The sequence below is a fragment of the Sphingopyxis sp. JAI128 genome, assembly GCF_014207235.1.
GTDB lineage: Bacteria > Pseudomonadota > Alphaproteobacteria > Sphingomonadales > Sphingomonadaceae > Sphingopyxis.
Window position 1 is genome coordinate 673,357 of the sequence record NZ_JACHDA010000001.1, and the last position, 110,396, is coordinate 783,752.

Consider the following 110,396-nt stretch of genomic DNA (forward strand, 5'->3'; position numbering starts at 1 on the left):
ATAGAAGATCATCCAGCAGTCGCTAAAGGCGTAGCTGTCGGCGTCGATTTGGCGCTGGTCTTGCCCGATGCGCATTTCGAGCCGGAACCGATGCTTGTACTGCTTGTCGCTCATCCCTTTGGTCTCCCGTTATTGATTGCGGTCACGACGCCCGCCAGTGCGTCACATCGAACGGCTCCCCGCGATCGGTCCACACAAGCTGTTTCGGTTGGTATTCCCATTTGCTCTCGCTTCCTTCTCGCCACAGCACTTTGACCTTTTCGGCAGTGGGAGGTGTCCAGTTGGTTTCCTGCCAGTCAGTCGGCATGGCCGGGGTGGCGGGTCAGCGCGCGCGTTGCCTGTCCGATGATCGCTTGCGCCTGTGGCGACGGAAGCGCCTTCGCCCGTCCATTGCCCGGCAGGCGGCGTTCCAGCGGCTTGCCAAGGCGCCAGGTATTCGATGCTTCCATGTATTTGATGACGTGCGGGACGATCTGCCCATGGTGCGTGCAGCGTTGGCGGGCATCGGATAGCCCAGCTTCCACCGAAATGCGGAGATACCCCGACAATTCTGACGCGGCCACCGCAAGCCATTCGGCCGCCGCGTCCTCGGTCATCGAAACCGGGCGGACCAGTGCCAGACAGGCCGCCAGCTGGGGGATCAAGCCCTCAGCCGCAGCCCATTCGCGAGAGGGCGAGCTGGGCTGCGTCTCTCGTTGATCCGCCGCGGGAAGGTTGTTTCGATTGTCCATTTCCAAATCCCTTGAAACGCTTGCTGTTGTGGACCCATGTTGACCAGCTATCGTGCCAATCCTTGCTCACCGTGCCCTTGGCCCGATGGTGCGAAGCGAAATGCTCCGCCTGCTCGTCGAGCACGCCGGGAGGCCAGCCATCAACAATCGCCCTCGCCGCTGTCCCGACACCGAACGGCTGGGGTTTCCAATCAGCCGGGATCGTGGCCCCTCGTGCGCGCGGTGTTTGTTTTTCCCGGGTTTGGGTGGGGGGGTTAGAATTTATTTCATTGGGGGGGCGGGAAAGGGGCTGATTTGTGACGTCCTCGGTGTCACACTCTGTCACAGTGACATCGCGTGACACAGCATCGGTTCCGCGGTGTTTCCGTTGGCGCGCGGCGTCCTTGGCGCGTTTCGCAGCAAGGCGCGCGTCGGCTTCTGCCATGTCTGCCTTCACAGCAGCGGCGAGCATCTCCACTGTCGCGCCAGCAGCGACCAGAGCATCTATAACGGCTGGCGAGAGACTCATATAGCCTCGCTATCGAGCTGGTCGCGAACAACGCGCTCGACGTAATCAGAGTAATCGAACCACTCGCCCTGGACACGATACTCGCTCAGAACGTCGTGCAGTTCCGCTTCTTGTGCCATTCGTCCGAAAACGAAGCCGAGCATCTTGATCGGGAATGGGCAGCCAGTCTGAAGATTCTTGAGCCGCTTGCGCGGATCGTATTTCGAGAACCCGATTTTCAGGTAAACCGGTTGGTTGGCGCCGATATAAGCGAAGTAGACGAATCCTTCCGCGGGACCGTAAACATTCTCATAGCGCGATATGTCGCCGTAGGAATTTACGCCTAACTCGACGCCCTTCACAAAGTTCTCTGCCAGCATGGCATCGGTCCAGATGACTGCCTCGCTCATTCGACCTCCACGATGACAGCGCCGCCCTTGATGGGGTCGCGGAAATGGTATTCAGGGCGAAGCATCCGGTCGTTGATTCCGAGCGCGTCAGCCATGCCGTCACGGCCCGACTTGAACGAGCTGATCATGTTGTCGTCGTCGCGGTGACGGCGGTCGGGCGGGTGGAATATGATCTTCACCGGCAGTGGGCAGTCAGGCGACGGGCGCCAGTGGCGTGCGGTCGCGAGATAGCCCTTGGTAAGCATGTAGCAGTTGAGGCGATAGGTTTGCTTGGGCGACAGCTTACGCGCCCAATGCGAGCGGTTATTGGGCGACAGGATTGCGGGAGGCCATGGCAACTCTATCACCCCGCCCTCCGCAGTGCGTAGGACACGCTCGAATGGTCGCGGTTAAAGGTGCGGGCTATCGACGAAAGCGAGCGCCCCTTGTCCCTCAGCGCCTTCATGGCGCGCCAGCGAACGATGCACACAGCGCGATGCTTGGCAGGGCCGATCAGGTCGGCAGCCGTCATGCTGTGGACGCGAGCGATATGGGCGACAAGCTCCCGGTCGGTTATCGCGATGTAAGGTGGCGGGGTGTACCAGGTGGGGATCATCGGCAGTTCCGCCACGCATAGCCAATCACCGAATTGCGGCTGCGGCCGAGCTTCTTTGCGATGCGTGAAAAGCGATAACCCTGCGCGAGATAGTCCTTGAGCTGCATGATCTCGTATTCGGACCATCGGCGTTGGACGCGCTCTTTCGGCACGGCGGCGGGGACCAGTGGCTTCAAGGGGCGGCGCGCCTCGCTCTGGTGATTGCGGACGATCATTGCGCCTGCCACCCCATCGAGCGGACAATCTTGCGCCAACGGCCCTTCACGGAATCGGACGTGCGGCCCATTGCCTTGGCTATCGTGCGATGCCCCTTACCTTCCGACATCATCTCTGCGAGCGTGTCGTCTTCATCCTTTGTCCAAGGGCGTTCTTCCATGACGGGTTCTCCCCAATGTTGTTCGATTGCGTCGATCCCGCGCGGCGTGATCTGGACCATGTTGCGGGCGCCCTGCGGACAGGGGCGGACACGCTCAGCCAGACCGGCATCGACAAGCGCCTTGACGCGCGGACGGGCCGCGACGAGCGACTTGAGCCATTGAGGGCGCTCGTACAGTCGACCCAAAATGATGGCGTCGATATGGTTCACCGCTGCAACCTCTCTACAAGGTCGTCGCGTCCCATCTGGACAAGGCGCCAGTGCTTGCGGGATAAAAACCGGCCGTCCGACGCGCGCGGATTAACCGGGGCACGCCGGAAGCGCAGCATGCGGATGCGGAACCATGTGCGGGCGAACCAGCGGGTCATGCTTCGGCCCTCCGGACACAATCGGAAATGGCGCGGCCCAGCGCATACTCAGGCCGGTTGCTGAAATGGAACGTGCCGCGACGAGTGGAGCCGCAGCCGACGTTCTCGAGAACCTCGTAATGGCCCTTGCCGACGCGGCAGACCCAGAACTTCCCGTTCTCGTGAATGATGCGGTCTTTCGCGCTCATGCTGCGCGGCCCATATGCCCATCGACTATATCGAGGATGGAGAGCTGCTCGATCTTGGGACGCTTGACGCGGGGGCGGGCGTGGCGATAGCGAACTACAGCATTGGCGTTGAGCAGCGGGCCATCGGCAAGCGCCTTGAGGCGGTCGGGGTGCGCCAGTTTGCGAAAGATGGTATCGCGAATCTCGACGAGCCGCTTTCGGGTCAGTGGGCCGCCCCGCAGATAGTCCCATGTCGCGCTCAATGTCGCGCCGCCAAGCAGATGCTCTTCCGCGCTCACCTCAAGGCGGGCCAATTCTTCCGCGCGTTCCTTGTCAGCCTTTCTTGCCATATGGTCCTCCATGGTCACGCACTTCCGCTTCCACGAGCGCCAGAGGCAGGCCGTAGGATTGGCTGAGCGTTTCGGGGTTGATGGTGCCGCCTTGGTCGAGACGAGCGCGGAGAGCGGCTAGCTTCGCGGTCGTGATTTTGTCGGGCGCGCTCACTGGTCGCCCTCCAGCACAGCGATGATGCGCCGCGACTTCACGGATTGCTGGTTGCTGGCGATGTCCTTGAGACGGTCGATGCGGGCGCGAGTGGCGTTCAATGCATCGGTGACGCGGGTGTGGGCGAGGACGGCGTCTCCCCAGCGGCCATGAAGCATAGTCTCCACGCGCCAGACCGCCCATCCGAGCGAAGCGATAAACAAGCCTCCGCAGATGGCTACCATGGTTGGCTCGGTCATTTTTGATTGCCTTTCCATATGGTTACGAAAGAAAGTAAATAAGAATTAACGAATTGCGGGGCGTTAACCCCGTTATGGGACGCTAAGATTTGGCTGGTTGCGAAGGTGCGAATTGCTCGCCAGATGCGGCGGCATGGAAAAACTCGAACGGAAGGCTGACACCCCCGCCGATCATCACGACACGGCTAGAGCGGGCCGACACAGTGGACGTATCGACCCGCTCCGCCAGCGCGGAGACTGTGGGGACGCGCTGGGAATGGATTTCGTGCTTTACGGGCGCCCGGCTCATTTGCCCGACCCCTTGAACTCGGCGTCAGTGCAGCCGCAGAGGTATTTCCCGCAGCGAGCGCAAACCGGCATCCGGTCCAAATGACCGATGCGGATATTCACCGAGACACCGCCTACCTGTTGGCTGGCGAGCAAGTGACCCCCGCGCGGTTGCTCCCCCGCGTTCATGGCTATGCTGCCGTGGATTGGGGCTGCGAAAGCCACGACTGCATCGGCACCCCGCCGCCGGTTTTGGCTTCGATCTCGGCCGCGACCTCCAGCGTCGGTTTGACGACGCCTCGGCGCAGGCGGTTGACCAAAGTGCGGTCTTTTCCGATCATCGCCGCGAACTCCGCGTCGCTGACCCTCTCTCGTTCCATATAGGATTGAAGCGGCGTGCTCATGGCTGCATCATGTGCATCTAATGCACATTCGTCAAGCGAAATATGTGCATTCTATGCGCACGACAACGTTGTGCACCTGTCGCACTATTGGGGCATGGATGTCCGATGGTTCAAAGACAGGAAGGCTGACCGCAAAGTCACCGATCAAAACCTTGCTGACGCAATGGGTATCGAGCGTTCGGTGGTGAACAAGGTTGTCAATGGCAAGGTCATGCTCGACGCCTATAAGGCGGACAAGGTTGCCGAGCTTTTGGGTGCGACACCAGAAGAGGTATTATATCGCGCTGGCGTCCCGATCTCTAAGCCAGGATCGCGCTGGCGCCCGTCAGAAGAGACGGTCAGGTTGGTTTTGGAAACCGGATTGCGCCCCTTGACGGCAGCCGACGTTCCGCCAGACGATTTTCAATTACTTGTCCGTGCCGTAACGAAAGGGCTGCAACTCGTCGCAACTCAGCCATCCATGGAAGATGATCCGGGCTTTCGGAAGGCGGTCGAGCTGACCATTGCGAACGCAATTGACGATTATACGCTTTCGCCCGCGCAATCAGCATAAGGCACTCGGGATCGCATTGCGCGCAGTTTCTGGAACAAGTAAGCATAGCCCCTCCCCTAATTTGGTCCCCTGTGGGAAGGCTAGGCGGCCTAAGTTAAAATATGTTAGACCTGAATTTATTTGGGGTAAGGAGGGGCAATGAAACGACTGGGTATCTTGTTCGCCGCGGCACTGGTGGCTACTCCAGCATTCGCCAAGACCAAATACGAACCGCTCGAAACTCGCGAGCCCATCATATTGCAAGGTGATGGCGGGACGCGCACCTCAAAGCATGGCATCGACTACTGGACTACTGGTTCGCCGCCTCGTCGCCATCAGGTTCTAGGCGTCATAAAGGACAACCGGGACAACCATTGGTTGAGCGGTGACGCGGTCGGGTCGCGGAAGATCGCCAAGCTCGTACAGGAGGCTGGCGGTGATGGGGTCATCATCCTGAATCGCGATAGCAAGCAAACCGGAACCGTGAGCGGGGGGCAAGTCAACTCGAACACGAACGCAACGGGCTCCTGTTTCGGGTATTACTGCTCCGCTAGCGCCAACGGACAGGCTTATGGGTCCGGCTGGTCAGCAGCCGTCGTGGAAACGACCACCTCAATGGTGGTCGTGAAATATCTACCGGACTGATTCGGCAGACGAAAAAATAATGTGCACATGATGCACTTTTCATGTTGACAGCTATGTGCATCTAATGCACTATCCCCTCAGACAGCCGCACGACGCGGCCATGGGGAAGAACATGATCGACGCAGATTTCTTTACGACCGTTCTCGACGAGAACCGTGAGTCCGTTCGTGCTGCCGTGCGCGACGCCCTCCTTGATGGCGTCAAGCGGCAGTTTCAGTGGGAAGTCCCCGAGGCCGTCCGCAAGGAAGTTGCCGACTTCATCGCAACCGAAGTCATCCCCGACCTTCGCGCCGAACTGGTCAAGAACAAGGCTGCGTTTATCGACGCCGCGACCGAACTGGCGAAGGCCGCTCCCATTGAACTCGCGAAAGCCATGCAAGCGCGCATGGCGGAAAATCTCGCGAACTCGTGGAAGCTGAAAAAGGTCGTCGAGGAGCTGGTCGCATGACCGCTCACCGTCCCATCACCAACGAAGCAACGCCGGGGCCGTGGACCGTTTGCGACGACGACGAGTTCGACGGCTGCCCGTTCATCCCCATCGAGACGGACAAACCCGTCGGTCCTGAGTTGCAGCTTATCTGCGAAGTGCGCGGCAGTTCGCCGGACCTGCTCATTACTGACAATGACCGCGCCAACGCCCGCCTGATAGCGGCGGCTCCTGATTATCACGCCGCAGCATTGAAGCTGATCAAGGCGGCCGACGAGGGCGACGCCGATCTATCGATGGAAGGCTACGATGATCTGCGCGCTGCCATCACCAAAGCAACGGGAGGGGCACAGTGAACGCCATCCTAAACCACAACGCCAATATGCGCGCGTTCAAGGCTGACCAGCTTGCCGGTCTCTCGAAAGGCGTTGCCCATAGCGGCATCGCTGGCCCTGACGGCTGCATCCTCTGCGGTAACACCGTGGTTGTCCGCGGTTACGACTGCTGGGCTTGCGAAAGCGCCTTTGACGCACCTGTGGACGATACCACCGCGCTTGCTGTGATGCTGGCGGAAGCATTGGAGGCTGTGTCGTGAACGCCTCACACATGCGCCGTATTGCCGATCCGTGGCAGCCAACATTCCATCGCGAATATGAGCGCGCGGGCTTTGTCATCAACGCATGGCGGGGCAACGCCGCCCATGGACGCACTGGATACTTCTCGCTCTTTCGGGAGCGAAAGGAACCGCACGGTCTTATCCCGATCATTCAAGCCGGGACGCGACAAGCCGTTCGCAACGCTCTGCGCTCCGCTCGTCAGGAGCAACGCAAGTGACCGCCCTGTCCCCCGACCTGATCGCCTTTCTCAAGGCTTGGTATGAATGGGCGACCAATGGAGCGCCGCAGTTCGAGCCGTTCAACCGCGGATACGGCCTGTGCGGAAACGCTGCCATCTACGGGGATCGTCGCCTTGTTAGCGAGGTCGTCCACCTGTTCCCCAATCGCTACCCTTTTGGCAGCGGAGATTATCATAATCGATTTGCGCGGCAATCCCAGCACGAATGCCCCAAACGCCTCGCATGGGTCCGTGAACGGCTGATCGAAGCCGGGGAGATGGTCGCATGACCGGCCTCTCATCCGTTCGTCAGTTCACCCGCTGCATTGCCAGCGTCATGGACGACGCCCCGCTGGCTGACCGCTGGGACGTTCCAGAGATCATCACACGCCGCTGCATCCCTGTGGACAGCGACAGGATCGCTTCGATGACCGCCGATGAGTGGGATGCGCTCATGGCGGAGAAATATGGGGAGGATGACCGTGCTTAGGTTCTTCGCCGCCATTCTGTTCGGGGTTGCGATTTTTGGTGACAACACTGAAACGGAATGGCTCGCGCTTTCCGTCGCAGGATGGCTTTGCCTTGTCGGCAGCGCAATTGTCGATGCGATCAAGGAGGCGTCGGCATGACCCACATCCACACCCGCCACGCTCGCCTAATCTACCGCGACGCACAAGAGGCATTCAATGTAGCCAGCCTCAGCGATGCCCTGCCCGAGATGCAAATCCTTTCCTTCGCCGAGCATGTCCAGGCGGACCCGGAACCCGACGCGCGGGCTGTCACCTTCTTCTTTCGCTGCGCCCTGCTGGCTTCCGTCGTTGCTTCCGTGGCGATCTCTCATCACATTTTCTGGAGTGCCAAACTATGACTGCCGTTCAAAAAGTCGAGGCGGCCGAAACCGCCGTCGCCAACTACTCTGCCAGCCTTATGGACGTGATAGCTCAGGCGGCGCGCGATCCGAGCGTTGACATCGACAAGATGGAGCGCCTGATTGCCATGCAAGAGCGTGTCCAAGGTCGCGATGCACAGACGCAATACTACTCTGCGCTGGCAGAAATGCAACCAAATCTGCCAATTATCGACGAGCGCGGCGGCATCAAGGGGCGCGACGGCACGATCCAATCGACCTATGCGCTTTGGGAGGACGTGAACGAGGCGATCCGCCCGACGCTGGCCGAGCATGGATTCTCGCTCAGCTTCCGCGTGTCACGCGCCGATGGTGAGATCATCGTGACTGGCATTCTTGCGCACCGCAGCGGGCATCGGGAGGAAACCACCCTTTCCCTCCCAACCGACACCAGCGGTAGCAAGAACGCCGTGCAGGCTGTCGGATCATCCACGAGCTACGGCAAGCGTTACACGGCCTTCGCCTTGCTGAACATTACCACAACTGGCGAGGACGATGACGGCAACAAGGCCGGGATGAAAAAGATTGTCCACGAGACCGCCCGCGATGCCCCGTTCCCGCAGGGTCCGGCGCGCAACAAGACTGACCTGAAAACCAAGGCCAAGGTGCTTTGGCAGGACGTTGAGGCCAGCGGCGACATGGACACGCTGGACATCGTTCTCAACGACAATTCGGCGCTTATCGAACAGCTCAAAACCGTTCTGCCTTCGTGGTGGCACGGCGGCAAGGACGAGGGCGGCATGGCCTTTGAGGGACTTGGCCAAATCGTCCGGCGCATGAAGCGCGACTTTTCTCAGGGAGTGAATTGATGGCGGGCAGTTTTAATCAGGTGACGCTGGTCGGCAATCTGGGCGCCGATCCCGAAATCAAGTCGTTCCAGAACGGCGGCCAGATTGCCAATCTGCGGATCGCCACGTCCGAAAGCTGGAAAGACCGTCAGACCGGCGAGCGCAAGGAGCGCACCGAGTGGCATAACGTGGTCATCAACGGCGATGGGCTGATTGGGGTAGTCGAACGCTATGTCTGCAAGGGCAGCAAGGTGCTCATCCAGGGCTCGCTCCGCACCCGTAAATGGCAGGACCAGAGCGGCAATGACCGCTACTCAACCGAGATTGTCGTCGCTGGCCATGACGGCAAGCTGACGATGCTGGACACCTCGCCTGGCGGCGGGTCCGACACTCGCCACCGCAACCAGAACGGGCAGGGCACTGACTGGTCACCGCCTGCTGACGACATCGATTCAGATGGGCCGCCCTTCTAATGCGCGTCGATATTCGCCCCCGCGTCACCAAAGCCCCGCGCCCCGCTTGGAAAGTCGCTGACAGTTTCCGCCAGTGGCTTCGTGGCCGCCCTTGCGCCTGTCAGGGAGGTCATATGGATTGCGGCGGACGCATGGAGTCCGCTCACGTCGATTATGCCGCCAAGGGGACGCGAGACGCCAAGGGGACGGCATCCAAGGTCGCGGATCGCTGGTGCATCCCGCTTTCCGAAACCTGCCACGCCCTACAGCATCGCAAGGGGTGGCCGTGGTTCGAGCAGCATATTCTCGGCGGGCAAGGACGCGCTGAGATGATGGCCGCTGAATACTGGCGCCTCTGGCCGGGGCGCGTGGCTTGGGAGAACAAGCATGGCTGACCGCGCCCCGCTCTACTTTGAGACGCACCTGGGTATGCTTCGACCCGCCAACCGCGCGGCAGAGGAAGCCATGCGCGAGATCAACGGCACCGTCAAAGCCGTGCTGACTGGCGGCAAGGCGAACCAGCGGCGGCGGTCGCTCTATTGGGTGCTGGTGTCCATCGTGACGCCGATCCTGAACGACATGCACAACATGACGCTGACCGACGACGACCTGCACGACATCATGCGGGACAAGCTGGGGATGTTCGACGAGGTGAGGCTGCCGTCTGGCGAGGTTCACCGCAAGCGCCACAGCACCAGCAACCGCGCGATGAACGAGGCCGACCGCGCCGACTATCTGAACAACTGCATTTCGATCTGGTCGAAGTGGACCGGGATCGAACCGACCACGCTCACTGCCGAAGGGCAGCGGGCCGCATAGTTATCAACCGCCACCGTGCAGGCACATAACGCCCGCGAGCGTCGCACGATATGCCCCCAATTTGGCGCTCGCGGGGAGGGATTAGAGAGATGGACGACGGAATCCGCGAGCGTCACGGTTTGACGACCGGCAACCAAGGTATCGTCATCACGGAAACCGAGCGCCACGTTTGCCTTGAAGGACATGCTGGCGACCGCAACCTCACCGAATGGCAGGCCCGCTACCTCGCGGCGAAAATGTATCGACTTGCCCGCCGTATTCGAGCGCGCCGGGAAGCCTACGAACAATCCAAGGAGCAACCCGCATGACCCGCCTCTTAAAAGCCCTCGGCCTCATGACAGTCAGGGAGCATGAGCGGATCGTGCGCGGGTTGGAAAGTCAACTTGTGCTTCGCGAGGATGCTTTCGAGGCTATCGAAGCAGATCGTGACCGGCTCTCCGCCAAATACAAGAAGGCCATCACCGACCGTGATGCGGCGAGGGAGGAGGTGAGCCGCCTGACGCTGCTTGCGAACTCGCTCGACGCTGAACGCAACGAACAAGCGGCTCTGATCGAAAGTTACCGCCCCGACGCCGAAGCCATGCGCCACAAGAGGCAGATGGATAGAGAGCGTAGGAAGGGGGTGGCGCGATGATGTCCCGCAACTGGACCGCCATAGAGCGGCTACCCGAGATCCCCGGCGTCGTGAAGATGACCGGCAACGGATATTGGCTGGACGGGGTGTTCTACCCGACAAGGGACGGAAGCCCGAAGGGCCAAGACCGGAACGGGCTTGGTTCACGACGGCCCGGCCCCGAAGGGGTGGCGCCAAGGCTGATTGCCAGATTCGTGAAGGAAGCAAAGAGACAGTGCGAACGCTGGGGAGGCCGACATGACCGATAAGGTGACGCAAGCTGATGCGGTGGCGTTTCTCGACCACGCATTCCGCAACATCGAACTGCCAGAGATGTTTCCCGGTGATATAGCCGATGTCGCGGCGGGCCTTGATGTGTTCCTCGCCCGCACCAACACCAATGCCGAACTGGTAGAGGCGTTGCGGGAGGCTGTGGCCGTGCTTGAGCGTCTACCATACGGCGACTGGCCAGGCAAAACGTATAGTAGCAAGACTGTGGCTGCGAATGCATTGATCCGCCGCGCCCGCAAAGCCCTATCCCTTTATTCTGATAGGGGGGCGGGATGAACGCGATCACACTCAACATCGACGTTGGCGAGCTGGCGAGCGCCCTTGCCGACCATCTTGTCCAACGCGGGCTTGTCGTGCCACAACAGGCCGAACCGGAAGCGCCCGACGAACTGTGGAGCGCCGCGCAGGTTCGGGAGCATCTCGGCATTAGTCAGACGACATTCTATCAGCGCCGCGCGACACCGGGCTTTCCGAGCGTCGTTGATCGACCAGGTCAGCCCCGATGGCGAGCGAGCGAGATACGCGCCTGGGCCATCGGCAAGTGACCTTACAGCTGCCCTGCAACGTCGGCCGCGCTTCGCGAATCCAGCCCCATAATTGTAGCGTTCCGAAGGGAATTGAGGTAAAGCGAAAGGGCGCAATGTTGGAGCATCGCGCCCCTTCTAATCGCAAAGCTAAAGGAAGTAGCTTTATGACTGACCATGGCAATATTCCCGTCGATATGCTTCGTCAATTGCTCCGATATGAGCCGGAGACGGGCAAGCTGTATTGGATTGAAAGGCCGCCAGAACTTTTCAAATCAGATAGCCATGCTAAAGGCTGGAATTCCCGCTTTGCTGGACAACAGGCGTTTACGCAGTCTGCTTCTGGCGGGTATCGCGCTGGGGCCATCTGGGGTCGCAAGTATCTTGCTCACCGCGTGATTTGGGCAGTCCACCATGGGCATTGGCCCCTGCAAACCATTGACCACATCAACGGCGTCCGGTTCGATAACCGAATAACCAATCTGCGCGATGTCCCTCATCGTGAGAACATGCGCAATCTCTCGCTGTCACCAGCTAATTCCAGCGGGTTTGCGGGGGTTATGCAAAGCAAGCGCGATGGGCGGTGGTTCGCCTACATATACGTGAATGGAAAGCGGATACATTTGGGCATGTATGGCAGTAGAGACGAGGCCGTGGCGGCAAGGCTCTCGGCCAATTCTCAATACGGCTTTAGGACCGCTCGTGGCTCTTCGATCTAAGCTGATCGGCAACTTCGGCGGCGCTCCTGTGGAAGTATCGCATCAACATGCGAATATCACGGTGTCCGGTCATGCGAGCAAGGTCGAGAACGTCGATCTTGAGTGCCAGCCGCGAGATGGCCTCATGCCGCGTGTCGTGAAAATGCAGCCCCGTCACCATCGCCTTGTCGCGGTATTTGCGGAACAGGGCATCCAGAGAGGCGGCGGTGATGTCGAACAATGGGCCGTCGGTTTCGGGAAGGCGCGCCAGCAATTGAAGCGCCCTCGGAGACAGCGGAACATCTCTGCCGTAACCGTTCTTCGTCATGTCGAGCCGCGCAACGCTGCCGGACACGTCGCGGCTGGTCAGCCCGCATATCTCGCCAGCGCGCATGGCCGTCTCGATAGCAAACAGGAACGCCACCGCCACCCGCTGCGGCTTCGTCACAGCCTTGTGCGTGCCCGCAGGATCGAAACCGCAGGCATGGCATATGGCGGCAATCTCGCCTTCGCTAATACGCCTTTCGCGCGGCGGGGAGTCTTTGGGCCGCTGGACACCGGAACAGGGGTTGGCAGTCAGCCAGTGCCATTCCTTCACCGCGCGGGTGAAAACGCTCACCATCAAATTCATGTCGCGGGCAACCGACGCGGGGCTGACGGCTTCCAGGCGGCGGTCGCGCCAAGCCGCGATATCGGGGGCGGCAATGCTGGCCAGAGAGACGCCAGCGATCGGATCGCGCATGAACGCCCGCATTCTGGCAGTCTCGTTGCGCACCCCGCGCTTTGTCGGCGTCACCTCCTCAAGGTAGCGATCAAGCATGTCGCGCACCGTGCGGACGCCGGGTCCGGTCGTGTCATATTCGCCACGCTCGTGCCTTGCCGTAATATCGGCTTCGGTGACGACCGCCCACTGAGCCGCAGCGCGCTTCGTGTCGAAGGACTTGCCCTTGCGCACTCCGAGTCGGTACACCTCGACATGCCACTTTTTCCCGCGTTGCCGGATGCTGGCCACCGAATCCCCCGCTGCCGTAATCGTGTCGGAGGGCTTGCCGTAAATGTCGGTGCGCGTTTCCGCAAGGTTTATGCAATGTTCTGCGATTGTTTCGCTTGCATTACGGCAGGAAATATGGCAATAATCGGCGGAAAGGCTAAGGATATGCACCGAAACCTAGTTTTTTATGGTGCCCCTGGCCGGACTCGAACCAGCACTCCTTGCGGAACTCGATTTTGAGTCGAGCGCGTCTACCAATTTCACCACAGGGGCCCAAGACAGCTTGGCGCGCCGGAAAGCGCGGCGCTTCCCCTAGGGCGAAGCGCCATATCTTGCCAAGCTATTTCTTCAACTCTTTCGCCAACGTTTTCGCGGTCGTCTTGCCATAGGGCGGCTTGAAGCCCGCCAATCCGGCAACGTCGAGTTTCGGCTGGCGATAAAGGGCGCGCGCATGGCTGAACGTGCGGAATCCGTCGATGCCGTGGTAATTTCCCATGCCCGACGGCCCGACCCCGCCGAAGGGCAAGTCCTCCATTGCATTGTGGAACAGCACGTCGTTGACCGTGACGCCGCCCGAAATGGTGCGCGTCAGCACGCGCTCCTCCTCGCTCTTGTCCTGCCCGAAATAATAGAGGCCGAGCGGGCGGTCGTTCGCGTTCACATAGTCGATCGCATCGTCGATGCTCCTGTAAGTCTTGACCGGCAGGATAGGGCCGAAGATTTCCTCCTGCATCACCTTCATGTCGTCGGTCGGGTTGCGCACGATGTGGAGCGGCATCTTGTGCCCGTTGGCGCTTGCGAAATCTTCGTTCCCCGGATTGACCTCGATCACGTCGGCACCCTTGTCGCGCGCGTCGGCAAGGTAGGATTGGAGCCGGTCGTAGTTCCGCCCGTTGACGACCGATGTATAATCGTCGTTCGCGAGCAGGGTCGGATAGAGCGCCGCCGCGCCCTTGGTCACGCTGTCGATCACCTCGCCCTCCTGATCCTCGGCGACGAGCAGGTAATCGGGCGCGAGGCAGATCTGCCCGGCGTTCATCATCTTGCCGAGCGCGACGCGTTGGCCGACGAGATCCTTGTTCGCGCTGCGTCCGATAAAGGTCGGCGACTTGCCGCCGAGTTCGAGCGTGACGGGGACCAGATTGTCGGCGGCGGCGCGCATGATATGCCGACCCACGCTCGTCGCACCCGTGAAGATCATATGGTCGAAGGCGAGCTTGGAAAAAGCAATCCCGACCTCGGCATCGCCGGTGAACATCGCCATTTCGCTCTCGTCGAAATAATCTGGGACCAGCCGCGCCATCAGCGCCGACACATGTTCGGTGAATTCGCTGGGCTTCACCATCGCGCGGTTGCCCGCCGCAAGGATGCCCGCCATCGGCACGAATACCATGCCAACCGGGAAATTCCACGGCGCGACAACGCCGACGACGCCCTTCGGTTGATAGACGACCTCGGCCTTGGCACCGAGCAGCCCAAGCGGAAAAGTGGGCCTCCGCTTCTCACCCTTCGCCCAGCTCGCCATATGTTTCTTAGCATGCTTGAGCGCGCTGACCGAGGGCATGATGTCGGTCATCAGCGTCTGTTCGCGGCTGCGATGGCCGAAATCCTCACTCACCGCCTTGGCAAAATCCTCGGCATTATCGACGAGCAGCGCGATCGCGCGGTCGATGCGGTCAGTGCGGACGGCGAGGCTTTCGGGCATCGCAGCGGTGAAGCTCGCCTTTTGTGCAGCCAGCACTTCGTGCATGCGCGCCGTTTCGCCGGCTAGATCCTGCTTGATCGCGGTGGCCATGACCCGTCTCCCCTAATGCTTAGCGGCGGTGTTTGATCATGTCGCAAGGCCGGTTGCAAGTTGAAACGCTCTCCCCATCTTTGCCCGACCCCTTTCGCAATTGCAGCAAAGCCGCTAATCGGGCCGCCGACCAGTTTTCCCTTACGGAGTCTCTCGCCATGACCGCCACCGATCCCGTCGTCTTCCTCTCCTATGCGCGCACCCCGATGGGCAGCATGCAGGGCAGCCTGTCGGACGCGAGCGCGACCGACCTCGGCGCGACGGCAGTCAAGGCGGCGGTCGAGCGCGCGGGCGTCGCGGGCGACGACATCGAGCGCATCTATATGGGCTGCGTCCTTCCCGCCGGGCTGGGCCAGGCGCCGGCGCGGCAAGCGGCGATCAAGGCCGGCCTGCCCAAGTCGGTGCAGGCGACGACGGTGAACAAGGTCTGCGGTTCGGGCATGCAGACGGTGATCATGGGCGCCGAAGCGCTCGCCGCGGGCAGCGTCGACCTGATCGTCGCGGGCGGCATGGAGTCGATGACCAACGCGCCTTACCTGCTCAAGAAGCATCGTTCGGGCGCGCGGATCGGCCACGACACGGCGTACGACCATATGTTCCTCGACGGGCTGGAGGACGCCTATGACGCGGGCCGCGCGATGGGCACCTTCGCGCAGGATACCGCCGATGCCTATCAGCTCAGTCGTCAGTCGATGGACGATTATACCCTCGAATCGCTCAGCCGCGCCAAGGCGGCGATCACCGACGGCGCTTTCGCCGCCGAAATCGCGCCGGTGACGATCGCGGGCCGCAAGGGCGATGTCGTCGTCGACACCGACGAGGCGCCAAGTAAGGCGATGCCCGACAAGATTCCGACGCTGCGCCCCGCCTTTGCCAAGGACGGCACGATTACGGCCGCGACCAGCAGCTCGATTTCCGACGGCGCCGCGGCAGTCGTGCTGACGCGCCAGTCGGTCGCCGAAGCGAGGGGCGCAAAGCCCGTCGCGCGGCTCGTCGCGCATGCCGCGCACGCGCAGGAGCCCAAGGACTTCACCGTCGCCCCCGTCGGCGCGATCAACAAGCTGCTCGCCAAGACCGGCTGGTCGATCGGCGACGTCGACCTGTTCGAAGTCAATGAAGCCTTTGCCTGCGTCGCGATGTTCGCGATGCACGACCTCGGCATCCCGCACGAAAAGATCAACGTCCACGGGGGCGCGACCGCGCTCGGCCACCCGATCGGCGCGAGCGGCACGCGGATCATCACGACGCTGATCGCCGCGCTGCAACGTCATGGCAAGACGCGGGGCATCGCGAGCCTGTGCATCGGCGGCGGCGAAGCCACCGCGGTCGCCATCGAACTGGCCTGATTTCTTCTCCCGCGAAGGTTCCGGGGCGTCGTCGCAAGACGGCGCCCTTTCGTCGTTCCGCCGCGACAATTTGCGACACTAATGGCCTGAAAATAAACGGCGCATTCCGCATCCGTTCAAATCGAATCGCCTATCCCGTCATCCGTCATCGGGCAGATCCCCCCTCCCCCCTGACGGATTGAAAGGAATGGCATAATGAAGAAGATCAAATTTCTCACCGCCGGCCTGATCGCCGCGATGATGGTTCCGGCCGTCGCGCAGGCACAGACCCGCGATATCCGCGAAGACCGCCGGGACGTTCGCGAGGAACGCCGCGAATATCGCGACGCCGTGCGCTACGGAGACCGTAGCGACGTTCGCGAAGAGCGCCGCGAGTATCGCGACGCCAAGCGTGACCTGCGCGACAGCAAGCGCGACTGGCGCCGCGACACGCGCTACCAGAATTATCGGGCGCCCTTCCGCTACCAGCAGTTCCGCGTCGGCGCGACGCTCCGTTCGAACTATTATACCCCGGCCTATCGTCCGGCCTGGGACAGCCGCTGGGGCGTTCCGCGGGCGGGTCGCAACCTGACCTATGTCCGCCACTATAACGACCTGTTGCTCGTCAATATGCGAAGCGGCAAGGTCGTGCGGGTTTACCGCAACCACTTCCGGTGGCGCTAACCGTTCAAGACAGGGAGGGCCGGACGAGCGATCGTCCGGCCCTTTTATTGCGGTGGTGGATGACGGCTTCGGGATAGCGCAGGAAGCCGAAATTGCCGCCTTCGGTTATGGAGGGTCGATTCCGTAATCCGGTTGGCCGGGCGGCGGCGCGGTTATTTCAAAGGTCAGGAAAAGTCAGCCTTGTGCAGCCGCCATTTGTCGCGCTCTGCTGACATGCCGCGCCCCGTTCGTGCGCGCATCCATAAACCCGGAAACGCGCGCTTTTGCCTACATAGAGAAAGAGCCACGATGAAGGCTGGCACAGCCGGATAATGTAGGACAGCGTTTTTTTGCCTCGCGGAGAGCGGACGTGGGGTGGATTCCAGACATTCGTCATCGCGAACTTGATCCAGGCCCCACAGCGGCGCTGGCGGTTATGGACCCCGGATCAAGTCGGGGGTGACAAGCAAAGAAACGTCCTCCCCCTGACTTCGCCACAGGGAGGACATTATGTCTGCAACGCTCGTTGCCGTCGTCGGTCCCCCGCCGTCAATCGCCCCAAATATGATCGGTCTGGATCCAGCCCTTGCGACCGTTTACGGCGAAGAGGCACCAGCCGTTCTTGCAATCGCTGATCCGGCCGACGACGCCGGGTTCGGCGCGATAGGCGACCGCCGCCGAAACGCTCGCATCCTCGCGCATCGGACGGATTTCGCCAGTCACGATCGCGGTACGCGTGCGACTGAGCAGCCGCGCCGCCATCCAGCCTTGCGTCCCGTCAGGGTCCTCGACCTTGCGCCAGTTTTCGTGGCGCGCGATTACCTTTACCGGCAAGTCCTTTCGTCGATACTCCCACATCACCGGGACGTCGGGCGACGGCCCCTTGCGCATCCGCGCCTTATCGACGCTGATCGACGCCCAATAAGGCAGTTCGACGTCGGATTGCGCGGTGGCCGGTCCCACGGTGGCCATCAGCGCGGCGGCGGCTAATATCTGGCGGCTGGTCATCGCATTGCCTTGTCAAACTCATATCGGCATTTCAACCGCTCACCGCGCAAAAGGCTGCGTTCATCCCCAGCCTTTTCCTTGCCCGCGCTCTTGACCGCCGCGCCGCGCCGCGCTCTATCGACGGCCATGCCAGATTCCTCCCGCCCCAAGCGTCCCCGCGTCATCGTCACCCGTCAGCTGATGCCGCATGTCGAAGCGCGCATGGCCGAACTCTTCGATGTCGCGCTGTCGGCGCACGACCATGCCTTCACGCGCGACGAATTGAAGGCCGCCGTTGCCGACTGCGATGTGTTTGTACCCACCGTGACCGACGAGATCGACGCGGACGTGATCGCGGCAGCGGGCGAGCGCCTGAAACTGATTGCCAATTTCGGGGCGGGCGTCGACCATATCGACCTCGCCGCCGCGCGCGCCAAGGGCATCATGGTGTCGAACACGCCGGGGGTGTTCACCGAGGACACCGCCGACATGACGATGGCGCTGATCCTCAGCGTACCGCGCCGGCTGGCGGAGGGCGAGAAACTTATGCGCTCGGGCCAATGGGCCGGCTGGGCGCCGAGCGCGATGCTGGGCCACCGCGTCGGCGGGAAGTTGCTCGGCATCATCGGCATGGGGCGCATCGGACTGGCGGTCGCGCACCGCGCGCGCGCGTTCGGCCTGTCGATCCATTATCACAACCGGCGGCGCTTGCCGGCGGCGATCGAGGAGGAGCTCGGCGCAAGCTATCATGCCAGCGTCGATACGCTGCTGCGCATCAGCGACGTCGTGACCATCCATTGCCCGCACACCGCCGAGACGCACGAGATGGTCAACGCCGCCCGGATAAGCGCGATGAAGCCGACTGCCTATCTGATCAACACCGCGCGCGGCGAGATCATCGACGAAAAGGCGCTGGTCGCGGCGCTCCAGACCGGCCGCATCGCGGGCGCCGGGCTCGACGTCTATACGCACGAGCCCGCGGTCGACCCCGCGCTGCTCGCGCTCGACAATGTCGTGCTGCTGCCGCATCTGGGATCGGCAACGATCGAGGGACGCGAGGCGTCGGGCGAAAAGGTTATCGCCAATATACGCGCCTGGTGCGACGGCCACCGGCCGCCTGATCAGGTGCTGGAAGGATGGGCCTGACCGCGCCGTCCGGCCACAATTCGTCCCCCGGTTCGGGGCTTAGCGCTGGCTGCATTTGAGGTCGATCGCCCGCATCGCCAGGTCGCTCGGATTTCCGCCTTCGCGCTCGACCTCTTCGTCGATGCAGCGTTGCCGCGGCGTGCGCCGGTCGGCGCTCCGGCCTTCACGCATCATTTGCAAAAGCGCCGCCAGTTCGCGCCGCTCGGCGTCGCTGAGGTCGCTTGGCTTCCTCGAGCCGCTGCGAAGAAGCTCATAATTTCGCCACGCCCGCTCGGCGGGTGTTTCCGCGTGCGCGCCGCCCGACCCGAGCGGGCCGAGCGCCAACGTCACCGCGACCGCCACCATTCGCCAGATGCGCTTCATGCAACCACGTCCAGTCCGCTTCTGCGACGGCGAAGCGCTCGTCAGTCTCCCGTCAGGATCCGGTCGACCAGCTGCTTCACCGTTGGGGTGAAATTGTTCGAATAAAAGGGATCGGTCTTGAAGTTGAACGCGGCGTGGCCCGCGAACATCAGATTCTGTTCGACGTCGCCGCCATGCGCGATGTCCTGCAGCGTTTTCTGGATACAGAAGCTGCGCGGATCGGCCAGATAGCCGGTGGTGTAATCGTCATGGTCCTTCCACGACGAAAAACCGCAATGCGACAAGCAGCCCATGCAATCGGTCTGGTCCTTGCGGATCATCGCCTTGTCGGCCTCGGTCACGAACACCACCGTGTTGTCGGGGGTCTTGAGCGCTTCGGTATAACCTTCGGCGAACCAGTCGCGCGCGCGCGCGCGGTCGTGCGGAGTGACCCAGAAATTCTTGCCCTTCACCCCGACGTCGAGCTGGACGATATGGTCGCCCGCTTCCTGCTTCGAATAGGGAATCTGGCGTTCCGAACGCGCCTCGAGATCGCGGAGGAACGGATTGCGCACCGCGCTGGAATAGAAACCCGTCGGCGAAAAGCGATGGAGCAGCACGTCGCCGTCGTCGAGCGTGCGGAGACGATCCTTCCATTGTTGCGGGATCGGGCTTTCCTCGGTGAGCAGCGGACGCGTGCCATATTGGAAAGCGATCTGGCCGAGTTCGGGATTGTCGATCCAGTTTTCCCAATCGCGCAGATACCAGACGCCGCCCGCCATCACGATCGGCACGTCGTCCGCGATCCCCTCGGCGCGCATCGTTTCGCGCACCGCGGCGACGCGCGGATAGGGATCTTGCGGCACCAGCGGATCTTCGGCGTTCGACAGGCCGTTATGGCCGCCGGCGAGCCAGGGGTCTTCATACACTACCGCGCCGAGCAGGTGGGGAACCTTGCTGTAGGCGCGCTTCCACAAGGCACGGAAGGCGCGCGCCGAACTGATGATCGGCAGGTACAGGACATTGTGCCGCGCAGCGATTTCGCTCAACTTGTAGGGCATGCCCGCGCCGCAGGTTACCCCGGCGACAAGACCCTTGGTCCGTTCGAGCACGCCTTCGAGGATTTGCTGCGCGCCGCCCATTTCCCAGAGAACGTTGATGTTGATCGCGCCCTTGCCGCCCGACACCTCATGCGCGCGCTCGACCTGCGCGACCGCGCCCTCGATCCCGTACTGGATCAATTCCTCGTGCCGCTCCTTGCGCGTCAGCGCACGATAGATTTGCGGAATGATCTTGCCTTCGGCGTCATAGCTGTCGGCATTGACCGCCGACACGGTGCCGATGCCGCCTGCCGCGGCCCACGCGCCGCTCGACATATGGTTGGTCGCCGACACGCCCTTGCCGCCTTCGACCAGCGGCCAGACTTCACGCCCGCCATAAAGGATGGGCTTCAAACCTTTGAACACTCTAAACCTTCTCTCTCTCCGCCCGTCCGCGATAGCGGACCGGCCCCCATTGCCGCTTGCGTAAGCGGAAATTGGCCCCGCTTGTCAATCGAAGCCGACCCAATTGCCGCTGAACGGCCCATAGCCTTGAAGGGCGCGAGCATAGAGCTTTTCATAGGCGCCGACCATATCGGATTCGTCGAACCGTGCCGCCGCGGCGCGCCGGTTGGCCGCGCCGATCGTGCGACGGAGCGCGGCGTCCGATGCCAGCCGCTTCAATGAATTGCGAAACGCCGTCTCGTCTTTTGCAATGAACGGGAGATTTTCGGGCGCGACCATCGCGGCAACGTCCCCGACATCCAGGCTGACTACGGGCAGACCGGCTGCCATAGCCTCGATCACCGCGATGGGCGCCTGTTCGCTCAGCGACGTGAGCGCCAATATGTCGATATTCCCGATCCACCGGTGCGGATCGGGCATGAATCCAGCCATCAGAAAACGATTGTCCCATCCGCAGACGACGGCTTCGGCGGCAATCGCAGCCCGTTCGGGCCCCTCGCCGACGATCACCAACCGTGCCTGCGGGACCAGATGCGCCGCAAGCGCCACCAGCCGGGTCAGATTCTTCACCTTGCGCAATCCAGCCACCGTGCCGATGACGACATCGCCTTTCCGACGCTCCAGCCCGGGGATCGGGAGCGCCGGACCGTGACGATAGGCCGCCGTATCGATGCCGTTGCGGACCATCTGCACGAGGTCGCCCGCGCCCCACTCCTCCGCCGCGATCCGCTCCAGCAGCGTCGAAGGCACGACGACCGATTGCGCCGTGCGCAGCGCCACCCGCCGGAAAAGGTTGCGTTTCCAGTTGCGACGGATGCTCTCGTCCTCGTTGAAGCCATCCTCATGATGGATCAGCGGCGGCAGTCGATGCCGGCGCGAAAAGATACGATGCGCCATCACCCCGTCCATTGCGCCCCAGTTATAGCTGAGCACCAAGTCGAAGCCGCCCATGTATCGCGCCAGCATCCGATAGCGGTCAAGCGACGGCTTGCCGTGCAGTGGCGGCGCATCCTTCGGAAAATCGACGGCAATGGCAGGGTCGATGGCATCGCGGGCACCCAGCGCCTCGGGCATGGCCGAGAGGATCGTGTGACGCGCGCGACCCCCCATCAGGTTCATCAACCGAGCCGCGCGCGATTCCTTGCCGCCGAGCGAAAAGCTCGAATGGAGGTGCAGGATGCGGATCGGCCAAGGCGTATCGGGCGCGGCGGAACTCACGCTTGCGGAAGCTCCGCCACCCACGCGTCGATCGCCGCGCGGGCTTCGGGCTCGTCCATTGTCGGCGCATGGCCGACGCCGGGCACTTCGACGAGCCGCGCGTGCGTCAATTCAGCCACCATTTTCTCACCCGCGACCCGCGCGAGTATGTCCGACAAGGCGCCGCGCAGGATCAGCAACGGAACATCGCCCAGCGCACGATAGGCCGGCCACAGGTCGACGCCCGCGTCGCCGCCGTTCGGCACGCGAAGCGGCGCCGCGATCTGCTTGTCATAGTCTGTGACGATCCGCCCCTCGGCAGTCAGCCGGTGCGTCCGCTTGGTGAGCCGCAGCCAGTCGTGGATTCCATAGTCCGGATAAATGGCGGCATTGAGTTCGGAGAAGGCCCGCGCGGCGTGCATCCACGTCGGCTGGCTGCCCCCCGCACCGATGTAATCGCGGATCCGTTCCAGCCCCGCAGCCTCCAGTTCGGGACCGACGTCGTTCAACACCGCTCCGACAAGCCGCCCCGGCAATGTCGCGGCCATCAGCATCGAGACCAGCCCGCCGAGCGATGTCCCGATCGTCGCGAAACGGTCGATGCCCATTTCGTCGAGCAGCGCCACGACATCCTGCACATAGGTCAGCGGGACATAGGTCATCGGATCCTTGGCAAAGGCGCTCTCTCCACGGCCGCGAAACTCGATCACGATCACCCGGCGATATTGGGCAAGGTGCGGGGCCAGCAGCTCGAAATCGCGCGCGTTTCGCGCAAGTCCCGGCATGCACAGGATCGGTGGCGCTTGCCCGGCCGCTTCGGGGCCCGCATAAACACGCGCATGCAGCCGGACACCGTCGGGCGACCACCAATAATGGTCCGACCATTCGCGGCGGCTTTCCTGTTTCGCCAATATGGCACGTCCCCTTGCGTCAAGGCCTGTCCGTCCCGGCGCGCCGGGCTCGTCCCCATTCTATCGCGAACCCTGAGGCGCGGTGCAAGCGATCCGTCGCATGTTCGCAGCGCAGGTTGCCCCTGCCCGCTTTCACCGATAAGACGCGGGCGACCATGAGCGAGCCCTTGATTTCCTTCGAACCCGCGACCGGCGAAGAGCTGTGGCGCGGTCCGGTCAGCGACGTCGATGCCGAAGTCGAGATCGCGCGCTGCGCCTGGCCCGAATGGGCGTCCAAACCCGTCACTTTCCGCGTCGAGGCGCTGCGCCGTTTCATCGACCGGGTCAAGGCCGAGGCCGAGCCATTCGCCGACCTGATCGCGCGTGAAACCGGAAAGCCACTATGGGAAGCGCGCACCGAGGTCGAATCGGTCGCGAACAAGGTCGATATTTCGGTCAAAGCCTATGCCGAGCGCACCCCGAACCGGCGGATCGAGGGGGCGATGGGGCTGCGCAACGCGGTGCGCCACAAGCCGCACGGCACGCTCGCCGTGCTCGGCCCCTATAATTTTCCGGCGCATCTTCCCAACGGGCATATCGTCCCAGCCTTGATCGCGGGCAATTCGGTGATCTTCAAACCGTCGGAAAAGACCCCGGCGGTCGGCGCGAAGCTCGTCGAACTCTTCCATAGCGCGGGCGTGCCGCAAGAAGTGCTGCGTCTCGTCATTGGGGGGCCCGACACGGGCAAGGCGCTCGCGGGGCACAAGGGCATCGACGGGCTGTTGTTCACCGGTTCGGCGCGGACCGGGCTTGCGCTCAACCGCCAGTTCGCCGGTCAGCCCGGCAAGATGCTCGCGCTCGAAATGGGCGGCAACAATCCGATTATCGTGTGGGACACCGCCGACATCCGCACCGCGGCGATCATCGTCGTCCAGTCGGCGTTCCTCAGCGCCGGTCAACGATGCAGCAACGCGCGGCGGCTGATCGTCAGGGACAGCCTTGCCGACCGGCTGATCGACGAGATCCGCGACCTTGCGAACCGGCTGATCGTCGACCATCCACATGCCGATCCGGCCCCCTATATGGGCCCCGTGATCGACAATGAGGCCGCAGACGGCCTGACCGAAAGCTTTCTGGTCCTGATGTCGAACGGCGGCAAGGTGATCCGCCACATGACGCGGCCCGTTACCGGGCGCCCCTTTCTGACGCCTGGGATCATCGACGTCACCGACATGCCCGAGCGCCCCGACATCGAATTGTTCGGCCCGCTGCTCCAGGTGATCCGTGTCGGCAGTTTCGAGGCGGCGATCGCCGAAGCGAACAATACCGCCTTCGGCCTGTCCGCCTCGCTGATCGGCGGGACACCCCAGCTTTACGACCAGTTCTGGGCCAACGCGCGCGCCGGGGTGATCAACTGGAACCGGCCGACCAACGGCGCCTCGTCCGCCGCGCCGTTCGGCGGAATCGGCCTGTCCGGCAACCACCGGCCGAGTGCCTTCTATGCGGCCGATTACTGCGCCTACCCGGTCGCAAGCTCGGAAAGCGATGCGATGCGCGCCTCGATCGGGGTGGGGCTGCGTGATCCCGAAGGATCGCAACTGGTGACGAAGAAGTATCTCTGAGAAACCCTCGTCACCCCGGATTTGATCCGGGGTCCATTTCAGCGGCGAAGGGATGGACCCCGGATCAAGTCCGGAGTGACGACGTGTCGGGGCAATTTTACCTTCACCACCGTCAATAAAGCCTGCTTTGCGCTTTCCCGGCGCGTGAACCATCTTCACCAGCATGGAAAAACCTCCCTCTTCTTCGGGCAAGCTCTGGCTCGTCGGCGCCGGTCCCGGCGACCCCGACCTGCTGACGCTGCGCGCGGCGCGACTGTTGGCGAGCGCCGACCTTGTCGTCCATGACGGGCTCGTCGGCGAAGGCGTGCTCGCGCTGATCCCGCCGCATGTCGAACGGATCAGCGTTGCCAAGCAGCGCAGCCGCCACACGATGAAGCAGGAACTGATCAACGAATTGCTGGTGCGCGAGACGCTCACCGGCAAGCAGGTCGTGCGGCTGAAGGGCGGCGACCCGTTCATCTTCGGGCGCGGGGGCGAAGAGCTCGAGGCCGCGCGCGAAGCGGGCGTTCCTTGCGAGGTCGTCCCCGGCATCACCGCCGCGGCGGGCTGCGCTGCGCAGGCCGGGCTCCCCCTCACCCACCGCGAAGATGCGAGCGCGGTCAGCTTTGTCGCGGGCCAGTGCAAGGATCTCTCCGATCAGGACTGGTCGGGCCTTGCCGGCCACGGCCGCACGCTCGTCATCTACATGGGCCTCGCGACCGCCAGCGCGATCGCCGACAAGTTGATCGCCGACGGTGTTTCGCCGGGCCTGCCCGTCGCGGTTGTTGAACGCGGCACCACCAAAGATGCGCGCGTCCTGCGCACGCTGCTCACCGACCTTGGCGACCTCGTCGCACGCGAAAAGGTCGCGAGCCCCGCGTTGATCATCGTCGGCAAGGTGGCGGCGCGCGCCGATGCGCTCGACTGCCTCGGCGCCCGCGGCGTTGCCGCTCAAATAAGGGACTTCACATGAAATTGCTCACGGGCAACGACCTGAAAACAGGATTTGTCACCTGGTGGACCGGCACCGACTGGTCGCTCCATATCGAGGACGCCGCCGACGTCGGCGAGGCGGGCGAAGCGATCCTTGCCGCCGAGGAAGGCGCGCGCCGCGTCAACGCCCCCTATATCATCGCAGGCGAGCAGACCCCCGAAGGCCCGCGGCCCGCGCACATCAAGGACCGCATTCGCGCGCTCGGCCCGACCGTGCGCCCCGACCTAACACTGAAACCCGCCGATCCGACGGCCGGCGACTGGGTGATCTGACATGTATAAATATGACGAATATGATCATGCGATGGTCGCGGCGCGCGTCGCCGAATTTTCGGACCAGGTGAAACGCCGCCTCGCGGGCGAGATCACCGAGGACCAGTTCAAGCCGCTGCGGCTGATGAACGGCCTCTATCTCCAGCTCCACGCCTATATGCTGCGCGTCGCGGTGCCCTATGGCACGCTCGACAGCCGGCAGATGCGGATGCTGGCGCATATCGCGCGCAAATATGACCGCGATTACGGCCATTTCACCACGCGCCAGAATATCCAGTATAACTGGATCAAGCTGGAGGATGCGCCCGCGATCCTTCAGGATCTCGCTTCGGTCGAGATGCACGCGATCCAGACAAGCGGCAATTGCATCCGCAACATCAGCTCGGATCAGTGGGCGGGCGCCGCCGCCGACGAGATCACCGATCCGCGTCCGTGGGCCGAATTGCTGCGTCAATGGTCGAGCTTTCACCCTGAATTCAGCTATTTGCCGCGCAAGTTCAAGATCGCCGTGATCGCCGCCGACGAGGATCGCGCCGCGATGCGCCTGCACGATATCGGCATCCAGATTGTCGAGAAGGACGGCATTCACGGCGCCGCTTTCTACGTCGGCGGCGGCATGGGCCGCACCCCGATGATCGCGCCGCTGATCAAGGATTTCGTGCCGCTCGAGGATATGCTGAGCTATGCCGAGGCGTGCCTGCGCGTCTACAATCGCTATGGCCGCCGCGACAATATCTACAAGGCGCGGATCAAGATACTGATCCACGAGCTCGGCGCCGACGAATATCGCCGCCAGGTCGAGGAAGAGTTCGCGCATGTGAAGTCGCTCGGCATCGACCCGCCGAAGGCCGAATTCAACCGCATCGCCGCGCAATTCGCACCGCCGCCGCTCGACGCTTCGGCGCCCGATGCAATCGACCGCAGCGATCCCGACTTTGCCGTCTGGGTCGACCAGAATGTCGCCGCGCACAAGGTGCCCGGCCATGCGATCGTCAACATCAGCCTGAAACCCGTCGGCGGCATCCCCGGCGATGCTTCGTCGGCGCAGATCGACCTGATGGCCGACCTCGCCGAAACATACAGCCACGACGAGCTGCGCGTCACCCACGCGCAGAACATCGTGCTCCCCCACGTCCGCAAGGCGGATCTCTATACGATCTGGCAAAAGCTCGACGAAGCGGGGCTCGCGACGCCGAACCTCGACCTGATCAGCGACATCATCGCCTGCCCCGGCCTCGATTATTGCAGCCTCGCCAACGCGCGCTCGATCCCGGTCGCGCAGAAGATCGCGGCGCGCTTTTCCGACCTTGGGCGCCAGAAGGAACTCGGCGAATTGAAGCTCAAGATTTCGGGGTGCATCAACGCCTGCGGGCATCACCACGCGGGGCACATCGGCATCCTCGGCGTCGACCGTAAAGGCACCGAAAATTATCAGCTTCTGCTCGGCGGATCGGGTGCAGAGGACGTCAGCCTCGGCACGATTACCGGCCCCGGCTTCGACGAGGACGGCATTGTCGATGCGATCGAACGCGTCACCGACAAATATCTTGCGACACGCGCCGAGGGCGAGCGCTTCGTCGATACCTTCCGCCGCGTCGGCATGGCCCCCTTCAAGGAAGCGATTTATGGTTGAGCGCGCCGATAATCAGTCCGTTGCGCAAGCGGAAGGGCGGCAGAGCGACGGCGAGGAACCCTGCGTCACGCTCGACGCTTTCCTGTCGCAATCGAACGCGACCGCGGTACGGCTCGAACCCGACGAGGACGCGCGCGCGCTGATCCCGCATCTCGACCGGCTCGCGCTGATCGAGGTCGCCTTTCCCAAGTTTCGCGACGGGCGCGGCTATTCGTCGGCGCGTATCCTGCGCGAGGCGGGCTATGCCGGGGAACTGCGCGCGCAGGGCGACGTGCTGGTCGATCAGATTGCTTATATGAAGCGCTGCGGCTTCGACACGTTCGCGCCCGAAAAGGCGCTCAATCCCGCCGATGTCGAGGCGGCGCTGACGCGCTGGCCCGAACATTATCAGGGCGCCGCCGACGGTGCGGTGCCGATATGGAAATTAAGGCATGGCTGACGTGAAACATTCGCTCCCCAAAGCCGGCGAAGACCGCGCCCGCGACCGCATCGACGTCGCACCGCGTTTCACCCAGGCCGACGTCATCCGTCTGAACAATCTGTTCCGCGGCCAGGACGCGGCCGAGGTGGTCGCGAGCGTGATCGGCGCCGGCCTGCTCGGCGAGACCGCGATCGTGTCGAGCTTCGGCGCCGAGAGCGCGGTATTGCTCCATCTCGTGGCGCAGGCTGCGCCCGACATGCCCGTGCTGTTCCTCGACACGGGAAAGCATTTCCCCGAAACGCTGTCCTATCGCGACGAACTGGCGGCGAAGCTGAGGCTCAACATCGTCAATCTGACCCCCGATGCCGAAGACCTCGCGCAAAAGGACGCGACCGAGCTGCGCTGGTCTTACGATCCCGACGGCTGCTGCGAAATCCGCAAGGTCAAGCCGCTCGAAAAGGCGCTGACCGATTTCGACACGTCGATCACGGGCCGCAAGGGGTTCCAATCCGCAACACGGCAGGGCCTCGCGCGCTTCGAGCTCGACGGCAATAGCGGCCGCCTCAAGTTCAACCCGCTCGCCAACTGGACGCGCGAAATGCTCGACGATTATTTCGCCGCGCACGATCTGCCGCGTCACCCGCTGGAATCGCAAGGCTATCCCTCGATCGGCTGCTCGCCCTGCACCTCGAAGGTGCAACCGGGCGAAGACCCGCGTTCGGGCCGCTGGCGCGGCTGGGACAAGACCGAATGCGGTATCCACGAAGCGGTGGTGTCGCCGATCGGCGAAGATCCCGCGAACGATCCGGCTTTCTAGCTCGACGCAAACGCGAGCCCAACCGCGACGCAAATCCAGACGCCGAAGCCCCCGAACCATGCGGCACGTGTTTTTCGATACCGGTTGACCAAGTCGTCCAGAATGGGATCTTCGAACGCAAGCTCAACATGCTTGTCGAGATAGTCGGTGAGCCAATGGTTCGGCGTGTCTTTCGTATAGACACCATTGAGGAATCGCATGATTGCGCTTTCCCGCTCGATATAGCGGAAATAGTCATGCTCTTCATCAAGCAGACGCTCGATAACCCTTGATCGGGCCCACAAATGCAAAATTCATGACGATGAGCAAAATCAGAGTCGCCGCAAGCATCCAACCCCATCCGATCATGCCCTTCGCCCCTCACTCATAATCGTCATATGACATACTGTCGTCGGCGAGGTCGCTGAACTTGGTCGTCTTCGCCTCGAAGTGGAGGCGAACCTTGCCGGTCGAACCGTGGCGCGATTTGGCGACGATGACTTCGGCGAGGCCGAAGACGCGCTCCATCTCGGCCGCCCATTCCTCGTGCGCCGCGTGAATCTTGACGTCATCGCCCTCGACGGGACGCTTGGGTTCGCGCGCCGCGACGTAATAATCCTCGCGGAAAACGAAGAGCACCATGTCGGCGTCCTGCTCGATCGAGCCCGATTCGCGAAGGTCGGACAGTTGAGGGCGCTTGTCCTCACGGCTTTCGACCTGACGGCTGAGCTGCGACAGTGCCATCACCGGCACATTAAGCTCTTTCGCCAAGGTTTTGAGACCACGCGAAATTTCGGAAATTTCTTGCACGCGGTTATCGCCGCTTTTCGACGAACCCTGCAACAGCTGGAGATAGTCGACGACGATGAAGCCGATACCGTGGCGGCGCTGCAGGCGCCGCGCGCGGGTGCGCAGGCCGGCGATCGTCAGGCCGGGCGTATCGTCGATGAAGAGGGGCAGCGTCTGGAGCTGCTGCGCGGCGCGGCTCAATTGCTGGAACTGTTCCTTGCTGATCTTGCCCATGCGCAGCGCCTCGCCCGACACGCCAGACTGTTCGGCGAGGACGCGCGTCGCGAGCTGGTCGGCCGACATTTCGAGGCTGAAGAAGGCGACCTTGGCGCCCATATTCTTGTCGGGCGGGATGCCGTCCTCTTCGTCGCGGCGCCAGCGTTCGGCGGCGTTATAGGCAATATTGGTCGCGAACGAGGTCTTGCCCATGCCCGGACGCCCCGCAAGGATCATGAGGTCCGAATTGTGCATGCCGCCGATCTTGGCATTCATGCTCGCGATGCCGGTCGTGATCCCCGACAGGTGGCCGCCCGAATTGAGCGCACGCTCGGCCGCCTGCAGTGCGGTGAGGCTGGCCTGGTTGAAACTCTTGACCGACCCCATCTCGGCCTCGCCGCCCGCGACGCGATACAGCGCGGTTTCGGCCTCCTCGATCTGCGCCTGGGGATCGACGCTTTCACTGGTATCGAGCGCATTTTCGACCAAGGTGCGGCCGACGCCCGCCAGTTCGCGCAGCAAGGCAAGGTCGAAAATCTGCCGCGCGAAATCGCGCGCACCGATCAGCCCCGCGCCGCTGCCCGTGAGCTGCGCGAGATAGCCGACCCCGCCGACCGCCTTCATCGCCTCGTCGGCTTCGAAATAGGGTTTCAGCGTCACCGGCGTCGCGATGCTGTTGCGCTCGATCAGCGCCATCGTCTGCTGGAAAATGCGGCCGTGCAGCGGTTCGAAGAAATGCTCGGGGGTCAGCGCGACGGGCAGATCCTCGACGACTCGGTTGTCGATCAGGATCGCGCCGAGGAACGCGGCCTCCGCCTCGATATTGCGGGGCAATTGGCGTTCGCTCCCGGCGTTGGCCGGGGTCGGGATAAGGGCTAGCTCGGGCATGGCGCCATCATGCGCCGGGGGCGCGGCGGGTGCAACCGGCTTGGCTTTGCCGATCGGCAGGACTGTGGGGCGCCTTGGGGATAAGTTTGAAACACCCCCGTTCCGTTCGACACGACCGGATGACGGGGTGAGCCCAAGTCGCCCCCTTGCCCTTCGCGGTACGCCAAGTAGAAGCACAGGCAGCATGAGCGACGCAGACCCCTCCAAACAGCGGATCATTTCAGTCGAACTCGACGAAGGCTCGATCGTCTGGCGCAATCCCGATGTCGAGCAGGAACGCCGCGTCGCGATCTTCGATCTCATCGAGGATAATAAATTCGTGCCGCAGCGCGGCCATCCCGACGGCTATGCCGGCCCATACCGGTTGATGCTGCGTGTCGAGGACGGGCGCTTGATCTTTGAAATCAGTCGCGAAGATGGATCCCCGCTCGAGGCGATCATTCTCGGTCTCGGGCGCTTCCGCCGCCCCATCCGCGATTATTTCGCGATCTGCGACAGCTATTATCAAGCGATCAAGACCTCGACCGCGCAGCAGATCGAAACCGTCGACATGGCGCGCCGCGGGCTGCACAACGAAGCGGCGGAGATGCTGATGGACCGGCTGGACGGCAAGATCGCGGTCGATTTCGACACCGCGCGGCGGCTGTTCACGCTGATTTGCGTGCTCCATATCAAGGGCTGAGCATGGCAACCGGGGCAATCAGGGACGGGCAACGGACACGACCGGGCGGCGGGTGGCGCGCGGCGATTGCGCGCCTGCTCCGCAAGACCGGCGCTATCATGGCGCTGTTGTTGCTCGCCGCCGGCCTCGCAATGTGGTGGGCCGCGCGCTGGACGCCCGATCGCGCCCGCTATCCCACCCAAGGCGTCACGATCGACGCTGGTAATGGCGACGTTCGTTGGGGGTCGGTCAAGGCCGCGGGCGCGGATTTCGCCTATATCATGGCGACCGATGGCTCCGCAGGTGTCGACCCCAGATTTATCCGCAACATGACCGCGGCGCGCGACGCGGGGGTACAGGCGGGCGCGATCCACCGGTACAGCCTGTGCCAGCTCGCGACCGATCAGGCGGCGAATTTCATCCGCCATGTGTCCCGGCGTGCCGACGCGCTGCCCGCCGTGGTCTGGCTCGACTATGACGACCGTTGCCCCGATCGCCCGACGCGTGCCTTGCTGCTTTCCGAACTCGCGACCTTTCTCGCACAAATCGAGGCGCATATGGGGAAACGCAGCCTGATTGCGCCGGGTCCCGCGTTCGAGAGCGACTATAAGGTGACGCGGGGGATCGCGCGCACGACCTGGCTGCGCCGCGATTTCTTCGAGCCCGACTATGGCGCGCATCCCTGGGCGATGTGGCAAGCCAATAGTCATGTTCGCATCGCGGGCGCCGACGGCACGGTCGGCTGGAACGCGCTGCGGCCGCAAGGAGGGACATGATGACCGAGACCCGCGACGCGCTGATCGACGCTGCGCGCGACGCGGCAAGCCGCGCCTATGCCCCTTATTCCGGCTTTCACGTCGGCGCCGCTTTGCTCTTGAAGAATGGCGACATCGTCACCGGCGCCAATGTCGAGAATGCGAGCTATGGCCTGACGCTGTGCGCCGAAACGGCGGCGGTTGCCAAAATCGCCAACGAGGGCTGGATCGGCGAACTCACCGAAGTCGCGATCGTCGGCGGGCGGCCGAATGGCGATGCACTGATCGGCAGCGATCCGGTCAATCCTTGCGGCCGCTGCCGCCAGATCCTCAACGAAGCCGCCGAGCGGTCAAAGACCGATGTCCTCGTCCACTGTGCATCGGGCGACGGCCGGGCGGTCACGACCTACCGACTGAGCGAGTTGCTCCCCGCCGCGTTCGGACCCAAGGATCTCGGTCTGATCGACTGACCGCTTGCGCAAAGCGTCGCGCCCTTACAAGAGACACGCATGGCCATTCTTTCCGATCGCTGGATTCGCGAAGCCGCCCGGACGCAGGGCATGATCGAACCGTTCGTCGAGGCCCAGCGCCGCGACGGCTGCATCAGCTACGGCCTGTCTTCCTATGGCTATGATGCGCGCGTCGCACCCGAATTCAAGATTTTCACCAACATCGATTCGACGACCGTCGACCCGAAGGAATTCGACCCCAAGAATTTCGTCGATCGCGAAACCGACGTGTGCATCATCCCGCCGAACAGCTTCGCACTCGCCCGCACCGTCGAATATTTCCGTATCCCGCGCGATGTGCTGGTCATCTGCCTGGGCAAATCGACCTATGCGCGCTGCGGCATCATCGTGAACGTAACCCCGCTCGAACCCGGCTGGGAGGGGCACGTAACCCTCGAGTTTTCCAACACGACCCCGCTGCCCGCCAAAATCTATGCCAATGAAGGCGCGTGCCAGTTCCTCTTTCTGCAAGGCAACGAGCCGTGCGAGACGAGCTACGCCGATCGCGCGGGCAAATATATGGGGCAGAAGGGCGTTACGCTGCCCAAGCTTTGACACCGCGGCTTACACTCACACACTTGCCCTGACGGCCAAAGTTGATAACGTTCCCATAAAACTGAAATGGGGATGAGGTCATGAAATTCCTTACCATCGCGTTCGCGCTTGCTGCGCTGCTTTCCTCCGCCGCCGCGCGCGCCGAAGGCTTTCTGAAAGTCGAGGGAACCGATATTGTCGACGGATCGGGCAAACCCGTGATCCTGCGCGGCATGGGGCTTGGCGGCTGGATGCTGCAGGAAGGCTATATGCTGAAGCTCGGCGAGGTCGGGCAGCAGCACAAGATTCGTGCCAAGCTCGTCGAGCTCGTCGGCGAAGAGCGAACGGCCGCCTTCTACCGCGCTTGGCTCGACAATCATACCACGCGAGCCGACATCGCCGCGATGGCACAATGGGGCTTCAACTCGGTGCGCTTGCCGATCCATTTCGACCAGCTCACCCTCCCCGCCCACCAAGAGCCGACGCCGGGGCAGGATACGTGGCACGATGAAGGTTTCGAGCGCATCGACCGCCTGCTCGAATGGAGCAAGGCGAACGGCATCTATCTGATCCTCGACCTTCACGCCGCGCCCGGCGGCCAGGGCAACGACCTCGCCATCTCCGACCGCGATCCCGCGAAGCCCTCGCTGTGGCAGAGCGAGGCGAACCAGCGCAAGACTGTCGCCCTGTGGAAAAAGCTCGCCGCGCGCTACAAGGATGAACCTTGGATCGGCGGCTACGACCTGATCAACGAGCCCAACTGGAGCTTTTCCACCCCCGGCAAGGGCAATGGCTGCGACGAGACCGAGAACAAGGCGGTATGGGCGCTCCAACAGCGTATCACCAGTGCGATCCGCGAAGTCGACCAAAAGCATATCGTGATCATCGAGGGCAATTGCTGGGGCAATAATTACAAGGGCCTGCCATCAGCGTGGGACGCCAATCTGGTGCTCAGCTTCCACAAATATTGGAATCGCAACGACGAAGCGAGCATCGCTGACATCAAAGCGCTGCGCGCAAGCTACAACCGCCCGGTCTGGCTCGGCGAGTCGGGCGAGAACAGCAACGGCTGGTACCGCGACGCGATCGCGCTGGCGGAGGGCAACGGGATCGGCTGGAATTTCTGGCCGCTCAAAAAGATCGGCTTCAACCAGCCGCTCGAGATCGTCGCCGGCGATGGCTGGATGAAGATCGTCCGATGGATGACCGGCAAGGGGCCAAAGCCCGCAGCCGACGAGGCTTTTTCCGCGATGATGGAGCTTGCGGAAAACACGCGGTTCGACCGGAACGTCCCGAAGCCCGACGTCATCGACGCAATGTTCCGTCAGCCGCACGACGCGGGTTACCGTGCTTTCGTCCCACGCACGCTCGGCCCCGAAGTGGTGACGGTCGCCGCCGCCGACTATGACCTTGGGCCTCCCGGCGCGGCTTACAAGGATGCGGTCGATGCCAATTATCATGTCGCGACCGGCGGCGAGCGGACGCCATGGAACAACGGCACCACCTATCGCAACGACGGCGTCGATCTGGCGCGAGAGGCGGATGGCACGCCCTATGTCAGCGATTTTGTCACTGGCGAGTTCATGCGCTACAGCGCCGATGTCGCGAAGGCCGGTCGCTGGACCGTCAGCGCACGGGTGCGATCAGCGAAGGGCGGCCGCATCGGTATCGATGAACGCGGCGTCGCCGTTCCGCCGGGCACCGCGTGGCGGACCGTGAAGCTCGCCGACATCGACCTGCTCGCCGGCCCCGGCACCGCGACTCTGCGGGCGATCGCTTGCGACGATTGCGAGGTGGCCGACCTGATCTTCACGCCTCGCTGACGCGGAACCCATCTTCTTTCTGCGCGTCCTCTTTGCACAAGCGGACGGGGCGCGCAGTGGAGGATATCTTATGTCCATGATCGCCGTCTTTTTCGGTCGCCTGTTCATCGCAGTTATTTTCATCGTGTCGGGCATCAACAAGCTGATCCATGTCAATGATACCAATGCGATGATCGCCGCCGCGGGGCTGCCCGGCGGGCTCGCGATCCCGACCGGGCTGTTCGAACTGATCGCGGGCGCCTGCCTTGCACTTGGCGTCGCGACCCGTCTGTGGTCGATCCTGCTCGCCGCCTTCGTGCTCCTCACCATCCTGTTCTTCCACCGCGAATTCACCGACCCGGTGCAGGCGGCGGCGGCGATGAAAAATCTCGCGATCGCGGGGGGCCTGCTCTGCCTCTTCGGCTATGGGCATACGCGCTGGAGTTACGACGCGCTGCGCCAGCGCCGCCGCGACGAACTCGCCGCGCACCGCGCGCAGCAGCATGCGACGGAGGCCGAACTGCGGGCGGCGCGCGCCGAGGGACGAGCCGAAGCGGTCGGCGCGCCGGTGGTTGTCGAAAAACGCCCCTTCTGGCGTCGCTGACGCTTCGGACTTGGCATCAGGGTCGCGCTGCGCTAGCCTTCACTTAACGTTTACGTAAAGGGAGGGTTTGCCATGGCGTCCCGCGATCTTGACATCATCGTCTATGGCGCGACGGGTTTTACCGGCCGTCTCGTCGCCGAATATCTGGCGCATCATTACAGGGATCGCAAGGGCGCGCCCAAATGGGCGATGGCGGGGCGCAGCCTGGCGAAGCTGGCCGAGGTTCGCGACCTGATCGGCGCCGAAGAGGAAACGCCGCTGATCGTCGCCGATGCAAGCGATCCCGCGAGCCTCGACAAGATGGCGGCAAGCACGAAGGTCGTGCTGACCACCGTCGGCCCCTATCAGCTCTATGGCGGCGAACTCGTTGCCGCATGCGTCCGCGCGGGCACCGCCTATGCCGATCTGTGCGGTGAACCCGGCTGGATGCGAGAGATGATCGACGAACATGAGGCCGCGGCAAAGGCATCGGGCGCGCGCATTACCTTCAGCTGCGGTTTCGATTCGATTCCGTTCGACCTTGGCGTCCATTTCCTGCAGGCCGAGGCGGTCCGCCGCCACGGCAAGCCCGCGCCGCGCGTCAAGGGCCGCGTGCGCAAGATGCAGGGCGGTGCGTCGGGCGGCACAATCGCGAGCCTGACTGAAACGCTGAAGGCGATCGCGAAAAAGCCGTCGCTCGCGTTGCTCCTCAAATCCTCTTTCGCGCTGACTCCTGGCTTTGAAGGGCCGTCGCAGCCGACTGGCCTTATCCCCGAATATGACGGTGCGACGGGTACTTGGACCGCCCCCTTCGTGATGGCCCCGATCAACACCAAGAATGTCCACCGTACCAATTTCCTGCTCGGCCATCCGTGGGGCGCGAACCTGGTCTATGACGAAATGATGATGACGACGATCGGCGACGCCGGCAAGGCGATGGCCGAAGCAATGGCGAAGGCGAACCCCTTCGACCCCAGCATCAAACCCGGCGACGGTCCGAGCAAGGAGCAGCGCGAGAGCGGCTTCTACGACCTGCTATTCATCGGCGAATATCCCGACGGCACCACCGTCCGCGCCTCGGTGCAGGGCGACAGGGACCCCGGCTATGGCTCGACGTCGAAGATGCTCGCCGAAACGGGCATGGCGCTGCTCGAAAACAAGGGCGCAGGTGGCGTGTGGACGCCCGGCGCGCTGCTGGGCGACGCGCTGATCGCGCGGCTGACCGCAAACGCCGGACTGACCTTTCAGATCGAGGAATAGCGACGCGATGACCACTTCTCCCAGCGCGCTCGACGCGCTGCTCTCCACGCTGCGCGTCGAAGATAACGTCGCAAGGGCGCATATCGACGAAGGATGGATGCAGGGCCGCACGGCCTATGGAGGAATCAGCTCGGCGGTTGCGCTGGCCGGCGCGATGGCGCTCCATCCGATCGAGAAGCCGCTCCGCTATGCGCAGATCAGCTTCGTAGGCCCCGTCGGCGGCGACTGCACGGTCGAAACGCGACTGCTGCGCCAGTCCAAATCCTCGCTGTTCATCGACGCCGGAGTATCGAGCGACCAGGGGTTCGGGACGGCTGCACTGTTTGCCTTTTCCGGCGACCGAGCGAGCCATCTCGACCATAACCGGCTGACGATGCCGGAGGCGCCCGCCCCCGAAACGCTCGAACCAGTGCCCGACCATAGGGCGCGGCCCAGCTTCGTGCGTCATTTCGACATGCGGCCGACCACCGGCCCGCGCTTCGCGTGGAAAAGCGAGGTTGGCGAATATCTGACCTGGGTGCGCTTCGTCGAGGAACCCGCCTGCCACCCCGCGGTCGCGCTGATCGCGATGGGCGACGCGCTGCCCCCCGCCGCAATGGCGCTGTTCAGCGAATTCGGGCCGATCAGTTCCATGAACTGGACGGTCAACATGCTGACCGGAACGCCGCAGACCGATGACGGCTGGTGGCTCTTGTCGGCCAAGACCGGCTATGCCCGCCACGGCCTGTCGGTGCAGGACATGATGCTGTGGAACCGCGCAGGCGAACCGATCCTGAGCGGCAGTCAGGCGATCGCGATCTACGCCTGATATCGGCGCATCCACGGCGGGGATCGAGTAAGGCGGGCGGCCGATGGCCGCCGGACGCGTCCCTGTTTCCGGGAGATCCGTTCGGCGATGCTGGTGGCCGGAGACAAAAAAGGCCCGCTCGCGCGGGCCGTTTTTTGTAATGGTGGAGCCTAGCGGGATCGAACCGCTGACCTCCTGCATGCCATGCAGGCGCTCTCCCAGCTGAGCTAAGGCCCCGTGCCATTTCGCGTGTCGCGCCGAGCGGTGCGACCGGGACGCCGCCTTTAGCAGCGCCGCCGCGCGATGCAAGGGGCCAAATCATCTTTCGATGCTTTTTTGCCCCCTGCCGGAAAATCAGCCTTCGTCGTCCTCATCGTCGCCCGTCGCGACACCCAGATCATCGTCGCCACCGAGATCGACGTCGTTGTCGGGCGAATCGCTGTCCTCGTCGACGTCGACGTCCAGATCCAGATCGTCATCGGCGCCTTCGGGTTCCTTGGCGACCTTGCCGGGCTTTTCGGCTTCTTCAAAGGGCATCGGCTGCTTCGATTTCAATACCGATTCCGGGATCCAGTTGTAACCGCAATTGATGCAGCTGACCGGATCGTCCTTGGTCAAATCATAGAATCGGGTGGCGCATTTCGGGCAGCTGCGCTTTGTGCCCCATTCAGCCTTGATCATAAACGCCTCATAATCCTTTGGAAACAGGATAGAAATATCGGAAGAGCGACGGCATGTGAATAGCTATCCGTCAAATCGGCGTGCGCCTTGCCAGATTGCAAGGCCGCTGTCAAAAGCCGCACGCCATGACCGATCAAACCGCCACGCCGCGCGCCTTTTGCGTTTCCGTTCCGCTGAAAGGTAGGATCGCGATCCCGGGGGACAAGAGCATCTCGCACCGGTCGCTGATGCTGTCGGCGCTTGCGGTCGGGGAAAGCCGCGTTACCGGGTTGCTCGAGGGCCATGACGTGCTCGCCACCGCCGCGGCGATGCGCGCGATGGGCGCGACGATCGAACGGCGCAACGACGGCGAATGGGTGATCGGCGGCGTCGGCGTCGGCGGACTGCTTCAGCCGCGCGAAGCGCTCGACATGGGCAATAGCGGCACATCGACGCGCTTGCTGATGGGGCTCGTCGCCAGCCATCCGATTACCGCCACTTTCACCGGTGACGCCAGCCTGTCGGGCCGCCCCATGGGCCGCGTGATCGATCCGCTGTCGCAAATGGGTGCCGACATCAGCGCCTCGCCCGGAGGGCGCCTGCCGCTGATGGTGCGCGGCCTTGCGCCCGCCATCCCCCTTTCCTACCGCCTGCCGATGGCGTCGGCGCAAGTGAAGAGCGCTGTGCTGCTCGCGGGGCTCAACACCCCGGGTATCACCGAGGTGATCGAACCCGTCCCCACCCGCGACCATAGCGAGCGGATGCTGCGCGGTTTCGGCGCCGAATTGACGGTCGAGACCGACGGCGACGGCACGCGCCATATCCGCATTCGCGGCGAAGCCGAACTGAAGCCGCAGTCGATCATCGTCCCCGGCGACCCTTCCTCTGCCGCTTTCTTCCTCGTCGCGGCGCTGGTCGTGCCCGGATCGGACGTCACCATCGCCAATGTCGGCCTGAACCCGACGCGCGCGGGCCTGGTCGACGTGCTGAAGCAGATGGGTGGCGACATCGAGTTGCTGGACGCGCGCGAAGTCGGCGGCGAACCGATCGCCGACCTCCGCGTGCGCCATAGTGCGCTCAAGGGCATCGACGTAGACCCCGCCGTCGCGCCGAGCATGATCGACGAATTCCCGGTTCTGTTCGTCGCCGCCGCGCTCGCCGAAGGCCGCACCGTCACCACCGGGCTCGACGAACTTCGCGTCAAGGAAAGCGACCGCATCGCCGTCATGGCGGCCGGCCTCAAAGCCATCGGCGCGCGCGTCGAGGAGCGCGAGGACGGCCTTGTCATCGACGGCACCGGCGGCGACCCGCTGCCCGGCGGCGCGACCATCGCCGGTCACCTCGATCATCGCATCTGCATGAGCTTCGCGGTCGCGGGGCTCGTCAGCAAGGCGCCGGTGACGATCGACGACATCGTCCCCGTCGCGACGAGCTTCCCCAATTTCGAGGCTCTGCTCGCGGGACTGCAGCGATGATCATCGCCGTCGATGGCCCCACCGCGTCGGGCAAAGGCACGCTCGCGCGTCAGCTTGCCGAACATTTCGGCCTGCCGGTGCTCGATACCGGGCTGCTCTATCGCGCCGTCGGCTACCAGACCCAGCTCAATCATGGCGACGCCGACAATGCCGACGATGCCCTGGCGGCGTGCGATTTCCCGGCCGCGCTGCTCGCCGACCCGGCGCTGCGCTACGAAACGACCGGCGGGCTCGCGAGCCGCGTGTCGGTCCATCCCGCGGTGCGCGCCGCGCTGTTCCAGCGCCAGCTCGATTTCGCGAACCAGCCCGGCGGCGCGGTACTCGACGGACGCGATATCGGAACGGTCATCGCGCCGCACGCCGACGCAAAAATATTCGTAACCGCGTCGGCCGAGGAACGGGCGCGCCGTCGGCATGCCGAAATGCGCGCGCGCGCCGTCGATGTGACTTACGATGTCGTGCTCGCCGACATTCACGCCCGCGACGCGCGCGATACGGGCCGCGCCGACGCGCCGCTCGTCCGCGCAGCCGACGCGATGCTGCTCGACAACAGCGACATGACCCGCGAGGCGGCGCTGGCCGCCGCGATCACCTTTATCGAACAACGCCGCGCGAGCCGCGGCGGATAGGCCTTTTCCCTTGCTTCTGCGGGGTTCCGCGCCTATAGGCGCCCCGTCCGACAGGCGCTTTGCCGGTCGAGGCACGGACAGACCGCCACTCCACCCGAGTGTCGGGCGTGACGAGATCGACTCGTCGCGCCCTTTTTGCTTTGCCCGCGCCTTGCCGATCGAAACGCTTTGAGGATGTCCCGCCTCGCATCCGGCGAACGGGACGGATCGGCCACAAGACCAGCGGAACCAACCGCTTGGCCGGAACAAATGAAGTAAGGAAACACTCTATGGCCTCTACGGCTTTTCCGTCGCGCGACGATTTCGCCGCGATGCTCGACGAATCGCTGGGTGGTGCTGATGGCGGCTTTGAAGGCCGCGTCGTCAAGGGCACCGTGACCGCGATCGAAAACGACCTGGCAGTAATCGACATCGGGCTGAAGAGCGAAGGCCGCGTGCCGCTTCGCGAATTCGCGATGCCGGGCCAGAAGGCCGATCTCAGCGTCGGCGACGAAGTCGAAGTCTATGTCGACCGCGTCGAAAACGCCAATGGTGAAACCATGCTGTCGCGCGACCGTGCTCGCCGCGAAGCCGCTTGGGACCGCCTCGAAGAAGAATTCAACAAGGAAGCCCGCGTCGAAGGCGTCATCTTCGGCCGCGTCAAGGGCGGCTTCACCGTCGACCTCGGCGGCGCCGTGGCCTTCCTGCCCGGTTCGCAGGTCGACATCCGCCCCGTGCGCGACGTTGGCCCGCTCATGGACCTGCCGCAGCCCTTCCAGATCCTCAAGATGGATCGCCGCCGCGGCAACATCGTCGTGTCGCGCCGCGCCATTCTGGAAGAAACGCGCGCCGAACAGCGCTCGGGCCTGATCCAGAATCTGGAAGAAGGCCAGATCATCGAAGGGGCCGTCAAGAACATCACCGATTACGGTGCGTTCGTCGACCTCGGCGGCATCGACGGCCTGCTCCATGTCACCGACATGAGCTACAAGCGCGTCAACCACCCGAGCGAGGTCATCAACATCGGTGACACGGTCAAGGTCCAGATCATCCGCATCAACCGCGACACGCAGCGCATCAGCTTGGGCATGAAGCAGCTCGAAAGCGATCCGTGGGAAGGCGTCGCCGCCAAATACCCGGTCGGCGCGAAGCTGTCGGGCACGGTCACGAACATCACCGATTATGGCGCGTTCGTCGAACTGGAAGCCGGCATCGAAGGCCTGGTCCACGTCAGCGAAATGTCGTGGGTCAAGAAGAACGTCCACCCCGGCAAGATCGTCTCGACCAGCCAGGAAGTCGACGTCATCGTGCTCGAAGTCGACAGCGAGAAGCGCCGCATCTCGCTTGGCCTCAAGCAGGCCCAGTCGAACCCGTGGGGCGCCTTTGCCGAAGCCCACCCGGTCGGTTCGGTCGTCGAAGGCGAAGTCAAGAATGCGACTGAATTCGGCCTGTTCGTCGGCCTGCCCGGCGACGTCGACGGCATGGTCCACATGTCGGATATCGCCTGGGGTATCTCGGGCGAAGAAGCGCTGCACCTCCACCGCAAGGGCGAGGCCGTGCAGGTCGTCGTTCTCGACGTCGATGTCGAGAAGGAACGCATCAGCCTCGGCATCAAGCAGCTTGAAAAGGGTGCTCCGGCCGTCGGCGGCGGCGTTGCCGCAGCCGGTTCGCTGAAGAAGAATGACATCGTCACCGTCTCGGTTCTCGAAGTCCGCGACAACGGCCTCGAAGTCCAGGCCGGCGAAGATGGCGCCACCGGCTTCATCAAGCGCGCCGACCTTGGGCGCGACCGCGACGAACAGCGCGCCGAACGCTATCAGGTCGGCCAGAAGTTCGATGCAATGGTCATCGGCTTCGACCGTTCGAAAAAGCCGAACTTCTCGGTCAAGGCGATGCAGATCGCCGAAGAGAAGGAAGCCGTCGCGCAGTACGGATCGTCGGACTCGGGTGCCTCGCTCGGCGACATCCTCGGCGAGGCGCTGAAGGCCGGCAAGAAGGATTAATTCCTCCTTCCGCCGTCAGGCGAAACGAAAGGCCCGCAGAGTGTCCCTCTGCGGGCCTTTTTCTTTCAGTGATATATTTTGACCCAATGGTGATTCATGATACCCTCCGCCCGCGTTGGGAGGGGTCTCGCGCACTATGAATCGGCAACGTCCGGAATCCTGCCTCGGCGGGAAAGCGTGGCTATATATATTAGGGGAAGCAGATGATCCGGTCAGAACTGGTTCAGAAGATCGCGAGCGAAAACAGCGATCTGCGGCTCGAGGAAGTCGAGCGCATCGTCGATCTTTTCTTCGATTCCATTGTCGACCAGCTTGCCGCGGGCGGCCGCGTCGAATTGCGCGGATTCGGCGCGTTTTCGACCCGCTCGCGCGAATCGCGCACGGGCCGCAATCCCCGCACCGGCGCGGCGGTCGAGGTGAAGGCGAAGAACGTGCCCTATTTCAAACCGGGCAAGGAAATGCGCGAGCGCCTGAACAGCTGATATCACCCCACGGGATATCGGCTAGCAGGCCGTCACCGGCCTAGTTTTTCAACCGGTACCCCGTGCGGAACATCCAGAAAATTACGCCGAGGCAGAGCGTCAGGAAAAGCGCGACTGCGCCCATGCTGACCTCGATCCCCACATCGCCTTTGCCGAAGAAGGTCCAGCGAAAGCCGCTGATCAGGTAAACGACGGGGTTGAACAGCGTAACCGTCCGCCACGCCGCCGGCAGCATGTCGAGCGAATAGAAGGCGCCGCCAAGAAAGGTCAGCGGATAGATGACCAGCATCGGGATCACCTGAAGCTGCTCGAAACTCTTGGCCCATATGCCGATGATAAAGCCGAACAGGCAAAAGGTCACCGCCATCAGGATCATGAAGGCGGCCATCAGCAACGGATGCGCGACCTGGACATCGACGAAGAGGTGGGCGGTGGCGAAGATGATTGTTCCGATGATCACCGACTTCGTCGCCGCGGCGCCGACATAGGCGATCACGGTTTCGAGCGGCGACAGCGGCGCCGACAGCATTTCGTAGATCGTGCCCGTCCATTTGGGCATATAGATGCCGAAAGACGAATTGCTGATGCTTTCGGTGAACATCGTCAGCATCATCAGCCCGGGCACAATGAACGCGCCATAGGGGACATCGCCGACCTCGGTCATCCGGCTTCCGATCGCCGATCCGAAAACGACGAAATAGAGCGCAGTCGTGATGACGGGCAGCATCAGGCTGGTCCAGAAAGTGCGGCCGAAGCGCGCCATTTCGAAGAGGTAGATGGCGCGGATGCCGCGAATGTTCGAAATCATGCCGCCGCTCCTGCCGCGCTCTTGTCCTCATGCACCAGCCCGACGAAAATATCCTCGAGCGAGCTTTGCTTCGTGTGCAGATCCTTGAAGCCGATCCCGATGTCGCTCATCCGCCGCAGCAGCGATGGGACCCCCGTGGCTTCGGCATGGCTGTCGAATTCATAGATCAGCTCGTTGCCGTCGCCCGCGAGTTCGAGGCTCCACTGGGCAAGGTCTTCGGGCACCGCGGCCAGCGGTTCGGCAAGGTTGAGCGTCAGCGTCTTGCGCCCGAGTTTCTTGATCAGCGCATTTTTTTCCTCGACGAGGATCAGCTTGCCGTGGCTGATCACCCCCACGCGGTCGGCCATTTCCTCGGCCTCCTCGATATAATGCGTCGTCAGGATGATCGTCACGCCGCGTTCGCGCAGCCCGCGGACCATGTTCCACATGTCGCGGCGCAGCTCGACGTCGACACCCGCGGTGGGTTCGTCGAGAAACAGGATGTCGGGCTCGTGACTGAGTGCCTTCGCGATCATCACGCGCCGCTTCATGCCGCCTGACAATTCCATAATTTTCGACGAGCGCTTGTCCCACAGCGACAGGTCGCGGAGCAATTGTTCGATGAACGCCGCGTCCTTGGGTTTGCCGAACAGCCCGCGAGAGAAGCTGACCGTCGCGAGCACCGTTTCGAACGCGTCGGTATGCAATTCCTGCGGCACCAGCCCGATCATCGAGCGGGCGGCGCGATAATCACGCGCATGGTCGTGCCCGCCGACCGTCACCGTGCCGGCGCTGGCCGTCACGATGCCGCAGACGATGCTGATCATCGTCGTCTTGCCCGCCCCATTCGGTCCGAGCAGGGCGAAAATCTCGCCCTTGTTGATGGTGAGGTCGACATCGCTGAGTGCCGTGTGACCGCTTTGATAGGTTTTGCCGAGGCCGGAGATTTCAAGGACTGGAGTCATGGCACGCCATCTAACCCACCCGCCGCGTGCCGTGAAGCGACAAACATCGCTTGACCTCCAACCAGGCATCGGCTTGACCGGCGTCGACCGTGCGGACGTGGCGAAATCGGTAGACGCAGCAGACTTAAAATCTGCCGGCCTAGTGTCATGCGGGTTCAAGTCCCGCCGTCCGCACCAGATAATTGCGCGGTCAGCGCCGGATGAGCGCCTTCACCTTTGCGCGCAGCCCGACGCGATCGAGCAGGCGCTTCGCGCCCGTCGCGAAGCCGTCGATCGCCCGCATTGCGCCGAGCGCCGCGCGATTGCGCAGCGACTGGCGCAGCAGCAGGACATCGGCGCAGGCGACCGACGCGCGCCCGAACTGCGCCTTGTGCGCGCCGTCGCCTTCGGTGAAATCAAATGCGCGAAAACGCCCCTCGGCATAAAGTTGGCGCATCGCCTCGACATGCAGGACCGTTCCCGGCGACAAGTCGGCGAAATCGGGATCATAGCCGAGATGCGCATAAATCAGGACCTCGTGTTCGACCGGCAAATAAAGATAGGCGATCGCGCGGCCTTCGGCGAACAGCAGGAAGGCGCGGATATTGCCCTGCGCAGCGTCCGCGATCGCCTGCTCGATATGCTCGTCGTCCGTAGGCAGCCCCGCCTGCATCAACCGCTGCTGATAGGTACGCGCCGACAGCGCCCCGGCAAGGGTCATGAACTCGGCGACCTCGTCGGCGCTGCTATAGGAGCGAACGGTAAATCCGCCGTCGAACCGGTCGGCCAGCCGCCGCGCCTTGCGCGACAGGGTCGAGCGCGTCTTGGCGGAGAAACCCTGCCACCAATCGTCGAATCCGGCCGCTTCCATCGGAATATAGTGACGCGGATAGACTTGCCGTACCGACAGCAGCCAGCCCGCCATCGCGCCTTCGAGCGCCGACAGCCGCGCGACCGGCATCGACCGGAGCAGCCAGCCGTCGCGCCCAGCAGGCGGCAAATCGCCCTGCCCGTCCAACAACGGCCCGTCCGACAGGAGCGCATCGAGCCCGTGCGGCACGATACGCAGCCGACGCCGGACATGCCCGATCGGCCGCCCCGCGATCTCGATGCGCAATGCGACCGGCTCGCCGGCTTCCTGTTCGCCCCTTGTCCCCATGACCTCTCTTTTGTTTCGATACGGCTATTCCCGTTTCGCAGCACATGGTTATGATTGGCTTACATCAAGGGAGCGACAAGGCGAATAATGACGGCAAGAGGCAAATATCGGCGCGCCGCGATATGGATGACGGCCGCCACCGGCCTTGCGCTTGCGGTATCGAGCTGCGGACTGTTTCGCGAACGCGGCCCCGTCAAGATTGCTGCCATGGGGCCCATCAACCCCGCCGCCACGCCGCTGAAGGGCGAATTGTCGACCGGCAATGCCGCGCTGCTCGACGCGACTTCGCAGGGACTCGTCAGTTATGACGGCGAGGGACAGATCGACACCGGCCTCGCCGACCGCTGGACCGTCACCACCGACGGCCGCAGCTATATTTTCCGCCTGCGCGAGGCGAAATGGACCAACGGCCGCAAGGTGACGGCCGAGGATGTCGCGGCGATAATGCGATCTTATCTGGCGCCGGCCAGCCGCCACATACTGAAAGACGATTTTCCCGAGGTCGAGACGATCAAGGCGATGACCGAAACCGTCATCGAAATTCGCCTGTCGGTGCCGCAGCCGGCGATCCTGGAACTGCTCGCGCAACCGTCGATGGCGATCGTGAACAAGGGTATGGGCTGGGGCCCGATGCGATCGCGCAAGATCGGCCGCGCGGTGCTGCTGTCGCCCGTCCCCGATCCGCTGGCGGACGATCCCGAGGCCGCCGAAGCCGCGGCGAACGATCCGGCCGCATCGATCGAATTCGTCGGCACCTCGCCCGCCGGCGCGCTCGCTCGGTTCAAGAATGGCTATGCCGACGGCGTCATCGGGGGGCGCTTTTCGACCCTTCCCTATTTCGTCGCGTCGAACATCGGGCGCTCGCGGCTCGTCGTCGACCCGGTCCCCGGCCTGTTCGGCCTGACCTTCCTGCGCGCCGAAGGCTTTCTTGCGACCGACGTCAACCGCGACGCCCTGGTCCGCGCGATCCGGCGCGAACGGCTGGTCGAAGCCTTCGGTCTGACCGAATGGCAACCGCAAGTCACCTTGCGTCCGGCGCTCTACGCCCGCGATGGCGGCCCCGCGCCACTCGTACCCGCCTGGGCCCAGTATGACGAAGCATCGCGCATCGCCCAAGCGAAACGCATCGTCGACGCCTGGCGCGGCGGCGGACGCGACATCGACCCGGTTCGCATCGCCGTCCCCGACTCCCCCGGCGGACGCATCCTCTTTGCCTATGTCGCGGCCGATTTCGCGGCGATCGGCGTGCCGAGCCAGCGCGTCGCCATGGCGTCGACGGCCGACCTGCGCCTGATCGACGAGGTCGCGCCCAACGACGACGCCCTATGGGCGCTTCGCCGCCTGTCGTGCCGCCGCGACACGCTCTGCAACCGCGAGGCGCAGGACCTGATCGACCAGGCGACGAACAATATCGACGCCGGGCAACGCCGCGCGCAGATCGGCGATGCCGAGGCGGTGCTGGCGCGTTATGCGCCCTTCATTCCGCTCGCGACCCCGCTCCGCTGGTCGGTCGCGTCGCAGCGACTCACCGGCCTGCGCGCCAACGGGCGCGCCCAGCACCCATTGAATCACCTGATCGCGCGTCCTAATTAGGGTCAGGACCCTAAATATCGGCGCTGCACTTTCGAGCGCTTTTGAAAGGACGCCAATGGCCCCTTCGCCCCCCAATCCCGACGCGATCTTCGACGCGCTGATCCAGAACCGGAACGATCCCGCCGCGCTGCGCAAGCGCGTCGAAACGCTCGAAATGCTGCTCGAACGCAGCTTTGTCATCCCGGGCATCAACCGCCCCGTCGGGCTCGATGCGATCGTCGGACTGGTCCCCGTCGTCGGCGACGTGATCGCGGCGGCGATGGGCGCCTATCTCATCTGGGAAGCGCGCAACCTCGGCATGCCGAAATGGAAGATATGGCGCATGGTCGGCAATCTCGGCGTCGATACCGCGCTAGGCGCGGTGCCGCTCGTCGGCGATGCGTTCGATTTCTTCTTCCGTTCGAACACGCGCAACCTCCGGATCATCAAGAAGCATCTCGACAAGCATCATCCCGGCACGATCATCATCGACCAATAGCTTTTCGCCGTCTTCCCTCGGACTGTGTAATGCTGCTAGCATTGTGCCATCACACCCCAGGGGAGACATTCGAATGATCCGCGCCAGCCTTGCCGCGCTTGCCCTCAGCTGTTCTTTCGCCGCCGTTGCGGCCGCCGCGCCGCAGGACGACGACCCTTATCTCTGGCTCGAGGATATCGAAGGCAAGAAGGCGCTCGATTGGGTCAAGGCGGAAAATGCGGCCACCGACAAGCTGATCCGTGCGCGCCCCGGCTTCGAGGCCGACCGCCGGCGCGCGCGCCAAATCCTCGACGACGATCGCCAGATCGCGATGCCGGGCGAGGTGATGGGCGATGCGATCACCAATTTCTGGCGCGACGCGGCCAATCCGCGCGGGCTGTGGCGGCAGAGCCCGCTCGACGCCTATCTGGCCGGAAAGCCCGAATGGACGACGCTGATCGACGTCGATGCGCTGGGCAAGGCGGAGAAGCAGAGCTGGGTCTGGCACGGCGCCGACTGCCTCGCCCCCGATTACAAGCGCTGCCTTGTATCGCTGAGCCCCGGCGGCACCGACGCCGACATCGTCCGCGAATGGGACCGCACGACCCAAAGCTTTGTCGAGGGCGGCTTCACCCTGCCGCAGGCGAAGAGCAGCGTGACGTGGGAGGATGCCGACACCTTGCTCGTCGCGACCGACTATGGCGACGGCAGCATGACTGCGTCGGGTTATCCGCGCATCGTCAAGCGCTGGAAACGCGGCACCCCGCTGTCGACCGCGACGACCGTGGCCGAAGGCGAGCTCGAGGATGTCGGCATGAACGTCTTCGCGCTCGTCGACGGCGACAAGCGCTGGCCGATGATCAGCCGCGGCAAGACCTTCTACACCGCCGACATCAAGCTGCCGAACACCGACGCCTCGCGCTATATCTCGACGATCGTCCCCGATACAGCGAGCGTTCGCGACGTCATCGACGGGCAGCTCATCATCTTCCTGAACCAGGACTGGTCGGGCATTTCGGCGGGTTCGCTGGTCTCGCTCTCGCTGGCGGATATGTCCGCCGACCGAAAGGCGCCGATCGTCACCGCGATGACTCCGACGAAGGCGCAGGCCATCGAAGATGTTGCGGCAACCGACAATATCCTCTGGGTCAAGGCGCTCGACGATGTCGAAGGCAAGCTGTTCGCGCTACGCCGCGATCCGGCGACCGGCGCGTGGAAGCAAAATGAAGTCCCCGTCGCCGCGAATGCGACGGTCGGCATCGCCGGAACCGTCGGCAAGCGCGACCTTGCGCTCGTCACCGCCGAAACCATGCTGATGCCGCCGACGCTTTATGCCGCATCGGAACAGGGTGCGCCGCGGGCAGTACAGAGCCTTCCCGCGACCTTCGACGCGGCGGCCATGAGCGTCGAGAAACGCTTTGCAACGTCGAAGGACGGCACGAAAATTCCTTATTTCCTTGCCCGGAAAAAAGGCTCCACCGGCCCCGTCCCTGCGTTGATCCACGCCTATGGCGGCTTCCGCGCGGCGCAGACGCCGGGCTATCTGACCGGCCAGCCCTACCGCGCGGGGCCGCTCGGGCTGTTCTGGGTCGAGGACGGCAATGCCTATGTCCTCGCCAATATCCGCGGCGGCGGCGAATATGGCCCGGCCTGGCACCAGGCGGCGCTACGCGAAAAGCGCCAGAACAGCTTCGACGACCTGCACGCGGTCGCAGAGGATCTGGTGAAAAGCGGCGTCAGCGCGAAGGGCCGGATCGCGATCTCGGGCCGCTCGAACGGCGGCGTGCTCGTCGGCGCGGCGATGACGCAGCGCCCCGACCTGTATGGCGCGGTGATCTCGGGCTCGCCGATCAAGGATATGTGGCGCTATGACAAGATGCTCGCCGGCGCCTCGTGGGTCGCCGAATATGGCGACCCCGACGTAGCCGAGGACTGGGCTTTTCTGTCGAAATATTCGCCCTATCACAATATCCGCAAGGGCGTGAAATACCCGCCGATCTTCCTCTATCTCTCGACCAAGGACGACCGCGTCCACCCCGGACACGCGCGCAAATATGCCGCGCGGCTGATGGAAAACGGCAATCGTGTCTATTATCACGAATATATCGAGGGAGGGCATTCGGTCGGCGCCGACCATGCCGAGGATGCGGTGCGCGCCGCGATGCTCCACGGCTTCCTGCTGCGCGAACTGGTTGAGACGAAATAACGCCGCCCCGGCGCATATGGAAAACATATGCGCCGGCGCGAAATCGCTCTCGAATTGCAACGCTGAGCCCACCTAATCGGGCGTCCTCATGATTCGCCTTCTCCACCGATTGGCGGTGGCGGAAGCGCGACTGGAGGACATATGCACACGAATCTCCTCTTCCCGATCGTCGATTTCGCCGTCTTTGCCGCAGCGCCTGCCCACGGCCCGTCGGACGCCGGCGCGTCCCCCGCCACCGTCGTCCCGGCGGCACCGACGGCAGCGATCTAGGAAAGGACCGACGATGCAGGACCTGCTCTGGATCGCCGTCATGTCCGGGCTGCTCACGGCGACGCTCGCCTATGTCCGTCTGTGCGACAAGGCGTGAAGTGACGCCATGACCATCGACCTCTGGCTCGCCGCCATCACCGCCTCCGGTCTCCTCCTATACCTCGTTGCGGTGCTGATCCGCCCCGAACGCTTCTAGAAAGGAGCGCCTCCATGACCCTTCAGGGCTGGATCCTCATCATCGCCTTCGCGGGCATCCTGCTCGCGCTGACCAAACCGGTCGGCCTTTGGCTTTTCGCGCTTTACGAAGGTCGGCGCACGCCGCTCCACGCCGTCCTCGGTCCTGTCGAGGCCGGCTTCTACAAACTTGCGGGCATCGATCCCGCCGCCGAGCAGGGCTGGCGCCGCTACGCGGTACATATGCTCGTCTTCAACTTTGTCCTGATGCTTTTCACTTATGGCATACTCCGGCTTCAGGGCGTCCTTCCCGGCAATCCGCAGGGGCTGGCCGGTCTGGGCGAGCATCTGTCGTTCAACACCGCGATCAGCTTTACGACCAATACCAACTGGCAAAGCTATGGCGGCGAGTCGACGATGTCGAATTTGAGCCAGATGCTCGGGCTGGCGATCCACAACTTCCTCTCCGCGGCTACGGGTATCGCGCTTGCCTTTGCCCTGTTCCGCGGTTTTGCGAGGCGATCCGCCGCGACCATCGGCAATTTCTGGGCCGACGCGACGCGCATCACGCTCTACCTGTTGCTGCCGCTCTGCGTCCTGCTGACGCTCGTCTATATCGCGAACGGCGTACCGCAGACGCTTGCCGGGACGGTCGACCTATCGACGCTCGAAGGCGCGAGGCAGACGCTGGCGCTCGGGCCGGTAGCGTCGCAGGAAGCGATCAAACTGCTCGGCACCAACGGCGGCGGCTTTTTCAACGTCAACAGCGCGCATCCCTTCGAAAATCCGAACGCGATCACCAACCTGGTGCAGATGCTGTCGATCTTCGTCATCGGTTTCGGCCTGACCTGGACCTTCGGCAAGGCGGTCGGCAACACGCGTCAGGGCTGGGCGATCCTTTCCGCAATGCTGATCCTGTTTCTCGCCGGCGTTACGATCACTTATTGGCAGGAAGCGGCGGGCAACCCGATCCTACACCAGCTCGGCGTCGCGGGCGGGAATATGGAGGGCAAGGAGGTGCGTTTCGGCATCGCGGCGTCCGCCCTCTTTTCGGTCATCACCACTGCGGCGTCGTGCGGTGCGGTCAACGCGATGCACGACAGCTTCACGGCGATCGGCGGCATGGTCCCGCTGATCAACATGCAGCTGGGCGAAGTCGTGGTCGGCGGTGTCGGCGCGGGCATTTACGGTTTCCTGCTGTTCGCCATCCTCGCCGTGTTCGTCGCGGGGCTGATGGTCGGGCGCACGCCCGAATATGTCGGCAAGAAGATCGAAGCGAAGGAAGTCAAACTCGCGGTGCTCGCGATCGCGACCTTGCCCCTCCTCATCCTCGGCTTCACCGCGCTTGCGTCGGTCACCGAAGCGGGGCTGGCGGGGCCGCTGAACAAGGGGCCCCACGGCTTCTCGGAAATCCTCTACGCCTTTACCTCGGCGACCGCGAACAACGGGTCGGCTTTCGCCGGCCTCACCGCGAACACGCCCTTCTATAACGGTCTGCTCGGCATTGCGATGTGGCTCGGCCGCTTCTTCATCATCGTGCCGATGCTGGCCATCGCGGGGAGCCTCGCGGCGAAAAGCCACACACCCGAAAGCGCCGGATCCTTCCCGACCACCGGCGGCCTGTGGGTCGGCCTGCTCGTCGGGATCATCCTGATCATCGGCGGCCTTACCTTCCTGCCGAGCCTCGCGCTCGGTCCCATCGCCGATCATCTCGCGATGATCCACGGCCAAACCTTCTGAGCGGGGAGCCAATATGGCACGCGCAAACACCAAATCGCTTTTCACCGCCGACCTGATCGCGCCGGCGATCCGCGACGCAGTCCGCAAACTCGACCCGCGCGAGTTGATCCGCAATCCCGTGATGTTCACGACCGCCGTCGTGGCGACCCTGCTGACGGCGCTGCTCGTCGTCGGACAGGATGGCCTCGCGACCGGCTTCAAGCTCCAGCTTATCGTCTGGCTCTGGCTGACCGTGCTCTTCGGCACCTTTGCCGAAGCGCTCGCCGAAGGGCGCGGCAAGGCGCAGGCCGCCTCGCTCCGCGCGGCCAAGGCCGAACTGACCGCCAAGCGCTTCAAGGACGGCGACACGCGCCAGGTCGAAAATGTTCCCGCCAGCGCGCTCCGGGTCGGCGACATCGTTCTCGTCGAAACCGGCGACCTTATTCCGTCGGACGGCGAGGTCGTGCTCGGCGTCGCCTCGGTCAACGAAGCCGCGATCACCGGCGAAAGCGCGCCGGTAATCCGCGAGGCGGGCGGCGACCGCTCGGCGGTCACCGCGGGCACGCGCGTCATTTCCGACCAGATCGAGGTCCGCGTCACGGTCAATCCGGGCCAGGGCTTCCTCGACCGGATGATTGCGCTCGTCGAGGGTGCCGAGCGGCAGAAGACGCCGAACGAGATCGCGCTGACGCTGCTGCTCGTCGGACTGACGATCATCTTCCTGATCGCCGTCGCGACAGTCCCGGCCTTCGCCTCCTACGCGGGCGGATCGATTCCGGTCGGCATCCTCGCCGCGCTGCTGATCACGCTGATCCCGACGACGATCGCGGCGCTGCTCTCGGCCATCGGCATTGCGGGGATGGACCGGCTCGTGCGCTTCAACATCCTTGCCAAGTCGGGCCGCGCGGTCGAAGCGGCGGGCGATGTCGATGTTCTGCTGCTCGACAAGACCGGCACGATCACGATCGGCGACCGCCAGGCGAGCGAATTCCGCGCCGTCGGCGGCATACAAATCGGCGAACTGGCCGAGGCCGCGCTGCTCGCCAGCCTTGCCGACGAAACGCCCGAGGGCCGGTCGATCGCCGTCCTTGCGCGCGAACGCTTCGGCATCGCGACACGCTCGCTGCCACAAGATGCCGAGGTGATCCCCTTTACCGCCCAAACGCGTATTTCAGGGGTGAAAATCGGCGCGACGATCATCCAGAAAGGTGCGGTCGATTCGGTCCTCAAAGCCAATCCCGGCGTCGAGGAGACCGCAGCCGCCACCGAACTCCGCCGCATCACCGACGACATCGCGCGCGGCGGCGGCACTCCGCTGGCCGTCGCCGTCGACGGCAAGCTGCTGGGCGCGATCTTCCTCAAGGACGTCGTCAAGGCCGGAATCCGCGAACGGTTCGGCGAATTGCGCAAGATGGGAATCCGCACGGTGATGATCACCGGCGACAACCCGCTGACCGCGGCGGCAATCGCCGCCGAAGCGGGCGTGGACGATTTCCTCGCGCAGGCGACGCCCGAGGACAAGCTGGAACTGATCCGCAAGGAACAGCAGGGCGGCCGCCTGGTCGCCATGTGCGGCGACGGGACCAACGACGCCCCTGCCCTTGCGCAGGCCGACGTCGGCGTTGCGATGAACACCGGCACCCAGGCGGCGCGCGAAGCCGGCAACATGGTCGATCTCGATAGCGACCCGACCAAGCTGATCGAGGTTGTCGGGCTTGGCAAGCAATTGCTCATGACCCGCGGCGCGCTCACCACCTTTTCGGTCGCGAACGATGTCGCCAAATATTTCGCGATCATCCCCGCAATGTTCGTCGCGCTTTATCCGGGGCTGGGCGCCCTCAACATCATGAGACTCAACACGCCCGAAAGCGCGATCCTTTCGGCGATCATCTTCAACGCGCTGATCATTCCGCTACTCGTGCCGCTCGCCCTCCGCGGCGTCAGATACAGGCCGATGGCCGCCGGCCCGCTGCTCGCACGCAACCTTGCCGTCTACGGCCTCGGCGGCCTCGTCGCGCCGTTCATCGGCATCAAACTCATCGACCTGGCCGTTGGCGGCCTCGGTCTCGCCTGAGGGAGCATCGCCATGGGCAATGATTTCACATCCGCACTGCGCCCCGCGATCGTCATGACGATCCTGTTCGCCATCCTGCTCGGCATCGGCTATCCTCTTGTGATGACCGGCATCGGACAATCGCTGTTCCCCAGCCAGGCAAACGGCAGCCTCGTTCGCGATTCCGGTGGCAATGTGATCGGTTCCACCATCGTCGGGCAGGCTTTCACGTCGGATCGCTATTTTCAGACCCGGCCCTCGGCGGCGGGCGACGGCTATGACGGCGTTGCTTCGTCGGGATCGAATCTTGGCCCGGCGGCGCAGGCACTGGCCGACCGCGTCGGCGCCGACGCCGAAAAGCGCCGTGCCGAGGGGGTGGCCGGCGCGCTCCCTGCCGATCTGGTGACCGCAAGCGGTTCGGGGCTCGACCCCGACCTGTCGCCCGAAGCCGCATTGGTTCAAGTGCCGCGCATCGCCAGCGCGCGCGGGCTAACCGAAGGCCGGGTGCGCGCGCTCGTCACCGAACAGACCGCCCACCCCTTGCTTGGCTTTATCGGCGAAAAGCGGGTGAATGTGCTCGCCATCAACCGCGAACTCGATCGCCTTAGGGCCAGCCCGGATCGGTGAGACGCGCCGACCCAGATCGCCCCGATCCCCAGGCCCTTCTGCGACAGGCATCGCAGGAAGGCCTCGGCCGTCTCAAGATATTTCTGGGCGCCGCGCCGGGCGTGGGCAAGACCTATGACATGCTCTCCGACGGCGCAGCGCGGGCGCGCGACGGGGTCGATGTGGTGATCGGTGTTGTCGAGACCCACGGCCGGGCCGAGACCGAGGCGCTCGTTGGCGGGCACGAGGTGGTGCCGCGCCGCGCCGTGTCTTATGAAGGCCGTACACTCGGCGAAATGGATCTCGACGCGATCCTCGCGCGCGCGCCGCGCCTCGTGCTCGTCGACGAGCTTGCGCACACGAACGCGCCGGGCAGCCGCCACGCCAAGCGCTATCAGGATGTCGAGGAACTGCTCGCCGCCGGCATCGACGTCTATTCGACGCTCAACATCCAGCACATCGAAAGCCTGAACGACGTCGTTGCATCCTTCACGCGCGTTCGCGTTCGCGAAACGGTGCCAGATTCGATCCTCGAACAGGCCGAGATCGAGGTCGTCGATATCCCCCCCGACGAGCTGATCGAGCGGCTGAAGGCCGGCAAGGTATACCTGCCGGAAGAAGCGACACGCGCGCTCTCGCACTTCTTTTCCAAATCGAACCTCTCGGCGCTGCGCGAACTCGCGCTGCGCCGCGCCGCGCAGGCGGTCGATACGCAGATGCTCGACCATGTGCGCGCGCTCGGCGTCGGCGGGACCTGGGCGGGAGGCGAGCGGATTGTCGTCGCGATCAACGAACTTCCCGGCGCCGACGGGCTTGTGCGCGCCGCCAAGCGGAGCGCCGACGCGCTGCACGCGCCCTGGACAGCCCTGTACATCGAAACGCAGCGCGCCCAGTCCTTCGGCGAAGCCGAACACCGGCGGCTCGCCGCAACGATGAATCTCGCGACGCAGCTCGGCGGCAACGTCGCGACTGAGCCCGCGATCGCGATCGTCGACGGTATCAAGGCCTATTTGCAGGAAGCGCGGGCGACGCAGCTCATCGTCGGCAAATCGCACCGGTCGCGCTTGTTCGAGCTGCGTCACGGTTCGGTCGTCGATCGTCTTGTCCGCGAAACGCCGGGGGTTGCGATCCATGTCCTGCCGCTCGATGCCCCTCCTGCGCCGTCGACGCGCCTTCGTGCCCGCGGCGCATGGGGTTCGCGGCGCGGATATCTGTGGACCTCCGCGATGGTCGGCGGCGTCACCGCAGCGGCGAGCGCCTTGTCCCACATCCTCGATCTCGGCAACGTCGCCCTGCTCTATCTGCTGCCGGTGATGGCCGCGGCAACGCTGTTCGGGCTGCGCACCGGCCTGTTCGCAGGGCTTGCTTCCAGCCTTGCCTATAATTTCTTCTTCCTGCCGCCCACCGGCACGCTGACGGTGAACAATCCCGAGAACATCGTCTCGATTTTCGTGCTGCTCGGCGTCGCGATCGTGACCAGCCAGCTCACCTCGCGCGTGCGGGCACAGGCCGACATGGCGGCGGCGAGCGCGCGGACAAACGCCGCGCTCGCCGGTTTCCTGCGCCGCCTGACTCCGATCGACGACCCGATCGCGTTGGCCCGGACGATTTGCGAGGATATCGCGCGTCTGTTCGACTTGCGCGCGGTCGTGCTGGTGCCGGGCGACACCGGACTGGTCGTCCAGGCGGCAAGCGGACCCCGGTTCCAGCTCGAAACGATGGAGATGGCGGCCGCACAATGGGCTTTCGACAACGACATGCCCACCGGAAAGGGATCTGGGACGCTCGCCGCCTCCGACTGGTACTTCCAGCCGGTGCGCGCCGGCGAAAAGGTTCAGGCCGTGCTCGGCCTGGCGAGCGACGATGGCGGGAATCCGCTGAGGCCCGACCAGTTTCCGCTCCTCACCAGCCTTGTCGATCAGGCGGCACTGGCGCTCGAACGACTGCGGCTCGCAGAGGAAATGCGCGACGTCGAAGCCGTCCGCACCCGCGACCGGCTGCGCGCGGCCTTGCTGTCGTCGGTCAGCCACGACCTCCGCACGCCGCTGACCGCGGTTATGGCGGCAGCGGCCGAACTGCACCACGGCGCGACGCCTGAACTCATCGGCACGATCGAGGGCGAGGCGGCGCGGCTGAACCGTTTCGTCGCCAATCTGCTCGACATGGCGCGCGTCGAGGCGGGCGCGCTCAACCTGAAGGTCGAAGCCATCGACCTTGCCGACGCCGTCGCGGCCGCCGCACACGACGCCCGTCGCGCGCTCGAAGGCCATGCGATCAATTTCGCCGTTCCGCCGGCCATGCCGCTGGTCAAGGTCGACCAGCAATTGCTGCATCATTGCCTGCTGAACCTGCTCGACAACGCGGGGCGCTATGCCGATCCGGAAACGCCGATCATCATCGAGGGGGCACACCGCTTCGGCCTGCTCAAACTTTCGGTCATCGACGAAGGCCCGGGTTTGCCGCCGGGCCGCGAAGCCGAAGTGTTCGAAACCTTTCGCCGTTTCGAAGGGTCGGACCGCGTCGTCGGCGGCACCGGGCTGGGCCTGGCCATCGTGAAAGCCTTTTCGGAAGCGATGGGAATGACCGTCGAAGCCGCGAACCGCACCGACCGAAGCGGCGCGAAATTCAGCCTTTGTTTTCCCGCCGCACTCATCGTGCGCAACACGGCCGAGGGAGCCGAAATTTAGGAGGTCGCCCCATGTCCGCCAAAATCCTGGTCGTCGATGATGAACTTTCGATCCGGCGCTTGCTGCGCAACACGCTCGAACGCGCAGGCTATGAAGCGATCGAAGCGGTCGACGGGCGAAGCGCGCTCGCGCTGGCGGCGATCGCAAAGCCCAATGCGGTGCTGCTCGACCTCGGCCTGCCCGACCGCGACGGGCTCGAACTCGTCCAGCTTTTGAAAAAGCAAGGCGACACCGTCATCCTCGTGGTGTCGGCACGCGATGCAACCGACCAGAAGGTCGCCGCGCTCGATCTCGGCGCCGACGATTATGTGACCAAGCCGTTCGACAGCGAGGAATTGCTGGCGCGTCTTCGCGTCGCACTTCGCCATCGCGGCCTGTCCGAAGCCCTACCGAAAATCTATCGACGGGGTGAACTCGAAGTCGACCTCGACCAACGCATCGCGCGCCGCGGCGATATCGAAACCCATTTGACGCGCAAGGAGCATGACGTGCTGGCGCTGCTCGCCGCCAACGTCGGCCGCGTCGTGACACACCAGCGCATCCTTGCCGCAGCGTGGCACGGTAGCGAGGAGGCGCCGGTCGAATATCTGCGCATCGTCATCCGGAATTTGCGACAAAAGATCGAGGCACCGGGCGCGGTGGGCAGCGTCATCGCCAACGAACTCGGCGTCGGATACCGCCTGTTGGGCGAAGGTTGACCGCGCCGCCCGCGCGGCCGGACTATATGCCGCCCTTATGGCCTTCGCCGGATTCGATCTCGAAACCTTATGCCCGGGGCAATAGCTGGAATGCCACATCGAGGATTGTGGCATGGACGACCGGCGACAGGAAAAGCGGACCGACATCGGATTGCGGCTTTGCGGCATCCTATCCGGGTGGCTCTCTTTGCGGGCGGCCTGGAAACTCGCCGCGCTCCATCCATCGGAATCGCATGCCGATCCCGGCGCCAAGGCATTGCTGCTCGCCGCCGCGACCTTTCTGTGCGCCAGCGTGGCCGCGGTGCTGGTGACGCAGGGGCGGCATATCTTCGACCGGGTAGACGTCGGCGAACGCTGGCGTTTGCGCCTTCCGCCCCATCGGCGCAATCCGCGCTAAAAGCGCTTTCGCATCGATAGCCGGATCGTGCGGCCAAGCGGATCGGCATCGTAGCGCCGATACCCCGGCGGCACGCCGCCGTCACCCAGCGTAACGCGCCGATAGCCGTTGAGAAGATTCTGGATATCGAGCGAAATATTGAGGTCTTTCAGCCAAACCGGCTCTTCCTTACCCCGCAGCAGGCGCTCGGGCTCGACGAACAGCCGCAGGTTCAGCATCGTGAGGGCGCGGTGACGATATTCGATCCCGCCACCCGGCGCGGCAGGATCGCGAAGCCGAAAGGGGCTTTGCCAATTCCCGTCCAGCGTCGCCCCCATGCCCGGGCGGCCCGCAACGAACTGCAAGCTGACATTGTGCCGCGACTGCGCGGTACCGCCGCCCAGCCGGTCGATCGCCGGAAGGCCGATCGCGGTTACCAACTCGCTGCGCAGGCTCCATCCATGGTTGAGCGTGAAGGAATAGGTCCACATGCCAGCCGAAGCGATCGCGTTCGGGGCGTCGGCTTCGCTTCTGGCGCGCGGAACGATCGACACGGTCAGGCTGTTGTTCAGCCGCTCGTCGGTGTCGCGCACGATCTGGATCGGCCGGGCATCGACCCGGATGAGACGACCCGCCGTATCGCGAACGAATCGTTCGGGAAAGGCCGCCTCGACCGCCGGCGCGAACCCCGGGAAACCACCTGCGGCACCGGTCGACTGCTGCCTTCGGTATTCGACGGAGAGCGAGAGCAGCCGGGGATCGAACGGTCGGAGCGAGGCGCCCAGCGACCAGATGCGCCGCTGGCCCGATCCGAGATCGGGGTTTCCCCCGGTTACCCAAACCGGTTCGGCGATTTCCTGCCGTGCGTAATCGTAAACCCGACGCACCTCCTCGAAATGGGGCCCGGTCAACTGCTCGATGGACGGCGCAAGTTTGGCGAAGCTAACCGATCCGTTGATCCGGAGCGCGGCGATCGGGCTCCAGTTCGCGCCCAGCTCGAACCGCGAAAGCGAGGCTTCGGCTGTGCCGAAGGTCAAGCCGCCGGCGAGGTCGAGCGACAGGTCGCCGAGCAGGGAATGCGAGCCTTCGCTTCGGCTGGCGATCGGCACCGCGACCGACAGCCGCCCATCGAACCGGTCGCGCTCCGCCCGGCTGGTGCGATCATCATCGACAGCATCGTCGTGGAAGCGGCTGCTGGTGCGGCTGCGGTTCATTCCGGCCGTCAGGGTCGCGTTCATCGACCCGGCGGGCAAGTCGGCGATCGATTTGTTGAACGTCAGCCGCGCGCTCAGGCTTTCGCTGCTCGACCGGGTGCGGCTGCTCTGAACGTCATCGGGAAACACATCGCCGGGCTGGTCGATGCGACCCTTTGCCCAGCCGCGCGCATAATTGGCATTCAGGATAGCGCGCCCGCCCGCGACGGGTCCGGAGAAGGTTGCCGACAGGCCAAGATTTTGCGAGCCCTGCTGACCGAACAGGACGAGCGCATCTCCCGGGCCGGGATCCCCGGCGGCGAGGCCGAGCCATTGCCGACTGCCGTTCGAAGCCGCGTTGACGCTCAACGAGCCGGTAAAGCGTCCGATGGGCCGCGTCAGCCCCATCGATACCGACAGCTGGCTCGTCGCAGGCAGCAGTGAGAGATAATCGTCGGGATCGACAAATTCGCCGGCTCGCACCGACGGTGGCGCACGCGAACTTTTAAACAGCGCACTCTCGCCCGAAAGCTGAACCTGTGCGTTCCAACGCGCCTTGCCGTCGATGACGAAACGCCCAGCCGAACCATTGCCGCCAATCTGCCCGCCCGCGGTCGGCATTTTCACGCTTGCCTGCGTCTCCCAGGACACGAAATGCCTTTTGAGGACCAAGTTCACGACGCGCTGATTGCCCGAATAGCCATATCGTCCGGCGGCTTCGGGTCGGAGGATCGCCAGCCGCTGAAGCGCGGCAGGCGGAAAGCGGGCCAGGTCCTGGATCGAATCGACGCGCTCGCCATTGATCAGGATGATGGGTCGTTCGTCCGGACGCCCGGTCAGCGGAGCGATCCGGCGCACCAGCTCGCCGATCGAATAGGCGCCATAGGCGTCGATCTGTAACTCGTCGAGTTCGAATTCGGATTCGACAAGCGCCTCGCCATATCGCGCGGTGACGACAATCTCCCGATCCTCGCCGACCGCGATGGCCTCGTCCTCCGAATGGGACGGCGAGAGGCTGTCGGCGGTCTGGTCCTGCGCCGCCGCAGGGACGGGCGGCCAAAGACAAAGACAAGCAAGTAAGACCACGAAATCCGGACGGCGGAGGCCGCATGCGGCGCGCGCATCGCAGCGGAGCGGCGGATATAGGATCATGTCCGTGCGCCAGATGTCCGTTTCCCGCTTCGCAATCTATGGGTAGCCCCTCGCGGCCGGTCGATAGCAAATTTTGATCGCGCCAGAACGCCGGACCTTCCACCTCGGAAATTGGGAATGCGGCATGGAGGATGCAATGCCCGAACCGGCGAGGCAAGCCGCAAGCAGATCGACCGGGCACGCTGGCGTGCCCGGTCGTCATGCAAACCGATCTTAGGAGAGATTCATATTCGGAATCGAAATCACCGCCTCGTGGATCGTGCAGATGTCGCCGGCCGGATCGATTGGCGGCAGCGTCTTGTTGGTGATCGTCAGAACCTTGGTGCTGTTATTCCAGTCGCCGCGGACCGTTCCATAGCAGGGATCGTTGGCGATCGTGTTGGCGCCCATCGTGATGTCGACCTTGGTCGCATCGCCCGGCACCGTCTTGGCCGACCAGGTGCCCTGCGGAACGACGAAGATGCAGCTGAAATCGCCCGGCGCGATGTCCGGCGACGAGATCGAAACAGTCGTGCTTGAGGTGACCGTTCCGTCGAACGTCACGTCGCACGTCACATTCAAGGACTGCTCCAGATTGGCATAGCCGTTGCTGCCGTTGGCGTTACCGCTGAACGATTGCGCCTGGGCGGCGAAGGGCATGGCGAGCGCTGCGACGGTTCCTATCAGGGCCGTAAATTTCTTCATGACACATCCTCTTCCATATCAATATTGATTTGGGAAGGCGGGATGCCTCCCAGTAAACAAGACGCGGCAAATGCGAAAAGGGGGGGATCGGAGGCGATTTTTTCTGTGCGTTTGCAACATCACGGCGCGGTCAATCGATGGGATCGGATCGATGCGTCGAACCTCACCTCGCCGCATAGCCAGACAAAACGGAGGCCGCCGTCCAACAAGGAGACGGCGGCCCCAGGGGAGAGGTTCGTGAAGCTCGCGCTGTCCGTTTGCACCAAGAAACCGAAGCCCCTCCAATCCCGTTCGCGTCAAGCCGGCGCAGTGCCGTTCCTCCTTTAAGACGGCCTAGAATTTCACCGTCGCGTTGAGGCCGACGATGCGCGGGTCGAGCGTGAAGACATTGGTGCTGAGCCCCGTGTCGTCGCTGTTGGTGAAGGTGCCCGTGATCGGCGCCTTGTCGAACAGGTTCTTGACATAAAGCTGGAGCGCGAAATCGCCGTCGCCGCGGGCGAGCGTGACTGCCAAATTGACATTGTCCCAGGCTTTCAGCCGGTCATATTCGGTGTTGAACACACGCGCGTAACTCTTGCCCTGACGATAATAATCGCCGCGGAAGGTCAGGACCCAGTCGCCCCCTTCGATAAAGGCGCTGTATTGGGCGCCAACGTTGAACGTATAATGGGGCGCGTTGGGCAGTTCGTTGCCGCCAAGGTCGGCAAAAAATCCTTTCCCGCCGTTCGGCGCATCGGTCAGCGGATTATAGGTGAAACCCAGCAGCCGATCGAACTGAAACGCCGGGCTGACGTTCGGAAGCTCCGGATTGAAGGTACCGTAACGCGCGGACCCGGCGCATAGCGCCGACAGCATCAGCAGCTTCAGATCTTCGTTCGCCCGATCATAGTTCAATATCTGTCCGACGAGGGCCGTAGGCGCGATGCAGTTCGAGGGGACCTGAAGCCATGGCCGCAGCAGCATCCAGTCGGGATTGCCCTGGGTCCGATCCATCACGTCGATCGACTTCGCACCCTTGTCGATCCGCGTGTCGAGTAGGCCGAGCGTCGCATCGAGCCGGAAATTGCGCGAGGGCCGCCACGCCGTCTCGAGTTCCAGACCCCAGGTCTTGGCGCTGAAATTCTCGTTGAGCGAAATGCGGTCGACGATCTGCGAAATCTGATAATCCTGATAGGCGTTGAAGAAGGCCGCGGCGTTGAGCGTGAACCGCCCGCCGTCGAAGCTGTTCTTCGTACCGATTTCGAACGCCGTCACATATTCGGGTTTGAAGGTTTCGGGGAGCGGCTGATACTGAATCACCGTCTGGTCGATATCGGCGCGCGGCGGATTGGCGCCCCCGCCCTTATAGCCGCGTGCAGCCGACGCATACACCAGCGTATCGTCGGTAAAGGACAGGTCCGGCTTCCAGTCGACGACCAGCCGGCCCGTCACCGTATTCCATTTCTGCCGGATATCGGGAAATTCACGGAATCCGCGGTTGATCGTGCCGCCACTTACCGAGCCGCCCTGCGTCGGATCATTTTCAGATGAGCCCAGCAGCAATTGGCTGGGAACCGGGGTCGCGATTTTTTCGTCGCGCGTATAGCGCAGCCCGAGCGTGAGTTTCAGATCCTCGGCGGCCTGCCAGTAGAGCTCGCCAAACACCGCTTGCGATTTGGTCCGAACCGGGTTCTTGCTGCGAAAATAATTATGGCCGTCCTCGGGACCTTCGCCGATCGGATTGGGATCGACATAAACGCATTCGCGGGCCGTCGGCGTCCCTTCCCCGCAATTGCGGGTAACCCGGCCGTTGTCCACGTTGCTGCCGTTGAAGTTATACTGCGCAATCAGCGAGAACAGATTGTTGTAGACGAAATAGTCATCCTGCGATTTGAAATCGAGATAATTGGCCCCGACGTTAAAATTGACAGGGCCGTCAGAGGATGATTGCAGCCGCAGTTCCTGGGTCCATTGCCGATTGCGCGACCGGCTGAGATCGGCGGAAATGATGCGGTCCGATGCGCCCAGCTGCGGATCGGTAAAAATGCCGCCCGGCGTCGGACCCGGCACCGTCATCGGCGCACCATTCGGTCTAACCAGCGCGGCCGAATCGTTGAACACCGGCGCCGAGACGAACCGATTATAATCCTGCGACGAATAATAACGATCGCGGGAATAGGCACCTTGCGAAACGAGCGTCAGATCGTCGCCGATCCCTATTTCCATGTTGAGCTGGAACACGTCATTCTTGGCGCGAAAGACGGGATCGTAGCTGGTGGCAATCTCCCTCATGTCCCGCGACTGCACGACATCGCCATAAGGATCGAAATTGCGGTCGATCGGAAAGACGAGCGGACGGGGCGGCGGCGCGGTCGGATCCCGGCCTATGCCTATGTTGAATTGGGGAAACATGACATAGGCCAGCGCCTTGGCATTGGGCGCGCCAAAGGCCGCATCCTCGTATAGCGACGCCGACTGGCACCCTTGGCTGAAACGGCTTTGCAGAAATTCGGGTACCGCGATATCGCCGACCTGGGCCACGCCGGGATCGGTAGTACAAAGCTGCTTGCCGGTGCGCGATCGGTTGTCGTCCTCCTCGAAATGCTGCCAGATGGCGTTGATCTTGAACCGGTCGCTCGGCTCCCACTGGATCGACGCGCGCGTCGACCATAGGTCGCGGCCATTGACCCGCTGCTGGGTGAATGTGTTGTAATCGAAGCCTTCGCGCTTCGTCATCGCGCCTGCGACGCGGACGGCCAGCGTGTCGGTGATCGGCACGTTGAGCATCCCCGAGAGGCGCCGCGTCTCGAAACTGCCAACCTCACCCTTCAACTCGCCCCCGAAGTTGTCGTCGGGAAGCGCGGGGATGACGTTGACCACGCCTGCGGTCGCGTTGCGGCCATAGAGGGTACCCTGCGGTCCGCGCAGCACCTCGACGCGCTCGAGGTCGAAGAATTCGGCTTCGAACAGGCGATTGCGGATAAGGGGGGTGTTGTTGAAACTGACCGCCACGGCGGGGTCGTTCGAGGCAGAAATTGCCTTGGTCCCGATGCCGCGGATGGTGAAGTCATAGCCGCTGAAATTGCTTTTCGAAAAATTGACATTGGGTACCGCGCGCACCAGTTCGGCGCCGCCTTCGATCTTGTGATCGTCCAGCGCCTTGGGCGTGAAGGCAGTGACGGCAATCGGCACGTCGTTGATTTTTTCCTCACGCTTCTGCGCCGTCACGACGATTTCATTGTTATCTTCAATTTCCGGCCCGACGGCGCGATTTACGTTTCCCTCCCGCGTCACCACGAATATATTGCCGTCGCGGCGATAGCTGAGCCCGGTGCCGCGGAGCAACGTCTGGAGAGCCGTTTCAGGATCGCTCCGCCTGCTGTGACCCGCGGTGCGCTTGCCATTCACCAGCGACGCATCGACCATGATCGTCACGCCACTCTGCACCCCGAAATCGCGCAGGGCCCGATCGAGCGGCTGGGCCGGGATGCGATAATTCGTCGTCTGTTCGCGGGCGGACGCCGCTGTAGGCGAAAGCGCGAGGCACCCGATCGCTGCACCGCTCAGCAAAATTTTACGCACATTGCATGCCTGGAACCGCATGTCCCCACTCCCTCTCCCTGTAGCCGGGGTTGACGCCCCGTTGTTGTGGCGTTCGACATGACGCCATTCCTCTAGACGCCGTTTCGCCCCGAAAGGGGGGATGCTCGCGCGAAATTTTCAACAATGTTAATATCTACGCCAGTGAACGATGTGTTTAGGAAAAATGCAGGGGGTACTGCTCCGATCCCCCCTTTCCCGTTTTTCCTGCGTCTATCAGGTTAGCTCCAGCGTAGAATGGGGACGCAATGATCGATTTGGGAATGATGCCGGAATGACACGAAAGGCTGGGAGCATCTGGCAATGCCTGTTTTATCGGGATCCTGGTTGACGATGGCGGTCCCCCATCCGGATCGCGATCTGGCCGCGTGGATGACCACCTATGGCCCTGGCCTGCGGCGCTATTTCAGCCGCCGGGCCAACGAAGCTGACGTCGACGACCTGGTGCAGGAAGTTTTCATGCGCCTGCAGTCGGCAGAGCTCAACGCACCGATCGACAATGTCGAACGCTATCTCTTCACCGCCGCGCGCAACGCATTGATCAGCCGCCACCGCCGGCAAAAGGCGCGGTCGGCAATGCTGCACGACGAGTTCGAAGAGAGCCTCGAAATCGCCGACCAGCGGTCGCCTGAACGGATCGTCATCGGGCAGCAGGAATATCGCCGCGTTCTCGAAGCGATCCAGAACCTGCCGCCCCGCGCACGCGAAGCGTTTCAATATCACCGCTTCGAAAACCTGACCTATCAGGCGATCGCACAGCGAATGGGCATCTCGAAGGAAGCGGTGAAGGAATTGATGCACCGCGCGCTCGTGCGGATCGCCGAAGAAATGGAGCCGGGGCTATGACCGGCAAGCAAATCCTCGAACGCGCAGCGCTCCGGTCCGAAGCTGCCCACTGGTTCAACCTGCAACGGTCGGGGGACATGACGCTTGACGACGAGCGGCGCTTTCATGAATGGCTCGACCAGTCCGACGCGCATCGCGACGCTTATCGGCTGATCGATCGCGCGTGGATGATCGCGGGCACAATCCCGCAGGATCCGGAAATGCTGGGCGAACCCGAACCGGTGACCGACCGGCGCGCGCCCTGGCGCCGCTATTTCGCCATGGCCGCGTCGCTGTTGCTCGTCGTCGCGGTCGGCTGGGGCGCGTACCAGATGGGCATGCCCGGCTTCGGCGGCGTGCAGGACCAGCATTTTCTTACCGGCGTCGGCCAGACAACGACCGTTACCTTACCCGAAGGATCGACCGTAACGCTCGATTCCGAAACGGAAATGCGGGTCAGCGAAAGTCAGCATGAGCGGCGCGTCGACCTGGTCGGCGGGCGCGCCTTTTTCCGTGTCGCGGCCGATCCGTCGCGGCCTTTCATCGTCCATGCGGGTGGCAAGAGCGTTCGCGCGATCGGCACCGCGTTCGAGGTCAGCTTCGAACATGGCAATATGGTCGTCACGCTTGCCGAGGGGAAAGTGCGGGTCGAAGAAGCGGCCGCAGAGCCGGGCAGCGGCACCGATATGGCGCCCGGCGGCCAACTCGTCATCGGCGCCGACCATAATTGGACGCTGCGCCGCGTCGACGTGGCAAAGGAAACCAGCTGGACCGAAGGCCGGCTGATTTTCATGCGCGATCCGCTATCCGAAGCGGTCGCCGAAATGAACCGCTATTCGACGCGCAAACTGGCGTTCAAGGACGGAAAGATTCCCGACAAGCAGGTCGTCGGCGTGTTCGAGGCCGGCGATGTCGACGGCTTTGTAAAGGCTATGGAACTCAACGACATCGCGCGCCGCGTTTCAACCACCAACGACGAAATATTGCTTTCCGGCAGCGAGTGACTGCGCGCCCATCGGTTCAGGATGCCGCGGGTGGAATGCCGTCGGGGATCAGGAAGAGCGGCAGGATGCGCGCGATCAGGTCGCGCATCGCATCGTCGCGCTGATCGAGCATATCGCGCACGGGCGGACCGATCACCGCGTCGCCGAACGCCGTCACCGCCATCATCAGCACCGCCGCGCGCACCCGATCGGGGGCGCCGGCATCGGTCGATTGCCCGACGATCGCATCGACCAGCGCGCGGACCGCTTCGCGCACCGGTTCCAGATGTTCGACGTCTCCCGACAATATGATCCACGCCGCGAGCGGGCCGGCACCACCCTTGTCGAACGCATCGAACACACGGTCGGCGACCGTCCGCGGCGCTGCCGCGTCGGTCTTGAGCAGCCCGACCACATTGTCGAGCGCGGTCGTCAGATCGCGCACCATCGACCCCATCAGCGCCGATTGCAGTCCCGCCGCCGATCCGAAATGGTGGAGGACATTGGCGTGCGACATGCCGATTTCCTGGCCGACATTGGCGAGCGTCACCGCCGCCGGGCCACCGTCCAGCAGCAATTGCCGCGCCGCGACCAACGCCTCTTCGCGGACCTCGTCCCCCGAACGCTTGCGCCGCTTTTGATGCGGTCGCGCTTGCTTGTACATTCTCGATCCTTTGCAGCCGTCACGCCCACGGGAGCTTTCGTCCGGAAGCCTTACCGCAAAGCGGCCAATTGTCACCCTTGCCGTGACAACAGGCAAGATTACCGCTGGAAACTGCCGAATAGCCGAAGCTTGCACCTTGCCTGCGACGATGATATAAACATTGATGTTAATGTAACTTGAGTCGCAGAGAGGTACCTATGTCTTCCCCCATCCGTACACCCGACGACCTGCACATCGAAAAGCGCGACCTGAAATTCGGGCGTGAAAAGGCGCCCCCGCGCTGGTGGCACAGCAACGACCCCGGCCGCACTGCCTTCTTCAACGCCCTCTCCTCCACTTTCCCCGTGGGCGAGAAATTCTTCATGACCTCGGTGCGCCATTATCGCGCGGGCACGCCGCAGCCGCTACGCGGCCAGATTGACGATTTCCTCTATCAGGAATCGATGCACAGCCGCGAACATGTCGTGTTCAACCGCCAGGCCGAGGATGCCGGCTTCGACATCGCATCGGCCGAGGATCGCGCCCGCCGCACGATCGCCTGGGCCAAGCGCCGTTCGCCGATCCAGCAGCTTGCCGCGACCTGTGCGCTCGAACATTTCACGGCGACGCTGGCGCACGACGCGCTGGCGAACCCCGAACATCTGGGCGGCGCGTCCGAAGAGGCTCGGCAGCTGTGGCGCTGGCATGCGATCGAGGAAATCGAGCATAAGGCCGTGGCGTTCGACACCTATCTCCACGCCGCGCGATCGATGACGCCGCTGCGCCGCTGGCTTAAGCGCAGCACCGTGATGTGCGTGACCACAATGCGTTTCCATTATGTCATTTTCCGCAACACCGCCGACCTCCTGCGGCAGGACGGCCGCAACGACTGGGCGACTTGGCGGGTGCTGCTCGCCTGGCTTTACGGCCGCCACGGGCTGATGCGCGCGTTGCTGCGCGGCGTCTTCACCTATATGAAACCGGGCTTCCATCCGTGGGAAATCGACGACCGGCCGCTGCTCGAAGCCGCGCTGCAATTGCTCGAAGCCGGCAAGCCGAAGGGAGTAGCCGCATGAGGAGGATCGCTTTCGCCATCGCCGCTGCCACCGTCGCCGTGCCCGCCACCGCCGCCGACATCACCGGCGTCTGGGCGACCGGGACCGAGGGCGGGCGCGTCGAAATCTATAAATGCGGCGGCGCGCTGTGTGGCCGCGTCGTCGATGCCAGCCGGCTGCGCGCCAACCCCGATCTGCGCGACGTGCGGAATTCCGATCCCGCATTGCGCCAGCGCAAGCTCAAGGGCCTTGTCGTGCTCAAGGGCTTCACCGGTGGCCCTCGCGAATGGAAAGGTGGTCCCGTCTACGACCCGGAATCGGGCGACGGCGCACCCAAGGGCCAGCTGAAGCTGCTTCCCGGCGGCAAGCTCGAACTCAAGGGGTGCGTGGCCTTTTTTTGCCGCACCAAGATCTGGACGCGCGCCGGCTGATCAATCGACGAGGTGAAGAAGCGCGGCGGCGGCGGCGGCGAGCAGCCCGCCCCCCGTCGCGAGCTTCGGCAGCGCCCGCGGGCGCCCGTAGAGCGTCAGGACGATCAGGGCCGCGGCAACCGCGGCCAGACCCACCCATTCGACCAGCGCGAAGCGCCAATTGGGCGCAGCCAGCGCGGCCGCCAGCAATAACAGGACCCCGGCCCAGCCGATGCGGCGCGCCCAGCGCGGATCGGCGGTGACGCCCGCATCGCGCGCGTGGCGCTGCATCGACAGGCTGAGCAGCGACACCCGGCCGAAGGCTTAGCGGCGGGGGCGGCACTACGAAGGGATTGCAACCGGCCGGGGCTCATCGCCCTCTATTGCCTATTGCGATTGATTTGCAAACTAATCGAAGCGGCGTGTCCGCCCGGATCAGTGCTTCAGATATTGGCTCGGCGGAACGCCGAAGGCGCGGCGAAACATCGCGGCGAATCCGCTGGGACTGTCATAGCCGACATCGTAGGTCACCTGCGTGATCGAGGCGCCCGCCGCGAGCAGCGACAGCGCCTCCATCAACCGCACCTGCTGGCGCCAGACCGCCAGCCCCATTCCGGTTTCCTGTTTGAAACTGCGCGTAAAGGTACGCCGCCCCATCGCCGCGAGCGCGGCCCAATCGTCGATGTCGCGGGGGTCTGACGGGTCGGCAATGATCGCATTGCACACACGCAGCAGCCGCGGGTTCGAGGGCATCGACACCTGGTAGGGCGCATTGGGCATCCGTGCGATCTCGTCGAGCAGCAGGGCGATAATGCGCCCCTCGCGCCCATTGACGTCGTAAAGCGCGGGGAAGTCGACAACCTCAAGAATCAGGGATTTGACCAGGTTCGACACTTCGAACACGCGGCATTCGCGTTCATGCTCGTGTCCGGCGCACGGCATATACAGCGTGCGGAGCGACACCGGGCCGCGGCAGGCGACCTCGTGCCGCGTCCCAGCCGGCAGCCACACTGCGCGCTGCGGCGGGATGACGAAGCTGGTGTCGGGCGTGCGGACCGACATCACCCCTGCCGAGGCATAGAGGATCTGGATATGGTCGTGGCTGTGCATCGGGTCGACGAAGCCCGCGGGATATTCATCCTGCAGCGCCATCACCGGGCGTCCGGCGGTCAGGACATCGACGCTATGTTTCATGGCCCGATCCTCGCTAATCTTGGACAATTGCACAATATAGGCCGGACGCCTCGCTGGCCAGCGGCGATGGCCGCGCTGGCCTGTCCGCTGCGGTGATTGGCCCGATCGGGCGATAGAGGCGGGCGGGTAAAAGCTATCAGGCGATCGAGGATTGTTTCGGGAAGGATTTGCCAGCTATGCCAAAGGGCTTGGACACCATGCAGAACGATATGGCCGACCCCGACATCCGCCGCTTTGTCGACGCGATCAACGCCGCATATGCCGAACATGGTGCCCCCGCCGGCACGAGCATGGCGGCACGCCGCGCCGTCGCCGAACGCGTCCGCAAACCTTGGCGCGAGGGTGGCCCGATAATGGCGGAGACGCGCGAACTGGATATGGGCGGCGTGCGCCTGCGCCTCCACCGTCCGGTCGGGGACGCAAAGCTGCCCGTCATGCTCTACATCCACGGCGGCGGCTGGACACTGTTCAGCATCGACACGCATGACCGGCTGATGCGCGAATATGCCGCGCGCGCCGGCATCGCGGTGCTCGGCATCGATTACAGCCTGTCGCCCGAGAATAAATTCCCGGTCGCGCTCGAAGAATGCGCGGGGGCGCTCGACTGGATCGCGGCGCAGGCGGATGCGCTGGGCCTCGACGCCGGCCGCGTCCTGATCGGTGGCGATTCCGCCGGCGCCAACCTGTCGGTTGCGACCTGCCTGCTGCAACGCCAGCACGGGCGCCCGCTGCCGATCGCGATGCTGCTCAACTATGGCGCGTTCGCGCCTGAACATGCGCCCAGCTATACGCGCTTCGGCGCGGGGGACTATCCGCTCGAGGCCGACGAGATGGACATATTCTGGGCCAATTATATCGACACCCCCGACCAACTCGCCGATCCGCTCGTCGCGCCGCTGCGCGCCGATCTGTCGGGTATGCCGCCCGCCTTCCTCGCCATCGCCGACTGCGACATATTGGCAGATTGCAACGACGCCTTCGCACGCAAGCTCGAAGAAGCCGGCGTGCCGACCCGCGCCGTGACGTACCAAGGCGCAACGCACAGCTTCCTCGAAGCGGTATCGATCGCCCCCCTCGCCAGCCGCGCGCTCGACGAGCAGGCGGCGTGGATCTGTGATATCGTCGGGACATGACGAACCTCTACGCCCCCCGTAGCGCCGCAGACATTGAGCAGTTGATCGCCGACTATCCGCTTGCGTGGCTCGTCTCGCGCGATTTCCATGCCAGTCCGCTGCCGCTGCTGGCCGAGACCGACGGCGGCGGCGCGGTGGTGGCGCTGTTCGGCCATTGCGCGCGCCGCAATCCGCTCGTCGCCGATTTCACCGCCGATCCGCGCGGGCTGGTCCTCTTCAACGGGCCCGCCGGGTACGTTCCGACAAGCCTGCTGTCGAAACCCGATTGGGCGCCGACGTGGAATTACGCGGTGCTGCGCTTCATCGTCGAAATCGAGTTCGTCGAGGGTGAGACGCAGGACGCGATCGAGCGGCTTGTGAGCAAGATGGAGGATGGCGCCTGGTCGACAGCGAGCCTTGGCACCCGCTATGGAAAGATGCTCGACCAGATCATCGCCTTTCGCGCGCATGTCCGATCGGCCGAGCACAGCTTCAAGCTGGGACAGGACGAGAGCGCGCATGGGTTCGCCGAAATCGTCGCAGGCCACAGCGACCGGACGCTCGCGGTGTGGATGGAAGGACAGGCAAAAAGGTGAAGCTCTTCTTCGACGATCGCCAGATGGCCCATGCGCCCCTGCGCGAACTGCACAATGGCGACTGGGTGCCATACGCCGAGAATGTCGAGCGCCCACGGTCGATCGTCGATGCCTTTACCCATTGGCGCCCGGTGCGCGATTTCGGCATGGCGCCGCTGTTTGCGGTGCATGATGCCGACTATCTCGCCTTCCTCAAACGCGCACACGGCGATTGGCTTGCCGCCGGGCGCAATGGCGATGCGATCGGCTATACCTTCCCCGTCCGCCGCCGCCGACCGCTCGCCTTCGCCCGGATCGACGCCGATCTCGGCGCCTACAGCTATGACGCCGGGACGCCGATCGCCGCGGGTACATGGGAATCGGCCTATTGGTCGGCGCAGGGCGCATTGACCGCGCTCGATCATCTCGCCGCGAGCGGCGAGGCCCACGCCTTCGCGCTGTGCCGCCCGCCGGGTCACCACGCGGGGCGCGACTATATGGGTGGCTATTGCTACCTCAACAACGCCGCCATCGCAGCGCGCGAGGCGCATCATCGCGGCCTCGGCCCGGTTGCGATCCTCGACATCGACTATCACCATGGCAATGGCACGCAGGATATCTTCTACGACGACCCGGACGTCTTCTTTTGCTCGATCCACGCCGACCCGCGCACCGATTATCCCTTCTATTGGGGCCATGCCGACGAGCGCGGCGAAGGCGCCGGCGAAGGCACGACGCTCAACCTCCCCCTGCCGCGCGGCACCGACGGCCAAAGCTACGCGCCCGCGCTCGATACTGCATTGGCGGCGATTTCCGACTGGGGAGCGAAATTCCTGATCCTGTCGTTCGGCGCCGACACCCACAGCAGCGATCCGATCTCGAGCTTTGCACTCGAACGCGAAGATTATGCTGTGCTGGCGGCGCGCATCGCCACACTCGGCGTTCCGAGCCTGATCGTGATGGAAGGCGGCTACGCCGTCGGAGACCTTGGAAAGAATGTCGCGGCATTTCTTGCGGGTTTCGAGGGGTAACATCGGCTTACGGCGGTTAGCTGCCACCGCCTGACACTGTCCAAAGGTCAGTAAAAGTCAGCCCTGTGCGCCGCCCGATTTGACGCCGCAGGGGTACGGGACGCGTCCCGCCGCGATAGCCTGCGCAAACGAGCCGGCAACCGCTTTTTATCGACCAGTCGAAAGAGCCGGTATGAAGGCTGGCATAGCCGGATAATGTAGGAAAGCCTTTTTTGCAGGCGCCGGCTTTGGGGTGGTTAGCCGTCACAGCCAGCTCCCCCCTCGTCCCCCCGGACTTGATCCGGGGTCCATGACTTCGACGCCGCGATGGATCCCGGATCAAGTCCGGGATGACGATGGAATAGAGGATCGCGATTACTCGTCAGCGACCTCAAATCCTCCCTGTCACGAAGCGATGGGCAGGGGGACCGCTCGCGAAGCGAGGGGTGGAGGGGCTGCGTTATGCCCCACCGTCAGCGCTTCGCGCTGCCACCTCCCCATGGCTTCGCCACAGGGAGGATTGAACGTCCGCAATCGGTCCGAACCCGGTCAAAGCCGAAAGGGCCGCCCCGCCATTCGCGGCGGAGCGGCCCCTTCCCATTCCTCAATTCAGACTGAACCGTACCGTCGCGCCCAGCGTCCGCGGCCGGGCCACCGAGCCGGCAAAAGCGAAAGGCGCGTTCAAAATGCCATATTGGTCGAACAGATTCTTCGCGAACAGACCCAGTTCGATCCGGTCGTTCACCGTCACCGACGCGTTGAGGTCGACAAGGTGGAAGTCGCCCTTCTCCAACGACCCCGCGAAATCGACGGGCGCGCCCGACAGATAGCGGTGCGCGATGCCGAAGCGCGGCTTCAGCGGCGCGTCGGCGAAGCTCAGGTCGAGCGAGTTCGACAGCGTCCATTCGGACGCGCCGGGCAGCCGCGTTCCCTTCGCATAACCGCCGCCCGGCGCGAAACTGTCGGGCAGCAGCGACGACAGGCGCGCGTCATTATAGGCGACGTTCGACGAGAAGCTGAGGTTGCGCGTCGGACGCAGGTTCAAGCTGATCTCGACGCCGTCGATATCGGCGCCGCCTCCGTTCACCGTATAGGCGTTGAAATCGACCGGCGTGAACAGGCGCGCCTGCACATTGCCCCAATCGATATGATAGGCGGTGACATCGACGCTCAGCGTCCGGTCGACCAGGTCGAACCGCGTGCCGATTTCGTAATTCTTCGTCGTGTCGCTTTCGAACGTCAGCGGCAGACCGGGGACGGCGGCCGAATAGACGTTGACGCCGCCGATGCGGAAGCCTTCCGAATAGAGGGCATAGATCATGAAGTCGTCCGACGGCTTCCAGGTCAGCGACGCCTTGGGAATGAAGTCCGAATCCTTATCCGCGGCGGGCGCGAAATCGAACGGGTCGACCAGATTGGCGTTGGGCAGATATTGCAGACGCGGGCGCGAGCGATATTCGAACAAGCGCCCGCCGAGCGTCAGCGTCAGCGTGTCGACGATATCGAACGACGCTTCGCCGAAGATCGCCTTTTCGGTCACCCGGTTGCTGCTGATCGTCCGCGTCGCGAGGTCGCCGGGGGCAAGCTCGCTGCCCGGCTGGCCGTCGAACTCGCCGGGGTTCGCATCGATATAATCGGCGATGCCTTCGATGAAGGTGCCGTCGGTGTTGTTCGAGCGCAGCCGGGTATAATTGGCGCCGAGCAGCCAGCGGAAACGCCCGCCGTCGGGCGAGGCGAGCCGCAGTTCGCCATATTCGGTCTTCGACTTGCCGTCGCTGCTTGCCAGCTCGGGCGTGTCGGTGCGCGGGTCGTTGCCGCCGAAGATCGAGTTGTCGAACGCCAGGTTCGCCTTCTTCTCGGTATAGCTGCCGACGGCGGTCAGCGTCGCAAAGCCCAGGTCCTGCTCGATCCGCAGGCTGTGCATCATGAAGCTGGTGTCCTGAAACTCGGCGACGTTGGTCGCGCGGTCGAACGTCTTCGGCGGACCGAAGATCACATAGGTCTGATCGTCGAGATCATATTCCTGATACATGCTGAGCGCCGAGATGCGTGTCGTCTCGGTCGGGGTGAAGACGATCGACCCGCGCAGGCCGCGCACACGCAGATCGTTGCTGCCATCTTCGCCGAGCGAGATGTTGTCGAGATAGCCCGCGTCGTAACGCTGAAGCGCGACAAGCCGGACGGCGAGCTTGTCGGTGACGATCGGCACGTTGACCATGCCCTTGACGGCATAGCTGGCCTCGCCGGCGCCCTTGGTCGTCGCGACATTCCCCTCGAACCCCGCGTCAAAACGACTGGGATCGGCTTCGTTCACCACATAGTTGATCGCACCGCCGAGCGAGGACGAACCGAACAGCGTGCCCTGCGGCCCGCGCAGTACTTCGACGCGGCTGACGTCGAAACTGTCGACGTCGGGGATGACGAGCGGGAAGCCGGGTTCGATCAGCGGCACTTCGTTGAGATAATAGCCGGTCGTCGCCTGGTTCGCTTCATGATAGGTGGTCGATGCGACGCCGCGGATCACGACTTCGGAAACGCCGGGCTGGTAATCGTTGAAGACGACGCCGGGGACGCGCGTGATATAGTCGGACAGGCTCTGGGCGTTGAGCTTTTGCAGCGTCGCCTCGCTGACCGCGCTCACCGAACCGCTGACGTCGCGCACGGACTGCTCGCGCTTGGCGGCGGTAACGACGATCTCGCTGTCGTCGGTCTCCTGCGCCAGCGCGCCCGACGCCGACCCGAGCGCCAGGATCGAAATACCGCATGCGGCGACCCGCCGGATCGATGCAAACCCCATTTTTGCCTCCCTATTTGATAATGCCTATTGGTAGGAAAATCCGATGCTCAAGCTATCATGCGAAACTGGCGTGACGGCGATGGTCGGGCCATAATCCAGCCGGATCGGGCCAGTGCATCGACACGGGAGCGCGCAGTTTCGCGAGGACTTCCGCCCAATTTGCCCGATCGATGGATTGGGCGGCCTGATCGGCGCAGTAAGCCAAGGGCGGCGACATAGATTGGACGGAACCTCCCCGCAGGATCGAAAAGAGAGTCGCATGCGCAGCATCGGAAAAATGGGTCGGAGGGCTTTTATGGGCAGCGCCGCCGTAGCTGCGCTCCTGCCCGAAAGCCGCAGCATCTGGGCCAAGGCGCCTGACAGTCGCTGGCCCAGAGTCGCGCCACCGCTATCGCCGCGCATTTCCCATGTCATCGCGCAGCTCGGCCGCCAGCGCGACGACCCTTATAGCTGGATGAAATTCATCCCCGCCGAAGGCGAGCGCACGCGAGGCAATTTGCCCGAAGCCGTCGCCGCGATGCTGAAGGCCGAAAACGACTATGCCGACGCGATCCTTGCGCCCCTGGCCGATGAGCGGCAACGCCTCCTCGACGCCATGCTCGCGCGATCGTCGAGCGAGATCGCGGCGCCGGCGTTCGAAAAGGACGGCTGGCGCTATGAATCGGCCAAGCCGTCGGGAGCAGCCCACGCAATCCATACGCGCCGCCAAAAGGATGGCGAGGCGGAGCAACTCGTCGACGAGGCAGCGCGGGCGGCGGGCCAGTCCTATTTTCGCAGCACCGGACATCAACCGAGCCCCGACCACCGCTATTTTGCCTGGGCGGAGGATGTGATCGGAAACGATCGCCACCGCATCTGCATCCGCGACAACCAGAGCGGCGAAGTCCGCATCGTCGTGGGCAAAGATGCCTATGGTTATGGCGGCCTCGTCTTTGCGCCTTCGTCGCGCTGGCTGTTCTGGATCTGGCGCGACGCGCACAACCGGCCGACGCGGCTCTACCGGACATCGGTCGATGGAAAGACCACCGATCTCGTCTATGAAGAAAAAGACCCGGCGATCTTCATGCAGGTGAAGCGCACGGCGGCCGACGGCTTCGTCGCGCTGACCCTCGCCGGCCCCGAGACCGCCGAAGTCCGGCTGATATCCGCGGCGGACGAAACCGCCGAACCCGCGGTCGTGTGGCCGCGCAAGGTCGGGGCGCGGTATGAAATCGACGAATGGAATGGCGGTCTCGTCGCGCTCACCGACGGCGACGGCGCGTTCGACATGGCGCTGCTGCGCCTCGATCCCGCGAGCTTCCGCACGCTCGCGACGCTCGTCCCGCATCGCGCGGGCACGCCGATCCTCCAGCTCCAGCCCTTTGCGGCGGCGCTCGTCCGCCTCGAGCGGGTCGATGGGCTCCACCGGCTCGTCGTCCTGCACGCCGACGGTTCGGAACGGGAGATCGCGTTCGACGACCCCGCCTATTCGATCGAACTGCTGCCCGAGCAGGATTATCGCGCCGCATCGGTGATGATCGTCCACCAGTCGCCCAAATCGCCCCGCCGCTGGATTCGCATCGACCTTGCGAGCGGCCGGCAGGTCGTGGTCCAGCAGCAGGCGGTGGCGGGCTTCGACCCCGACGATTATGTCGTCGAGCGCCTGTTCGCACCGGCCCCCGATGGCGAGATGGTGCCGGTCACGCTGCTGTCGCGCCGCGATGCGCCGAAAGACGGCAAAGCGCCGCTGCTCCAATATGGTTATGGCGCCTACGGTATTCCCAGCGACCCCGAATTCTCGGTTCCCGCGCTCGCGCTGGTCGATCGCGGCTGGCGCTATGCGATCGCGCATGTGCGCGGCGGATCGGAGAAAGGCCGACGCTGGTTCCTCGGCGGCCGCAAGTTCACCAAACGCAACAGCTTCACCGATTTCATCGCCTGCGCCGAATTTCTGGCAGCGAAGGGCTATACGACAAGGGGCAAGGTCGTTGCCTATGGCCTGTCGGCGGGCGGCCTGCTCGTCGGCGCGAGCATGAACATCGCCCCGACCTTGTGGGGCGGTGTGATCGCGCAGGTGCCCTTCGTCGACATGCTCAACACGATGAGCGACGGCGCGCACCCGCTCGTGCCGCTGTTCCGCCCCGACTGGGGCGATCCGCTCGCCGACCCCACGGCCTATGACTATATCGCCTCGATCTCGCCCTACGAGAATGTCCGCGCGGCGCCCTATCCGCCACTGCTCTGCACCGCGGGGCTCAAGGACGACCGCGTCGCCTATTGGGAACCGGCGAAACTCGTCGCCGAAGTGCGGCACCGCTCGACGAGCGGCAATCCCGCGCTGCTCGCCACCGACATGGACAGCGGGCACCAGGGCAGCGCCGACCTCAAGAGCGAATATCGGCAAAAGGCGCTCTTTTGGGCCTTTGCGATGCGCTGCATCTAGAAAAAGGGGTCGCCCCGACTGCGCGCCGCGCATCCGTCGGGCAAAACCGGGCTCGCTCGCTCGATCGCCGGACTTGCCGTTAAACCGCTGTTTTGACGCGGCGATTGTGCCGATCGATCCGAACCGGATCATTTACGGTCGAAATTTCGCGGTCGATGGCACAAATCGGCCTTAAAACCGCACGGCGCGAAACGTTAAATGTCGCATGACCAGCAAAGCAACACGATCGAACGAGCCGGTAGGACGGCTTTTGGGTTGGCTGGGCTTGCGCGATACTCGCAGCAGCCCCCCGGCAGGGTTCGCCTTTCCCGACGGAGGCGGCCCGCGCGACCTGACGCGCCTCGCGCGGCACCAGCTCGTCGGCACGATCATGGCGTTCCTCGTCGACAACGACCTCGACGTTTCGCCCGCCAACCTGCTGCTTGCGCACGCCGCCTTTTCGGGAACCAACCCGCATCTCGCGCGGCAGATTTCGACCCGGTCGCAATCGCCCGGCGGGATCAACCAGCAATGGCTCGACGAACTCGCCGATCAGGACAGAGGCCAGCCCGATCGCGCCGACCTCGACCGGTTGATCGCGCGGCTCGAAACCAATCTCGATTCCTTTCACGCCAATACGAAAGAAGCGCGCTGCGTCACCAGCGACTATGGTTCGGAACTCGAACAGCATGTCGTCGACCTCGAACAGCTTCGGAAAACCGGCCGCATCGTCTCGAGCCTTGCCGACCTCGCCAAGGTGATGCTCGACCGTACGCGCAAAGCCGAGGACGACATGCGCAAGAGCGAGGACGAAGCCAAAGCCCTGCGCCGCAGCCTCGCGCGCGCGAAGCGCGATGCCGAAGTCGATTTCCTGACCGGCCTGCCAAACCGGCGCGCCTTTGAACTGCTGCTCGACAAATATTACCACGAAGCGCGCGCCGCATGCGAACCGCTCAGCGTCGCCTTTTGCGATATCGACGAATTCAAGAAGATCAACGACGTCCACGGTCACGAAGCCGGGGACCGCGTGATCAAGGCCATCGCCGATACGCTTGCTCGGATTTCCAACGACCATTGCCATGTCGCGCGGCATGGCGGCGAGGAATTCGTCATGCTGTTCCGCGATGCGACGCCCGGGCAGGCGGCGCTACGGCTTGACGAGGCGCGCGAAGCGCTTGCCGACCGGCGTCTGATCAACCGCAAGACCGACGAACCCTTCGGCCAGATCACCTTCTCCGGGGGTGTCGCCGACGTCTTCGGCTATGGCGACACGCGCGGCGCGCTGAAGGCCGCCGACGATGCGTTGTACAAGGCCAAGGCGGCGGGGCGAAACCGCGTCGAGATCGCCGACCCGGCCTGACTACCTATCCCGCACGGGGGGCGGGAACCGCGGGCGATCGCTCACCAGAGAGAGATCGCCCGCGGCAACCGTCAGCCGGTAGTCGGTCGCGCAGCCGTCCACAGTCCGAAACTAGCGATGATGGCGTAGCAGACAAGCGGCACCGCCAGCGCGATACGGATGTCGCCGCTGAGATCGGCCACCGTTCCGAACAGGAAGGGGACGATCGCCCCGCCGATGATCGCGGTGCACATGATGCCCGATCCCTGCGGCGTTCGTTCGCCCAATCCTTCGGTTGCGAGGCTGAAGATCGTCGGGAACATCAGCGAATTGCAGAAGCCGACGAGGATCAGCGCCCAGCCCGACAACGCGCCGGTCGTCACCGCCGACAAAAGGATCAGCGAAATCGCCCCGGCTGCAAAGGTGGTGAGCACCCGTCCCGGCTTGGCCAGCCGCAGGATGAAGCCGCCCAGCAACCGGCCGACCAGTGCGCCCAGCCAATACATCGCGACCAGCTTGCCCGCCGCCTGGAGCCCCAGCCCCATCACGCTCGGTTCGGCGAGATAGGCCATCAGGTTCGATCCAATCGCCACTTCGGCACCGACATAGACAAAGATGCACAGCGCGCCGAACTGGACGCGGCGGTTGTGGGTCAAGAGGCCCCAAGTGCCCTCGAGCTTTACGTCGTCGGTTCGGGCGTGATCGAGCGTCGACCGGTACATCCAGAACACCGCCGCGATGACCAGCATCAGGACGCCGAGCCACATATAGGCAGTGCCGATCGACGCGCCCTCGGCGACGCGATAGGCCTGAATTTGCGCCTCGCTCGCGGTATCGGCATCGATGGGCTTTGAATCGCCGAGCAGGAACGTGGCGCCGCCATATACCATCAGGAACACGCCGATCGAATTGAACGCCTGCGCGAAGGTCAACCGGCTGTGCGAGGTTTCGACCGGCCCCAGCGTCGTGATCACCGGGTTCATCGCGACCTGAAGCACCGTTATCCCAGCACCGATGCAAAACAGCGCGGCCAGGAAACCGGGATAGGACGCCGCAGCCGAGGCCGGGATGAACAGAAAAGCCGCGGCCGCCACGATGATGAACCCGAGCACGAAGGTGCGGATATAGCCGAGCTTCGACATGATGATTCCGGCGGGGATCGAAAAGGCGCCATAGGCGATGAAGAACGCCATCTGCACAAGGTTCGCCTGGGCGTGCGTCAGGTGGAACATCGGCTTGAATTTGCCGACCAGGAGATCATTGATGTTCGTCACCCCGCCGAGCAGGAAAAACACCGCAAAGGCGAGGATCAGGACGAGCTTGGTGCCGCCCCCTCCCTTGTCCGGCTGGTCGACCGCATTCGGGTCCACATTCGTCGCAACGCTCGGCGCCAATGCCATGTCTCTCTCCCAACCCTTTTTCGGATAACCCGCTTCCGGTCTTGTCATTTTACCGCGGGCGGGCAAGGCAGATTTTCGCCGACGGCCTCGACATTCGTATTCAGCAGCGTCGCGGCAAAGCCCTTGTCCGCCTTGACCGTCACCGCATTGTCGACCTGCCGCAGATTGGCGCCCGCATCCGCGAAGCAGCGCAGCGGCACCTTGATCGTCGAAACCTGTCCCGGCACCGCCGCCTTGACCTTGCCGGAAACGTCGAACGCCTTGCCGCCGAGCGCGAGGCTGACCGGCGCGCCACCGGCGGCATCGATCCGCCAGTCGACGCGCAGCGCGAAGCTGTTGTTGAGCTGGCGCGACAGGTCGGCATAGGGGCCGGTCAGCTCGAGCGTGGCCGGGCCGGTCCAGGTGAAGCTCTTGCCGTCTTCCTGCGCGCGCACATCGACCGAGCGCGCCGCGATCATGCCGCCGGGGCTCGCGATCGGGGCGGACTCGACCGGGCGCTTGCCCCCCGCATCGGTGATCGACAGCACCCATGGCGCGCGCGCGCGGCCGCCGGAAAAGAAATTCTCGACATTGAGCGCCGCCGAAATATCGACGCCCAGCTCTTCGGACAGCTGCGGCACCGTCGTGGTCTCGCCATATTTCAGCCCGTAGCCCACCGCGAATTGCGGCTTTTCGACAGGCGAACGTGCGTCGGACGGCCAGGCGAAGGGCAAGGTGCCGGTAAAGCCGCGCACCGTCTTGCCGTCCTTGCCCGCCACAAGCACGTCGGCGACGCCCGCGCCCTGCGACCCCGGTAGCCAGCCCGCGACAAAAGCGTCGGAGGCGTTGATTTCGGGATTGGCGAACATCGGCCTTCCCGACAGGAACAACGCGACCACCGGGATACCCGCCGCCTTCAGCTTCTTGAGCGTTGCGAGATCGGTCGCTTCGGTCGGCTGGTAATCGAGCGTCGCGACATCGCCCTGGAATTCGGCATAGGGCGCTTCACCGAACACGACGATCGCGACGTCGGGCTTTTCCTTGAAGACACCGCCTTCGGACAAGGTCGCGACACCGCCTGCGTCGCGCACCGACTTGTCGAGCGCCTCCCAGATCGTCTGCCCGTTCGGGAAGTCCGAACGCACGACGTCGGTCCCCTGCCAGCTGATCGTCCAGCCGCCCGACTGAATCGCCATGCTGTCGGCCGCGGGGCCCGTAACGAGCACGCGGGCACCGGGCTTGATCGGCAAGACATTTCCGTTGTTTTTCAGCAAAACGAGTGACTTGGCGACCGCTTCTCGCGCGACGGCGAGATGGTCGGGCGTTCCGATCGCCCTGACCACGCTGCGGTCGACATGGCCTTCGGGGAACAGGCCGAGCTTATATTTGACGCGCAGGATGCGCCGCACCGCATCGTCGAGGCGCGCGGCCGGGATCGTGCCGTCCCTCGCCTGTTCCAACGTCGTTTCGTAAAGCCCCTTCCAGCTGTCGGGCGCCATGAACATGTCGAGCCCGGCATTGATCGACTGGGCGCAATCGGTGACGCTGCACCCCGCGACCTGTCCGTGGCCGTTCCAGTCCCCCACTACAAAACCTTCGAACCCCATCTTCGTCTTGAGCGCGTCGGTCAGCAGCCCCTTGTTGCCGTGGTGCTTGACCCCCTGCCAGCTCGAAAAGCTCGCCATCACGGTCAGCGCGCCGGCGTCGATGGCCGCCGGATAGCCTTGTCCGTGCGTCGCGATCAGTTCCTTTTCATCGACCTTGGCGTCGCCCTGGTCCTTGCCTTCGAACGTCCCGCCGTCGGCCAGAAAATGCTTGGCGGTCGCGGCGACGTGGCTTGCATCGACGGTCTTGCCGGCGACGAGCGGCCCCTGCAGGCCGATCACCATCGCCCTCGCATAATCGGCGACGAGCTTCGGGTCGGCGGCATAGCCTTCATAGCTGCGCCCCCAGCGCAGGTCCTGCGGCACGGCGAGCGTCGGGGCGAAAGTCCATTCGATGCCGCTGCCCGCTATCTCGGCTGCCGTGACCGCGCCGATGCGCTGGATCAGTTCGGGATCGCGCGCCGCGCCAAGCCCGATATTGTGCGGAAAGAGCGTCGCGCCCGGGATATTATTGTGCCCGTGCACGGCATCGACGCCGAAGATGATCGGGATAGCGACGCCATTGGCCTGCGGCTTCATCGAGACCGCACGAAATTCGCCGACGAGCTTTGCCCAGTCGGCCGCGCTCGAGCGTTCATTGCCATTGGGTCCGCTGTTGCCGCCCGCCAGGATCGACCCGAGCGGATAGGTTTCAAGGTCCTTCGGCGTGATCGTGCTGATGTCGGCCTGGATCAGCTGACCGACCTTTTGAGCGATCGTCATCTTTGCGATCAGCGCATCGATCCGCGCCTCGGTCGCGGCATCGGTGATCGCGGCGGGGCTCTTCGCCGCGGGCCATAGTTCGGGGTGGACCGTGGCTGCGTCGGTTGCGGCGGTTTGCGCTGTCGCGGTCGCGGCGCCTGCCAGCAGCAGCGCGGTCGCCATACCCATTGCCTGTCGGCGCATCGTCTCTCCCATTCCTCTATTGTGAACGTTATCAAATTTCATGTCGCATAGTGTCCCGCCGAAAGCAAGGCATGTTTCATTCGATCAACGGAGGCGCGGCATCGTCGCGAGTAGCAGAACCGCAATCGCCGACAGCGCCGCCAGCAACAGGAACAACGCATCGAAACCGAAACCGGGAACGAGCGAGATCGTCAGCCAGGGCATGATCAGCGATGGTACGGTGTTGGTGAGATTGAATATGCCAAGGTCGCGCCCGCGCCGGTCCGAGCGCGGCAGGATGCGAAGCGTCTGGCCGCTATGCAGCGACAGGAACACCGTCGTCGCGATCCCGAATACGAGATAGCTTGCCTTTGCCGCATCGAGCCCGGTCGCCAGCGCCATGCCGACCATCCCCAGGCTTGACACCGCGGCCGCGACGACGAGCGGCAGGAACGGCCGGTCGTTGCGATCGGCCCAGCGCCCGCTGGCGAGCGCGATCGGGATGGCGATCGTCAGTGCCATGCCGAACAATCGCGCCTTTTCATTGTCGTGCATCGCGGGATCGATCGAACGGAACCAGAAATAAAGATAGGCAAAAAGCGCTGCCTCGGCGATCTGGACGAGCAGGCGCGCCAGCCACATTCGTACTGCGGGGCCGCTCGGCCGTATCCGCCGCACGCCGATGCCGCGATCCGGCGGCGCGATGAGTTCGGGAAAGGAGCGCGGGCGGCCGAACAACAGCACGGGCAAGACGGCGGCGGCAACGAGCAGGACGATGACGACGAGCCGCTGTTCCTCCGACACCAGCCCGGGCCAGGTGACGAGCCACCCCGACCAGCCGCCCAGCGCCGGCGAGAATGCGAGCAGCCCGCCGAGCAGGCCCTTCTGTTCGTCGGGAACGAGGTCGCCGGCCCACGCCGCGAGCGGACCGAGCAGCATGTTGAGCGTCAGCTGCCAGGCGATGATCGTCGCGACCAGCGTCCAGATATCCTGCGCCAGCGGAACGACGAGCAGCAAGCCGATCGTCAGCGCGAGCCCGGTCAATATCCAGCCGCGCCGATTGCCGGTGAGGTCGCTGAGCCAGCCGAAGGCGATACCGCCCGCGCTCGCCGCAATCGCGCCGAAAAAGGTGACATAGCCCAGCATCTGTACGTCGCCGGCCCCCGCAAGCTGGGTCATGCGGCCGGGCAGCCAGATCGTCAGGAAGGGAACATAGGCGATAGCCCCCCCGGCCGATGCGAGCGCATATAGCAGCAGGAAAGCGAGGGACTGGCGATGCGGGACGTCGGCGTCAGCCATGGACGGCGACAGGCGGTGCAGCGGTCGATCCGCGCTCGACAAGGCCGCCCCGCACCCGCGTCGGTTCGGCCGGGCGCGGTGCGCCGCGCTGTGCCGCGATGATCAGCTCGACCGCGCGCGACGCGGTTTCGGCGACCGGCTGGTCGACCGCGGTCAGCGCGGGCTGGGTGAAACGCACGATCGGCGTATTGTCGAAACTGACGATCGAGAGCTGGCCCGGCACGTCGAGCTCCATTTCGCGCGCCACCTCCAGTGTCGCGAGCGCCATCTGGTCGCTGCTCGCGATGATCGCGGTCGGGGGGTTCGCACCGCCCAGCAAGTGCCGCGCCGCCGCGGCGCCCGACGCATAGGTGAAATCGCCCTCGGCCAGCAGCCCGTCGGTGGACAGGTCCGCCGCCGCCATTTCGGCTTCCCACCCGTCGATGCGCCAGCGGCTGAGGCTATATTCGGGCGAGCCTGGAATGAAGCCGATGCGCCTGTGTCCCAGGTCGATCAGATGCCGCGTCGCGCGCCGCGCCGATCCTTCGTCGTCCATCGTCAGCGCAATCCCCGCCGCGCCGCCGCGCGACCCGATGCGCGCGAAGGGGATTTTCTGCTGGTCGAGCAGCCCCACGATCAGCGGATTATCCGAATGCGGCGGGGTCAGGATCACGCCGTCGGGCTGGAGCGCCGCGATCGCCGCGCGCAGTTCGCGCTCGACATGATCATTGTGCGTGTCGACCAGCTCGAAGATCATGCGATAGCCATATTCGGCGCATTTCAACATCCCGCCGAGCAGCATCTGGTCGACCCAGTCGACGCCCTGCCGCCCCTGCCAGTCGGCGATCGTGCGTTCGCGGTCGTTGATCGCGAGAATCAGATAGGAACGCGACCCGCTCATCCGCTGCGCCGCGATCGACGGGACATAGCCCAATTTGTCGATCGACGCCTGGACGCGCTCCTTCATTTCGGGGCGGACATTGGGCTCGTTGTTGATGACGCGGCTCACCGTCTGCAACGACACGCCCGCGTCGGCTGCAACATGCTTGATCGTAACCAACTGCCGCCGACGCCCCATTATTCGTCTTGCCCCTCCATATTGCCGCAATCGCTAACGTCATCACCGTCACATTGCCAGACGCGAACCCAGTCGATTTCCATATTTTTGGGATATCCGCTTTCATCGACTCCCTTCGTCCCGCGCCCCTCGGCAAGCCCGCCGCCGATCGCGAGGTTCAGGATCAAGTGAAAGGGGCGGTCGAACGGTGCGGCGGGATCGCCCGACCCGCTCGTCGACCATTCGCTCGCGACGCGCGTCGCATAGGGCTTGCCGTCGACCGTCCAGACGATCTTGCCCTTTTCCCAGACGATACCGAAGACGTGGAAACCGTCGAGCGGGGCGGGAAGTGCGGTCTCGTCGCCCTTGTGCTTGTTGGCGGGCCATTGCCCTCCGAAATGCAGCGTGCCGAGGATGCGGTTCTCGATCCCTCCCACGCATTCGTCACACCGCACGCCAAGATTCACCGCCTCCAATATGTCGATCTCGCCCGACGCCGCCCAGCTGCCGTAATGACTGGTCTCGGGCAGCATCCAGATCGCGGGCCACGTCCCCTGCCCCTGCGGCAACTTCGCGCGCACCTCGATCTTGCCATAGGTCCACGCCGCCTTGCCGCGCGTGACAAGCCGCGCCGAGGTAAAGGGCTTCGTCGCCTCTGCCGCCGCCTTTTCTGGGTCGCCGCGCTGCGACAACGGGAAGGCGGGCCCGGTCATCGCCTCCTTGCGCGCGGTGATGATCAGCTTGCCGTCCCTCAGCGCCGCATTGGCGGGCCGGTCGGTATAGCATTGGCGTTCATTGTTGCCGCCGCCCCAGCAATCCACTTCGAAATCCCATTTGCCGCGGTCGATCACGCTTCCGTCAAACTCATCCGACCACGCGAGCCGCCATGCCGCGTCGGCGGTCGGCTGCGCCGCAACAGCTACCGGCGCGGCGGCCAGCATCAGGATCGCTGCCGCGCGCATCAGGCGGCCTTCGGCTCCTCGGCGCCGCAATAACGCGCGACATAGGCGTGATGTTCGGGGAGCGTCGCCACCGTCTGTGCGATATTGTCGCGTAGCGTCTGGAACAATCGCTCGACCTCGTCGTCGCGCAGCTTGGCGGCGATCGGGTGATAGGTCTGCGGTTCGATCCCCTGCCCCATCATCACCTGCACCCAGCTGTTCTCGGCGAACAGCTCCTCATATTTGCGGAACACGCGGCCCGTTTCGCGGAACAATTCGATCTTCTGCTGCAGCGTATCGGGGACCGGCATATTCGCGACATGGCGCCAGAAGGGGCTGTCGCGGCGGTTCGTCGCCTTATAGTGCAGCACGACGAAATCGCGGATCTGCTCGATGTCGAGCCGCTGCTGGTCGTTGAATTCCTGCGCGTCGCGTTCGCTGACGCGCCCATTCGGCATCAGGCGGATGAAACGCAGTACCGCGCGCTGGATCAGATGCACCGTCGTGGCCTCCAGCGGCTCGACAAAGCCGCCGGCGAGCCCCACGGCGACGCAATTGCGATACCATTGTTTTCGCCGCACGCCGCCCTTGAACTTGATGTCGAATGGTTCGATCAGCGGATCGCCGACGCTGTTCATCAACCGGTCATAGGCTTCGTCGCGCGACAGATAGGCGCTTGTATAGACGATCCCGGCGCCCATTCTGTGCTGGAGCGGGATGCGCCATTGCCACCCAGCATCATGCGCGATCGCCTGCGTATAAGGCATCGGCGGCCCGAGATGCTTCGACTGCACCGCGATCGCGCTGTCGTTGGGCAGCCAGTGGCTCCAATCCTCGAACCCGGCGTGCAGCGCCCCGTCGATCAGCAGGCCGCGAAAGCCGGTGCAGTCGACGAACATGTCGCCCTCGACCCGCCGCTCGCCATCGAGGTGCAGCGCGGCGATATCGCCCGTCTCGCCGTCGAGCTCGACCCGCGCGATCTTGCCCTCGACGCGCGTGCAGCCGTCGGCTTCCGCCAGCCTCCGCAAATAGCGGCCATAGAGCGTCGCATCGACGTGATAGGCGTAATTCATCCGGTCTTCGGGCAAATGCGCGAACTTGCCCTGCATCCCCGCGACGAGCTCGAGACAATAATCCTCATAAGGTTGTTCATGCCCGCGCTCGCGCGCGTTGAGCCAGAAATGCTGGAAACCCGCCGACCAATGGTCCTTACCCGACAGGCCGAAGCTGTGGAAATAGCTGTCGCCGTCATGCTTCCAATTGTCGAACAGGATGCCGAGTTTGAAGGTCGCCTGTGTCGCGCGCATGAATTCGGGTTCGGGGATGCCGAGGATGCGGTTGAAATTGACCAGCGGCGGAATGGTGGACTCGCCAACCCCGATCGTCCCGATCGCCTCGGACTCGACCAAAGTCAGATCGACCGTGTGCCCCATCGTGCGTGCGATCGCCGCGGCCATCATCCATCCGGCGGTGCCCCCGCCGGCAATGACGACGCGCTGCACCGGTTTTCTGTCGTTCATTTGCTCAAGGCCCTCAGCAAGAAGGCGCGCAGCCGGCCCGCCGTCTCGGACGTGAGCGGGGCAAGGATGCTGCGCGCGGTTTCGGGAATATGGTCGGTGACGCTCGCGTCATTGTCGAAAACATAATGGTCGAACTGCTCGCGCCAGATCGCCTTGTCTTCCGCCGGCAGGTCGCGGATCGCGAGGATCGCATGGTTGAGCGCCGCCTGCGGCTGGCCAAGCCACGCCGGGGTCCGCCGCCACCAGTAATTGATCAAGACGTTGAAATCGGCAAGCCCCTCGACATGGTGCCACCACATCGACGGAATGAAGATCGCGTCGCCGGGCTCAAGCTCGACGGTCAGCGCCTCGGCCATCGCATCGACGAAGCGCGGGTGCGCGGCCAGATCGGGCGCGTCGAAATCGACCAAGCTGACGACGCGCCCCGCGGGCGTATTGTCGATCGGCCCGAGATAGAGATCGCGGAATGCACCCGGCGGGAACAGCGTGAAACGGCGGCGCCCGACGGCGCAGCAGGCCAGATTGTCGGGAAAATCATTGTGCGCCGCAATCTTCGTGCGCGTCCCGATCCAGATGCTCTTCAATGGATCGCGGTCGCCAAGCTCGACGGCGTTTGCCTCGTCGAGCCCGTCGAAGTGCGACGGGATATCGATCGACGCCATATAGACGGTGCGCGCCTCGCCCCGCGCTTCGGCGGTGTCGATGCCGCCCAGAATATCGGCGAGCTTGCCCGTCCCGACCCGGAAATTCATTTGCATTTCATCGTCGTAGAACAGCCGCCCGTCGTGCCCCGGCGGGCCGATCGACACTTTGAACGGGCGATCGCGCGCGTGGTTGAGCAGATAGCGTCGCGCGTCGCGCGCCGAGCGTTTGCCCGCCGCGACGAGCGGCCAGTCGGCGACGAGGCCCCGGAGGACAAAGGGCTCACGCGCGCCTTCCAGCAACGCGCCCGGCCCCGCCCCCTTATCCCATGACCGCTCGGGCACCCGCGCGAGGCGGTCGGTGAAGCCGCCGCCCTGCTCAGCCACCGCCCGACCTCAGATTCTTGCGTGCGACGAGCGCCGACAATTGCGACAACGAGGCAAGCGCCATGAAGATCGGCATCAGATGCCCGTCGGCGTGGAGCGCGCCGAGCGCCTCGCCGTCCAGCGTGCGCAGTTTCGCCTCGTCGATGATATGAAAGCCGACGAGCGAGTTGATCGAGCCATCGTCGAGCGTGACCTCGAGGCTGAAGGGTTCGAGCAATTCATAGGCATCGAGTGCGTCGAAAAAGCCCTTGCTCGCGCGATACCCCTCGTCGAGATCGCCAAGGCGCTCGGCAATCTGGTCGAGATAAGGCGTCGGCGCGCCATCGGTATCGAACAGGCGAATGCCCTCGCCGTCGGTCGCGATGCGCGGATGGGCGAGGTCGACATGCACCTGTCCCGGACCGTCGCCGCTTGCCGGACGACCGATCAGGAAAGGCTGGATCGCGAGCGACAGCGGCCGATAGCGCGCATCCCAGCGATCGCCGTCGAGGAACAGATTCTCGCCCGATTCAAAGCCGAGCAGGGCGACCGCGATGAACGCGTTGCGGTCGACCTCGCGCCGGAACAGGATCGGGAAATGCCCCTGGACGTTGCGAAACTCGCTCGGCACGGTCAGCGTCGCCATCACCCCGTCGCCCAGGTCGGCGCCCGCCTCCGCCCGCACCCGCAGGTCGCGATGGGCTTTGTTGTCGAGCACGGCGTGCTGGGTCATTCGTCTGCTTCTTCCTATTCGGCCGCGACGCGATCGGCGGCGAGTGTGTCGAGATAAGCGCGGTTGGTCGGCAGCCCGGCAGCCAGCGTGCGCGCGCGCTGCCGCATCTCGGCAAGCGCCGCGAGCGCGCGGTCGCTCGCGGGCCAGCCGGCGGGGGCCGGAAAGCCCATGCCATAGAGGATATATTGGTGACTTTCCGCCGAGAAAATCTCGTCGACATAGGGGAAATCCGACGACGATGGCGGCTGGTCGCGCCACAAGGTCAGCAGGTCGGCCAGATGCGGCGGGATATGGTCGGGGTCACGGTGCACGCGCCAATAAGGCTCATCGCGGCGGCTGAGCACATAATGGAGCTTCAGGAAGTCGACGATCCGGTCCCAGCGATAACGGAACAGCTTGTTGAACCGCGCCGCGTGGATGTCCATTGCGGCGCGATCGGCCGGGAAATTGTCGGTCAGCGCGCGCAGCGACAATTCGATCAGCACGATCGCCGAGGCTTCGAGCGGCTCGATAAACCCCGCCGCGAGGCCGATCGAAAGACAGTTTTTCTCCCAGAAGCGGGCACGATGGCCGGTGCGGAAGCTGATATGCTTGATCGGCACCCCGGACGCCCCCTCTTCGGGGATCGCGCCGGGCAGTTCGCGCGCGATATAGTCGCGCAGGATCGCTTCCGCGCGCTCGGCGTCCATGAAACGGCTCGAATAGACGCAGCCGATGCCGCGCCGCGACGGCAGGCCGATATCCCAGATCCAGCCGGCCTCGTGCGCGGTCGCGATCGTTTGCGACGCGATCGGGCTGCCCGGCGGCACCGGCACCTGCGAAGCGATCGCGCGATCGTTGAAGGCATGGTCCCCGCGGTCGATCCACTCGACGCCGAGTTCGCCGTCGATCAACAGCCCCTTGAACCCCGTGCAGTCGATGAACAGGTCGCCCGCTATCTCGTCTCCGTCCGCCGTGATCACCGCAGCGATGTCGCCGTTTGCCGAACGCCGCGCGGCGGTGACGCGGGCCCGGATATGTTCGACGCCCAAAGCCTGCGTCGCATGCGCCGACAGCAGCGCCGCAAATTTCTCCGCGGCGAAATGATAGGCATAGTTGGCCGCGCCCTGATAGTCCGGCATCGCCCGCTGCCGCGGCGCAAGATGATCCATGCACACCGCCGCCTGCGCGCTCATCGCCGCGGCAAAAGGCTGGTCGGGGGCCGAGGCCTGCCACGCCGCGAGCAATTCCCCCGTCGGGACGGGCGGGGGCGTGGTGAAGGGATGGAGATAGCTGTCCCCCGCCGATCCATCGACCCAGCCGTCGAAGCGCGACGCCTGCTTGAACGCGCCGTCGCACGCCGCGAGAAATGCCCCCTCGTCGAGCCCGATCGTCTGGAGCGTAGAGCGCATCGTCGGCCAGGTGCCTTCACCGACGCCGACGATCGCGACGTCGGGCGCCTCGATCACCGTCACCGACAGCGGCGCCGCCTTCGCCCGCCGCGACGTCGCGAGCAGCGAGGCCGCCAGCCAGCCGGCGGTGCCGCCGCCCACGATGACAACCCTCTCGACCGCTTTATTCATTGCCGGCAATCCTAGGCCAACCGTCCGTCGCCGTCACGCAAAAGAGCCGCCCTGGAAAGGCGCGGCTCTCCTGCCCGTCGCGGAGGACAATCCGGCCCAGCCCTAGAAGCTGAACCTGACCCCCGCCGCGTAGCGCGCGAAGCCCGGCTGGACGAAGGTGACGTTATTCTTGTGCCGCAGATGCCCGCGGCGCCCCTCGCCCGTCAGGTTGATCGCCTCGACAAAGCCCGTGAGTCCGGGGATAAACTCATAGCTCGCACTTGCGTCGATTTGCCAATATTCCTCGGTATAGAAGGGATTCGCACCCGTCGTAGCGAGAAATTCGTCGCGCCAGTTCCACGCGACACGCGCCTGGAGCCCACCCTTGTCATAGAATGCCACGGCGTTGGCGCTGTCGCTGAGCCCGGTCAGCGCGAACTGCGGCACCGACGACGGCTTTGTATTGTCGTACGTCGCGTCGCCGTTGACGATCGTATAGTTCAGGATGACGCCGAACCCCGTATCCCAGAAACTGTGCTGGATCGCGAACTCCCAGCCGTTGAGCGATGCGGTCTGGTCGCTGTTCACCGGCGTGGTGATTTCGAAATTGACCAGCGGGTCGCCGGGCGCGGCATTGATGATGTTGCCCGTGACCGTGTCGGGGAAATTGTCGATGATATATTCGCGAATTTCCGCGACCGTTGCGCCCGACCCGATCGCCGCGATCGCGGCATTCCAGCGCGGCCCGCCAACCGGCGTCGTCAACCCGAATGCGCTGCTGTCGATGCGCGACGAGGATATGAAATTGCTCACATCCTTGTGGAAATAGCCCACCGACAGATAGGAATCGCGCCCGTAATACCACTCCGCCGACAGGTCGATATTCTTCGATTTGTACGGGATCAATCCAGGATTGCCCTGCGCGCCCGTGCCGCCGCCGACGCGGAACAGCGTGTCGATCGTCCGGCCGCCCTGCATGCTGGCATAGTCGGGGCGCGTGATCGTGTGGCTGTACGACGCGCGCAGCTTGACGTCCTCCATCGGCGCGATGTCGAAATCGACCGCCGGCAGCCAATTGTCGTACGACCCCTTGAACCGCGTAAAGTCGCTTTCGCCCGAAAAGACGACGTTGAATTCATTATCGCCGACCCAGGTCGTCGTGACCGGTACCGGCACCAGCGCCGCCGACGAGATATCGGTCGTCTCGTACCGGATGCCCGCCGTGAAATGCGCGGGATTCTGGAACAGGTCGAACACCGTCGCGACCTGTAAATAGGGCGCCAGCGTCTTTTCGGAGATGCGCCGGTCGGTGTTGAACACGGCCAGACAGGTGCCCGGCTGCGCAGCGCCCGTCGCGGGGTTGCTGCAAACCTGGTAATTCTGCTCGTTCAGATCGGCGAGCCGTTCGAAATCGAAGGTATAGAAACTCTCGATCATCCCCTGCTGGGCAAGCCCCGGGAATTTGTCGGGCAGCGTGACGAGCTTGAAAATATCGTCGGGAATATCCGACGCGGGCCCCGCCCCGCCCCAGGTGTCGTCGTTCTGGACCGTGCCGAATGCCGACCGCACCTTGCTGTCGATATAGGACACGCCGAAATCGATGCTGTCGAGGAAGCCGCCGTCATGGTCATATTGACCGCGCAGCTGCACCTGGTTGATCCGGTTGCGGAAAAAGGCGTTGCGGAAGGCATTGCCCGTCGGCGTGATCAGCGACGTATCGAGCGGGTCGATGCCGGGATACATGCCGTAGGAGATGACCGGCAGGTCATTTTCGAAATTGATCGTCTGGTTCTGGACGCCGAACACGGCGTTGCCCAGCGACATGCTCGACCCGAAGCGGTTGACCGGATTGACCTCGGCGGTCGAATGATGCGCGTCGAGTTCGAACGATACGCCGTCCGCGCCCTTCCATTCGAGATTGAAGCCGAGCGAGTTGTTCTCCGCCCGGTTTTCGGTGAGCGCGCCGCTGTACGACAGATCCTTGCCGCCATAGAGCGCATCGGGTCCGGGCGTCTCCGTCGGCGGCGCGAATATCTCGCTGTAAAAGATCGGCCCGGCGACCGGGCCGTCGGTCCACGCGCTCGACGTGTTTTCGTGGTTGAACCAGACGCCGACATTGCTGTTGCGCGTTTCGACCGTGTTGCGCGAATAGACATAATCGACCGTGGCGGTCAGCCCGTCGGTCGGCCGGAATTGCAACACCGCCTGCCCGTTGATGCGCTCGCGGTTGATGTCGTTCAGGTCGTAAGACGCATTCTGCGGCACCTGATAGACATCGCCAGCCTCGGGGCGGTTGGTGATGTTGGGATAGCGCGGATCGGGCACCTCGACGCCATTCTCGATCCGCGTCGGATTGGCCAGCGAACCCCAATTGTTCTCGTTCCCCAGATAGCCGTCGCGCCAGCCGACATTCGCCGTGTTGGTGCTCGATTTGCGCTTCTGGTACGAACCCGCGATCATGATGCCGATCCGGTCGTCGGCAAAGGTCGTGCTGAAAATGCCCGACACTTCGGGCGTGATCGGGTCGCTGTTGTTGCGCGACGAATCATAGACGCCCTTGACCGCCAGACTGCCGCGCATCCCCGGATTGTCGAGCGGGCGCGGGGTGCGGATATTGATCGACGACCCGATGCCGCCCGATTCGATCGTCGCGCGGCCGCTTTTGTAGACCTCGACCGACGCGATGCCTTCGGACGCGAGGTTGGCAAAATCGAACGATCGCGACGACGGCGCGCTGCCACCGTCGCCGATCAGCGCGGTCGGCATCTGCCGGCCGTTGAGCGTGACCAGATTGAATTCGGGACCAAAGCCGCGAACGGTAACCAGCGAGCCTTCGCCGTTCGAACGGTCGATCGAGACGCCCGTGATGCGCTGGAGCGATTCGGCAAGGTTGGTATCAGGGAATTTCCCGATATCTTCGGCGGAAATCGCATCGACCACGCCCTGCGCTTCGCGCTTGATGTCGGCCGAGGCGGCAAGGCTGGCACGGATGCCGGTGACGACAATGTCATCGCCGCTTACATCGCTGTCGGCGGGCGCTTCCTGCGCGTGCGCCGCCTGCGCGCCCCCCATCAGCGACAGCGCCGACGTGCCGACCAGAAACTTTGCAAGCCAATGCTTTTGAGACGCCCGCATCCCATTCCTCCCAAAACAGCCGCTCTCTTTTGGTGGCGGCATTCCCTTTATGTGAACGTTATCTAAATGGGAACGTTCTCATTGTCAACGCGTCGAGCGTGGCATTTGGGTCACAATGTTGCGAAATTTTGCGCAGCAAACGTATGCAGCAAAAGCCTCCCCGCCGCCGCCTTGACCGGGCCGGGGCGCGGACCGGGCGCGTTCGCCCCGGCCCGCTCCTTTCGTTTTCGGACGTCGAGGTTACAGCATCGGATAGCGAAGGCCGTAATATCCAAAGACGCTGCGACCATATTCGTCGGTGTAATCCGGCGTTGCGTCGCGCGCATAGCGCGGGGCACCGGTCAGCTTGTCCTTGGGGATATCGACCACATAACCGCCCTTGTCGACGTCATAGGTCAGCATGTCCCAGGGGATCGGATAGTGATCGCTGCCAAGACCGAACAAGCCGCCGAATTCCATGACGGCATATTCGCTCTTGCCCGATTTTTTGTCGATCATGACATTGGCGATCGTGCCGAGCTTTTCATTCTGCGGATTATAGACCTTGGTCCCTTCGACCTTGTCTGACGAAATCAGGCGATGCGTCTCGTTGCGTTCGAGGGTGTCGGCCATGGGAAATTCTCCTTTTTGGCACCGGGGCGACACACCCGCCGGAGGATCCGGCCGTGCCGCCTCCCGTTAAAGCCCCCCATTCCAGCAACGAGGCCGGCAGGCCAGAGTTGCTCGGTTCACCGCAAAGAAGATCGGCTGCGGCCGGTCAGCGGCTCCAGCGCGCAAATATCGCGGTCGGCAGAAGCAGCCCCCTCGCCTCCTCGCGCACCGCCAATTCTCCGCATTCGACCTTACCCGGCAGATCGGCAAAAATCTGTGCGAGCAACTCGCCGATCGCCAGCGCCGACATGCGTACGGCATAGACGGTCAGGAACAGCGCGCGGCTGTCCGCGTCGAGCAATCGGCGGCAGTCGGCGAGCAGCGGCGCAAGCCCCTCCTCGATCTGCCAACGCTCACCGCCGGGCCCGCGCCCGAACTTCGGCGGGTCGAGCAGGATCGCATCGTAACGTCGCTCGCGCCGCACCTCGCGCGCGGCAAATTTTCCCGCGTCGTCGACGATCCAGCGCACCGGCTTGTCGGCCATGCCGGCAAGCGCGGCGTTTTCGCGCGCCTGCGCGACCGATTTCTTCGACGCATCGACATGCGTCACCGACGCGCCCGCAGCCGCCAGAGCCTGGCTGCCAACGCCCGTGTAGCCGAACAGGTTGAGGAAGGCCGGGTCGGCCTTGTCGGCAACGCGCTCGCGCAGCCAGTCCCACACCGGCGCCATGTCGGGAAAAAAGCCGAGATGGCGGAACGGTGTGCAGGAGGCGGTGAATCGCGCTTCGCGCCAGCCGAGCGGCCATCCCTCCGCCGGGACCGGCTTGCTGTAATACCAGCGTCCGCCGCCATCGTCGTCCGATGCCGGGATGAACTCGCCGTCGGCCTTGTCCCACTCGATCGCCGGCAGCGCCGGCGCCCACATCGCCTGCGGTTCGGGCCGGATGAAGCGATATGGGCCATAGCGTTCGAGCTTGCGCCCGTTCCCGCTGTCGACCAGCCCATAATCGTCCCACGCCTCGCCGACGATCGTGACGAGGGGCAGCAGATCAGCCACGCGCGGATTCCGCAAGAATGAACGCCTTCACCGCGTCATAATCGCCGGGAAGCCTGGTATAGCGCTCTTCGCGATCGAACAGATTGCCAAGCCGCGCGGGCAGCGACGGCCGCACGCCAGTCGCGCGCTCGACCGCCTCGCGGAACTTGGCGGGATGCGCAGTGGCAAGCGTGACAACCGGAATATCGGCATCGAGGTTCAACGCGCGGGCGGCGGCGAGACCGACCGCGCTGTGCGGGTCGATCACCTGCCCCCCGCGTTCCTGCGCCCAGCGCAGCGCGAGCGCCATCGTATCGCCGTCGATGCTCGCGCTCGCAAACAGATCGCGCGCGCCCGCCAGCATGTCGGCGGGAATCGTCATCGCACGCTTCGCATCGAACTCGCCCATCATCGCGGTGATCGCGGCGCCGTCGCGACCCGCGAGGTCGAAGAGCAGCCGTTCGAAATTGCTGCTGACCTGAATATCCATGCTGGGCGTCGCGGTCGGCGTCACCGTCCCCGCGCTGTAATCGCCGCTGGCCAGCGCGCGGTGGAGGATGTCGTTGACGTTCGTCGCGACGACGAGCTTTGCCACGGGCAGCCCCATCTGCGCCGCGACATAGCCCGCGAACACGTCGCCGAAATTGCCCGTCGGCACGCTGAACGCAACCGGACGATCGGGCCCGCCGAGCCGGACGGCGGCGTAGAAATAATAGACGACCTGCGCCATCAGCCGCGCCCAGTTGATGCTGTTCACCGCCGACAGCGTGACTTTTGCGCGCGCCTCTTCGTCGCCAAACAGGCGCTTCACCATCGCCTGCGCATCGTCGAAACTGCCGTCGATCGAGATATTGTGAACGTTGGGCGCCAGCACCGTCGTCATCTGGCGGCGCTGGACGTCGCTGACGCGGCCTTCGGGGTGGAGCATGAATATCTGGATATGTTCGCGTCCCGCAACCGCCTCGATCGCCGCCGACCCGGTGTCGCCCGATGTCGCGCCTACAATCGTGATGTCGGTGTCGCCTCCGCTCAGGAATGTCTCGAACAACTGACCGAGCAATTGCAGCGCAACGTCCTTGAACGCGAGCGTCGGGCCGTGGAACAGTTCGAGCAGCCAATGGCGGTGGTCGAGTTGGACCAGCGGCGTCACCGCGTCGTGGCTGAAGCGCCCATAGGCCGCCTTGCACAGCCCGCGCAGTTCATCCTCGCCGAGCGCCCCCGCGACGAACGGCGCCATCACGCGCACCGCGGTTTCGACATAATCGAGCCCGGCGAGGCCGCGGATCTCGTCAGGGCTCAGCTGCGGCCATTTCGCCGGCACATAAAGCCCGCCGTCGCTGGCAAGCCCCGCGAGCGTCGCGGCACGAAAATCGAGGGTCGGCGCAGAGCCGCGGGTGCTGATATAGTCCATGACGGAGATGCGCCTAGAGCGGTTTCGCGCGAAATGGAACATTTCGCGGCTCGGAAATCGCCGAAAAACTTTGCGGGCGTCTCAAGGTCGCAAGCGGCGCCGAACGGCCAATATATAGATGACGAGCGCCGCGGCGGCAAAGAGGAACCACTGCACCGCATAAGCCAGATGATTGTTCGGCGTGTCCTCGGCCGACGGCACCGCGCTGGCACGAAGCCCCTCGACCGGTTGATCGGCGATCAGCATCGCGCGCGCCGGCACCGCCCTGCCCATCGCGCGCTCCATCACAGTCGGTTGTTCGGGTCCGGGAACGATCGTCCCCTGCACCGTTCCGCCAGCCCATTGGGGCGGACTGAAATCGTCGCCGATGCCGACATCGACCAGCACCCCCGGCCCCTCGGCCCCGGCGCGGCAATCGGCGATCATGCGGATGCCCGATCTGCCCTTGCGGTCGGTACCGCTGCGCTGATCCCAGCGAACGGGTTCGAGGCAGACGACGCTGCTCTTGCGGTAAAGGAACCGGTCCTCGACCGGCGGCAGCATGGGATAGGTCACCAGCGACGACAGGGCCATGTTACGCTGGTACAGCGCGATCAGCGCTTCCTTCTCGCTTTTGCGCTGGAGCTGCCAGACACCCAGAGCGATCATCACGGCAACGGCGGCGAGCACCAACAGCGTCGGGATCAGCGGCCAGCGCCGCCGGGGTTCGGTCGGTTCAGTCATCTTCTTCATCCACTTGCCGGCCTTCGGCCGCCTGACGCTGATGTTCGCTCGCCAGCAGCGCGCCCTTGCCGACGCGCAGGCCATAGACGACGGCGGCGGCAGTCAGCGGCACCCACAGGACGACATGCACCCACAAAGGTGGGCGGACGACGGCATCGAGCGTCAGCGCGATCGCGATGAGCAGCGCGCCGATGATCAGCGTCAGAAAGGCCGCGGGTCCGTCGCCGACATTGTAACGGCCATAGTCGAGCCCGCAGCTGCCGCATTTTTCGCGGAACTTCACCGGCCCGTCGAACAGGGTCGGCGCGCCGCATTCGGGGCAGAGGCCAAAAAGGGCAGCGCGCCAGACCGGCGGCTGCCCTTTTTGAATATCGTCGCCGGTCGGCAATTTAGTGCGCGGCGATCGGCGCGCCCCAGCCGCCCCAGACATAGACGATGATGAAGAGGAACAGCCACACGACGTCGACGAAGTGCCAGTACCATGCCGCGGCCTCGAAACCGAAATGCTGCTGCGGGGTGAAATGGCCCTTGTAGGTGCGCACGAGGCAGACGATCAGGAAGATCGTCCCGACGAGCACGTGGAAACCGTGGAAGCCGGTCGCCATATAGAAAGCCGAGCTATAGTTGCTCTGGCCGAACCCCCACGGTGCATGGGCATATTCATAGGCCTGGATCGTCGAGAAGACGACGCCGAGGATGATCGTCAGCCACAGGCCCTTCTTCAGCCCCTCGCGGTCGCCGTGGATCAGCGCGTGGTGCGCCCAGGTGATCGTGGTGCCCGAGCAGAGCAGGATCAGCGTGTTGAGCAGCGGCAGCGAAAAGGGATCGATGACTTCGATGCCCTTCGGCGGCCACATGGTGATCGCGGCGGCGCCATCCTGACCGAACAGCGACGTGACCGCACCCTCGGCATATTCGATCGGCACCGGAAAGAGCGAGAAGTCGAACCAGGCCCAGAACCAGCCGACGAAGAACATCACTTCCGATGCGATGAACAGGATCATGCCGTAACGCAGGTGCAGCTGGACGACCGGGGTGTGGTCGCCGGCATGCGCTTCGTTGATAACATCCGACCACCAGCTGAAGAAGGTGGCGATCACGCCCATGAAACCAAGGCCGAGGACCCATTTGCCGACGCCGCCGAAATGATCGGCGTGCATCGCCATGACGAGGCCAAAGAACATCACGAGCGCAGCGACCGAGCCGATGAGCGGCCAGACGCTGGGATTTACGAGGTGATAGTCATGATGTTTGGCACCGGACATGGCGTGTTTCCCGTTTTTTGCAGCCCCGGCACGACGATTCCCCATCATCTGCCGGCCCTTGTTAGACTCTTGTTCGCGGCCTTAGCTCGCCTTTTTACCCTCGTCTACCGCATCTGAAGGGTGGAAGGTGTAGCTCAAGGTGATTTCCTGCACGTCGCGCGCATCGGGGTCGTCCTTGATCTTCGGATCGACGAAGAACAGCACCGGCATGCGCATCTGTTGCCCCGGCTCCAGTCGTTGCTGGGTGAAGCAGAAGCACTGAATCTTGGTGAAATATTTGCCCGCCTGGTCGGGCGTGACGTTGAAGCTCGCGGTTCCGACGACGGGGTGCGCCGAGTTGTTTTCGGCGATGAAGATCGCCATGTCGCGCGCGCCGATGCTGACCGTGTCGGTCGGGTGTTCGGGATAGAATTTCCACGGCAGGTTCGGCGAGACATTGGCGTCGAAGCGCACCGAGATCGTGTCCGACAGGATCTGCGGTTCCTCCGCCGCGGCGACGGGATCGTAGCGCTGCGTCGTGCCGCCGAAGCCGGTCACGCGGCAGAAAAGATTGTAGAGCGGCACCGCCGCGAAACCGAGGCCTATCATTGCGAGCGCAAGCAGCGCGGCGAGGCTGGCGGTCTTCGCGTTCGGGGACATGCGGCCCATCATGCGAAAATCTGCATCTTGGCAATGGTGATGAAGAAGAAGAGGATCGCCAGACCGCCCAGCATCCACGCCATCAGATTGGCGCGGCTGCGCTGGCGCCGCCGATATTCAGCTTCGTCGAAGGGTTCCTGCCCGGAAGGCTCTTGGGAGTTTTCGTCGGTCATAGCGGCCACCAATGGTCGGCGACGACCGCGCCGAACAATATGAAGAGATAGGCGATCGAATAAGCGAACAGCCGCTTTTCGGGCTGCATCGAATCGCCGTCGCCCGTGGCACGCGTACCGACCTGGATCGACAGCAGCACGAACAGCGCCGACAGGATCACCGCGGTCCAGCCATAGAGCGCGCCGGTCAGCCCGAGCGCCCAGGGCGCGATCGCACCGGCGGCCATGATGATTGCATAGAAAAGAATCTGGCGCCGCGTCGATTTCTCGCCCGCAACGACCGGCATCATCGGAATGCCCGCGGCGGCATAGTCCGAGCGCACGAACAGCGCGAGCGCCCAGAAGTGCGGTGGCGTCCACAGGAAGATCAGCAGGAACAGCAGCACCGGCAGCGGCGCGATGCTGCCCGTCGCGGCGACCCAGCCGATCAGCGGCGGAAAGGCGCCCGCCGCGCCGCCGATGACGATATTCTGCGGCGTCCGCGGCTTCAGCCACATGGTATAGACGAAGACATAGAAGAGGATCGAGACGAGCAGCAGCAGCGTCGCCTGCCAGTTCGACGCGAACAGCATCAGGAACAGCGAAAAGGCGGCAAGCCCGACGCCGAACTGCAACGCCGTCTGCCGGTCGAGCCGTCCGGCGGGAAGCGGGCGCCCCGCGGTCCGCTTCATCTTGGAGTCGAGTCCCGCCTCATACCATTGGTTGAGCGCGCCCGACGCCCCGGCACCCAGCGCGATCGCGAGGATCGACGAAAAGGCGAGCACCGGATGCACCTCGCCCGGCGCCGCGAGCAGCCCGCACAGCGCGGTGAACACCACCAGCGACATGACGCGCGGCTTGGTCAGCGCGAACAGGTCACGCCAATCGGCGGGTAGTGCCGTTTCGCCATGGGTCAGGCTTTGCGCCATGTTTACTCCAGCCATCAGGGAAACGCCCCCCGCCGAGCCTGGCAGGGGGCGTTGCCGATCAGGCAATACGCGGCAGTTCGTTGAACTGGTGGAACGGCGGCGGGCTCGACAGCGTCCATTCGAGCGTCGTCGCGCCTTCGCCCCACGGATTGTCGGCAGCCTTCTTGCCCGCGAACAGCGAGTAGAGGATGTTCACGAAGAAGATCAGCACGCCGACGCCCATGATCACGTAACCATAGGACGAGATCAGGTGCCAATAGGCATAGGCTTCCGCATAATCGGGGTAACGGCGCGGCATGCCGTGCTGGCCCAGAAAGTGCTGGGGGAAGAAGAGGATGTTCACGCCGATAAAGAAAATCCAGAAGTGCAGTTGGCCCAGGACCTCGCTGTACATCCGGCCCGACATTTTCGGGAACCAGTAATAGAAGCCGGCAAAGAGCGAGAAGACCGCGCCCAGCGACAGCACATAGTGGAAGTGGGCAACGACATAATAGGTGTCGTGCAGGTTGGTGTCGACGCCGCCATTGGCGAGCACGACGCCGGTCACGCCGCCGACCGTGAACATGAAGATGAAGCCCAACGACCAGACCATCGGGGTCTTGAAGCTGATCGAACCGCCCCACATCGTCGCGATCCAGCTGAAGATCTTGATGCCCGTCGGAACCGCGATCACCATCGTCGCCGCGGTGAAATACATCTTCAGGTTCACGCTCATGCCGACCGTGAACATGTGGTGCGCCCACACGATGAAGCCGACGACACCGATCGCGACCATGGCGTAGGCCATGCCGAGATAGCCGAAGACCGGCTTGCGGCTGAAGGTCGAGATGATCTGGCTGACGATGCCGAAGCCCGGCAGGATCATGATATACACTTCGGGGTGGCCGAAGAACCAGAAGAGATGCTGGTAGAGGACGGGATCGCCGCCGCCGGCCGCATCATAGAAGGTGGTGCCGAAGTTGCGGTCGGTCAGCAGCATCGTGATCGCCGCGGCCAGAACCGGCAGCGCGAGCAGCAGCAGGAAGGCGGTGACGAGCACCGACCACACGAACAGCGGCATCTTGTGCAGCGTCATGCCCGGCGCGCGCATGTTGAAGATGGTGGTGATGAAGTTGATCGCGCCGAGAATCGACGCCGCGCCCGCGAGGTGGAGCGAGAAGATCGCCATGTCGACCGCGGGGCCGACCGAACCGCTGGTCGACAGCGGGGCATAGACTGTCCAGCCGGTACCCGCGCCAAGGCCGCTGCCGCCGGGGACGAACATCGACCCGACGAGCATGACGAACGCGACCGCGGTCAGCCAGAAGGAGACGTTGTTCATACGCGGGAAGGCCATATCGGGCGCGCCGATCATCAGCGGCACGAACCAGTTGCCAAAGCCCCCGATCATCGCCGGCATGACCATGAAGAAGACCATGATCAGGCCGTGCGCGGTAATCATGACGTTCCAGAAATGCTTGGCCTGCACCTCGCCCGCCGACGCGTCGAAGAATTGCGCCCAGCCGGTCAGGTGCTGGATGCCGGGCTCCGCCAGTTCCCAGCGCATCATGCCCGACAGGAGGCCGCCGACGATGCCGGCGATGATCGCGAAGATCAGGTAGAGGGTGCCGATGTCCTTGTGGTTCGTCGACATGAACCAGCGGACAAAGAAGCCGGGCGTGTCGTGGTCGTCATGCGCGTGATCGGCATGGCCGTGCGCGGGTGCAGTCGCTGCGATATCGGTCATCTGTCGGACCCCTTGTTAATTTTTGGCGGCCGGCGCGGCGGCGGGAGCCGCTGCGGGCGCAGCTTCGGTCGTGGCGGCGGGCGTCGCGGTCGGAGCGGCGGCAGCGGGTGCCGGCGCATCCGCGGCGGGTTCGGCCACCGGGCCAGCCGGGTTGCCGCCCTTCGAGCGGACCCACGCCTCCCACTTGTCGACCGGGAGAACTTCGACGGCGATGGGCATATAGCCGTGATCGACACCACAGAGTTCCGAACACTGACCGTAATAAACGCCAACCTTGTTCGCGGTGAACGTCGTTTCGTTGGCACGGCCGGGGACCGCGTCCATCTTGGTCCAGAAGGCGGGAACCGCGAAGCTGTGGATCACGTCGGCGCCGGTGATGATCAGCTTCACCTGGCGCCCGACGGGGACGACCATGCGATTGTCGACGGCGAGATGATAGGGCTCGCCCGCCGCCTTCGCCTGTTCCTCGGTCAGGATTTTCGAGACATATTCGCCGATGCCCTGGTCGGGATAGGCATAGCCCCAATACCATTGATAGCCGGTGACCTTGATCGTCAGCGCTTCCTTCGACGGCGGCTCATATTGCTTGGCGAGCAGCTTGATCGACGGCACCGCGATCACCGCGAGGATGAGCACCGGGATCGCGGTCCAGATGATTTCGATGAAGGTATTGTGCGTCGTCTTCGACGGCACCGGGTTCGCCTTGGCGCGGAAGCGGAACACCACCCAGAGCAGGAGGCCGAGGACGATCAGCGTGATCACCGTGATGACGGGCAGCAGGATCACATGGTTGAACCAGTAAGCCTGTTCGCCGACCGGGCTGACCTGCGGCTGGAAATCGATGCCCGCGTCGACCGGCTGACCGACCCCCGGGGTCGGCTTCATCGGCACGTAAGTCGCATCGCCCGCCGGCGCCGCGGCTGCGTCGGTCGCAGCCGGAGCCGGAGCCGGATTCGCCGCGACCGTTGCCGTGGGCGCTTCCGCCGGAGCCGTCGCGGGTGCCTGCGCATGGCCGGCGCCCACCGCGCCGAGCGACAAAGCCGCCGCAATTAACACCTTGATTACAGGGGTTTTCAAGCTCTTCATAAGGATAGTGCCGCCCGTTGCCTGTTGTTCTTATCGATGCCCCAGCCTGTTTCCCCTCTGCCGGACATGCGTCCACGCAGCCATCGGACAGGCTGAATCTCGCGGGCGCTATAGACCCGCTTGCCGCTTGCCTCAAGCATCTCTAACACTATTTTGCGGCTGGGTAATCTTCGCCGCCAAAACCCGGTCGCCCGTCGAGGGCGACGCACTGGACAAAAGAATAAATCTCCCATGACCGATGATGAAATCCTGGCCGAATTCCGCGCCGCCGACGCCCTGCTCCAGGGCCATTTCCTGCTCTCTTCCGGCCGCCACAGCGAATATTATCTGCAATGCGCGCGCGTGCTGATGGATACCGAGCGCGCCGGGCGGCTCGCCGCCGCGCTCGCGGCAAAGCTGCCGCGCGACCTGCGCCAGGCAATCGACATCGTCGTGTCGCCGGCGATGGGCGGCGTCATCATCGGCCATGAAATGGGCCGTGCGCTCGGCAAACCCGCGATCTTCGTCGAACGCCCGACCGGCACCTTCGAACTGCGCCGCGGTTTCGCCATCGATCCGGGCGCGAAGGTGCTGATGGTCGAGGATGTCGTCACCACCGGCCTGTCGTCGCGCGAAGCGATGGAGGCGGTGCGCGCGGCGGGAGGCGAGGTGATCGCCGAAGCCGCGCTCGTCGATCGCTCGGCGGGCAGCGTCGACCTTGGCGTCCCCTTCTACCCGCTCGTCGAGATCAACTTCCCGACCTATGCCGAGGGCGAACTGCCCCCCGAACTCGCGGGGATTGAGGCGATCAAGCCCGGCAGCCGGAGCAAGGCGGCTTGACCGCCCCCTCGCCCTCCCGCCTGCGGCTCGGCGTCAACATCGACCATGTCGCGACGATCCGCAACGCGCGCGGGGGCGAGCATCCCGACCCGGTGCGCGCGGCAAAGATCGTCGCGGCGGTCGGCGGCGACGGCATCACCGCGCATCTGCGCGAAGACCGGCGCCATATCCGCGACGACGACCTCGCCCGCATCCAGGCCGCGACCGACCTGCCGCTCAATCTTGAAATGGCGGCGACCGACGAGATGCTTGAGATTGCGCTGCGCCACAAACCGCACGCCGCGTGCATCGTCCCCGAAAAGCGCGAGGAACGCACCACCGAGGGCGGACTCGACGCAGCGGGGCAGCACAATCACCTCGCGCCCATCGTCGCGCGTCTCTCCGACGCGGGCATCCGCGTCAGCCTGTTCATCGAACCCGACCCGCGCCAGATCGAGGCGGCGATGCGCCTCCGCGCGCCGGTCGTCGAATTTCACACCGGCCGCTACGCCCATGTCGAAGGCGAGGAACGCGCCGCCGAACTCCGCCGCCTCGCCGATGCCGCCGCGCTCGCGTGGAAAAATGGCATCGAGCCGCATGCAGGGCACGGCCTGACCTATGACAATGTCGTTCCCGTCGCGGCGATCCCGCAACTCGCCGAACTCAACATCGGCCACTATCTGATCGGCGAGGCGATTTTCACCGGGCTCGAAGATGCGGTGCGCCGCATGCGCGACCTGATGGACGAGGCGCGCGGGTGAGCGTAATCCCGGACCGATCCTCCCTGTGGCCGCTAGCCATGGGGAGGTGGCAGCCCGGAGGGCTGACCGAGGGGCGATTGGCGCTGGCGTCGCAGCCCCTCCACCACGCCTTTTGGGCGCGGTCCCGCTCCCCATCGCTTCGCGACAGGGAGGATATTCTTTGATCATCGGCCTCGGCTCCGACCTCTGCAATATCGAGCGCATCCAGGCGTCGCTCGACCGTTTCGGCGAACGGTTCGAGCGGCGCGTCTTCACCGATGTCGAGCGCGCGAAGGCGGCGCGGCGACCGTTTACGCGCGCGGGCACCTATGCCAAACGCTTTGCCGCCAAAGAGGCTTTCTCGAAGGCCGTGGGCACCGGCTTCAAGCGCGGTGTGTTCATGAGGGACATCGGCGTGGTCAACGCACCGTCGGGCGCGCCGACGCTCGCGCTGACCGGCGGCGCCGCCGAACGTCTGGCGGAGATGATTCCCGCGGGCCATAGCGCCCATATCCACCTGACGCTGACCGACGACCATCCCTGGGCGCAGGCCTTCGTCATCATCGAAGCAATCAAGGACTGACATTTTCATGGCGAAGGACAAGACGAAGGACGACGGCGGCTGGGGCAAGCTGATCCGCGATATCGTGGTCATCCTGTTGCTCGTGCTCGGCATCCACAGCTGCGTCGCCAAGCCCTTCTATATCCCGTCCGATTCGATGATGCCCGTGCTGCGCAACGGCGACCGGTTGATCGTCAGCAAATATCCCTATGGCTGGTCCTATTCGTCGGTCAGTTTCCACCTCGCGCCCAAGGTCGAGGGCCGGCTGTTCGGCAAACTGCCCGAGCGCGGCGATATCGTGGTGCTCGAACATCCGGTCACGCGCATCGATTATATCAAGCGCGTGATCGGCCTGCCCGGCGACACGATCCAGCTCACCAACGGCGAACTCAGCATCAACGGCAAGCCGGTGAAGCGCGAGGTCCAGCCGATGCTCGCGATCCCGGTCGACCCCAACCTCCCCGGCCCCGACAGCAGCCTGTACAGCTATGTTACCCGGGGCGCCGACGGCAAGGAGGTGCTCGAACTTCCCATCGTCCGCGAAACCCTGCCCGGCGGCGCCACCTTCGACACGATCGACATGGGCCCGGGCCATACGACCGACGACTATGGCCCGATCACCGTTCCCGCGAACCATCTGTTCCTGATGGGCGACAACCGCGACGGCAGCGCAGACAGCCGCGTCGATACCAGCCAGAAAGGCCTCGGCGGCCCCGTCCCGTTCGACGCGATCGCGGGGCGCGCCGAGATCATCAGTTTTTCGACCGATGGAACCGCCCAGTGGTACAACCCATTGAGTTGGTTTGGCGCGCTGCGCTCGGGACGCGCGGGAACCGACCTGCGGCCCGAACGTCAGGACCGATAGGCAAAGGGGAAAAGATATGGCGGCGACACGAAAACAGGCATCAACAAGCACCGCCGCCAGCGCCGCCGCCAAGGCCGAGGCGCACGAGGAAGCGCCCGGCCCCACCGAAATCCGCAGCCAACTTGTCCGCACCGAATTGCTGAAGGCGGGTGTGTGGCTCGGCCTTGCGCTGCTCGTCGGCGTGTGCATCGTGCTGATCCAGCCGATCCTGTTGATCTTCGCCGGCATCGTCATGGCATCGATGCTCGACGGCGGAACGCGCCTGCTTGGCCGGGTGCTGCCGATCGCGCGCGCCTGGCGCCTGCTCATCGTCTGCCTGTCGCTCGTCGCCTTCCTCGTCTGGACGATGATGTTCGCGGGTTCGCAGATCGCCGACCAGGCGGCGACGCTGCAAACCGTCGTCATGGCGCAGATCGAACGCATCGCCGCCTGGGCCGCCGATCATGGCATGGGCAATTTCCAGCTCGATACCAAGACGATAACCGACAATATCGCCGGTACCGTCGGCCGCGTAACGGCGGCGGTCGGCACCGTGCTCGGCGGCCTGACCAGCCTCGTCATGATCGTCGTCCTCGGCATTTTCATCGCGATCGAGCCGCGCCTCTACGAACGCGGGGTCGCGTGGATGCTGCCGATGAAGAGCCGCGAAAATTTCTACATCACCACCGCGCGCATGGGCTTCACGCTGCGTCGCCTGATGGCGGGGCGCCTGCTCGGCATGCTCGTCGAAGGTGTCGGGACCTGGGTCGCCTGCCTGGCCGTCGGCATCCCGATGGCGGCGCTGATGGGCCTGCTCACCGGCCTGCTCGCCTTCATCCCCAACATCGGCGCGATTATATCGGGGGTACTGCTGGTGCTGGTCGGATTTTCGGCGGGGACCGACACCGGCCTTTGGGCGATCGCCATCTATTTCATCGTCCAGACGGTCGACGGCTATCTGATCGTCCCGATGGTCGCCAAAAAGACCGTCGACCTTGCCCCGGCATTGGTGCTCGGCGCGCAGATATTGTTCGGCGCGCTGCTCGGCCTGATGGGCCTCTTCCTCGCCGACCCGATCGTCGCGATGATCAAGGTCGCGCTCGAACGCGAGGCAGAACGCAATGCCGGCGACGCTCAAACTAAAACGGCGGCGGACTCCTGAGCCCACCGCCGCTTCTGTTTTGGTAGAGACCGCTCGCTTATTGCTGCGGCATGCCTGGCGGCGGGCCGCCCGGACCAACAGGAGCGCCGCCCGGCGCGCCCTGCTGCTGCATCATCTGTTGCTGTTGCTGCATCATCTGCATCTGCTGCTGCATCGCGCGGACTTCGGCCTCGGTGCGGAAATCAATCAGCGTCACGGTGAAATGCAGCCTGCTGTTCGCCGGGATCGGCCCGTTGTCGCGGTCGCCATAGCCCAGCTGCGGCGGGATGGTGACCTTGTATTCGCCGCCCTTCTTCATGCGGGTCAGCGCCTCCGAAAAACCGGGGACGACGCGGGCGACTTCCATCGGCGCCTGTTCGTTGGCGTCGAACACCGTCCCGTCGTCGAGCTTGCCTTCATATTTCACCAGCACGACGTCGGTCTTGCCAGGGCTGCTGCCCGTGCCTTCCTTGACGACTTCGAACCCGATGCGCGGGGTCATGTGCCAGGCCAGCGCCGCACCGGCAACGATCAGCGCCGCGACGCCGAACCACATCAGCCACAGGCCGCCCTTGCTCACCGGACGCAATGGAACTGTCGTTACGCTCATCTTGGATGATCCTTCCGCTGCCCCGCCGGGGCGAAAATGCTGGCGAGGCCTATAGGCGGTGCGGCGCGGAGCGGTCCAGAGGCAATATGCGCAAACTCGGCTTTGGGCACGACCTCGGGCCATCGACCGACCGGAAATCATCGCTGTCCCGCATTATCGCAGCGTGCCCGCCTTGCGCCCGCCTTTATAAAATCGTCGACCTCCGCAAAAATGGCTTCGCGCGAAGCGTCAGGCGGCGCGGCGAACGCGTCCCCGCGCCGACGGCAATGGTTTCGGTCCGATCAGCGCTTCGATGTCGATCGCGGCGGCGAACTGCACGCCGACGCGATTGCCCTCCGACCAGCGCGCCTCGGCGTCGAAGACCTGATCGGGACCGAACTCGAGCGTCAGCGGCGTCCCCGGCGGGACATTCCACAATCCCTCGACCAGCGCGCCACGCGACGACATGTTGCGGACGATCGCCTCATATTGATAGCCGCCGCTCGCGACCTGGATCGTACGGAAAATGGTGAGCCGCGGCTCGCGCGCGCTCTTGTATCCATTGGCCTCGACCCGGCCCCCGCCCTCGCGAAGCAGCGCCAGCACCTCGACGAGATCCATCGGCTTGCCATAGATATAGCCTTGGACATGGCTGCACCCGAGCCCGCGGATCAGCGCGAGGTCGTCGTGCGTTTCGACGCCTTCGGCCGTCGTTTCCATATTCAGCGCGGTGGCAAGGCCGACGATCGACGAAATGATCGCGGCATTCATGCTGTTCGGGTCGGCGGCGCCGAGGACGAAGCTCTGGTCGATCTTGATCTTGTCGAACGGCGCCTTCTTCAGATAGCCGAGCGCCGAATAGCCGGTGCCGAAATCGTCGAGCGCCAGCCGTACGCCGGTGCGTTTCAGCTTCTGGAACATTGCCAGATTTTCGGGGCTTTCGTCGAGGAAAACGCCCTCGGTAATTTCGAGCTCGAGCTGTTCAGGGCGGATTCCCGCCGCCGACACTGCGCTCAGGATCGTCGCGGGGAGCTTCTCGTTCGCAAATTGGCGCGGCGAGACATTCACCGCGACGCGGTAACCGGGCCCAAGCTGCGCGATCGTCGCACAGGCCGTCCGGATGATCCATTCGCCGATCGGGACGATCAGGTTCGATTCTTCGGCCACGGGGATGAATTTCGACGGGCTGATCAGGCCGCCGGTCGCATGGTGCCAGCGGATCAGCGCCTCGAACCCGGTGATCCGCTCGCTGCCCACATCGACGATCGGCTGATAGAGCAGCTTCAGCTCGTCCTTCACCAGCGCGTCGCGAAGCGCGTCCTCGATCGCTTTCCGCTCGCTCGCCTGATTGTGCATCGCGTCGGCATAGAAGCGATAGACGCCGCGCCCCGCATCCTTCGCCGCATAGAGCGCAAGGTCGGCGTTGCGGACAAGCGCCGACGCGCTCACCCCCGGCCCATCGGATACCGCGATGCCGATCGACGATCCGATACGGACCTGCTCGCCCTCGATCGAAAAGGGCTTGGCCAGGCTCAGGATGATCGCATTGGCGATGCCGGCCAGCTTCTCGGGCTGGATCATCTGCGGCACGACGATCTGGAACTCGTCGCCGCCGAGGCGCCCGACCTGCCCCTTGTCACCCACGATCTGCGTCAGCCGTCCGGCAACCTGTTGCAGCAGCTGGTCGCCCACCGGATGCCCCAGCGTATCGTTGAC

Annotated in this window: 121 protein-coding genes and 3 tRNA genes (2 of these 124 only partly in view); 66 read left to right on the forward strand and 58 right to left on the reverse strand. The window is 64.0% G+C overall.

Annotation, left to right across the window (positions count from 1 at the left end):
• The 13 genes from HDC35_RS03340 to HDC35_RS03400 form a co-directional block, all read right to left on the reverse strand.
• On the reverse strand, window positions 1–114 hold the 5' portion of the coding sequence (locus HDC35_RS03340) for a hypothetical protein (RefSeq protein ID WP_184643599.1). Its footprint begins 84 nt before the window's first position; 114 of the gene's 198 nt are visible here — the first part of the coding sequence; the start codon lies at window positions 112–114; its stop codon lies beyond the left edge, outside the window.
• Window positions 115–296: 182 nt separating this feature from the next.
• Entirely contained in the window at window positions 297–644 is a 348-nt protein-coding gene (locus tag HDC35_RS03345) for a hypothetical protein (protein WP_184643601.1), read from the reverse strand.
• Window positions 645–648: 4 nt separating this feature from the next.
• On the reverse strand, window positions 649–1,239 hold the full coding sequence (locus HDC35_RS03350) for a hypothetical protein (RefSeq protein ID WP_184643603.1): 591 nt from the start codon (window positions 1,237–1,239) through the stop codon (window positions 649–651).
• Window positions 1,236–1,628, reverse strand: a complete 393-nt coding sequence (locus HDC35_RS03355; protein WP_184643605.1) for a GIY-YIG nuclease family protein — start codon at window positions 1,626–1,628, stop codon at window positions 1,236–1,238. The genes HDC35_RS03350 and HDC35_RS03355 overlap by 4 nt, the downstream gene beginning before the upstream one ends.
• The gene (locus HDC35_RS03360; RefSeq protein WP_184643607.1) at window positions 1,625–1,966 is read right to left on the reverse strand and encodes an endodeoxyribonuclease RusA; all 342 of its coding nucleotides are present in this window, start codon (window positions 1,964–1,966) and stop codon (window positions 1,625–1,627) included. Before HDC35_RS03360 ends, HDC35_RS03355 begins: the two co-directional genes overlap by 4 nt.
• A gap of 5 nt (window positions 1,967–1,971) precedes the next feature.
• Complete coding sequence (locus tag HDC35_RS03365) at window positions 1,972–2,223, reverse strand: helix-turn-helix domain-containing protein (RefSeq protein ID WP_184643609.1); 252 nt, start codon at window positions 2,221–2,223, stop codon at window positions 1,972–1,974.
• Window positions 2,220–2,438, reverse strand: coding sequence for a hypothetical protein (locus HDC35_RS03370; protein ID WP_184643611.1), 219 nt, complete (start codon window positions 2,436–2,438; stop codon window positions 2,220–2,222). Before HDC35_RS03370 ends, HDC35_RS03365 begins: the two co-directional genes overlap by 4 nt.
• Window positions 2,435–2,809, reverse strand: a complete 375-nt coding sequence (locus tag HDC35_RS19800; RefSeq protein ID WP_184643613.1) for a Myb-like DNA-binding domain-containing protein — start codon at window positions 2,807–2,809, stop codon at window positions 2,435–2,437. Before HDC35_RS19800 ends, HDC35_RS03370 begins: the two co-directional genes overlap by 4 nt.
• Window positions 2,806–2,967 carry a hypothetical protein gene (locus HDC35_RS03380; protein WP_184643615.1) on the reverse strand — a complete coding sequence of 54 codons (162 nt, stop codon included), beginning with the start codon at window positions 2,965–2,967 and terminating at the stop codon, window positions 2,806–2,808. The genes HDC35_RS19800 and HDC35_RS03380 overlap by 4 nt, the downstream gene beginning before the upstream one ends.
• Window positions 2,964–3,155 (reverse strand): hypothetical protein, encoded by a 192-nt coding sequence (locus HDC35_RS03385; RefSeq protein WP_184643617.1) that lies wholly within the window; start codon window positions 3,153–3,155, stop codon window positions 2,964–2,966. Before HDC35_RS03385 ends, HDC35_RS03380 begins: the two co-directional genes overlap by 4 nt.
• Window positions 3,152–3,484 carry a hypothetical protein gene (locus tag HDC35_RS03390; RefSeq protein ID WP_184643619.1) on the reverse strand — a complete coding sequence of 111 codons (333 nt, stop codon included), beginning with the start codon at window positions 3,482–3,484 and terminating at the stop codon, window positions 3,152–3,154. Before HDC35_RS03390 ends, HDC35_RS03385 begins: the two co-directional genes overlap by 4 nt.
• A 150-nt stretch (window positions 3,485–3,634) precedes the next feature.
• A complete protein-coding gene (locus HDC35_RS03395; protein WP_184643621.1) occupies window positions 3,635–3,877 on the reverse strand; it encodes a hypothetical protein in 243 nt (80 codons plus the stop codon).
• A gap of 458 nt (window positions 3,878–4,335) precedes the next feature.
• On the reverse strand, window positions 4,336–4,548 hold the full coding sequence (locus tag HDC35_RS03400) for a helix-turn-helix transcriptional regulator (protein WP_184643623.1): 213 nt from the start codon (window positions 4,546–4,548) through the stop codon (window positions 4,336–4,338).
• Here HDC35_RS03400 and HDC35_RS03405 point away from each other — a divergent pair.
• The 19 genes from HDC35_RS03405 (at window position 4,547) to HDC35_RS03495 (ending at window position 12,099) form a co-directional block, all read left to right on the forward strand.
• Window positions 4,547–5,101: a helix-turn-helix domain-containing protein gene (locus tag HDC35_RS03405; RefSeq protein ID WP_184643625.1), complete on the forward strand. Its 555-nt coding sequence runs from the start codon at window positions 4,547–4,549 to the stop codon at window positions 5,099–5,101. The two genes, HDC35_RS03400 and HDC35_RS03405, sit on opposite strands and share 2 nt — an antisense overlap.
• Before the next feature lie 138 nt (window positions 5,102–5,239).
• A complete protein-coding gene (locus HDC35_RS03410; protein ID WP_184643628.1) occupies window positions 5,240–5,725 on the forward strand; it encodes a hypothetical protein in 486 nt (161 codons plus the stop codon).
• A 112-nt stretch (window positions 5,726–5,837) separates the two neighbouring features.
• Window positions 5,838–6,173 carry a hypothetical protein gene (locus tag HDC35_RS03415; protein WP_184643630.1) on the forward strand — a complete coding sequence of 112 codons (336 nt, stop codon included), beginning with the start codon at window positions 5,838–5,840 and terminating at the stop codon, window positions 6,171–6,173.
• Window positions 6,170–6,508, forward strand: coding sequence for a hypothetical protein (locus HDC35_RS03420; protein WP_184643632.1), 339 nt, complete (start codon window positions 6,170–6,172; stop codon window positions 6,506–6,508). The genes HDC35_RS03415 and HDC35_RS03420 overlap by 4 nt, the downstream gene beginning before the upstream one ends.
• Complete coding sequence (locus HDC35_RS03425) at window positions 6,505–6,747, forward strand: hypothetical protein (protein WP_184643634.1); 243 nt, start codon at window positions 6,505–6,507, stop codon at window positions 6,745–6,747. The genes HDC35_RS03420 and HDC35_RS03425 overlap by 4 nt, the downstream gene beginning before the upstream one ends.
• The gene (locus tag HDC35_RS03430; protein ID WP_184643636.1) at window positions 6,744–6,986 is read left to right on the forward strand and encodes a hypothetical protein; all 243 of its coding nucleotides are present in this window, start codon (window positions 6,744–6,746) and stop codon (window positions 6,984–6,986) included. Before HDC35_RS03425 ends, HDC35_RS03430 begins: the two co-directional genes overlap by 4 nt.
• Window positions 6,983–7,276 carry a hypothetical protein gene (locus tag HDC35_RS03435; RefSeq protein ID WP_184643639.1) on the forward strand — a complete coding sequence of 98 codons (294 nt, stop codon included), beginning with the start codon at window positions 6,983–6,985 and terminating at the stop codon, window positions 7,274–7,276. Before HDC35_RS03430 ends, HDC35_RS03435 begins: the two co-directional genes overlap by 4 nt.
• Window positions 7,273–7,476 (forward strand): hypothetical protein, encoded by a 204-nt coding sequence (locus HDC35_RS03440; protein WP_184643641.1) that lies wholly within the window; start codon window positions 7,273–7,275, stop codon window positions 7,474–7,476. Before HDC35_RS03435 ends, HDC35_RS03440 begins: the two co-directional genes overlap by 4 nt.
• Window positions 7,454–7,615: a hypothetical protein gene (locus HDC35_RS03445; protein ID WP_184643643.1), complete on the forward strand. Its 162-nt coding sequence runs from the start codon at window positions 7,454–7,456 to the stop codon at window positions 7,613–7,615. The genes HDC35_RS03440 and HDC35_RS03445 overlap by 23 nt, the downstream gene beginning before the upstream one ends.
• A complete protein-coding gene (locus HDC35_RS03450) occupies window positions 7,612–7,854 on the forward strand; it encodes a hypothetical protein (RefSeq protein WP_184643645.1) in 243 nt (80 codons plus the stop codon). Before HDC35_RS03445 ends, HDC35_RS03450 begins: the two co-directional genes overlap by 4 nt.
• A complete protein-coding gene (locus HDC35_RS03455) occupies window positions 7,851–8,702 on the forward strand; it encodes an ERF family protein (RefSeq protein ID WP_221438074.1) in 852 nt (283 codons plus the stop codon). The genes HDC35_RS03450 and HDC35_RS03455 overlap by 4 nt, the downstream gene beginning before the upstream one ends.
• Window positions 8,702–9,154, forward strand: a complete 453-nt coding sequence (gene ssb / locus HDC35_RS03460) for a single-stranded DNA-binding protein (RefSeq protein ID WP_184643647.1) — start codon at window positions 8,702–8,704, stop codon at window positions 9,152–9,154. Before HDC35_RS03455 ends, ssb begins: the two co-directional genes overlap by 1 nt.
• A gap of 113 nt (window positions 9,155–9,267) precedes the next feature.
• Window positions 9,268–9,528, forward strand: coding sequence for a hypothetical protein (locus HDC35_RS03465; RefSeq protein WP_184643649.1), 261 nt, complete (start codon window positions 9,268–9,270; stop codon window positions 9,526–9,528).
• Window positions 9,521–9,952 carry a hypothetical protein gene (locus tag HDC35_RS03470; protein WP_260397474.1) on the forward strand — a complete coding sequence of 144 codons (432 nt, stop codon included), beginning with the start codon at window positions 9,521–9,523 and terminating at the stop codon, window positions 9,950–9,952. Before HDC35_RS03465 ends, HDC35_RS03470 begins: the two co-directional genes overlap by 8 nt.
• An 89-nt stretch (window positions 9,953–10,041) precedes the next feature.
• On the forward strand, window positions 10,042–10,260 hold the full coding sequence (locus HDC35_RS03475; RefSeq protein WP_184643651.1) for a hypothetical protein: 219 nt from the start codon (window positions 10,042–10,044) through the stop codon (window positions 10,258–10,260).
• On the forward strand, window positions 10,257–10,586 hold the full coding sequence (locus HDC35_RS03480; RefSeq protein ID WP_184643653.1) for a hypothetical protein: 330 nt from the start codon (window positions 10,257–10,259) through the stop codon (window positions 10,584–10,586). The genes HDC35_RS03475 and HDC35_RS03480 overlap by 4 nt, the downstream gene beginning before the upstream one ends.
• A gap of 237 nt (window positions 10,587–10,823) precedes the next feature.
• Complete coding sequence (locus HDC35_RS03485; RefSeq protein ID WP_184643655.1) at window positions 10,824–11,132, forward strand: hypothetical protein; 309 nt, start codon at window positions 10,824–10,826, stop codon at window positions 11,130–11,132.
• On the forward strand, window positions 11,129–11,401 hold the full coding sequence (locus HDC35_RS03490) for an AlpA family transcriptional regulator (protein WP_184643657.1): 273 nt from the start codon (window positions 11,129–11,131) through the stop codon (window positions 11,399–11,401). The genes HDC35_RS03485 and HDC35_RS03490 overlap by 4 nt, the downstream gene beginning before the upstream one ends.
• A gap of 146 nt (window positions 11,402–11,547) precedes the next feature.
• Window positions 11,548–12,099 carry an HNH endonuclease signature motif containing protein gene (locus HDC35_RS03495; protein ID WP_184643659.1) on the forward strand — a complete coding sequence of 184 codons (552 nt, stop codon included), beginning with the start codon at window positions 11,548–11,550 and terminating at the stop codon, window positions 12,097–12,099.
• Here HDC35_RS03495 and HDC35_RS19805 read toward each other — a convergent pair.
• From HDC35_RS19805 to HDC35_RS03510, 3 genes are all read right to left on the reverse strand, one after another.
• Window positions 12,071–13,240, reverse strand: a complete 1,170-nt coding sequence (locus HDC35_RS19805; RefSeq protein ID WP_221438075.1) for a site-specific integrase — start codon at window positions 13,238–13,240, stop codon at window positions 12,071–12,073. The two genes, HDC35_RS03495 and HDC35_RS19805, sit on opposite strands and share 29 nt — an antisense overlap.
• A 17-nt stretch (window positions 13,241–13,257) precedes the next feature.
• Window positions 13,258–13,342 (reverse strand) — tRNA-Leu (locus HDC35_RS03505).
• A 67-nt stretch (window positions 13,343–13,409) separates the two neighbouring features.
• The gene (locus HDC35_RS03510) at window positions 13,410–14,864 is read right to left on the reverse strand and encodes a coniferyl aldehyde dehydrogenase (protein ID WP_184643661.1); all 1,455 of its coding nucleotides are present in this window, start codon (window positions 14,862–14,864) and stop codon (window positions 13,410–13,412) included.
• A 158-nt stretch (window positions 14,865–15,022) separates the two neighbouring features.
• Here HDC35_RS03510 and HDC35_RS03515 point away from each other — a divergent pair, with 158 nt between their 5' ends.
• Both HDC35_RS03515 and HDC35_RS03520 read left to right on the forward strand, forming a co-directional pair.
• Window positions 15,023–16,210, forward strand: a complete 1,188-nt coding sequence (locus tag HDC35_RS03515) for an acetyl-CoA C-acyltransferase (protein ID WP_184643663.1) — start codon at window positions 15,023–15,025, stop codon at window positions 16,208–16,210.
• 195 nt (window positions 16,211–16,405) lie between these two features.
• The gene (locus HDC35_RS03520) at window positions 16,406–16,873 is read left to right on the forward strand and encodes a hypothetical protein (RefSeq protein WP_184643665.1); all 468 of its coding nucleotides are present in this window, start codon (window positions 16,406–16,408) and stop codon (window positions 16,871–16,873) included.
• A 528-nt stretch (window positions 16,874–17,401) separates the two neighbouring features.
• Here the strand turns inward: HDC35_RS03520 and HDC35_RS03525 are convergent.
• Window positions 17,402–17,860, reverse strand: a complete 459-nt coding sequence (locus HDC35_RS03525; RefSeq protein ID WP_184643667.1) for an SH3 domain-containing protein — start codon at window positions 17,858–17,860, stop codon at window positions 17,402–17,404.
• A 126-nt stretch (window positions 17,861–17,986) separates the two neighbouring features.
• On the opposite strand from HDC35_RS03525, the gene HDC35_RS03530 reads away from it, so the two are divergent.
• Window positions 17,987–18,985: a D-glycerate dehydrogenase gene (locus HDC35_RS03530; protein ID WP_184643669.1), complete on the forward strand. Its 999-nt coding sequence runs from the start codon at window positions 17,987–17,989 to the stop codon at window positions 18,983–18,985.
• A gap of 39 nt (window positions 18,986–19,024) precedes the next feature.
• On the opposite strand, the gene HDC35_RS03535 is transcribed toward HDC35_RS03530, so the two are convergent.
• From HDC35_RS03535 to HDC35_RS03550, 4 genes are all read right to left on the reverse strand, one after another.
• Entirely contained in the window at window positions 19,025–19,348 is a 324-nt protein-coding gene (locus HDC35_RS03535) for a hypothetical protein (RefSeq protein WP_184644008.1), read from the reverse strand.
• A gap of 41 nt (window positions 19,349–19,389) precedes the next feature.
• Window positions 19,390–20,793, reverse strand: a complete 1,404-nt coding sequence (locus HDC35_RS03540) for a nitronate monooxygenase (RefSeq protein ID WP_184643671.1) — start codon at window positions 20,791–20,793, stop codon at window positions 19,390–19,392.
• Window positions 20,794–20,877: 84 nt separating this feature from the next.
• The gene (locus HDC35_RS03545) at window positions 20,878–22,050 is read right to left on the reverse strand and encodes a glycosyltransferase family 4 protein (RefSeq protein WP_311770706.1); all 1,173 of its coding nucleotides are present in this window, start codon (window positions 22,048–22,050) and stop codon (window positions 20,878–20,880) included.
• Window positions 22,047–22,940, reverse strand: a complete 894-nt coding sequence (locus HDC35_RS03550; protein ID WP_184643673.1) for an alpha/beta fold hydrolase — start codon at window positions 22,938–22,940, stop codon at window positions 22,047–22,049. The genes HDC35_RS03545 and HDC35_RS03550 overlap by 4 nt, the downstream gene beginning before the upstream one ends.
• A gap of 155 nt (window positions 22,941–23,095) precedes the next feature.
• On the opposite strand from HDC35_RS03550, the gene astD reads away from it, so the two are divergent.
• The 6 genes from astD (at window position 23,096) to HDC35_RS03580 (ending at window position 28,657) form a co-directional block, all read left to right on the forward strand.
• Window positions 23,096–24,541: a succinylglutamate-semialdehyde dehydrogenase gene (astD, locus tag HDC35_RS03555; RefSeq protein ID WP_184643675.1), complete on the forward strand. Its 1,446-nt coding sequence runs from the start codon at window positions 23,096–23,098 to the stop codon at window positions 24,539–24,541.
• A 163-nt stretch (window positions 24,542–24,704) separates the two neighbouring features.
• Window positions 24,705–25,493 (forward strand): uroporphyrinogen-III C-methyltransferase, encoded by a 789-nt coding sequence (gene cobA, locus HDC35_RS03560; protein ID WP_184643677.1) that lies wholly within the window; start codon window positions 24,705–24,707, stop codon window positions 25,491–25,493.
• The gene (locus HDC35_RS03565; RefSeq protein ID WP_184643679.1) at window positions 25,490–25,786 is read left to right on the forward strand and encodes a DUF2849 domain-containing protein; all 297 of its coding nucleotides are present in this window, start codon (window positions 25,490–25,492) and stop codon (window positions 25,784–25,786) included. Before cobA ends, HDC35_RS03565 begins: the two co-directional genes overlap by 4 nt.
• A 1-nt stretch (window position 25,787) precedes the next feature.
• Entirely contained in the window at window positions 25,788–27,419 is a 1,632-nt protein-coding gene (locus tag HDC35_RS03570; RefSeq protein ID WP_184643681.1) for a nitrite/sulfite reductase, read from the forward strand.
• The gene (locus tag HDC35_RS03575) at window positions 27,412–27,858 is read left to right on the forward strand and encodes a DUF934 domain-containing protein (RefSeq protein WP_184643683.1); all 447 of its coding nucleotides are present in this window, start codon (window positions 27,412–27,414) and stop codon (window positions 27,856–27,858) included. The genes HDC35_RS03570 and HDC35_RS03575 overlap by 8 nt, the downstream gene beginning before the upstream one ends.
• Window positions 27,851–28,657, forward strand: a complete 807-nt coding sequence (locus HDC35_RS03580; protein WP_184643685.1) for a phosphoadenylyl-sulfate reductase — start codon at window positions 27,851–27,853, stop codon at window positions 28,655–28,657. The genes HDC35_RS03575 and HDC35_RS03580 overlap by 8 nt, the downstream gene beginning before the upstream one ends.
• Here the strand turns inward: HDC35_RS03580 and HDC35_RS03585 are convergent.
• Together HDC35_RS03585 and HDC35_RS03590 are read right to left on the reverse strand one after the other, a co-directional pair.
• Window positions 28,654–28,857 (reverse strand): hypothetical protein, encoded by a 204-nt coding sequence (locus HDC35_RS03585; RefSeq protein ID WP_184643687.1) that lies wholly within the window; start codon window positions 28,855–28,857, stop codon window positions 28,654–28,656. The two genes, HDC35_RS03580 and HDC35_RS03585, sit on opposite strands and share 4 nt — an antisense overlap.
• Window positions 28,858–29,017: 160 nt before the next feature.
• A complete protein-coding gene (locus HDC35_RS03590; protein ID WP_184643689.1) occupies window positions 29,018–30,529 on the reverse strand; it encodes a replicative DNA helicase in 1,512 nt (503 codons plus the stop codon).
• 184 nt (window positions 30,530–30,713) lie between these two features.
• Here HDC35_RS03590 and HDC35_RS03595 point away from each other — a divergent pair, with 184 nt between their 5' ends.
• The 8 genes from HDC35_RS03595 (at window position 30,714) to HDC35_RS03630 (ending at window position 37,441) form a co-directional block, all read left to right on the forward strand.
• A complete protein-coding gene (locus HDC35_RS03595; protein WP_037514831.1) occupies window positions 30,714–31,211 on the forward strand; it encodes a UPF0262 family protein in 498 nt (165 codons plus the stop codon).
• Window positions 31,212–31,213: 2 nt separating this feature from the next.
• A complete protein-coding gene (locus tag HDC35_RS03600; RefSeq protein WP_184643691.1) occupies window positions 31,214–31,966 on the forward strand; it encodes a glycoside hydrolase family 25 protein in 753 nt (250 codons plus the stop codon).
• Complete coding sequence (locus HDC35_RS03605) at window positions 31,966–32,415, forward strand: cytidine deaminase (RefSeq protein WP_184643994.1); 450 nt, start codon at window positions 31,966–31,968, stop codon at window positions 32,413–32,415. The genes HDC35_RS03600 and HDC35_RS03605 overlap by 1 nt, the downstream gene beginning before the upstream one ends.
• 39 nt (window positions 32,416–32,454) lie before the next feature.
• A complete protein-coding gene (gene dcd, locus HDC35_RS03610) occupies window positions 32,455–33,009 on the forward strand; it encodes a dCTP deaminase (protein WP_058803764.1) in 555 nt (184 codons plus the stop codon).
• Between the two features lie 80 nt (window positions 33,010–33,089).
• A complete protein-coding gene (locus HDC35_RS03615) occupies window positions 33,090–34,811 on the forward strand; it encodes a cellulase family glycosylhydrolase (protein WP_184643693.1) in 1,722 nt (573 codons plus the stop codon).
• 70 nt (window positions 34,812–34,881) lie between these two features.
• Entirely contained in the window at window positions 34,882–35,394 is a 513-nt protein-coding gene (locus HDC35_RS03620; protein WP_184643695.1) for a DoxX family protein, read from the forward strand.
• Window positions 35,395–35,466: 72 nt separating this feature from the next.
• Window positions 35,467–36,633 (forward strand): trans-acting enoyl reductase family protein, encoded by a 1,167-nt coding sequence (locus tag HDC35_RS03625; RefSeq protein WP_184643697.1) that lies wholly within the window; start codon window positions 35,467–35,469, stop codon window positions 36,631–36,633.
• A 7-nt stretch (window positions 36,634–36,640) separates the two neighbouring features.
• Window positions 36,641–37,441: an acyl-CoA thioesterase II gene (locus HDC35_RS03630; protein ID WP_184643699.1), complete on the forward strand. Its 801-nt coding sequence runs from the start codon at window positions 36,641–36,643 to the stop codon at window positions 37,439–37,441.
• A gap of 140 nt (window positions 37,442–37,581) precedes the next feature.
• Here HDC35_RS03630 and HDC35_RS03635 read toward each other — a convergent pair.
• Together HDC35_RS03635 and HDC35_RS03640 are read right to left on the reverse strand one after the other, a co-directional pair.
• Window positions 37,582–37,657 (reverse strand) — tRNA-Ala (locus HDC35_RS03635).
• Between the two features lie 117 nt (window positions 37,658–37,774).
• Window positions 37,775–38,101: an FYDLN acid domain-containing protein gene (locus HDC35_RS03640; protein ID WP_184643701.1), complete on the reverse strand. Its 327-nt coding sequence runs from the start codon at window positions 38,099–38,101 to the stop codon at window positions 37,775–37,777.
• Window positions 38,102–38,226: 125 nt separating this feature from the next.
• On the opposite strand from HDC35_RS03640, the gene aroA reads away from it, so the two are divergent.
• From aroA to HDC35_RS03660, 4 genes are all read left to right on the forward strand, one after another.
• Window positions 38,227–39,555, forward strand: a complete 1,329-nt coding sequence (gene aroA, locus HDC35_RS03645) for a 3-phosphoshikimate 1-carboxyvinyltransferase (RefSeq protein WP_184643703.1) — start codon at window positions 38,227–38,229, stop codon at window positions 39,553–39,555.
• Complete coding sequence (locus HDC35_RS03650) at window positions 39,552–40,184, forward strand: d(CMP) kinase (RefSeq protein ID WP_184643705.1); 633 nt, start codon at window positions 39,552–39,554, stop codon at window positions 40,182–40,184. The genes aroA and HDC35_RS03650 overlap by 4 nt, the downstream gene beginning before the upstream one ends.
• Before the next feature lie 269 nt (window positions 40,185–40,453).
• The gene (gene rpsA / locus HDC35_RS03655) at window positions 40,454–42,166 is read left to right on the forward strand and encodes a 30S ribosomal protein S1 (protein ID WP_184643707.1); all 1,713 of its coding nucleotides are present in this window, start codon (window positions 40,454–40,456) and stop codon (window positions 42,164–42,166) included.
• A 203-nt stretch (window positions 42,167–42,369) separates the two neighbouring features.
• A complete protein-coding gene (locus HDC35_RS03660; protein ID WP_184643709.1) occupies window positions 42,370–42,648 on the forward strand; it encodes an integration host factor subunit beta in 279 nt (92 codons plus the stop codon).
• A gap of 40 nt (window positions 42,649–42,688) precedes the next feature.
• On the opposite strand, the gene HDC35_RS03665 is transcribed toward HDC35_RS03660, so the two are convergent.
• Together HDC35_RS03665 and HDC35_RS03670 are read right to left on the reverse strand one after the other, a co-directional pair.
• Window positions 42,689–43,456 carry an ABC transporter permease gene (locus HDC35_RS03665; RefSeq protein WP_184643711.1) on the reverse strand — a complete coding sequence of 256 codons (768 nt, stop codon included), beginning with the start codon at window positions 43,454–43,456 and terminating at the stop codon, window positions 42,689–42,691.
• A complete protein-coding gene (locus HDC35_RS03670) occupies window positions 43,453–44,400 on the reverse strand; it encodes an ABC transporter ATP-binding protein (RefSeq protein ID WP_184643713.1) in 948 nt (315 codons plus the stop codon). The genes HDC35_RS03665 and HDC35_RS03670 overlap by 4 nt, the downstream gene beginning before the upstream one ends.
• A gap of 91 nt (window positions 44,401–44,491) precedes the next feature.
• Here HDC35_RS03670 and HDC35_RS03675 point away from each other — a divergent pair.
• Window positions 44,492–44,577 (forward strand) — tRNA-Leu (locus HDC35_RS03675).
• A gap of 13 nt (window positions 44,578–44,590) precedes the next feature.
• Here HDC35_RS03675 and HDC35_RS03680 read toward each other — a convergent pair.
• A complete protein-coding gene (locus tag HDC35_RS03680) occupies window positions 44,591–45,538 on the reverse strand; it encodes a GNAT family N-acetyltransferase (protein ID WP_184643715.1) in 948 nt (315 codons plus the stop codon).
• Window positions 45,539–45,625: 87 nt separating this feature from the next.
• Here HDC35_RS03680 and HDC35_RS03685 point away from each other — a divergent pair, with 87 nt between their 5' ends.
• The 11 genes from HDC35_RS03685 (at window position 45,626) to HDC35_RS03730 (ending at window position 58,398) form a co-directional block, all read left to right on the forward strand.
• Window positions 45,626–47,131 carry an ABC transporter substrate-binding protein gene (locus HDC35_RS03685; protein WP_184643717.1) on the forward strand — a complete coding sequence of 502 codons (1,506 nt, stop codon included), beginning with the start codon at window positions 45,626–45,628 and terminating at the stop codon, window positions 47,129–47,131.
• 55 nt (window positions 47,132–47,186) lie between these two features.
• Window positions 47,187–47,609, forward strand: coding sequence for a DUF4112 domain-containing protein (locus HDC35_RS03690; protein ID WP_184643719.1), 423 nt, complete (start codon window positions 47,187–47,189; stop codon window positions 47,607–47,609).
• A gap of 73 nt (window positions 47,610–47,682) precedes the next feature.
• Entirely contained in the window at window positions 47,683–49,794 is a 2,112-nt protein-coding gene (locus tag HDC35_RS03695) for a prolyl oligopeptidase family protein (protein WP_184643721.1), read from the forward strand.
• A gap of 141 nt (window positions 49,795–49,935) precedes the next feature.
• Window positions 49,936–50,064, forward strand: a complete 129-nt coding sequence (locus HDC35_RS19560) for a hypothetical protein (protein WP_260397480.1) — start codon at window positions 49,936–49,938, stop codon at window positions 50,062–50,064.
• Window positions 50,065–50,170: 106 nt separating this feature from the next.
• Window positions 50,171–50,260 carry a K(+)-transporting ATPase subunit F gene (gene kdpF, locus HDC35_RS03700; protein WP_184643723.1) on the forward strand — a complete coding sequence of 30 codons (90 nt, stop codon included), beginning with the start codon at window positions 50,171–50,173 and terminating at the stop codon, window positions 50,258–50,260.
• A gap of 14 nt (window positions 50,261–50,274) precedes the next feature.
• A complete protein-coding gene (kdpA, locus tag HDC35_RS03705; RefSeq protein ID WP_184643725.1) occupies window positions 50,275–51,978 on the forward strand; it encodes a potassium-transporting ATPase subunit KdpA in 1,704 nt (567 codons plus the stop codon).
• Between the two features lie 13 nt (window positions 51,979–51,991).
• Window positions 51,992–54,031 carry a potassium-transporting ATPase subunit KdpB gene (kdpB, locus tag HDC35_RS03710; protein WP_184643727.1) on the forward strand — a complete coding sequence of 680 codons (2,040 nt, stop codon included), beginning with the start codon at window positions 51,992–51,994 and terminating at the stop codon, window positions 54,029–54,031.
• 12 nt (window positions 54,032–54,043) lie between these two features.
• Entirely contained in the window at window positions 54,044–54,637 is a 594-nt protein-coding gene (kdpC, locus tag HDC35_RS03715) for a potassium-transporting ATPase subunit KdpC (protein WP_184643730.1), read from the forward strand.
• Window positions 54,634–57,303: a sensor histidine kinase KdpD gene (locus tag HDC35_RS03720; protein ID WP_184643732.1), complete on the forward strand. Its 2,670-nt coding sequence runs from the start codon at window positions 54,634–54,636 to the stop codon at window positions 57,301–57,303. Before kdpC ends, HDC35_RS03720 begins: the two co-directional genes overlap by 4 nt.
• An 11-nt stretch (window positions 57,304–57,314) precedes the next feature.
• On the forward strand, window positions 57,315–58,001 hold the full coding sequence (locus HDC35_RS03725; RefSeq protein WP_184643734.1) for a response regulator transcription factor: 687 nt from the start codon (window positions 57,315–57,317) through the stop codon (window positions 57,999–58,001).
• 112 nt (window positions 58,002–58,113) lie between these two features.
• Window positions 58,114–58,398, forward strand: a complete 285-nt coding sequence (locus tag HDC35_RS03730) for a hypothetical protein (RefSeq protein ID WP_184643736.1) — start codon at window positions 58,114–58,116, stop codon at window positions 58,396–58,398.
• Here HDC35_RS03730 and HDC35_RS03735 read toward each other — a convergent pair.
• The 3 genes from HDC35_RS03735 to HDC35_RS03745 all read right to left on the reverse strand — a co-directional run bounded on the left by HDC35_RS03735 (window position 58,395) and on the right by HDC35_RS03745 (window position 64,988).
• Window positions 58,395–60,722 (reverse strand): hypothetical protein, encoded by a 2,328-nt coding sequence (locus tag HDC35_RS03735; protein WP_184643738.1) that lies wholly within the window; start codon window positions 60,720–60,722, stop codon window positions 58,395–58,397. The two genes, HDC35_RS03730 and HDC35_RS03735, sit on opposite strands and share 4 nt — an antisense overlap.
• A 213-nt stretch (window positions 60,723–60,935) precedes the next feature.
• Window positions 60,936–61,406 carry a hypothetical protein gene (locus HDC35_RS03740; RefSeq protein ID WP_184643740.1) on the reverse strand — a complete coding sequence of 157 codons (471 nt, stop codon included), beginning with the start codon at window positions 61,404–61,406 and terminating at the stop codon, window positions 60,936–60,938.
• A 333-nt stretch (window positions 61,407–61,739) separates the two neighbouring features.
• Window positions 61,740–64,988, reverse strand: a complete 3,249-nt coding sequence (locus tag HDC35_RS03745; RefSeq protein WP_184643742.1) for a TonB-dependent receptor domain-containing protein — start codon at window positions 64,986–64,988, stop codon at window positions 61,740–61,742.
• Between the two features lie 330 nt (window positions 64,989–65,318).
• Between HDC35_RS03745 and HDC35_RS03750 the strand changes: the two genes are divergently transcribed.
• Both HDC35_RS03750 and HDC35_RS03755 read left to right on the forward strand, forming a co-directional pair.
• Window positions 65,319–65,831 carry an RNA polymerase sigma factor gene (locus HDC35_RS03750; protein ID WP_184643744.1) on the forward strand — a complete coding sequence of 171 codons (513 nt, stop codon included), beginning with the start codon at window positions 65,319–65,321 and terminating at the stop codon, window positions 65,829–65,831.
• Window positions 65,828–66,814: a FecR domain-containing protein gene (locus tag HDC35_RS03755; protein WP_184643746.1), complete on the forward strand. Its 987-nt coding sequence runs from the start codon at window positions 65,828–65,830 to the stop codon at window positions 66,812–66,814. Before HDC35_RS03750 ends, HDC35_RS03755 begins: the two co-directional genes overlap by 4 nt.
• 16 nt (window positions 66,815–66,830) lie before the next feature.
• Here HDC35_RS03755 and HDC35_RS03760 read toward each other — a convergent pair whose 3' ends face one another.
• Entirely contained in the window at window positions 66,831–67,457 is a 627-nt protein-coding gene (locus HDC35_RS03760) for a TetR/AcrR family transcriptional regulator (protein WP_184643748.1), read from the reverse strand.
• Between the two features lie 197 nt (window positions 67,458–67,654).
• Here HDC35_RS03760 and HDC35_RS03765 point away from each other — a divergent pair, with 197 nt between their 5' ends.
• Entirely contained in the window at window positions 67,655–68,512 is an 858-nt protein-coding gene (locus HDC35_RS03765) for a metal-dependent hydrolase (RefSeq protein ID WP_184643750.1), read from the forward strand.
• Window positions 68,509–68,922, forward strand: a complete 414-nt coding sequence (locus HDC35_RS03770) for a DUF2147 domain-containing protein (RefSeq protein ID WP_184643752.1) — start codon at window positions 68,509–68,511, stop codon at window positions 68,920–68,922. The genes HDC35_RS03765 and HDC35_RS03770 overlap by 4 nt, the downstream gene beginning before the upstream one ends.
• Here HDC35_RS03770 and HDC35_RS03775 read toward each other — a convergent pair whose 3' ends face one another.
• Entirely contained in the window at window positions 68,923–69,213 is a 291-nt protein-coding gene (locus HDC35_RS03775) for a DUF3325 family protein (RefSeq protein WP_311770707.1), read from the reverse strand. It lies immediately after the preceding gene.
• Window positions 69,214–69,336: 123 nt separating this feature from the next.
• Complete coding sequence (locus HDC35_RS03780) at window positions 69,337–70,095, reverse strand: helix-turn-helix domain-containing protein (protein WP_184643754.1); 759 nt, start codon at window positions 70,093–70,095, stop codon at window positions 69,337–69,339.
• 176 nt (window positions 70,096–70,271) lie between these two features.
• On the opposite strand from HDC35_RS03780, the gene HDC35_RS03785 reads away from it, so the two are divergent.
• The 3 genes from HDC35_RS03785 to HDC35_RS03795 are packed head-to-tail and all read left to right on the forward strand — an operon-like array spanning window position 70,272 to window position 72,813.
• The gene (locus tag HDC35_RS03785; RefSeq protein WP_260397482.1) at window positions 70,272–71,228 is read left to right on the forward strand and encodes an alpha/beta hydrolase; all 957 of its coding nucleotides are present in this window, start codon (window positions 70,272–70,274) and stop codon (window positions 71,226–71,228) included.
• On the forward strand, window positions 71,225–71,803 hold the full coding sequence (locus tag HDC35_RS03790; RefSeq protein ID WP_184643756.1) for an FMN-binding negative transcriptional regulator: 579 nt from the start codon (window positions 71,225–71,227) through the stop codon (window positions 71,801–71,803). Before HDC35_RS03785 ends, HDC35_RS03790 begins: the two co-directional genes overlap by 4 nt.
• Window positions 71,800–72,813: a histone deacetylase family protein gene (locus HDC35_RS03795; protein ID WP_184643758.1), complete on the forward strand. Its 1,014-nt coding sequence runs from the start codon at window positions 71,800–71,802 to the stop codon at window positions 72,811–72,813. The genes HDC35_RS03790 and HDC35_RS03795 overlap by 4 nt, the downstream gene beginning before the upstream one ends.
• 583 nt (window positions 72,814–73,396) lie before the next feature.
• Here HDC35_RS03795 and HDC35_RS03800 read toward each other — a convergent pair.
• On the reverse strand, window positions 73,397–75,589 hold the full coding sequence (locus tag HDC35_RS03800) for a TonB-dependent receptor (protein ID WP_184643760.1): 2,193 nt from the start codon (window positions 75,587–75,589) through the stop codon (window positions 73,397–73,399).
• Between the two features lie 295 nt (window positions 75,590–75,884).
• Between HDC35_RS03800 and HDC35_RS03805 the strand changes: the two genes are divergently transcribed.
• Window positions 75,885–78,011, forward strand: a complete 2,127-nt coding sequence (locus HDC35_RS03805; RefSeq protein ID WP_184643762.1) for a S9 family peptidase — start codon at window positions 75,885–75,887, stop codon at window positions 78,009–78,011.
• A gap of 205 nt (window positions 78,012–78,216) precedes the next feature.
• Window positions 78,217–79,350, forward strand: coding sequence for a GGDEF domain-containing protein (locus HDC35_RS03810; protein ID WP_184643764.1), 1,134 nt, complete (start codon window positions 78,217–78,219; stop codon window positions 79,348–79,350).
• 71 nt (window positions 79,351–79,421) lie between these two features.
• Here the strand turns inward: HDC35_RS03810 and HDC35_RS03815 are convergent, their stop codons facing one another.
• From HDC35_RS03815 to coxB, 21 genes are all read right to left on the reverse strand, one after another.
• Window positions 79,422–80,729, reverse strand: a complete 1,308-nt coding sequence (locus HDC35_RS03815; RefSeq protein ID WP_184643766.1) for a sugar MFS transporter — start codon at window positions 80,727–80,729, stop codon at window positions 79,422–79,424.
• A 44-nt stretch (window positions 80,730–80,773) separates the two neighbouring features.
• Window positions 80,774–83,257, reverse strand: a complete 2,484-nt coding sequence (locus HDC35_RS03820; RefSeq protein ID WP_184643768.1) for a glycoside hydrolase family 3 protein — start codon at window positions 83,255–83,257, stop codon at window positions 80,774–80,776.
• Between the two features lie 84 nt (window positions 83,258–83,341).
• Window positions 83,342–84,535: an MFS transporter gene (locus tag HDC35_RS03825; protein WP_184643770.1), complete on the reverse strand. Its 1,194-nt coding sequence runs from the start codon at window positions 84,533–84,535 to the stop codon at window positions 83,342–83,344.
• Entirely contained in the window at window positions 84,528–85,592 is a 1,065-nt protein-coding gene (locus HDC35_RS03830) for a LacI family DNA-binding transcriptional regulator (RefSeq protein WP_184643772.1), read from the reverse strand. The genes HDC35_RS03825 and HDC35_RS03830 overlap by 8 nt, the downstream gene beginning before the upstream one ends.
• On the reverse strand, window positions 85,592–86,533 hold the full coding sequence (locus HDC35_RS03835; protein WP_184643774.1) for a family 16 glycosylhydrolase: 942 nt from the start codon (window positions 86,531–86,533) through the stop codon (window positions 85,592–85,594). Before HDC35_RS03835 ends, HDC35_RS03830 begins: the two co-directional genes overlap by 1 nt.
• Complete coding sequence (locus HDC35_RS03840; protein WP_184643776.1) at window positions 86,533–88,032, reverse strand: tryptophan halogenase family protein; 1,500 nt, start codon at window positions 88,030–88,032, stop codon at window positions 86,533–86,535. Before HDC35_RS03840 ends, HDC35_RS03835 begins: the two co-directional genes overlap by 1 nt.
• On the reverse strand, window positions 88,029–89,060 hold the full coding sequence (locus HDC35_RS03845) for a cupin-like domain-containing protein (RefSeq protein ID WP_184643778.1): 1,032 nt from the start codon (window positions 89,058–89,060) through the stop codon (window positions 88,029–88,031). The genes HDC35_RS03840 and HDC35_RS03845 overlap by 4 nt, the downstream gene beginning before the upstream one ends.
• Window positions 89,053–89,772 carry a SapC family protein gene (locus HDC35_RS03850; RefSeq protein WP_184643780.1) on the reverse strand — a complete coding sequence of 240 codons (720 nt, stop codon included), beginning with the start codon at window positions 89,770–89,772 and terminating at the stop codon, window positions 89,053–89,055. Before HDC35_RS03850 ends, HDC35_RS03845 begins: the two co-directional genes overlap by 8 nt.
• Window positions 89,773–89,786: 14 nt before the next feature.
• Entirely contained in the window at window positions 89,787–91,334 is a 1,548-nt protein-coding gene (locus HDC35_RS03855; RefSeq protein WP_184643782.1) for a tryptophan halogenase family protein, read from the reverse strand.
• 102 nt (window positions 91,335–91,436) lie between these two features.
• Complete coding sequence (locus tag HDC35_RS03860; RefSeq protein ID WP_184643784.1) at window positions 91,437–94,448, reverse strand: TonB-dependent receptor; 3,012 nt, start codon at window positions 94,446–94,448, stop codon at window positions 91,437–91,439.
• Between the two features lie 240 nt (window positions 94,449–94,688).
• Entirely contained in the window at window positions 94,689–95,060 is a 372-nt protein-coding gene (locus tag HDC35_RS03865) for a PRC-barrel domain-containing protein (protein ID WP_184643786.1), read from the reverse strand.
• A 145-nt stretch (window positions 95,061–95,205) separates the two neighbouring features.
• Window positions 95,206–96,084, reverse strand: a complete 879-nt coding sequence (locus HDC35_RS03870) for a class I SAM-dependent methyltransferase (RefSeq protein ID WP_184644000.1) — start codon at window positions 96,082–96,084, stop codon at window positions 95,206–95,208.
• Window positions 96,085–96,088: 4 nt separating this feature from the next.
• Window positions 96,089–97,486 (reverse strand): threonine synthase, encoded by a 1,398-nt coding sequence (gene thrC, locus HDC35_RS03875; RefSeq protein ID WP_184643788.1) that lies wholly within the window; start codon window positions 97,484–97,486, stop codon window positions 96,089–96,091.
• A gap of 81 nt (window positions 97,487–97,567) precedes the next feature.
• Complete coding sequence (locus tag HDC35_RS03880; RefSeq protein ID WP_260397483.1) at window positions 97,568–98,209, reverse strand: SURF1 family protein; 642 nt, start codon at window positions 98,207–98,209, stop codon at window positions 97,568–97,570.
• A complete protein-coding gene (locus HDC35_RS03885; RefSeq protein WP_184643790.1) occupies window positions 98,202–98,639 on the reverse strand; it encodes a DUF983 domain-containing protein in 438 nt (145 codons plus the stop codon). The genes HDC35_RS03880 and HDC35_RS03885 overlap by 8 nt, the downstream gene beginning before the upstream one ends.
• Window positions 98,599–99,474 (reverse strand): cytochrome c oxidase subunit 3, encoded by an 876-nt coding sequence (locus HDC35_RS03890; RefSeq protein WP_184643792.1) that lies wholly within the window; start codon window positions 99,472–99,474, stop codon window positions 98,599–98,601. Before HDC35_RS03890 ends, HDC35_RS03885 begins: the two co-directional genes overlap by 41 nt.
• Before the next feature lie 81 nt (window positions 99,475–99,555).
• Window positions 99,556–100,113, reverse strand: a complete 558-nt coding sequence (locus tag HDC35_RS03895) for a cytochrome c oxidase assembly protein (RefSeq protein WP_260397485.1) — start codon at window positions 100,111–100,113, stop codon at window positions 99,556–99,558.
• An 8-nt stretch (window positions 100,114–100,121) separates the two neighbouring features.
• Complete coding sequence (locus tag HDC35_RS03900) at window positions 100,122–100,286, reverse strand: hypothetical protein (RefSeq protein ID WP_184643796.1); 165 nt, start codon at window positions 100,284–100,286, stop codon at window positions 100,122–100,124.
• The gene (locus tag HDC35_RS03905) at window positions 100,283–101,209 is read right to left on the reverse strand and encodes a heme o synthase (protein ID WP_184643798.1); all 927 of its coding nucleotides are present in this window, start codon (window positions 101,207–101,209) and stop codon (window positions 100,283–100,285) included. The genes HDC35_RS03900 and HDC35_RS03905 overlap by 4 nt, the downstream gene beginning before the upstream one ends.
• 43 nt (window positions 101,210–101,252) lie before the next feature.
• Window positions 101,253–102,920, reverse strand: a complete 1,668-nt coding sequence (gene ctaD, locus HDC35_RS03910; protein WP_184643800.1) for a cytochrome c oxidase subunit I — start codon at window positions 102,918–102,920, stop codon at window positions 101,253–101,255.
• A gap of 15 nt (window positions 102,921–102,935) precedes the next feature.
• Complete coding sequence (coxB, locus tag HDC35_RS03915) at window positions 102,936–104,006, reverse strand: cytochrome c oxidase subunit II (RefSeq protein ID WP_184643802.1); 1,071 nt, start codon at window positions 104,004–104,006, stop codon at window positions 102,936–102,938.
• Between the two features lie 231 nt (window positions 104,007–104,237).
• On the opposite strand from coxB, the gene pyrE reads away from it, so the two are divergent.
• The 5 genes from pyrE (at window position 104,238) to HDC35_RS03940 (ending at window position 108,112) form a co-directional block, all read left to right on the forward strand.
• Window positions 104,238–104,825: an orotate phosphoribosyltransferase gene (gene pyrE / locus HDC35_RS03920; RefSeq protein ID WP_184643804.1), complete on the forward strand. Its 588-nt coding sequence runs from the start codon at window positions 104,238–104,240 to the stop codon at window positions 104,823–104,825.
• Window positions 104,822–105,565: a pyridoxine 5'-phosphate synthase gene (locus tag HDC35_RS03925; protein ID WP_184643806.1), complete on the forward strand. Its 744-nt coding sequence runs from the start codon at window positions 104,822–104,824 to the stop codon at window positions 105,563–105,565. The genes pyrE and HDC35_RS03925 overlap by 4 nt, the downstream gene beginning before the upstream one ends.
• Before the next feature lie 160 nt (window positions 105,566–105,725).
• Window positions 105,726–106,127 (forward strand): holo-ACP synthase, encoded by a 402-nt coding sequence (gene acpS / locus HDC35_RS03930; RefSeq protein WP_184643808.1) that lies wholly within the window; start codon window positions 105,726–105,728, stop codon window positions 106,125–106,127.
• Window positions 106,128–106,134: 7 nt separating this feature from the next.
• On the forward strand, window positions 106,135–106,971 hold the full coding sequence (lepB, locus tag HDC35_RS03935; RefSeq protein ID WP_184643810.1) for a signal peptidase I: 837 nt from the start codon (window positions 106,135–106,137) through the stop codon (window positions 106,969–106,971).
• A gap of 16 nt (window positions 106,972–106,987) precedes the next feature.
• Window positions 106,988–108,112 (forward strand): AI-2E family transporter, encoded by a 1,125-nt coding sequence (locus tag HDC35_RS03940; protein ID WP_184643812.1) that lies wholly within the window; start codon window positions 106,988–106,990, stop codon window positions 108,110–108,112.
• 37 nt (window positions 108,113–108,149) lie between these two features.
• On the opposite strand, the gene HDC35_RS03945 is transcribed toward HDC35_RS03940, so the two are convergent.
• Both HDC35_RS03945 and HDC35_RS03950 read right to left on the reverse strand, forming a co-directional pair.
• On the reverse strand, window positions 108,150–108,701 hold the full coding sequence (locus tag HDC35_RS03945; RefSeq protein WP_184643814.1) for an FKBP-type peptidyl-prolyl cis-trans isomerase: 552 nt from the start codon (window positions 108,699–108,701) through the stop codon (window positions 108,150–108,152).
• 228 nt (window positions 108,702–108,929) lie between these two features.
• A protein-coding gene (locus HDC35_RS03950; RefSeq protein WP_184643816.1) for an EAL domain-containing protein crosses the window boundary here: on the reverse strand, window positions 108,930–110,396 show its 3' portion. It continues 1,173 nt past the right edge of the window; 1,467 of the gene's 2,640 nt are visible here — the last part of the coding sequence; its start codon lies beyond the right edge, outside the window; its stop codon occupies window positions 108,930–108,932.

Excerpts from the sequence above, each read along its gene's own strand:
- HDC35_RS03350 (WP_184643603.1), bottom strand. The coding sequence starts at position 1,239 with ATGAGTCTCTCGCCAGCCGTTATAGATGCTCTGGTCGCTGCTGGCGCG.
- HDC35_RS03355 (WP_184643605.1), bottom strand. The coding sequence starts at position 1,628 with ATGAGCGAGGCAGTCATCTGGACCGATGCCATGCTGGCAGAGAACTTT.
- HDC35_RS03365 (WP_184643609.1), bottom strand. The coding sequence starts at position 2,223 with ATGATCCCCACCTGGTACACCCCGCCACCTTACATCGCGATAACCGAC.
- HDC35_RS03370 (WP_184643611.1), bottom strand. The coding sequence starts at position 2,438 with ATGATCGTCCGCAATCACCAGAGCGAGGCGCGCCGCCCCTTGAAGCCA.
- HDC35_RS03380 (WP_184643615.1), bottom strand. The coding sequence starts at position 2,967 with ATGACCCGCTGGTTCGCCCGCACATGGTTCCGCATCCGCATGCTGCGC.
- HDC35_RS03385 (WP_184643617.1), bottom strand. The coding sequence starts at position 3,155 with ATGAGCGCGAAAGACCGCATCATTCACGAGAACGGGAAGTTCTGGGTC.
- HDC35_RS03390 (WP_184643619.1), bottom strand. The coding sequence starts at position 3,484 with ATGGCAAGAAAGGCTGACAAGGAACGCGCGGAAGAATTGGCCCGCCTT.
- HDC35_RS03395 (WP_184643621.1), bottom strand. The coding sequence starts at position 3,877 with ATGACCGAGCCAACCATGGTAGCCATCTGCGGAGGCTTGTTTATCGCT.
- HDC35_RS03405 (WP_184643625.1), top strand. The coding sequence starts at position 4,547 with ATGGCTGCATCATGTGCATCTAATGCACATTCGTCAAGCGAAATATGT.
- HDC35_RS03400 (WP_184643623.1), bottom strand. The coding sequence starts at position 4,548 with ATGAGCACGCCGCTTCAATCCTATATGGAACGAGAGAGGGTCAGCGAC.
- HDC35_RS03410 (WP_184643628.1), top strand. The coding sequence starts at position 5,240 with ATGAAACGACTGGGTATCTTGTTCGCCGCGGCACTGGTGGCTACTCCA.
- HDC35_RS03415 (WP_184643630.1), top strand. The coding sequence starts at position 5,838 with ATGATCGACGCAGATTTCTTTACGACCGTTCTCGACGAGAACCGTGAG.
- HDC35_RS03420 (WP_184643632.1), top strand. The coding sequence starts at position 6,170 with ATGACCGCTCACCGTCCCATCACCAACGAAGCAACGCCGGGGCCGTGG.
- HDC35_RS03440 (WP_184643641.1), top strand. The coding sequence starts at position 7,273 with ATGACCGGCCTCTCATCCGTTCGTCAGTTCACCCGCTGCATTGCCAGC.
- HDC35_RS03445 (WP_184643643.1), top strand. The coding sequence starts at position 7,454 with ATGGGGAGGATGACCGTGCTTAGGTTCTTCGCCGCCATTCTGTTCGGG.
- HDC35_RS03450 (WP_184643645.1), top strand. The coding sequence starts at position 7,612 with ATGACCCACATCCACACCCGCCACGCTCGCCTAATCTACCGCGACGCA.
- HDC35_RS03455 (WP_221438074.1), top strand. The coding sequence starts at position 7,851 with ATGACTGCCGTTCAAAAAGTCGAGGCGGCCGAAACCGCCGTCGCCAAC.
- ssb (WP_184643647.1), top strand. The coding sequence starts at position 8,702 with ATGGCGGGCAGTTTTAATCAGGTGACGCTGGTCGGCAATCTGGGCGCC.
- HDC35_RS03465 (WP_184643649.1), top strand. The coding sequence starts at position 9,268 with ATGGATTGCGGCGGACGCATGGAGTCCGCTCACGTCGATTATGCCGCC.
- HDC35_RS03470 (WP_260397474.1), top strand. The coding sequence starts at position 9,521 with ATGGCTGACCGCGCCCCGCTCTACTTTGAGACGCACCTGGGTATGCTT.
- HDC35_RS03475 (WP_184643651.1), top strand. The coding sequence starts at position 10,042 with ATGGACGACGGAATCCGCGAGCGTCACGGTTTGACGACCGGCAACCAA.
- HDC35_RS03480 (WP_184643653.1), top strand. The coding sequence starts at position 10,257 with ATGACCCGCCTCTTAAAAGCCCTCGGCCTCATGACAGTCAGGGAGCAT.
- HDC35_RS03485 (WP_184643655.1), top strand. The coding sequence starts at position 10,824 with ATGACCGATAAGGTGACGCAAGCTGATGCGGTGGCGTTTCTCGACCAC.
- HDC35_RS03490 (WP_184643657.1), top strand. The coding sequence starts at position 11,129 with ATGAACGCGATCACACTCAACATCGACGTTGGCGAGCTGGCGAGCGCC.
- HDC35_RS03495 (WP_184643659.1), top strand. The coding sequence starts at position 11,548 with ATGACTGACCATGGCAATATTCCCGTCGATATGCTTCGTCAATTGCTC.
- HDC35_RS03510 (WP_184643661.1), bottom strand. The coding sequence starts at position 14,864 with ATGGCCACCGCGATCAAGCAGGATCTAGCCGGCGAAACGGCGCGCATG.
- HDC35_RS03515 (WP_184643663.1), top strand. The coding sequence starts at position 15,023 with ATGACCGCCACCGATCCCGTCGTCTTCCTCTCCTATGCGCGCACCCCG.
- HDC35_RS03520 (WP_184643665.1), top strand. The coding sequence starts at position 16,406 with ATGAAGAAGATCAAATTTCTCACCGCCGGCCTGATCGCCGCGATGATG.
- HDC35_RS03525 (WP_184643667.1), bottom strand. The coding sequence starts at position 17,860 with ATGACCAGCCGCCAGATATTAGCCGCCGCCGCGCTGATGGCCACCGTG.
- HDC35_RS03530 (WP_184643669.1), top strand. The coding sequence starts at position 17,987 with ATGCCAGATTCCTCCCGCCCCAAGCGTCCCCGCGTCATCGTCACCCGT.
- HDC35_RS03535 (WP_184644008.1), bottom strand. The coding sequence starts at position 19,348 with ATGAAGCGCATCTGGCGAATGGTGGCGGTCGCGGTGACGTTGGCGCTC.
- astD (WP_184643675.1), top strand. The coding sequence starts at position 23,096 with ATGAGCGAGCCCTTGATTTCCTTCGAACCCGCGACCGGCGAAGAGCTG.
- cobA (WP_184643677.1), top strand. The coding sequence starts at position 24,705 with ATGGAAAAACCTCCCTCTTCTTCGGGCAAGCTCTGGCTCGTCGGCGCC.
- HDC35_RS03565 (WP_184643679.1), top strand. The coding sequence starts at position 25,490 with ATGAAATTGCTCACGGGCAACGACCTGAAAACAGGATTTGTCACCTGG.
- HDC35_RS03570 (WP_184643681.1), top strand. The coding sequence starts at position 25,788 with ATGTATAAATATGACGAATATGATCATGCGATGGTCGCGGCGCGCGTC.
- HDC35_RS03575 (WP_184643683.1), top strand. The coding sequence starts at position 27,412 with ATGGTTGAGCGCGCCGATAATCAGTCCGTTGCGCAAGCGGAAGGGCGG.
- HDC35_RS03580 (WP_184643685.1), top strand. The coding sequence starts at position 27,851 with ATGGCTGACGTGAAACATTCGCTCCCCAAAGCCGGCGAAGACCGCGCC.
- HDC35_RS03585 (WP_184643687.1), bottom strand. The coding sequence starts at position 28,857 with ATGCGATTCCTCAATGGTGTCTATACGAAAGACACGCCGAACCATTGG.
- HDC35_RS03590 (WP_184643689.1), bottom strand. The coding sequence starts at position 30,529 with ATGCCCGAGCTAGCCCTTATCCCGACCCCGGCCAACGCCGGGAGCGAA.
- HDC35_RS03595 (WP_037514831.1), top strand. The coding sequence starts at position 30,714 with ATGAGCGACGCAGACCCCTCCAAACAGCGGATCATTTCAGTCGAACTC.
- HDC35_RS03600 (WP_184643691.1), top strand. The coding sequence starts at position 31,214 with ATGGCAACCGGGGCAATCAGGGACGGGCAACGGACACGACCGGGCGGC.
- HDC35_RS03605 (WP_184643994.1), top strand. The coding sequence starts at position 31,966 with ATGACCGAGACCCGCGACGCGCTGATCGACGCTGCGCGCGACGCGGCA.
- dcd (WP_058803764.1), top strand. The coding sequence starts at position 32,455 with ATGGCCATTCTTTCCGATCGCTGGATTCGCGAAGCCGCCCGGACGCAG.
- HDC35_RS03615 (WP_184643693.1), top strand. The coding sequence starts at position 33,090 with ATGAAATTCCTTACCATCGCGTTCGCGCTTGCTGCGCTGCTTTCCTCC.
- HDC35_RS03620 (WP_184643695.1), top strand. The coding sequence starts at position 34,882 with ATGTCCATGATCGCCGTCTTTTTCGGTCGCCTGTTCATCGCAGTTATT.
- HDC35_RS03625 (WP_184643697.1), top strand. The coding sequence starts at position 35,467 with ATGGCGTCCCGCGATCTTGACATCATCGTCTATGGCGCGACGGGTTTT.
- HDC35_RS03630 (WP_184643699.1), top strand. The coding sequence starts at position 36,641 with ATGACCACTTCTCCCAGCGCGCTCGACGCGCTGCTCTCCACGCTGCGC.
- HDC35_RS03640 (WP_184643701.1), bottom strand. The coding sequence starts at position 38,101 with ATGATCAAGGCTGAATGGGGCACAAAGCGCAGCTGCCCGAAATGCGCC.
- aroA (WP_184643703.1), top strand. The coding sequence starts at position 38,227 with ATGACCGATCAAACCGCCACGCCGCGCGCCTTTTGCGTTTCCGTTCCG.
- HDC35_RS03650 (WP_184643705.1), top strand. The coding sequence starts at position 39,552 with ATGATCATCGCCGTCGATGGCCCCACCGCGTCGGGCAAAGGCACGCTC.
- rpsA (WP_184643707.1), top strand. The coding sequence starts at position 40,454 with ATGGCCTCTACGGCTTTTCCGTCGCGCGACGATTTCGCCGCGATGCTC.
- HDC35_RS03660 (WP_184643709.1), top strand. The coding sequence starts at position 42,370 with ATGATCCGGTCAGAACTGGTTCAGAAGATCGCGAGCGAAAACAGCGAT.
- HDC35_RS03665 (WP_184643711.1), bottom strand. The coding sequence starts at position 43,456 with ATGATTTCGAACATTCGCGGCATCCGCGCCATCTACCTCTTCGAAATG.
- HDC35_RS03670 (WP_184643713.1), bottom strand. The coding sequence starts at position 44,400 with ATGACTCCAGTCCTTGAAATCTCCGGCCTCGGCAAAACCTATCAAAGC.
- HDC35_RS03680 (WP_184643715.1), bottom strand. The coding sequence starts at position 45,538 with ATGGGGACAAGGGGCGAACAGGAAGCCGGCGAGCCGGTCGCATTGCGC.
- HDC35_RS03685 (WP_184643717.1), top strand. The coding sequence starts at position 45,626 with ATGACGGCAAGAGGCAAATATCGGCGCGCCGCGATATGGATGACGGCC.
- HDC35_RS03690 (WP_184643719.1), top strand. The coding sequence starts at position 47,187 with ATGGCCCCTTCGCCCCCCAATCCCGACGCGATCTTCGACGCGCTGATC.
- HDC35_RS03695 (WP_184643721.1), top strand. The coding sequence starts at position 47,683 with ATGATCCGCGCCAGCCTTGCCGCGCTTGCCCTCAGCTGTTCTTTCGCC.
- HDC35_RS19560 (WP_260397480.1), top strand. The coding sequence starts at position 49,936 with ATGCACACGAATCTCCTCTTCCCGATCGTCGATTTCGCCGTCTTTGCC.
- kdpF (WP_184643723.1), top strand. The coding sequence starts at position 50,171 with ATGACCATCGACCTCTGGCTCGCCGCCATCACCGCCTCCGGTCTCCTC.
- kdpA (WP_184643725.1), top strand. The coding sequence starts at position 50,275 with ATGACCCTTCAGGGCTGGATCCTCATCATCGCCTTCGCGGGCATCCTG.
- kdpB (WP_184643727.1), top strand. The coding sequence starts at position 51,992 with ATGGCACGCGCAAACACCAAATCGCTTTTCACCGCCGACCTGATCGCG.
- kdpC (WP_184643730.1), top strand. The coding sequence starts at position 54,044 with ATGGGCAATGATTTCACATCCGCACTGCGCCCCGCGATCGTCATGACG.
- HDC35_RS03725 (WP_184643734.1), top strand. The coding sequence starts at position 57,315 with ATGTCCGCCAAAATCCTGGTCGTCGATGATGAACTTTCGATCCGGCGC.
- HDC35_RS03730 (WP_184643736.1), top strand. The coding sequence starts at position 58,114 with ATGGACGACCGGCGACAGGAAAAGCGGACCGACATCGGATTGCGGCTT.
- HDC35_RS03735 (WP_184643738.1), bottom strand. The coding sequence starts at position 60,722 with ATGATCCTATATCCGCCGCTCCGCTGCGATGCGCGCGCCGCATGCGGC.
- HDC35_RS03740 (WP_184643740.1), bottom strand. The coding sequence starts at position 61,406 with ATGAAGAAATTTACGGCCCTGATAGGAACCGTCGCAGCGCTCGCCATG.
- HDC35_RS03745 (WP_184643742.1), bottom strand. The coding sequence starts at position 64,988 with ATGCGGTTCCAGGCATGCAATGTGCGTAAAATTTTGCTGAGCGGTGCA.
- HDC35_RS03750 (WP_184643744.1), top strand. The coding sequence starts at position 65,319 with ATGGCGGTCCCCCATCCGGATCGCGATCTGGCCGCGTGGATGACCACC.
- HDC35_RS03755 (WP_184643746.1), top strand. The coding sequence starts at position 65,828 with ATGACCGGCAAGCAAATCCTCGAACGCGCAGCGCTCCGGTCCGAAGCT.
- HDC35_RS03760 (WP_184643748.1), bottom strand. The coding sequence starts at position 67,457 with ATGTACAAGCAAGCGCGACCGCATCAAAAGCGGCGCAAGCGTTCGGGG.
- HDC35_RS03765 (WP_184643750.1), top strand. The coding sequence starts at position 67,655 with ATGTCTTCCCCCATCCGTACACCCGACGACCTGCACATCGAAAAGCGC.
- HDC35_RS03770 (WP_184643752.1), top strand. The coding sequence starts at position 68,509 with ATGAGGAGGATCGCTTTCGCCATCGCCGCTGCCACCGTCGCCGTGCCC.
- HDC35_RS03780 (WP_184643754.1), bottom strand. The coding sequence starts at position 70,095 with ATGAAACATAGCGTCGATGTCCTGACCGCCGGACGCCCGGTGATGGCG.
- HDC35_RS03785 (WP_260397482.1), top strand. The coding sequence starts at position 70,272 with ATGCCAAAGGGCTTGGACACCATGCAGAACGATATGGCCGACCCCGAC.
- HDC35_RS03790 (WP_184643756.1), top strand. The coding sequence starts at position 71,225 with ATGACGAACCTCTACGCCCCCCGTAGCGCCGCAGACATTGAGCAGTTG.
- HDC35_RS03800 (WP_184643760.1), bottom strand. The coding sequence starts at position 75,589 with ATGGGGTTTGCATCGATCCGGCGGGTCGCCGCATGCGGTATTTCGATC.
- HDC35_RS03805 (WP_184643762.1), top strand. The coding sequence starts at position 75,885 with ATGGGCAGCGCCGCCGTAGCTGCGCTCCTGCCCGAAAGCCGCAGCATC.
- HDC35_RS03810 (WP_184643764.1), top strand. The coding sequence starts at position 78,217 with ATGACCAGCAAAGCAACACGATCGAACGAGCCGGTAGGACGGCTTTTG.
- HDC35_RS03815 (WP_184643766.1), bottom strand. The coding sequence starts at position 80,729 with ATGGCATTGGCGCCGAGCGTTGCGACGAATGTGGACCCGAATGCGGTC.
- HDC35_RS03820 (WP_184643768.1), bottom strand. The coding sequence starts at position 83,257 with ATGCGCCGACAGGCAATGGGTATGGCGACCGCGCTGCTGCTGGCAGGC.
- HDC35_RS03825 (WP_184643770.1), bottom strand. The coding sequence starts at position 84,535 with ATGGCTGACGCCGACGTCCCGCATCGCCAGTCCCTCGCTTTCCTGCTG.
- HDC35_RS03830 (WP_184643772.1), bottom strand. The coding sequence starts at position 85,592 with ATGGGGCGTCGGCGGCAGTTGGTTACGATCAAGCATGTTGCAGCCGAC.
- HDC35_RS03835 (WP_184643774.1), bottom strand. The coding sequence starts at position 86,533 with ATGCGCGCGGCAGCGATCCTGATGCTGGCCGCCGCGCCGGTAGCTGTT.
- HDC35_RS03840 (WP_184643776.1), bottom strand. The coding sequence starts at position 88,032 with ATGAACGACAGAAAACCGGTGCAGCGCGTCGTCATTGCCGGCGGGGGC.
- HDC35_RS03850 (WP_184643780.1), bottom strand. The coding sequence starts at position 89,772 with ATGACCCAGCACGCCGTGCTCGACAACAAAGCCCATCGCGACCTGCGG.
- HDC35_RS03855 (WP_184643782.1), bottom strand. The coding sequence starts at position 91,334 with ATGAATAAAGCGGTCGAGAGGGTTGTCATCGTGGGCGGCGGCACCGCC.
- HDC35_RS03860 (WP_184643784.1), bottom strand. The coding sequence starts at position 94,448 with ATGCGGGCGTCTCAAAAGCATTGGCTTGCAAAGTTTCTGGTCGGCACG.
- HDC35_RS03865 (WP_184643786.1), bottom strand. The coding sequence starts at position 95,060 with ATGGCCGACACCCTCGAACGCAACGAGACGCATCGCCTGATTTCGTCA.
- thrC (WP_184643788.1), bottom strand. The coding sequence starts at position 97,486 with ATGGACTATATCAGCACCCGCGGCTCTGCGCCGACCCTCGATTTTCGT.
- HDC35_RS03880 (WP_260397483.1), bottom strand. The coding sequence starts at position 98,209 with ATGACTGAACCGACCGAACCCCGGCGGCGCTGGCCGCTGATCCCGACG.
- HDC35_RS03885 (WP_184643790.1), bottom strand. The coding sequence starts at position 98,639 with ATGTCTGGGGCGGCTGGGGCGCGCCGATCGCCGCGCACTAAATTGCCG.
- HDC35_RS03890 (WP_184643792.1), bottom strand. The coding sequence starts at position 99,474 with ATGTCCGGTGCCAAACATCATGACTATCACCTCGTAAATCCCAGCGTC.
- HDC35_RS03895 (WP_260397485.1), bottom strand. The coding sequence starts at position 100,113 with ATGTCCCCGAACGCGAAGACCGCCAGCCTCGCCGCGCTGCTTGCGCTC.
- HDC35_RS03900 (WP_184643796.1), bottom strand. The coding sequence starts at position 100,286 with ATGACCGACGAAAACTCCCAAGAGCCTTCCGGGCAGGAACCCTTCGAC.
- HDC35_RS03905 (WP_184643798.1), bottom strand. The coding sequence starts at position 101,209 with ATGGCTGGAGTAAACATGGCGCAAAGCCTGACCCATGGCGAAACGGCA.
- ctaD (WP_184643800.1), bottom strand. The coding sequence starts at position 102,920 with ATGACCGATATCGCAGCGACTGCACCCGCGCACGGCCATGCCGATCAC.
- coxB (WP_184643802.1), bottom strand. The coding sequence starts at position 104,006 with ATGAAGAGCTTGAAAACCCCTGTAATCAAGGTGTTAATTGCGGCGGCT.
- pyrE (WP_184643804.1), top strand. The coding sequence starts at position 104,238 with ATGACCGATGATGAAATCCTGGCCGAATTCCGCGCCGCCGACGCCCTG.
- lepB (WP_184643810.1), top strand. The coding sequence starts at position 106,135 with ATGGCGAAGGACAAGACGAAGGACGACGGCGGCTGGGGCAAGCTGATC.
- HDC35_RS03940 (WP_184643812.1), top strand. The coding sequence starts at position 106,988 with ATGGCGGCGACACGAAAACAGGCATCAACAAGCACCGCCGCCAGCGCC.
- HDC35_RS03945 (WP_184643814.1), bottom strand. The coding sequence starts at position 108,701 with ATGAGCGTAACGACAGTTCCATTGCGTCCGGTGAGCAAGGGCGGCCTG.